The sequence below is a fragment of the uncultured Altererythrobacter sp. genome (assembly GCF_913057185.1).
GTDB classification, from domain to species: Bacteria; Pseudomonadota; Alphaproteobacteria; order Sphingomonadales; family Sphingomonadaceae; genus Erythrobacter; species Erythrobacter rubellus.
The window spans coordinates 567283-679957 of sequence record NZ_CAJXNK010000001.1 but is presented as its reverse complement, the minus strand read 5'-3'; the positions used below and the strand labels follow the sequence as shown (position 1 = coordinate 679957).

The following is a 112675-nucleotide window of genomic DNA, read 5'->3' as shown; positions in this document are numbered from 1 at the left end:
AATCCAACGCCCCACAGCCGGGTGGAGCCGATCTCGAAATAGGTGGGCAAGGAACTGGGGCCGCTCGCGGCAAAGCGTGGGCGTTCGACAGATGTCTCGCCTAGTTGCGCCAAGGGCCGAGAACCTGCCATGAAGCGGATGCCAGCCCACTCGGGCTGCAAGTGATCACAGATTGTGCCACCGACTTCGACTGTCAGGTCCAGATGGTAGAAGCTGGTGAAGCACCCGTCGAATTCAGGCGGCGGCGCGAAGAATCGACTTCGCACTTTATATTCGGGCATCTCATGCTAGGGCGAGCGCCCTAGATTCTTTTGCGACCCCACCATGCGTCGCTGTTTGGCGCAAGTGTCGCAAACTTACAAATGGAAAGGCGCCGGAAGTTACCTTCCAGCGCCCTCAAATTAGCTAGCTTATCCGCTGTTTAAGCAGGAAGCGCTGATTTCGCCTGAGCGATCACAGTTTTGAACGCCGCTGCTTCGTTCATAGCGAGATCCGCCATAGCCTTGCGGTCCAGCTCGATGCCAGCCAGCTTAACGCCGTGCATGAACTGCGAATATGTGAGGCCTTCAGCGCGGACAGCCGCGTTGATGCGCTGGATCCACAAAGCGCGGAAGTTACGCTTTTTGATCTTGCGGTCGCGATATGCATATTGGCCAGCCTTTTCGACGGCCTGGCGTGCAATGCGGATGGTGTTCTTGCGACGACCGCGATAGCCCTTGGCTTGATCGAGTAGGCGCTTGTGTTTCTGGCGTGTGGTTACGCCGCGTTTAATGCGAGGCATTTCAAATTCTCCTTAAAACCAGCGCGCTCAATCGAGCCCGTAAGGGGCCCATTTCTTGACTGTCTTCGTGTCGGCTTCCGACAGGACAGACGTGCCGCGGTTCTGGCGGATATACTTCGCATTGTGGCTGATCAGACGGTGGCGCTTACCCGCGACGCCGTGTTTGATCTTGCCAGTGGCGGTGATTTTGAAGCGTTTCTTCACACCGCTTTTGGTCTTCAGCTTGGGCATTTTTATCTCCTAATCAGATATCGTTCGATATCGTTTCCGGGACACGTCCAACCAGCCCTGGCAGCCCTAACGGCCAGACCGGCAGATGATTCACGTGTCAGTGAAGGCGAGCGCAATAGCGATTCTCGCAGGTAATGCAAGGAGAGTCTGGCAGGCAAAGCGCCCACATGAGCGCACGTGATTCTATAGTGGCCAGCGTGCAACCGATTAGGCTACCCGCCGCCCAACGCTTCCAGCACTTCCTCCAGCCGTGCGGGTTCGCCCAGCGCCAGCACTGAACCGTCACTATCGGCATCAAGCGGATTGCCTTGCCAATCGCTCATCTGTCCGCTTGCGCCCTCAACGATGGGAACCAGCGCGGCATAATCATGAAGCTTCAGCCCGCTTTCGATCACGATATCCAAATGCCCCGAGGCGAGCAGGCCGTAATTGTAGCAATCACCGCCATAAACCGGGAACGGGTGTTTAGGATATGCCTTGGCAACGACGCGCAGATAAGCATCGACCTCTTCTTCCGCGAAGGCATGCGGGCTGGTGGTGGCGACACGTGCCCCTTCCAATGACCGGCAGCGGCGCGTTGTTGCAGGCTTGCCATTTAGAGTAGTGCCCTGACCGACCACACCGACCCAGCGTTCGCCAAGGATCGGCTGATCAATAACCCCCAAAACCGGCCAGCCGTCCTGCATCAACGCGATCAGCGTACCGAAGATCGGGCGACCAGCGACAAAGCTTTGCGTGCCGTCAATCGGGTCAAGCACCCATTGCCTGCCTGCACCTTCATTGCGCGTGCCGTATTCTTCGCCAATGATCCCATCATCGGGCAGTTCCGCTTCGATGATCGCGCGCATGGCCGCTTCGGCTGCCCGATCCGCCTCTGTCACGGCAGTGTGATCATCCTTCGTTTCTTCATTCCAATCGCCGCGAAAAAGCGGACGGATCGCTGCGCCAGCCGCATCAGCCAAACGGGCAGCAAGCGCAATATCAGACGACTTCATGACAAACCCTTTAAAACTCGATAGAAGACCGTGCAACCGGGTCGCACATTGGAGTAAAGTCCAAACCGGGGATACCGTTAAAGCAATGACAGCTGATAACAATCGCCGCAGCGATGATACAGCAATGCGTTCACGATTTGGGATGACGGAAGTGGGGGAACCGCTGTCACTAAATCGCGCGCCATGCGACGAGCTGACACCATGGGTGGCGCGGATCTTCGCTGTCGACGTGGATGCGCCCGATGATCATTTGATCGACTGCGGGCTATGCGCGGATACACCGATACTGCGCATGTTATTCCGCGGAAGATGGACCGCAAAAACACGCCATGGTGTGTGAGCCTATGAACGCGCGGCGGCATTCTTTGGCCCACAATCAAGACTGATGCCCTTACGGATTCGCGGTGGCTTTGCGACTTTAGGCGTTGCTCTGAAGCCTGGCGCGGTCAGCATGCTCAAAGGACCTGACGTGGCCGACACGCTGGACCGGATCATCTATTACGATGATATCTTCGGAGATCACACGTGGGGCACCAGCGAACAGTTGATGAAATGAATGTTTCGATCCTGATGGAGCGCCGGAACGGCGGTTGCGCGTGGCGGAAAAGCTGCTGGTACAACTGATCGAAAGGGCCGGTGCCAAAATGCCTGATCCGATCATCGAAGCTTTCGACAAGGCAGCGTTCGCTGATCCCAATCTTAATCTTGCAGATTTCGCCAGCGATCATGCGGTAGAGCGCCGACGGCTCGAGCGGCTAGTGAAGAAGGCCTATGGCCAAACCCCCAAACAAGTTCTGCGGCGCGCGCGCTCTGGACATTGCCGCAAATCTTATCGGCGTGGCAGATTCTTCGGAAGCGGAAGAGATTGCGCTGCGTTACTTTGACCAATCGCACTTCATCCGTGACTTCACGTCATTCTTTGGCGTGACGCCGCATAAATTCCGTGCGCAACCACGCCCGCTCCTGACCATAACTCTGGAGCAACGCCAAGCCCGCCGGCTAGAAGAGCTCAAGCGGTTGAGACCCGGTGAACACCGGCCCTGGCTGGCCGATCTGGAGCAAAATCCGGCTTAGTCGAACAACGAGCTGACGGAGCTTTCGTCAGCGATCCGGCGCACAGCCTCACCAATCAGCGGCGCGATTGTCAGCACGCGAATGCGATCGGATGCCTCTGCCGCTTCGGTTGGGCGGATTGTGTCCGTGATGACCAGTTCTTTGAGCGCAGAGCCGTTGACGCGCGCAACAGCTCCGCCCGACAGCACGCCATGCGTGATATAGGCAGCCACGCTGTTTGCGCCCTGATCGAGCAAGGCCTGTGCCGCATTGCACAGCGTGCCGCCCGAATCCACGATGTCATCGATCAAAACGCAGTGGCGCCCCTTCACATCACCGATGATGTTCATGACCTCACTTTCGCCGGGACGGTCGCGGCGTTTGTCAACGATCGCGAGCGGGGCGTTGTCGAGCCGCTTGGCCAGCGCGCGCGCGCGCACCACACCGCCAACATCGGGGCTGACCACCATTAGATCCTGGTCGCCATAGCGTGCCTGGATATCGGCCGCCATGGTCGGCGCGGCATAAAGATTGTCTGTTGGAATATCGAAAAAGCCCTGGATCTGCCCGGCGTGAAGGTCCACCGCCAGCACGCGGTCTGCGCCGGCTTCGGTGATCAGATTGGCAACAAGCTTGGCAGAGATTGGCGTTCGCGGGCCGGGCTTCCGGTCCTGACGGGCATAGCCGAAATAGGGGATTACAGCGGTGATCCGGCGTGCCGATGCACGACGCAGGGCATCGATCCCGATCAGCAATTCCATCAGATTGTCATTGGCTGGAAAGCTGGTCGACTGAACGATAAACACATCTTCGCCGCGCACATTCTCGTTGATTTCGATGAAGACCTCTTCATCGGCAAAGCGGCGAACACTCGCGTCTGTAAGCGGCAATTCCAGATAGGCGGCGATCGCCCGGGCAAGCGGCAAGTTCGAATTGCCGGACATAATCTTCATGAGTAGCGAATCCCCGAAAGCAGCTGATTTCTCCGGCCTAGCGGAGAGTCATAGAAACGCAACAGAGTGAAGTGATGGGTTTTACCCAGCGCTGGTGTTTACTTAATCCGATGTTCGCCTTTGATCCAGCGTACAGTGCCAGAGCTGGCGCGCATCACTACGCTATGCGTTGTCATCAATCCGCCGCGCTTGCGTTTCACGCCTTCGAGAAGCGAGCCTGAGGTCACACCGGTCGCGGCGAAAATACAGTCGCCTTTAGCCAGATCTTCCAGCTTGTAGATCCGGTCCAAATCTTCAATGCCCCATTTGCGGGCGCGGGCCTTTTCATCTTCATTGCGGAACACCAGTCGGCCATTGAATTGCCCACCGACACAGCGCAGTGCAGCGGCTGCGAGAACACCTTCAGGCGCGCCGCCTTGCCCCATATACATATCGATTGTGGTGTCTTCGTCCGTTACTGCAATCACGCCAGCAACATCGCCATCACCGATCAACACTACCCCGCAACCGATGCCGCGCAATTCCGCAATCAGGTCTGCATGGCGCGGCCGATCCAGCACGCACACGATAATCTCACGAGGTTCGACCCCTTTGGCAGCCGCTACAGACTGCACATTTTCGGTCGCTGATTTGGCGAGATCGATCACATCTGGCGGATAGCCAGGGCCAACCGCGATTTTATCCATATAGGTGTCAGGTGCGTTCAGCAGATTGCCTTCTTCAGCCGCGGCGAGCACGGCCAGCGCATTGGGGCCTGCCTTGGCTGTGATGGTTGTGCCTTCCAGCGGATCAAGCGCGATATCGATCTTCGGCCCCTTGCCCGGCGCGCCGCCCACTTTCTCTCCAATATAGAGCATGGGTGCTTCGTCACGCTCCCCTTCACCAATCACCACCGTGCCATCCATATAAAGCGTATCGAACGCCCGCCGCATCGCTTCGACCGCCGCAGCGTCGGCCGCTTTCTCGTCCCCGCGCCCAATCAATTGCGATGCCGCGACGGCCGCAGCCTCGGTTACGCGCACCATCTCCAGAACCAGAACGCGGTCGAGCGCGTTTCCGTCAGAGGATTTTTGAGCAAGGAGGTCGGTGTTCATGTGAAATTCAGTCCCTCGAGTGTGTTGGTGAATTGCCCTAAACAGAAGGAGCGGCGCTTGTCGAGCAGACCCGTATGGTGGACCGGGAAAAGCGCCCCATTGCTGCTAGTTTGGGCCTATGTAACTCCGGCAGTCGCACAAGAAGTTGCGCCTGAATACACGCCTCCGCCTCCCCCCCTTCGCCAGCCAATGGATATCGAACCGATCGAGCGGACAGACACGGTCGACCTGCTGGTCGAAATGCCTGACGGCCCGGCAGATCAGCGCCGTATAGAGCAATGCGAGGAGGAACAGGATGCCTCGACAATCTCGCGCACTATCGTGGTTTGCCGCGAGATCGTGGAAGACAATTCCAACTACTACAGCGGTAGCCGTGAGGATGCGCGTGATCGCTATGCTCGGCAAACGCAATACGCTGACCCCCATTCCTACGCCCGATGTTGCGGGCGAAGGCATCACTGGGCCTAAAGCGCTAATGGGGGCAGGTGTGACAATTACTGGCTGCATCATCCCTCCATGCCCTCCACCGCCGGCTCTGATCATTGATATAGAGGCCTTGCCAGAGGCGCCGGCAGGATCAGACGCGGACAGAATTGCGCGTGGGCTACCGCCGATTGGCAATGACACCGGCGACCGGATCCCGACCGAGCTTGAGTCGAAACGCGACGAAACTAGTCCGGCAGAATCGGAAGAACCAGCGGGGGGGCAGTAAGGCTGTCCGACCCTTCCAACAGGTCAATCGCGCCGCGCACGCAGCGTTCCGGCCCTTCATGGGTGACCATGGCGACCAGCACATCACCGCCGCCATCATCCGCCCTACCTTTCTGGATCAGGCTTTCAATCGAAACACCCGCGTCGCGCATCGCTGCAGTAATTCCTGCCAGCACGCCGGGGCGGTCTGTTACGGTAAACCGCAAATATGTACGCTCGGTCCGTTCGCCAGATTCGGCGGGCAGCATTGGCGACAGGTTGGCGACGGGAATGGAGAACGGCGCGCCCACTTCATCACGCGCGATATCGATTACATCCGCGACCACGGCGCTGGCTGTCGGGCCTTCGCCTGCGCCGGCACCTTGAAACAACAGGCGGCCGGAAAAATTGCCTTCCGCGACAACCGCGTTTGTCGGCCCGTCAACACCGCTAAGAGGGTGCGCTTTCGAGACCAGACAAGGCCGCACGCGCTGCAACAGGCGATCCCCACCTGGCGTGTGTTCGACATCGGCCTGCGCAATCAAGCGAATCACAAAGCCAAGAGTGTCAGCCTGCGCAATATCTGCCGCGCCAACGCGGGTGATGCCTGTCACGCGCACAGCATCAAAATCCAGCTCTGCGCCAAAACCGATCGCCGCCAGAATCGCCAGCTTGTGCGCGGCATCTACCCCTTCGATGTCGAAGGTCGGGTCTGCCTCTGCATAGCCCTTGTCTTGTGCCTCAGCCAGAACATCGGCGAAGTCCGCGCCGGTGTCTTCCATCGTCGACAGGATGTAATTGCAGGTGCCGTTGAGAATTCCGTAAATGCTGGTGAGCTGGTTGGCCGATGTGCCTTCCCGCAACCCCTTGATCACCGGAATTCCGCCTGCGACCGCCGCCTCGAATTTCAGCGCGACGTCTTTTGCCTCTGCACTGGTTGCCAGCGACAGCCCGTGGTGCGCGATCATCGCTTTGTTGGCGGTAATCACTGCCTTGCCATTGGCGAGCGCGGCTTTGGCCAGTTCCAAGGCAGGTCCATCGGACCCGCCAATCAGCTCCACCACAACATCCACGTCGTCGCGCGTTGCAAGAGCCACGGGATCATCTACCCACGCAAAGGGTGACAGATCCACGCCGCGATCCTTGGTCCGGCTTTGCGCGCTGACAGCGGTTACTTTCAACTGCGTGCCCGCGCGGGCGGTCAAAAGGTCCCGATTGGTTTCCAGAAGGCGAATTACGCCAACACCAACCGTGCCCAGCCCGGCCAGGCCGATGCGTAATGTATCAGCCATCCACGCTCTCCTGAACCGGGTGGCCAAAGGAGCGGCGAACTGTATCTGGAATACGCAGCGGTTTGCCGCTGGCCAGATCAACCATCACCGCAACCAGCCGGATTTCCGCGCGCAGTGAACCGTCCTTTGCACCGTGCAGAGTGATTAACTGTTCCATGCTGGAATTGCCGATCTTCGGCACAGTCATGCGCCCTTCGATCAATTCATCCACTCGCATTGGTGCAAGATAATCCACTTCGGCGCGGCGTACATGGAATTCCAGCTCATCTGGCATGCCGCGAGTGCGCGCATCACGAAAGTACTCTGTCACCAGAATGTCTGCATATTCTAGGTAACGCGAATTGAAGACCACCGATTGCGGATCAACCTCGGCATAGCGCACGCGAAAAATGTGTTTGAAAGTTTGGCTCATCACTTTCAGCCCCTAGCGCGAGGTGCCGCCCATAGGGAAGAGGGTTCGCGATCACTTTGTCTTGGCAGTGGATTAGGCCAGCTTTGCCATGCTCGCCCTAACTGCGGGTGCAAGGCCCCAGAGCGCCCATCATCAGCTGATAGTCGCGTTCTGCCTGCGTTCGGGCGGCGCTGTCATTCGATAGATTGGCTTCAGCGGGTAGCCGCGCGGGCAAGGCGCAGGCAAGACGGTACCATTCGAGCGATTCGGGCTCGGGCGGCCGCGCGGACTGGTCGATGATTTCTCCCCAGGACACACCCCAGGTTGGCGGCCGGCCCGGGCGACGCAGGATCGCAACAGAGACCGGCGCGCCATTCTCCGTTTCCAGGAATATTTGCGTCTCCGATTCGCCCGTCAGATTTCCGGGCACGGACAAGGCATCGCGCACCCCGACTATCACCGGAGGCGAATCGGGTGCGGCCAGATCAGTCAAAACCGGGCGCAGGCGCGCTTCAAATTCTGGAGAATAGAATTGCTGCGCCGAATCGCCGGACAATTGCAGCTCGGACGGGCGGCCCGGCACACTGCGCGCGAAAAGAAGCACCTCTTGCTTCTTTAGATTGGGCACCTTGCCACGCGAATCGAGCGGTACATCGACCAGATAGCGCAAACTCTCTCCCAACGGTGCCGAACCGGACAAGAGCGCCATAGTCTCGGCCTCTACATAAAGTCGCGCGAATCCGAGCGCGACATCAGGCGCGCGCTCTGGCTCGAGCGCGATTGCGCGGCGAATCTTGGCCCGCACTACCAGCTCGGCGTTGTCCGCCAGATCGACAAATTCCGCATAGGTCGGAAGAGCAGAAGCACCCTGTTCTTGAGCGGAAATGGGCACCGCCACCAGAGCGGAAGCGCTAGCGACCAAGAGAGTCAAGTTTTTGATTTGTAGCATAATTTCAGTCTCAAGTCAGATTGCTTCGAGCAATGTGGGAATATTCGAATGCTCACAACAGCACCCTTGCAAACATTCTATAGATAGCAGACAATTACGTGTGAATCGGCAATTAACCGATAAAGCGTTTGCGCGGCACAAGCTTGGCCGTTAAAGCGAAAAGCTAAGGACTTGGCTAAGTTGGGGAGTTGTTAAGCTTTGTTCCTTTGCAGGCTCCCTTGCGGGACTACCTGCAAACTTCCGGGTCGCCGGCGCGCAGCCCGGTCAGGGAGAAAATTGGAGTTTTCGCTTCGCAAACAAATTTGGTTTGCGGGGCAAAAATTGTCGAGCCCAACCTCGGCAAAGTGAATGGAGAGAAGCGACTGGATGGCCTACGCTGACCAACAAACGAGCGGTAACCGAATCACGGCAATAGTAATTGTTGCCCTGATCCATGTTTTCGTCGGTTACCTTTTCATTAGTGGTTTGGCAGTTTCAGCGGTGAAGAATGTGGTCGAACGAGTGACCACCATCGACATCGAGGAACCGCCACCGCCTGAGCCGGAGGATGAACCGCCTCCGCCTGAACCTCAAGAAACGGCACCACCTCCGCCTGTGGCTCCGCCACCGCCGATCAATATCGCACCGGCGCCGCCGCCAATCCGGACCCAGCCGACGATTCCGCCGCCTGCTCCGCCGGCATTGGTCATACCGCCACCGGCACCGCCCGCGCCGCCTTCACAGGCTCGCGGAGCAACCACCCGCGGTGAAGGGCGTTGGGCTGCCCGCATCCAGGAAAACTATCCCTCGCGCGCTTTGCGAGAGGAAGTGGAAGGTACGGTTGGCGTAAGCGTGGTCGTCAGTCCGGAGGGGCGAGTCGCATCCTGTCGTGTGTCGCGGTCTAGCGGCTCTAGCGTACTCGACGATGCGGCGTGTCGCGGAATGGAGCGTTATGCGCGCTTTAACCCCGCACTTGACGCAGCCGGCAATCCGACGACCGGATCGTACAACACCAGCATTGTTTATCGACTGAACTAAGGGTCGGGCAGAACAGAGAGAGCCCGCGCCCTCCGGGGACAATTATTAAAAGGACTATTCGCTATGATTATCAACCTTCTAGCAGCGGCAGACGCAGCTGACGTCAAAAACAGCTTCGGTTTCATGGAAGCAATGGAACAGGGTGGCCCTGTTGCCTGGTTCATCCTTGCCATCATGATCATCATGAGCGTTGGCTCATTCTACATCCTCATCACAAAGTTGCTTGAGCAGAGCAAAGTGATGAAGCAGTACAAGCGCGACGTGCAGGGCAAGTTCTGGCAAGCCGGCTCGATCAAGGATGGCGCAACCAAGCTTGAGAAGAACAGCGCATGGCGCCAGGTCGCCGACGATGCTCTTCGTGCAGAAGACGAGCACGGCAAGATGACCGACAAGCTTGAAGCACATGACTGGATGCACGGTTCGCTGCAGCGTTCAGAAGACGCCATCAACGCAAAGCTGGCTGGCGGCCTTCCGTTCCTCGCAACGGTTGGCGCGACTGCACCGTTCGTCGGCCTGCTCGGTACGGTTATCGGTATCTACCGCGCGCTGATCAACATCGGTATCGCGGGTTCGGCATCGATCGACAAAGTTGCTGGACCGGTTGGTGAAGCGCTGATCATGACCGCCATCGGTCTGTTCGTGGCTGTGCCTGCGGTGTTCGCATACAACTGGCTCCAGAGCCGTAACCGCCGCATCGCTGAAGCGCTCTCAAGCTTCTCGACCGACATACTGGCTAACATCAGCTCGAATGGTGCGGTTCGCCCTGCGGTCAAGGCTCCGGCACGTGCTGCTGCGAAACCAGCAACAACTGCTGGTGGCGCACAGACTGCACCGAAGGCCTAATCGCCTGATGTTAGGCGGGGGCCGCTGGCTCCCGCCGACAACAACCCTTGGCGAAAATTACGAATAGGAATTAGCAATGGCTATTTCGATGAGCGGTGGGGCAGAGACCCCGATGTCAGACATCAACACCACGCCATTGGTGGACGTGATGCTGGTGCTTCTGATCATCTTCCTCATCGCGGTTCCGGTGGCTATCCAGACTATCGAGAAGCTCGAGATTCCGGTTCTGGAATCGATCGAATCGAAGGATAAGGTCGAGAACCTGCTGCTGACTGTGAGCACAACCGATGCAGGCGGCCGAAGCGCAGGCGAACCGGGCTTTGAAGGCGCATCGCGCAACGGAAAATGTCGGGTGTATTTCAACAACATCACACCGGTGAGTTCGGAAGAACTTTACGACATGGCATTTGCTCGCCTTGACGCGATTGTGACAGCTGCTGGCGGCCCCGAAGCGATCATGAAAGATCCAGAGCGTATCCCGCAGGTTCACATCCGTGGTGACGTGAACGCACCATGGCGTTGTGTCGCAGGCGCGATCTACAACGTGCAGGCCTCGGGCTATCCAACGGTTGGCTTCATCTCGAACCCGATTCCTCCGGGCATCTGATCCGCCGAAACAAGAATTTAGGAGTACGCACCTATGGCAATGTCAGGCGGTAAAGACGATGGATCGCCAATGATGGAAATGAACATGACGCCGTTGATCGACGTCTTGCTCGTTCTTCTCATCATGTTCATCATCACCATTCCGGTGGCTACACACTCGGTCGATATCGACCTTCCGCAGCCGAGCCCGAATGACAATCCACCACCGATTGATCCGATCAAGAACAAGCTGGTTCTCACACAGACCAACGAGATCTTGTGGAATGCACAGCCGATCACCATGAGCGAGCTGGCAACCAATCTTCAGCAATCGCTGACGATCGATCCGGAACCCGAACTGCAGTTCGAGCCCGAAGCGCTTGCAAGCTATGAGCTTTCAGCGCGCGTTTTGAACGTCATCAAAGCCTCGGGCGTGACGAAGTTCGGCTTCGTCGGCAATGAGAAGTATCGCAGTTTCGCTGGCGGCCAACAGTAAACGTCAGCTACAACCAAACACTATCAAGGGGCGGAGCAATCCGCCCCTTTTTTGTTGGCTCAAGACGATGTTGACACCTGATGCCAGTCTGCGTCTAAACTAGGGCAGCATGCGTTCCACCAAATTTGTTCTCGGTCAAAGATAACGCGTTCTCATTCACTCATAGTTGATCCACTTAACGAGACGGATCGTGAAATCGATCTCACTGCACCTTGACGCAGAGCAAGCACGGGTGGAGCCTAGAATGTCGATCTTCATTGAAGACGGCAATATCGTTCTGGTACGCGAAAAGGCCGCATAGACCGGGCCCGATCAAGCCTATCAGCTATTCACCTCGATCGGCATCCAATCGCATAGCTTCTCCCGCCAGCGTTTCCACCTCCAGCAAAAGTTCCTCGTCGATCGCGCCTTGAGGCACGGCTTCGCGGCCGATCATCGTCATTACCGGGACTGCGAGCGGGCTCACTCGCTCCAATTCGACATGGCGCAATTCGCGCTCTGACCGTTCGAGCAGATCGCCCAGACGCCCGACATCGGTCATCCGCTCGCGCGCATCGGCCCACGCGGCTTCCAGCAGCAGATGGTCAGGCTCATACTTGCGCAGCACGTCATAGATCAGGTCGGTCGAGAAGGTGACTTGTTTACCGGTCTTGCGTTTTCCGGGATGCTGGCGCTCAACCAGCCCACTGATCACCGCGACCTCGCGAAAGGCGCGGCGCAGCAGATGCGATTCCTGAATCCATTCAACAAATTCATGCTCGAGGATGTCGGGCGACAATAGCGGTGCTGGATCGGCAACTGGCTTAAGGCCCCACACCGCCAGCGAATAATCGTTCGCGACGAAGCCGCCCGGTTGCAACCCGCGATCCTCCATCCTCCGCGTGATGAGCATGCCGAGGCTCTGGTTCGCGTTCCAGCCCTCGAAGGTGTAATAGACGCTGTAGTGCTTCTTGTGATGCGGGAAGCTTTCAACCAAAAGCATGCCCGGCCCGGGCATCTCGCTGCGCCAGTCCTGCACTTCCAGCCATTCGCGCACGTCATCTGGGAACCGCGCCCAGCCCGCGCGGTCGACCAGCATTTCCCGCACGCGCGCCGACAAATGCGTGGTTAGCGGCATACGCGCCCCGCCATAGCTCGGGATCGTCGCGCTTCTTTTCGCCGCGCGCACGATCACGTCCATATCCTTGAGCTGTTCGACCTCCAGGCTGAGGCCAGCGAAGAAAAAAGTGTCACCGGGAGATAGCTTGGCGGCAAAGCGTTCCTCCACGCGGCCTAGATTGCGCCCGTTCTTGAACCGCACGGTCAGCATCTCGCTGTCGATAATGATGCCCGCATTCATGCGATGGCGCTGCGCATGCTCGGGATGGGTCAGCCGCCAGACGCCTGTTTCGTCGCGCACGATCCGCTTGAACTTGTCATAAGCGCGCAAGGCGTAGCCGCCATTCTCGACAAAGCCGAGTACGCGCTGCCAATCTTCCGGTGTGACCCAGCTGTATGCGAGCGTAGAGCGCACTTCGCCAAGCAGCGCATCCTCTTGGAAAGCCCCCGCACAGGCACATGCCATCACATGCTGCGCCAACACGTCGAGCCCGCCGGGCCGGAACTCCTCACCATCGCGTTGACCCGCATCAACCGCATCTTTCGCTGCGGTTGCTTCGAGGAATTCGAAGCGGTTGCCCGGCACCAGGATCGCACGGCTGGGCATGTCCAAGCGGTGATTGGCGCGGCCGATCCGCTGCAACAGTCGCGAGGAACCCTTGGGCGCGCCCATCTGAACTACGCAGTCGATATCCCCCCAGTCGATACCCAAATCGAGACTGGCAGTGCACACCAGCGCGCGCAGCTCGCCGCGCGCCATCGCGCCTTCGACCTTGCGCCGCGCTTCGACCGAAAGACTGCCATGATGGATGCCGATCGGCAGATTGTCTTCGTTCACATCCCACAACAACTGGAAGATGAATTCGGCCAGAAAGCGCGTATTGGTGAAGACGAGAGTTGTCTTGTTGCGCCCAATCTCCTCCATGAGCTGAGGAATCGCCCAGCGCCCGGCATGCCCGCCCCACGGCACGCGCTCTTCGAACGGCAAGAGGATATCGACCTCGGGTTCGGCGCCCTGTTCGCCTTCGACCAGCTGGATGGAGTCAACATCGCCCCACGGAGCGAGCCACCCGCAAATCCCAGCAGGGTCAGCGACTGTCGCGGACAACGCAACCCGTTGCATATCGGGTGCAATAGCCTGCAACCGGCTTAGCGAGAGCACGAGCAGATCGCCGCGCTTGCCGGTCGCAAATGCGTGGACCTCGTCCACCACTACACGCTTCAATCCTTCGAACATCTCGAAACTATCGGGATAGGACAGCAAGAGCGAGAGGCTTTCGGGCGTGGTCAGCAGTACGTGCGGCGGCTTCACTCGCTGGCGTTTCTTTCGATCAGACGGTGTATCGCCGCTGCGCGTCTCGACCCGGATCGGCAGCCCGATTTCTTCAATTGGTGTCAGCAAATTGCGCTGGACATCATGCGCCAGCGCCTTGAGCGGAGAGACATAGAGTGTGTGCAGGCCTTGATGCGGCGCGCTGTCCGCAAACCGGGAGGGCGCAAAATCCGCCAGTGTTGGCAGAAACCCTGCCAGCGTCTTGCCTGCACCGGTATCCGCCACCAGCAGCGCGTGCTTGCCCGCATCCGAAGCTGCGAGCATTTCCGCCTGATGCCGCCGCACGCACCAACCGCGCCCGGTGAACCAGACTGTGATCTCAGGCGGAACCTGAATGGGCGGATCGCTTGCGGACATTATCTGCCCACTATGGCGCGGATAGCGGCTATTCGGAAACCTCACTTGCCGCCATCATTCCCGTCTTGATGTCTTCAAGGCCAAGCCCCGTCAGCTCGGAAATGCGCGACAGCTCGCCCGGCGAAAGCTCTTCATAGGCTCGCAAAGGTGGCAGGTCAGCTGTGGCTGCTTCCATTTCGCTTTCCATATTGGCCATCGCTTCCATCATCGCGGGCATGGCTTCCATCGTCGCTCCGATAACACGCGGGTCGCTTGCCAAAGTGAAGCTCTTACGTGCGTAGCTCAAGCCGCTCTCGGTAGAGAAGAAGGCATTGATATCTTGGAGTTCGGCATCGGTAAAAGTGATTGCATAGGCCTCCGTCATGGCCTTGCGCATACTTGGTTCCATGGCATCCATCATGCGGCCCATGATTGCCGGCATTACCGCGCCAATAGCCGCGTTGCGCTCTTCCCGCACCGGATCAAGGATCGTCGCAACTTCTGCCAGCTGTTTTTCATTCAGGTCCAATTCGTAAGCACTGACGCCAAGCGATTTCGCCACATCGCCAGAGCTGGCTTTCGAGGCCATCTCCATAATCGGCCCCATCATGCCGTCGAACATTGAGCCCATCATTTCGCCCAAAGTGCCTGGCGGGATCATCTTGTCGATGATTTCCTGGCTAATCGGCAGTCGCGCTTCCTCCTCTGGTGTCAGCGGCTCAACCGGAAACATCTGAGCCATCATAGCCATGACGTCTTCTTCGGATTCGGCATCTTGCGCTGCGGCGGGCGTGCCAAACGTCAGTGCCAGGGGCGCGGAGGCCAAGATTGCTTTCTTCCAAAATTTCATAGCTGCGATACCTCTCACAATAGTCTTAGTGCCCCACGCTTGTCCCGCGTTCAAGGCCAGATAGCGCCAGTTGCTCATCAATCTGTCCGAGTAGACGCTCAAGCCCTTCCTGAGTATCGCTTTCCGCGCGCGCGACCAGCACATCCTGCGTGTTCGATGCACGTAGCAGCCACCAACCGTCTTGCGTCGTGACCCGTACACCATCAGTGGCGTTCACTTCCGCTGGGCTGTCCGCCAAACGGGCGCTGACTTCCTCAATCGCAGCAAATTTGCGGCTTTCATCAACCTGGAAACGCATTTCCGGCGTGTTGAGCATTTCAGGCATTGCACTGCGCAACTCGGTCACCGATTTGCCCAGCCGCGCAGATGCCGCAATCAAGCGAAGCCCGGCGTAAAGCGCGTCATCAAACCCGTAATAGGTGTCCGCGAAAAATACGTGTCCGCTCATTTCGCCAGCCAGCGGAGAGCCTGTTTCTTTCATTTTGGACTTAATCAGCGAGTGGCCGGTTTTCCACATCAGTGGTTTGCCGCCGCATTTTTCAACATGGTCAAACAGTGCCCGGCTGGCCTTCACATCAGCGATCACAGTCGCGCCTTGATGCGATTTGAGCACATCTTCAGCATAAATCATCAGCAGCTGATCACCCCAGATGACTCGGCCTTGGCCGTCAATCGCGCCGATCCGGTCGCCGTCGCCATCAAAAGCTATGCCAAACTCGAGCTTCTTCTCAGCGACGAGCGCCTTCAAGTCAGCCAGATTGGCTTCAACCGTGGGGTCAGGATGATGATTAGGAAAATTCCCGTCGACATCGGTGTAGAGCAGATGATGCTCTCCCGGCAGACGCGCAGCGAGCAGCTCAAGCGCAGGGCCGGCTGCGCCGTTCCCTGCATCCCATCCGACCTTCAGGCCGGAAAGGGTGGCGGCATCAACGCCGTCCAGCCCCTCAAGCATGTGATTGACATACTCATCAAGGATATCATGCGCCTCAACGCTGCCGGTACCATCGATCCAGGCGCCTTCGGCAGAGATGTCACCCAGTTTCTGAATGTCTGCGCCAAAAAATGGACGACCTTGAAACACCATCTTGAAGCCATTGTAATTGGCGGGGTTATGGCTGCCGGTTATCTGAATGCCGCCGTCCACATCTTCGCGTGAAGCCTCCGCGTAATAGAGCATGGGGGTTGCGCTCATGCCGATACGGACCACGTCACAGCCGCTAGCTGTCAATCCTTCGATCAAAGCATGTTCGAGCATGGGCGAGCTGACTCGTCCGTCATACCCCACTGCGACTTTGCGCCCACCTGCTTCACGCAGCATGCTGCCAAAGCTGCGCCCGATCGCGCGCGCATCATCAGCGCCCAGTGTTTCCCCAATGATACCGCGAATGTCATATTCGCGCAGGACAGTGGAATCGAAAGTATGGCTCATGGGAAAAGGTCCGTATTCGTAATGTTATCGCTCGCACCGTAGTCGATGCGATGTGCGGATGTCACTCTTGCGACAATCCGTCTTGAGACAGCTCGTCGAGCAACAAATCGCGCGCCGCATTGGCTTCGTGCACTTGTTCATTCGTGCCGCCGCGGTCCGGATGCACCATAGCGATCAATCGCTTATGCGCCTCCATAATGTCTTTGTGGCTGGCGTTCGATTGCACCGCCAGCAGTTTGCGCGCTTTAAAAACAGCTTGCTGGCGGGTTGTTCGACCACGCAGATATTCCCACGGCCAGCGCCCGAAAACGAGCTTTACGCCCAGCGACAGGATCAGCGCGATGATCAGCAAGCGGATCATCGGTCAGACAAGCACCAGCTTGGGCTGAGGCGGCATGAATTCGGGCAAGGCAAGCGAGCGCACGAGTTCGCGCAATTCTTGACGGGCAACCAGATGGCTGGTGCCCAACTCGCCTAAATGCCCCTTGTCGAGCAGTGTCAGACCCGACGGGAAAAGCTCGCGATAGATCACGCGCTCTGAAAGGCCCTGCGCCACGCGAAAACCAACGCGCTTCGACAGCTCTGTCAGCGCCTGTTCGATCCGCACCATATTGCGGGCTTCGACATGGCCTGTGCGGTTGCGCACGACTACCCAGTCCATTTCACGGCGGTGCTGGTCAATCGTCGCCCGGCTGCGCTTGATACGCGCCTCCCAGATCAGCTCGGCATAGAATGACAGTTTCTTGACCTTGAATGTCTCGCCTTCGACCTGGCCGATCAGATCGAAATCGACAAAACTGTCATTCATGGGTGTAACCAGCGTGTCTGCCTCGGTTGCCGCATGCCGCGCAAGCTCGTCATCGCGGCCTGGTGTATCATAGACGATGTAGTCCGCATTCGCGCCAAGCTCTCGGCTGAGCGCCTCCAGCCCCTCGATATCACCTTCGAATACGCGGCACTCCGCAGTCGGCAGTTTGATACCGCGTCGTTCGGCGGTGGTAGTCCGATTCTCCAGATAGCGCGCCATCGTCCGTTGTCGCTGATCCAGATCTATCGCCACCACTCGCGCCCCGCGATAGGCCAGCGCAATCGCTATATGCACCGCGGTGGTGGACTTTCCCGTCCCGCCTTTTTCATTGGCGAAGACAATCCGGTGCGGAGCGGGTGCAGACATAGGGGTAAGTGGCCTTCTCGAATTTCTTGTCTCGCGCATATCGAGCGCGCTAGGGAAGCGGTTTAAATCATACTTGAGGGGGCACCACCGTGCAAACCGTCAGATCACTCGACATGTTGAGAAAATCGCTCGCAGAGCTTCGTGCTGACGGCGGCAGCATAGGGCTGGTCCCGACAATGGGCGCGCTGCATGAAGGGCATTTGACCCTGATGCGCCAAGCCAAGGCCAAATGTGATCACGTGGTCGCTTCGATCTTCGTCAACCCGACCCAGTTCGGCCCCAACGAAGATCTTGATGCGTATCCGCGCCAGCTGGCTGAAGATTCAGCGATGCTGGAAGCCGAAGGCGTCGCTTTGTTATGGGCGCCGACAGTGGATGCGATGTACCCGCCAGGCTTCGTCACCAACATTTCTGTCAGCACAGTGAGTGAGGGGTTTTGCGATGCCTCACGCCCCGGCCATTTCGATGGCGTGGCAACGGTTGTGTGCAAGCTGCTCAATCAGGTGATGCCGGATATGGCATTTTTTGGCGAAAAGGATTTCCAGCAGCTGGCTGTGATTCGTGCGCTGGCGCGCGATCTCGATCTGACCCGTCCGCATGTCGATAACATCGTCGGCGTGCCAACGGTGCGCGAAGCCGATGGCTTGGCGATGAGCAGTCGCAATCGCTATTTGTCGCCTGAACATCGCGCAGCGGCAACCGCACTCCCTAACGGCATGAAACTCGCGATTGCGGAAATCGAAGCCGGCCAAGCCCCGGATGCCGCCCTCGATACTTTGAAGAGAGTGCTGATAGAAAGCGGCTTCGATTCGGTCGACTACGCAGCCTTGGCAGACGCAAGCTCTCTGGAATTGCTCCATTCCACACCCCATGCCCCGGCGCGTCTTCTGGTAGCGGCGCGGATCGGGAAAACACGGCTGATCGACAATATGGCGGTGCGACCGGCTGTTTGAACCGCGTCCTTCTAAGTACTTGCGTTAGCCAGCGTTTGCCAATTCGTAAGAATAGCAGCCACCCAGTTGTTGCTATTCTCCAACACGCCGCAGTTGCGCAAAGGCTCAACCTGCAAAACACCCCTATCATTGGGGGTATCGACCAGACTGCCATTGCATACCTCCTAAACATACCCCCCACTAGAGTGCGGATGGCATTGAACTCGGGTGAATGCGTGCGGACAGTTAGCACCAGAATACCGGGGATTTACAGCCGACGTCTAGACAGGAATGAACAGCGATGAACGGGAAGTTGGAGCGGGTAGCGGGAATCGAACCCGCATAACTAGCTTGGAAGGCTAGGGCTTTACCACTAAGCTATACCCGCCCGTTGTGACGCTCTTACGAAGCGCGGCGCGCAATTGCCACGATATGGTCTGGTTCGTCAATGAAAGACTGACGAGTTTGCGAACTGCTTGTTAGCGGCAAACCAATTCTATTCTTGCGCAGCCAATTTTGGGGCTTAACCACCGGCACACGAACAACTAACTGACCCGTTATGCAAAGCCTGACCCATCTTCAGCGGCTCGAAGCCGAAGCGATCCACATCATGCGGGAGGTTGTGGCCGAAGCCACAAACCCGGTCATGCTGTACTCGGTCGGCAAGGACTCTTCGGTTATGCTGCACTTGGCGCGAAAGGCCTTTTATCCAGCGCCGCCGCCCTTCCCGATGCTGCATGTCGCCAGCGGCTGGGATTTTAAGGACCTGATTGCCCATCGCGACAAGACCGTGAAGGAATACGGACTTGAACTGATCATTGCCCAGAACGAGGATGCCGATACGCAAGGCATCAACCCGTTCGACACGGGTAGCGCGCTCTATTCGCAGGCTCAGCTAACCGATCCGCTCAAACGCGCGCTGACCGAACACGGATTTGACGCAGCGTTCGGCGGTGGTCGACGCGACGAGGAAAAGGCCCGCGCGAAGGAACGGGTATTCAGCTTCCGCAATGCATCGCATCGCTGGGACCCGAAGAACCAGAGGCCGGAGCTTTGGAATCTGTACAATGCCCGCAAGAAGGACGGCGAGAGCATTCGTGTCTTCCCTATCTCCAACTGGACCGAGCTCGACATCTGGCAATATATTCTGGCCGAGAAGATCGACATCGTACCGCTCTATTATTCGGCGAAACGCCCCACTGTTGAGCGGGACGGGTTGACGCTGGTGGTCGATGACGAACGCTTCCGCTTCGAGGATGGTGAAGTACCTGTCGAGCGTTCTGTCCGGTTCCGTACCCTGGGTTGCTATCCGCTGACCGGCGCGACCGAAAGCGATGCGATCGAGCTAACCGATATCATACAGGAAATGCTGCTCGCGACCGGCTCCGAGCGACAGGGACGCGCGATCGACAAAGGTGAAAGCGCCTCGATGGAAGCCAAGAAGCAGGAGGGGTATTTCTGATGCCCTATTCTGGAGAGAACCAGGCATACGCCCCTGAAGCTTTGATTGCGGACGATATCGCCGCCTATCTCGATGCGCAGCAGCACAAGGAGATGCTGCGGTTCATCACATGCGGATCGGTCGATGACGGCAAAAGCACGCTGATCGGGCGGCTGCTGTACGATTCGAAGATGATCTTCGAAGATCAACTCACCGCATTGGAGGGCGACAGCGCAAAGCACGGCACGCAAGGCGATGCGATCGACTTTGCCTTGCTGGTTGACGGGCTGGCGGCGGAACGCGAGCAAGGCATCACCATTGATGTCGCGTACCGCTTCTTCGCGACCGAGAAACGCAAGTTCATCGTCGCGGATACACCGGGCCACGAACAATATACACGCAATATGGTGACCGGCGCCTCGACAGCTGATCTGGCCGTGATCCTGGTCGATGCACGCAAGGGCGTGCTCGAACAGACCAAGCGGCACAGTTTCCTCGTCCATCTACTTGGCATCAGGCATCTGGTGTTGGCGGTGAACAAGATGGACCTGGTCGGCTACGATCAGGCAATCTTCGATCGCATCGTTGCCGATTATCAGATCTTCGCCAAGGAGATTGGCGCTGAGGCATTCACCCCCATTCCCATCTCGGGGTTCAAGGGCGACAACATTACAACCGCGCCATCGGCCAACACGCCTTGGTATGCAGGTTCAAGCCTGATCGATCATCTGGAAACGGTCGAGCTTGCAAACACTCGCGCGCAAGAGCGCGCTTTTCGTATGCCGGTGCAATGGGTCAACCGGCCCAATCTCGACTTTCGCGGCTTTGCCGGCCTGATATCCGGCGGAAGCGTAAAGCCCGGCGATCCGGTGCGAATCGTCCCGTCAGGCAAGACCAGCAAGGTAAAGCGCATTGTCAGTTTCGATGGCGATCAGGACGAAGCCGTCGCCGGACAATCAGTCACGCTGACGCTGAAGGACGAAGTTGATTGCAGCCGTGGCGATGTGATCGCGGCCGCAGATGATCCGCCCGAGGCATCTGACCAATTCGAAGCCACCATTGTGTGGATGGATGAGCAAGCGATGAAGCCCGGGCGCGGTTATTGGCTGAAGCTTGGCAGCCAGACAGTTACCGCTAATGTGCAAGCACCCAAATACGAGATTTGCGTCAACACATTCGAACATCTGGCGGCCAAGACGCTGAAGTTGAACGGGATTGGCGTGGCCGAGCTGCGCACCGATCGCCCGATCACGTTCGAACCCTATGCCAACAGCCGCCAGCTTGGCGGGTTCATCCTGATCGACAAATACACCAATGCGACGGTTGCCGCCGGGATGATTCATTTCAGCCTGCGCCGCGCACAGAATGTGCACTGGCAAGCGACGGAGATTGGCCGCGATCATCACGCCGCGCTGAAGAATCAGAAGCCGCGCGTGCTCTGGTTCACCGGGCTTTCCGGTTCAGGCAAATCGACCATTGCCAATGAGGTCGAGAAGCGGCTCAATTTGATGAACCGCCACACCTTCCTGCTTGATGGCGACAATGTGCGGCACGGCCTGAACAAGGATCTGGGCTTTACCGAAACCGACCGGATCGAGAATATCCGCCGTATTGGCGAAGTCGCGAAGTTGATGACCGATGCCGGTCTGATCGTGCTGACGGCCTTTATCAGCCCCTTCAGGGCCGAGCGGCGGATGGTGCGCGAAATGCTGCCCGAAGGTGAATTTATCGAGATCTTCGTCGACACCCCGTTGGAAGTGGCAGAGCAGCGCGATGTGAAGGGTCTCTACAAAAAGGCACGCGAAGGTCAGCTCAAGAACTTTACCGGTATCGACAGCCCCTATGAAGCGCCCGAGAATGCCGAAATCCGCGTCAACACAGTCGACATCACGCCTGCTGAAGCCGCTGATTACATCATTGAACAGATCATGCCGTTGAAATGAGTGAGATTGCGCGAATGACCGACGCAGAGCTCGCTGCGGAACTGGCGATTGAGGCCGGGAAGATTCTGCTGGAAGTTCGTGACACGCGAATGCTGGAAGGCAAGGCTCTTGGCGATGCCGGAGACGCCACAGCCAATCAGTTTTTGTGTCACACACTGCGCGCGGCCCGACCAGACGACGGCCTGCTCTCCGAAGAGGAAAAGGACGACACGGCGCGGTGCAGCAAGCGCCGCGTGTGGATCATCGATCCGGTTGATGGAACGCGCGAGTATGGTGAGCAGAGGAGCGACTGGGCGGTCCACGTCGGCCTGTCGATCGATGGTGAAGCCCACACTGGCGCGGTTGCGTTGCCGGGGCTCGATGGCGGCATCGTGCTGCGAACCGATCATCCCGTGCCTTTGCCGGAAGCAGCGCCTGTGCCCCGCCTGGTGGTCAGCCGCACGCGCCCCGCAAAAGAAGCGGTCGAGGTCTGCAAGGCAATCGGCGGGCAACTCGTCCCCATGGGCAGCGCCGGGGCAAAGGCGATGGCTGTGGTGCGCGGAGAAGCCGAAATTTACCTGCATTCCGGCGGACAGTTTGAATGGGACAGCTGCGCGCCCGTGGCCGTGGCGAAAGCGCATGGGCTGCATTGCAGCCGGATCGATGGAACACCGCTGATCTACAACTGCGAGGACACTTACCTGCCGGATTTGCTGATTTGCCGCCCCGAATGGGCGGAACGGGTACTTAATGAAGTCGCGAGGCTCAGCTAAAGCTGTTCAGTCGCCTTCAAATTCCATCAAGGTGCTGACTTCCACGCTGGCATCGCGCAGCCTCTGTGCCCCGCCAAGATCCGGCAGATCTATGACAAACAGCGCATCATCGATTGTCGCCCCTGCCTGACGCAGCAATTGCGCCGCTGCCAGAGCGGTGCCGCCCGTGGCGATCAGATCATCTACGATAACAACAGTCTGGCCATGCTGAATGGCGCCAGGGTCAATCTCCAACCGGTCAGTACCGTATTCAAGCGCGTAATCGATCCCGATAATTTCAATCGGCAGCTTTCCCGGCTTGCGAACCGGAATGAAACCCAGCTCAAGCTCGACAGCTACCGCCGCGCCAAAGATAAACCCGCGTGCCTCCATTCCTGCAATCGCTTCTGCACCGCACGCCTTAGCCCGTTCAGCCAAGTGGCGGACAGTTGCCGCCAAACCCAAGGGATGACCGATCAGCGTGGTGATATCACGGAACTGGATCCCGGCTTCGGGGAAATCCGGCACAGTGCGGATCAGAGATTTGAGCTCGTTAGGTGTCATTCGGGGTCCTCAAATGAAAACGCCCCGCCATCACGAGGATGGCAGGGCGCCTTGAAATGCGGTGTCTCGCAAAATTCAGTCTTTGCGCGGCTTCACGGAAGCCCAGATCTGCTTCTTGGAAAGATATGCCAGAATGGTTGCGATCAGCAGGAAGATCAGAACCGGCAAACCGGTTTGCTTGCGATCAATCAGGCGCGGCTCAGCGGTCCAAGTCAGAAACGCTGTGACGTCCCTTGCCATCTGGCTAACTGTCGCTTCGGTCCCGTCACTATATGTTACTTGCCCATCAGCCATCAGCGGCGGTGCCATCGACAGATTAACATTGGCAAAATAGGGGTTGAAATAGAGGCCCGCAGGCACCTCGAAATCAGGATTTGCCGCAAGCAATTCCGGATCTGGTTCGCCATAGCCGGTCAGCAGCGAATAGACATAGTCCACACCATTGGCGCGTGCCTTGGTCATCAGCGAAAGATCAGGCGGTTCGCCAGCACCGAAGTAAGGTACAGCCGGGAAGTGATCGGTTGGCAGACCCGGGCGGGTTTCCACTTCAGCCAAAGAAGCATCATAGACCGGGATGTTATAGGTCGATGCTTCCTGCTTCACCTCGGCTTCGTTGTAACCCAGCTCTGCCAGATTGCGGAACGCGACATACTGGATCGAGTGGCAAGCTGCGCACACTTCCTTGTAAACCTGGTAGCCGCGCTGCAGCTGCGCATAGTCCCAGGCGCCAAGCGGGCCTTCGAAGCTGAAACCGCCGTCCGGGCCATGCGGCTTCTCTTTGAACGCATAGTAGGCTGGCTTTTCGCCAGGTTCGGTGATTTGGTTGTAGGCCCCTTTGCCGAATGACCAGAGTGCGATCCCTGCGAAAAACAGGCCGATCAGGATTGCGCCGATGCGGATCATGGTTCGTGTCTCTCTCTATCCAGTCGTCGCGGCTTATTCGGCCGGCTCAGCTGCAGTGGCTGCAGCAGGTTTGTTGTCACTCAGCACCGCTTCCGTGATCGAATAAGGCAGCGGCTCGGTCTTCTCGATCGAACTGAGCAGCGGCAGGATCACCAGGAAGTGCAGGAAGTAATATGCCGTCGCGAGCTGGCTTAGCATCACGTAGGGTTCTTCAGCCGGGCGACCACCGAGATAGAACAACAGTGCCATCGCAGGGATCAGGCCGAACCAGAAGAACTTGCGGAATGTCGGGCGATAGTGGCCTGAACGTACCGGTCCTTTGTCCAGCCAAGGCAGGAAGAACCAGATCAGGATCGAGCCGAACATCGCCATCACACCCAGCAGCTTTGCCGGGATCAGAACCACTCCGGTAAACGGAATGGTCAGGTCAAAGGTAAAGGCGCGCAAGATCGCGTAGAACGGATAGAAATACCATTCCGGAACGATCAGCGCCGGGGTCGAAAGCGGGTTCGCTTCGATGTAGTTTTCCGCGTGACCAAGCGTGGTCGGGAAGTAGAACACCACGATGGCGAACAGGATCAGAATAGCGCCCAATCCGAAACCGTCCTTCGCCGTATAGTACGGGTGGAATGGCACGGTGTCGCTTTCGCTTTTCACTTCAACCCCGGTCGGGTTCGAAGAACCCGGAATGTGCAGCGCCCAGATGTGCAGGATCACAACGCCTGCAATCACGAACGGCAGCAGGAAGTGGAGCGAAAAGAAGCGGTTAAGCGCGGAGTTATCCGGCGCGTAACCACCCAAGATCCACACCTGGATTGATTCGCCCACAAGCGGGATTGCTCCGAACAGGCCGGTAATTACCTGTGCGCCCCAGAAGCTCATTTGGCCCCAAGGCAGGACATAGCCCATGAACGCGGTCGCCATCATCAGCAGGAAGATGACCACGCCAAGCAACCAGATCATCTCTCGCGGAGCCTTATACGAGCTGTAGAAGAAGCCGCGGAAGATGTGCAGATAGATCACCAGAAAGAAGAAGCTGGCGCCGTTGGCATGCGCGTATCGCATCAGCCAGCCCCAGTTGACGTTGCGCATAATGTGCTCAACCGTCTCGAACGCGACCAGCTGGTTCGCGGCGTAGTGCATCGCGAGCACAACACCGGTGACAATCTGGAACACGAGGAAAAAACCGGCCAGAACGCCGAAATTCCACATGTAGTTGAGGTTGCGCGGAACCGGATATCCGGCGCCGACTGCATTGTAGACCAGGCGTGGCAGCGGTAGCCGCTCATCCAGCCATTTAGTCAGTCCCGTCTTGGGTTCGTACTGGCGTGCCCAGGCAAAGCTCATCGCAAATCTCTCAACAATTAACCGACGCGGATGACAGTGTCGGACGTGAATTCATAATCGGGAACGGCAAGGTTCGTCGGCGCCGGACCTTTGCGGATACGGCCGGCCGTATCGTAGTGCGAACCGTGGCACGGGCAGAAATAGCCGCCATACTCACCCTTGTTTTCGCCTTCGGCAGCACCCAAGGGAACGCAGCCCAAGTGCGTGCAAAGGCCCAAGGTGACCAGCATGTCTTCACGGCCTGCCTTGGTGCGATCCGCAAGCGTTTCGGCATCGCGCAGAGAAGCCACATCTACAGCGTTCGCTTCGTCAATCTCGGCTTGCGTCAAGCGGCGCACGAACAGCGGCTGCTTGCGAAACTCGCCCTTGATCGCCTGGCCAGGCTCAATCGCCGAAACATCAATCTCGGTGCTGCTGGCAGCAAGAACATCGGCAGAAGGAGCCATTTGGCTAACCAGCGGATACAGCACAGACGCGCCGCCAACCCCGGCGAAGCTTACCGCTGCGATGTTAATAAAGTCGCGCCGACGAACCCCGTCTTCGCCCGCCATGGTGGCGGCATCAGGTGTCGCGGTGCCAGTCGTATCAGCCATTAGCCTTAACCCTGCTCTTGTTATCTCGAGCGCACATGATGTGCGCGTAAAACCCCTGGCGAATTCCCGCTGTTGACGGGATACACCTATTTGGCGGCGCTGATAGACGCAAAGGCGGGCTATGCCAACCGTGTTTTGGGCATCAAATGTTCGGTTTCGTGCAAGCAAGCGTGATGCCAGCTAGGAAAGAGCAATCATGCTTATCTGGCGGCCATAGTTGGGCTCGCCCCTATGTGTCGCTCGGCGATAGGAATAATACGACTTTTCAGATGCATAAGTGTCGAACACCAGATCTTCGACATGCCTGACCCCATGCCGCATCAGACGCTTGGAAATATAGGCGGGTAGATCGAATTGCCATTTTCCCACTTCACCGTATGCAAAGAAGGGCGCATCGTCAGCACCGAATTGCTGCCGAAAAGGATCGTCCACTTCGTAGCTGGCTTGCGCGATAGTCGGCCCGATAGCCGCTGCAATCCGATCGAGCGAAGCGCCCAGCGAAACCATGGCTTCAAGAGTATTCTCCAAAACACCGCCCTGCTCATTTCCACGCGCCCCGCGCCATCCGGCATGTGCTGCACCGATGACTCCCGCCTCTACGTCGGCAAACAGCACTGGCGCGCAGTCCGCTGTGACGATGCCCAACACCAAGCCTGAGGCCGCTGTGACCAGCGCATCGCCTTCCGGTCGTCCGGTTGCGGAATCGTTCCACGCTTCAGTCACCATAATCACGTCAGGCGAATGGACCTGATGTGGCGATACCAGCACTCCGCCTGGCAGCACCGAATCAGCGGCCGAGGCGCGCGCATCGCGGATGACTTGCTCATCACCCTCGCCGCCATAGCCAAACTGGTGCAAGCAGCCGCTATGGCCAAAGAAGCCGTGCGCAACGCCTTCCAGCGCTTCCGAACGGACTATGTCGAAGTTGGCTGCGTTAGCCATCCAGACTGCGCGTGACCTGTTCGAAAGTATCGCGAGAGAGGTTTGCCGCCGCTTTTATCCGCTCCAGCTCGGCCCGCATCAACGCCGCACGGCCATCTTCCAGCCGCCTCCATCGCCCAAGCGCTGGCACAAATCGTGCCGCAGTTTGCGGATTGATCGGATCAAGCGCGAGGATAAGATCCGCAATCATCCGATAGCCCTTTCCACTTGCCGCGTGAAACGCAGGAGGATTGCCCGCAAGAGCCATATAGAGCGAACGCACACGATTCGGATTGTGCAGCGTGAAGTCCGGATGCTCTGCCAATGCTTCCACGTGCTCAAGCACTTGCGGGTGCAACGACCATGCCTGCAGCGTGAACCATTTGTCGATCACCAGCGCGTTGCCTTTGTAGCGCTCGTAGAAGTCAGCCAGCTTCGCTTCGCGCAAGGGGTTCTCCAGCCCTGCGAGCACTCCGAGAGCCCCCTGTCGATCAGTCATATTGTCCGCAGCATCATATTGCGCGGCGGCGAGTTCGGCTGCCCTGGAAGGATTGCTGGCCGCTATAAAGCCAAGCGCAAGCGACTTGACCTTCCGCGCGCCGCGGGCGTCGTCCCCATCGAACGGTACTTTCTCGGCGCGATCGTAAAGCGCCGCAAGTTCGCCCGCCAATGTGCGCGCCAGCATCGCCTTCAAGCCTTCGCGCTCGCGATGGATTGCATCCGGATCAGCCTTGTCGAATTGCTCGAACAGATAGGTTGTCGTTGGCAAAACCATCAATTCGCCGCGCATTGAGTCATCAAGCTGATCATCGGTCACGATTGCCCGCATCGCGGTTGCAATGGCGTTCGCGCCCGCTGCCCGCGCATCTTCGGACAAATTGCCATTTGCGGCTGCGACCAGATGGCCAACCATCAATTCCTGCATCGCCTCATAGCGTGCGAAGCTGTCATCATCATGCGCCGCCAGCAGCATCAATTCCTGCAGTGAAGCTTCGCGTTCGATCTTCACCGGCGCTGTGTAGCCACGGTTGATCGACAGCGCAGGTCGCACTACGAAGCCTTGGAAAGTGAAGCTCTTTTCCGCTGCGTCCAGGATGATCAGCTGTTCGCCTTTGTGCAGGCCCGTCTCTGCATCAAGCATGGCAATGCGCAGGGGTATCACCATCGGCTGCTTATCCGGCTGGCCAGGCGTTGCGGGCACAGTTTGCGCCAGCGAAAGCGTCACAATGTCTCCCTCGTGATTGACGGCAACCTTCACCCGCGGCGTGCCAGCCTGACGATACCACAGGCGGAACTGGTCGAGGTCCAGCTCAGCGCCCTCTTCGATCGCACGAATGAAATCTTCGCACGTCGCGGCTTCGCCATCGTGACGATCAAAGTAGAGATCTGTACCTTTGCGGAACCGCTCGGGGCCGGCTATTGTGCGCATCATGCGGATGACTTCAGCGCCTTTGTTGTAGACAGTCGCGGTGTAGAAATTGCTGATTTCGCGATAGCTGTCAGGCCGGATCGGATGCGCCAGGGGGCCTGAATCTTCCGGGAACTGCGCAGCGCGTAAGATGCGCACATCTTCGATCCGTTTGACCGCTTCGCCCTGCATATCCTGGCTGAACAGCTGATCGCGCAGGACAGTAAAGCCTTCCTTCAACGACAGCTGGAACCAGTCACGGCAAGTGATCCGATTGCCAGACCAATTGTGGAAATATTCATGCGCGATCACCCCCTCCACGCCGTCAAAATCCGCATCAGTCGCTGTGTCAGTGTCTGCCAGCACATACTTGGTGTTGAAAACGTTGAGCCCCTTGTTCTCCATCGCTCCCATGTTGAAATCGCTGACCGCCACAATGTTGTAGAGGTCGAGATCATATTCGCGCCCGAAAGTCTCCTCGTCCCATTTCATCGATTTCTTGAGCGATTCCACCGCATGGTCTGTGCGCGGTAAATCCTCTTCGCGCACCCACACATTCAGTTCGACTTCGCGGCCGTTGATGGTGGTGAAGGTACTGGAATTGGCGACCAGATCGCCTGCTACCAGCGCAAATAGGTAACTCGGCTTGGGCCACGGATCAAACCACTCGGCCCAATGTGTACCGTCTTCTCCTTCGCCCGCTGCTTCCACATTGCCGTTGCACAGCAGGATCGGGAATTGTTCCTTCGAGCCGCTCATTTTGACGCGGTATGTGCTCAGCACATCCGGGCGATCCGGGAAGAAGGTGATGCTGCGGAACCCCTCGGCTTCGCATTGCGTGCACAGCATGCCGTTGGAGGCATAGAGCCCTTCAAGCCGTGTGTTAGCCGCCGGTGCAATCGATGTCGTAATCTCTATCTCATGCGCATCACTGCTCAATGGGATGATCAGATCGCCGCCATCGCACGAAAAGTCATTACGCACTTCGCCATCAACTTTGACGCTGAGCAGTTCAAGGTGATCACCATCCAGCCGGATCGAACCCGCAGGATCAGCCTTTGCATTGCGCGCGACGGTCAGTTTCGATGTGACGCGCGTTGCCTCCAGCCCCAAATCGAAATGCATCTCGATTTCGGGAACAAGCCAGGGAAACGGCTTGTAATCCTCTCGCCGGATAACGGGGGGATCGTGTGGTGTCGGGGCGGCGTCCGCCATCTCTGGGTTACTTTGGATATCCATCGCAGCCCGATTTAGGTTGCTTTGCGCCGGTGTCCAACGCTTAGATATGACAATGACCAAACATATTCTGATCTTTGGCCTGGGATACACGGCAAGCCGACTGGCTGATGCGTTGAAAGTGCAAGGCTGGGCCGTCGATGCGACCGGCAGCGCAGGCAATATCGACTTCAAAAACGAGAATGCAGTACGGGCCGCCTTGCACGATGCCAGTCATGTTCTGTCATCTGTCCCGCCGGATCGACAATCTGGTGAAGACCCCGTTCTGGCCCGCTACGGCCAAGCATTGTCGAACCATTGGATCGGCTATCTCTCCTCAACGGGTGTCTACGGCGACCAGCAAGGTGCATGGGTCGATGAAAGCACGCCAACAGTGGCTGAGACCGGCGCGGGAAGGCGCAATGCCCGCGCCGAAGCAGATGCGGCGTGGATGCAGCTGAGCGCGCGCGTGTTTCGCTTGCCCGGTATTTATGGGCCGGACCGCAGCGCGCTTGATCGCGTAAGAGAGGGCAAGGCACGCCGGATCGACATTCCAGGGCAAGTGTTCAGCCGCGTGCATGTCGTTGATATCGTGTCCGGCGTGGTCGCAGCCATTGAAACCGGCGCCGCAGCAGGCGCGTACAATCTGGGTGACGATCTGCCGGCCAGCGGCAACGCCGTGACCGAGGAAGCCTGCCGATTGCTGGGTATCACTCCGCCTCCGCTGCAGACGCTGGAGGAAGCGAACCTCAGTGAAATGGCGCGCGGTTTTTACGCAGAGAACCGCCGCGTCGCGAACGGCAAAGCCAAGCGTGTTCTCGGTTGGGAGCCCCAGTATCCGACTTACAAGGAAGGGCTGCTTGGCCTGCTCTAATCGACATCATGCCGGAAGGCTGTAGCCTGCCCCACCTTGATGGTATTCTGCTTGCGCGCCTTCAGCGCGAGCACCATGCCCAGTATTGCCAGCGCCATCCCGCCTGCTGTCAGCGGTGTCCAGCGATAGCCCTCAAGCAGCGTCGAAATCAGCATCGCAACGCAGATTGTAACGATCGAATTATAGGCAGTGCGCCCTGCGCCAATCTCTCGCACCAGATTATAATGTAGCGGAAATGTTATGACGGAGCCGATCAGCGCAAGATAGATGATGCCTGACCAGTATTCCATACTGGTCGGCAACGGCGGCGCACCAGCAGTCAGCAGAGCAAAGATTCCGTCGAACACTGTGCCATAGAACATGGCCCATGCCAGCAGGCTGACCATTGGAACTGCACGGCCAGTCGGGTTCGCCTGAATGACATTGGCGACGGAGGCTGATAGAATGCCAAGCATCGCTAGCACAATCCCGAGCCCCACATTGCCGCCAACAACCCCCGCATCGGGATTCGCGAGCCATTCGTGTGCCAGCAAGAACGACACGCCAATAATCGCGACCGCGCTGCCCAGCATGAACCCGCCTTGCACGCGCTCCCCCAGAAAGATCCGCGCAAACATCGCATTCGGCACCATCAGCAGCGCGAACATCATCGCCACAATTCCGGACGTCACGTAAAGCTCTGAATGGTAGACGAACAGAAAATTACCGCTGAACTGGAATATACCGACAGCCGCGGCAAGCAGATGTTCAGGCCGCGTCAGCTTGAGGCGGCGCTTCATCAGGAACGCGACCAGGAACAGGGCCGGTGTCGCCAGCGCAAAGCGATAGAAAACCGACCACGCCGCTGGCACGCCGTCGATCTGCCCCGTGATCACAAACCAGGTTGAGCCCCAGATAGTGCCGGTGATCAGGAATGGCAGTATGACACCAGGGCGCAGCATGCTCTGCGCTTCAGTCCCGCTCATAAAGATGCGATCGCTTTTGCCAGAGCCATCGCGTCTTCTTGCGGTGTGTTCCAAGCGGTCACGAAACGGGCCAAATTTTGACCCCAGTCATAGAAGTCGAATCCCTGTTTGCGCAGCGCCTCGCGCTCGACCGCAGAAAGGCGCACGAACAGCTCATTGGCTTCAACCGGATGCAGCAAGCGATCGCTGCAAGCGCCGGCAATTTCGGCTGCCGCCGCATTCGCTGCTCTTGCATTTTCAAGCCACAGATCGCCATCGAGCATCGCGAGGATCTGCGCCGCCTGATAACGGCCCTTGCATTGCAAATGTCCGGCGCGCTTGCGGCGAAATTTCACCAAGTCAGCTTGTGCCGGGTCAAACATTACCAGCGCTTCTGCGCTCATCCCGCCATTCTTGATGCAGCCGAAGGCCAAGGTGTCGCACGGGCCGACCGCATCGGCCGGCGATCTCCCCAGATACGCCACGGCATTGGCAAAGCGCGCACCGTCCATATGCAGGCCCAGTTTGCGCGCCTGCGCAAACTCGCCCAGCGCCACCAACTCATCGGGCTGATAGGAACAGCCATATTCGCTAGCCTGCGTGATCGAAATCGCATGCGCTTGGACCTGATGCACATCATCGCGGATCGGATCGAGCACCGCAGCGATATCCGCCGGCGTCAGTTTGGCACTTGCGCCCTGCGCCAGCATCAGCTTTGCACCATGCAGGTAGAACCCCGGTGCGCCGCCTTCATCGACTTCGATATGCGCTTCCTCGTGGCAAATAACTCCGCCATGTGGTCGCACCAGCGTGGCTAGCGCAAGGCAATTCGCTGCCGTCCCGGTCGCAATCCAGCTCGCCGCGCACTCGCGCCCGAACACTTCCGAGAAGCGATCATCAAGCGCCTGACTTAGTGCATCGTTGTCATAGGGATTGTCGGGTGCATCTGCTGCGCGCATCGCTTCCCACAGCTTGGGATGCACTGTTGCTGCATTATCAGACAGGAAGGGTTTGCGTGTGCTCATCGCCATCGCCTGTAAAGCGGCTGGCGGCGAGATCAAGCCAATGCGGAGAAATCGCGCGACGCGATGCTGTGCAATATTGCAGACTTCAGCTCGCGAGATCGCTTGATCGGCAAGCCCGGAATCGAAAACGTTCCGCCGGCCAGGCCCAGATGCAAAGTCGCATAGCCCCGCCGCTGCGCAATTGGGCCTTGCACGATCTCCACTGAATGCAGCTTCACCCGCGATGCAATCCGCGTAGCAGGCGAAAGCAGCCCCTTGCGCCCAAAGATTTGCGATGCACTCAAGGCGTGACGATGGAACTGCCAAGCATAGAGGTTCGCAGCGACGAAAAAGATGGACAACGCCAACGGCACAAGCGGCACAAAAGGAGCGTAAACAAACCCTGTTCCAATCGCTCCCGTGCCGATCAGAACCGCCAAAATCACTGCGATGAGCGCGAATACCCCTCCTTCGATCGCGGCACTGTCAACGCGGTACTTGCGGCTCGCATGATACCAATCGAGATCCTCGGATGGCGGCTCAAACTTGGCTGCGCGAATGATCGGTTCAAGCTCTTCCATCTGCGCGAAGGGTGCAACCACATGGCTGGATGAACCTGCATCTTGCGCCAGGCTGACAAACTTAAGATCATGCCAGCCGAAGCGATAGCGTAGCCAGCCAGTGCCCAAAACCAGCGCTTGCACGCGGTGAACCGGCATGACCACATCGGTCTTGGTGAACAGCCCGCGGCGGCGGCGGAACCCGCGTGCTGTTTTCTCAAGCACAAAGCCCCAATCACGCAGAAAAGTGCGAACCAGGCCCGTTGCTGAACCAATCACGATCAAGGCGATCAACCCTGCAATAAAACCCGCAATCTGCGCCATGAAGCCAAAGCTAGACAGTAGCCCACTCTGGCTTTCGATCCAGCCTTGCCACAGATACACATCCCAGAGCTCGATCCCGATAAAGGTATCGGCATATTGCATGAGGCCGCCAAGCACAGCGAAGACCGCCAGCGAAAATTCGAAGAGGCCGAATGTGGTCAGGCGTTTGGTGTCCATCGCAAAGATGGTCTGCGCATCATCGTCCACGGCTTCGTGTGCTGCTGCTTCCCCATCTGCCTGGGCTATGCTCGCCGCTACTTCCTCGCGGCGTTCACGGATCAACCGGCGCAATGCCTCGCCCTGATCTTCAGTCAGATAGGCAAGCTTGAGATCGTCACCCCCGCCGGCGCCGGTTTCAAACTTGGCTTCGACCAGCCCGAACAGCCTTGGTAGCAGTTTCTGTTCCAGGCTTACGTCCTGAATGCGTTCGTAGGGAACAGAGCGCGCCGCACGGCTGATAATCCCGCTTTCAACGCGGATGTCTTCAGCCCCCGTGGTGTAGGTCAAGCGAAGCCAGCGCAGATATGCCGCACCGACATTGGCCACTAATATCGCCAGTATAGCTAAGGCCAGGCCGCCTACGCCGAACGGATTGTCGCGCAAGGCAACGCCGGCAACGACAAGCGGCACGACAAGTTGGCGGATGGTTGTGATTGCGCTGACCAGCAGGCCGATGGGGGCCGTGCGTTGCGGCTGCGCCTCCTCAGCGGAATGGTTAGCAACTTCGTCAGACATCTGCGTCAAAGCGCCTCACGCTTGATATGGCTACGGATTTCCTCGCGCATATCGCGTGCCAAAGGCTCGCCCAGACCTGGCAAAAGCACCGAGGCATTGTGCGAGCCCGCAGTGTGAAGCGTTAGCGTCGCAATCCCGAAAAAGCGGTCGATTGGTCCTTGATTGACATCGATATGCTGAACCCGGCCGAATGGCACCACGGTGTCATGGCGGAACAGAATCCCGCGCACGACCCGCAGGCGGTCTGTGCTCATCGCATAGCCGCGCGCGTAAAACCGCCGCGACGGAAGGCGGATAATGAATGCTAATGCGATCAGCACAACGGGGATCATGATTGATGCGGTCGGCAAGATGGCTTGGCCCTCCAGAACGAAGGCAGCAACTATGAACGGGATTGAAGTCAAGGTGGCTTGAACCCGCAAAGCCGATTTATAATTCGGGTGAAGCTCGGTTAGCGCCTGATCGTCGCCATGGCCTTCGACCACGGGTGTCTGATCAGTTTCAGGAGCGACCACAGGAGGCGCCGCGTCAGTGTTTTGATCCATAGTGCTTTAGATGGGCAATACGGCGTTCAGCGTCAATCTTTTAGCGCCGCTGGTTGAACCTGCGCCCGATCAGTGCTGCGGCGATATTGGTCTTCTGAACATCAGTTGTGCCGCCCGCGATCCCCCAGGCAAAGCCGTCGCGAACGCGCTGCTCCATACCGTAGTCCTTGTGATAGCCATATCCGCCCATCACTTGCAGCCCCATCGCGGTGACTTCGCGCACGATTTCGTTGGCATAGCATTTAGCGACCGAGCTTTCGTAGACCGTCGGCAGGCCATCCGCCTGATGTGCGGCGTTGGCGGCCGCGCGATGGATCAATAAGCGCGACGCCTCTACCTTCATTGCCATCTCGGCAAGCTTCAGCTGCACCGCCTGAAATTCGACGATGGGTTTGCCGAAGGCTTCCCGCTCCTGCACATATGCGGTTGCCTGCTCCAGCGCAGCGGCGGCAAGACCCAGCGATTGCGTGGCGTTTCCGCAGCGCTCCAATCCGAACGCGCTCATCAGTTTTCCGAAACCGCCTGCGCCCACGATCACATTCTCTTTCGGCACGCGTACATCTTCAATCGCATAGTCTGCCGTGTCGATCCCGCGAAAACCCATCAGCTGTTCACGCTTTCCGAATTGCATTCCGGGCGCATCTTTCTCAAGCAGGATGGCGCCGATGCCCTTGGCGCCCGGCTCATCATTGTATCGGCAATAGGTGACATAATAGTCCGAGTGCCCGCCGCCCGATGTCCAGCGCTTGTAACCATTGACCACATAATCATCACCCTCAGCCACTGCGCGGGTTTTGAGGTCCGTCAAAGCCGTACCTGCATCGGGCTCTGACATCGAAACCGCGACAACTTTTTCACCCTGTATCACTTCCGGCAGGATGCGCGCTTTCATCTCGTCCGATCCGAAACGCTCGATCGTGCGCACCGGGCCGACCAGAGCTTCGAACACGGGAAAAGCAACTGCGTTGGAAATTTGCGCAAATTCTTCGAGCACCAGAAGCGCTTCGACATGACCCAGCCCAAGACCGCCATATTCGGTTGGCAGATTGACGCCGAGAAAACCCAACTCGCCATATTTGCGCATCATGTCGCGCGGGACGGAATAGTCTTTCTCTTCCATATCGCGCGCCAGGTCTGGCAATTCGGCGCGAGCGAATTTTCGCGCCGCATCCTGCAATTCGCGCTGTTCGTCGGTTAGGCGGAAATCCATTGGTGCTGATCCTGTCGTTTGATTGTCGCGCTACCCCTAGCGCATCTTGAGGGCTGTTTGCCTAGCGCATTTGTGAGGGTGGCAGAATTCGCCCGCTCGCATAGGATTAGTTCAATCAGACATTCGCGAAGGAGAACTCCCATGACCAAGCTTCATTCCAGTCTCGGCCCTAACCCCCGCCTGGTGCGCATGTTTCTGGTCGAGAAGGGCCTGAAAGAGGGGGAGGACTTCGAGCGAATTCACTATGACATAATCGCTGGCGAAAACCGCCAAAGCGGCAGCCTGACTGACAAAAACGAATTGCAAACGTTGCCTGTGCTCGAACTGGACGATGGCACATGCTTGACCGAAAGCTGGCCTATCTGCGAATTCATCGAGGAGGAGCATCCAACCCCTAATCTGTTCGGCGAGACTTCGCTTGAGCGCGCCGAGGTGCGCAAATGGGCGCGACTGTTCGATCAGGAAGTTGTTGTCCCGATGACAATGGGTTTCCGCGCGACTGGCGGCAGACCAATGTTCGAACCGCGTATGCCGGTTGTCTCGCCTGAAGCCGGGGCCGAGCTCGCCGCAATGTCCGATGCCAAATGGCGCTGGTTCGATGCGAAGTTGGGCAACAGCAACAATCTGGCGTTGGGCCGCTTCACCTTCGCTGACCTACTGATGTTTTCCTTTGCCAATTTCGGCTTCACCATCGGTTGGAAGCTGCCCGAGGGAACAGACAACCTCGCGCGCTTCGTTGAGACCCACAACCAACGTGAGTGCGCCGCCATCTGGCAACAGGCGGAATAGTGCCCGACCTTTCCGGCAAAATCGCAATCGTCACGGGTTGCGCGAGCGGCATCGGTGCAGCAACTGTCCGGCGCTTTTTATCTGATGGCGCGCAAGTGCTGGGCACTGATATCAATGCGGATGCCGGACAGGCATTATGCGACGAACTTGGCGCGACATTCCTGCCGCAGGATGTATCTGACCGCGCGCGCTGGAGCGAAGTGATTGTTGCTGCTGTCACAAAATTCGGGCGGCTAGATATCCTTGTGAACAATGCCGGCAATGTGTCCGGCGCAAGCATTGGCGATGGGTCAGATGAAGAGCTGTTCGCCGCATGGGATCAAGTGATCGCGGTCAATCTGACAGGCACCATGATGGGTTGCCGAGCGGCAGTTGCGGCGATGAAGAACAATCCCGGCGCAACCGGCTCGATCATCAATATTGCGTCCACGACGGCGATCACTCCGCTGCCAACAGACGTCGGCTATTCTGCCAGCAAAGCCGGTGTCCGCGCGCTGACAAAATCGGTGGCAACGTGGTGTGCAAAGCAAGGGCTTGCGATCAGGTGTAACGCAGTGATCCCCGGCGCGACCGAGACTGGCATTCTCAATGCAGCTGAAGAAGTAACGCCGGGCCTGAAGGCAGCTGTCGCCGCCACATCGCCCATGAACCGCCTGGCCTATCCGGCGGAAACCGCGGCTGCGATTGCCTTTCTCGCCAGTGACGAATGCCCCTTTATGACCGGTGCAGACATGCTGGTTGATGGCGGCGCGCTGAGCATACACCCCGGATTCTAAGTGTTAGCTACGTGCTCAAGATAACCGGTCACGCGCATCTGGCGCGCGGTCCAGGCAAAGATCGCCAGCGCCACTAACCCCGCCGCAAAACTCACAAAGAGCACCGCATCGCTCAAGGCCGCGTTGCCGCGCGTGGGCTCCAGCGTATCGCTCAACCAGCCGATCACGCCTAACCCGAATGCCTGCCCGATCAGATTGTTGAAGAAGAGTGCGATGGCAACGGCGAAGCCGCGCTGCGATGGCTCCACCGCCGATTGAATGCCGGACATGATGGGCGCCTGGCTCGCAACGTAGATTCCGTATGCCAGTGCAAAGATGCCCAAAAACAGAGCAAAACTGCCGCTTTCAAACGCAATCCAGAGGGGAAGAACTGCTCCAAGGCTGACAATCCCGGGCAGCCAGGCGCGCCAGCGCTCGTCATGCTTCGCCAACCAGTCAGTGAGAAAACCCCCCACTATCGGGCCGGGAACGCCGCCGATCAGAAAGGCAAGGCCAAGATATATAGCGACATCGCCCACTGACACTTCGAACAGGCGGATCATTGCCGGAGCAAGCCAGAAGGCCATGCCGTATCCGATCATGATCTGGACCGCCCAGCCTAAAGCGAGGCCCAGAAAAACCTTGTTAGCAAGCAAACTGCGAATGGTTTCGCCCAGTGGCCGCTGCTCAATCCGCGCACCCTTGGGCGCATAGCGCCCGCGTTGCGGCTCGCGCACGGTAAAGTACAAGAATCCGCCGATGACAAAGCCCGGGATTGCCATCAGGATGAAGGCGTTGCGCCAACCGAACGCTTCCGCCAGCAACCCGCCCGCCATCAGCCCGGTTACAGTTCCCAGCGTCGAGCCGAGCGTCAGGAAACCCATGGCTCGGGCCAGCTCTTTTCGCGGGAAATAGTCTGCCAGCATCGATTGCGAGGCTGGGCCAGAACATCCTTCGCCAACGCCAACTCCGGTGCGTGCGAAAAACAGTGACCAGAACCCGATCGCTATGCCGCACAGCGCGGTCATGAGGCTCCAGAAGCTGATCGCGCCAGCCACGATGTTCTTGCGCACAGAACGATCGGCCAGCCGCGCTGCCGGAAACCCGATGATGACATAGGTCGCGGTGAAAGCGAAGCCGCCCAGAAGGCCGAGCTGCGTATCGCTGAAGTCGAACTCCGCTTTAATGTCTTCCAGCAGGATCGAGAACACCAGCCGGTCCGCCACGCTGAACAACAGCGTGAGGATCAGCAAGAACAATACGTACCAGCGATATTTGCCAGGTGCGTCTTGCTCAGCTTGCGGGTTTGAATCCTCAGTGATGGGGTCGGGCGTCGAGGCCATTGTCCACCGGAAGTACGATCCCGTTTACGAAGCGCGAATCGTCACTGGCAAGGTAAAGCACAGCATTCGCGACATCCTTTGGCGCACCCAAGCCATCAACTGGCAGCGGCCCGTCCGGGATCTGCATCAATTCCTCGCCTGCGCGGCCGGAAATATCGCGCACCATCGGGGTTTCGATCCCACCAGGCGCGATCGCATTGCAGCGGATGCCATACCCCTTGTCCTGACAATCCATCGCGATAGACCGCGTCATCGCGCGGATTGCCCCCTTCGCAGCGGTGTAAGCCGGAATATTGCCGTAGCCCATCAAGGCAGCAGTCGACGCCATATTGATGATCGAAGCGCCGGCTCCGCCGTTCTTTTCATGCCGGTTCTTCATCAATGGTAGTGCGGTCTTGCAGCCCAGAAATGTACCCTCAACATGGATCGCCATATGCAGCCGGAAATGTTCGAGCGAGCATTCCTCGATGCTCTCAAAGATCACGTTACCGGCATTGTTGACCAGGATATCGAGCCCGCCGTGACGTTGTTCCACTGCATCCATCATATGCTGCCACTGATCAGGATCGGTAACGTCTAACTCATAGGCATCGCCATGGATTTCATGCGCCACTTCGTGCGCGAGATCGATCTCCCGATCAGTCACAATTACATGCGCGCCTTCCTCGGCCAGCCGCATGCAATCAGCCTTGCCCAGCCCCATCGCGCCTCCGGTTACCAGCGCCACCTTCCCTGCGACTCTGCCTGCCATCCTGCTCTCCCAACACTGTTTTCTGCACGCCAAACTATCGGCAGCGATTGCGCACACCACTGTCAGAAGCGCTTAGTTTTCGATCAAAGTGCCAGTCGCCCGGCCGACGCTACACGCTAAGTTGCCTCTCAGGGAGAGCGTGAATGATCAGCGACGCGGAAGTACGGCGCCTGAAAGCGTTGATGGAGTGGGAAGGCCAGCGCAGCGCGCCGCCAGACGGTTTTCCCAGGCTGCCTGATATGCCGGCGGCTCGCTACACTTCGCCAGAGTATTTCGCGCTCGAGCAAGAGCATATCTTCCGCAAGAGCTGGCTGTTCGCCGGGCATATTGACGAGATTCCGGAGCCCGGTTGTTACATGCGTTGGCACAATGCGGGCGATCCGATTGTGATCGTGCACGGCATGGATGGCGTGGTCCGCGCGTTCTACAACACGTGCCGGCACAGGGGCGCACCGGTCGTAACCGAAGAACGCGGCAAATCATCGCGCCTCATGTGCGGCTATCACAATTGGACCTACAAGACTGATGGCACGCTGGTGGGCGTGCCTGAGAGACAGGATTTTCCGGCCGATTTCGATATGAGCTGCCGCGGATTGATCCCGGTTCGCTGCGAAATGCTGGGCAATGCGATCTTCGTGAATTTCGATCAAAACGCCATGCCGCTGACCGAATGGCTTGGCCCACTGATGAACGAATGGGACGAGTTCGCTTTCGACCGCATCAGATTGGCGGCGCGGCACAGCTTCGAGCTTAATTGCAATTGGAAGGTGGCGATGGAAGCCAACATGGAAGTTTACCATGTACCCTTTATCCACCCCACAACCGTAGCTCCGCTGGTCGACAGCAAGCGCAATTACAACACGATTTACCCCAACGGTCACGCACGCATGCTGGCCCCTGCCCCTGAGCAAACCGACCGCGAGCATGTGCGCGCAATCGACAGCCCACCGGGGTGGAAACAGATCGAAAGCGTGGGCGAATTGGGGCGGACATGTACGCAGAGCTACACTCTGTTCCCCAACTGGGTTTCGCCGCTGTCGAACTATTTCGTGCCGCCGCTCGTATTCTGGCCCACCGGGCTGAACACCACCCGGCTGGAGCTGGTCACAATGGCGCTCGATTGGGGTGATGAGCCCGCCCCCGATCTTTGGACAGTCCCGGACGATACCAAACCCAATGGCCGCGATATGTCGCCGATTATCCTCGAAGACACGCAGTTCGGCGAAGCGATCCAAAAGTCGATGCAGAGCGCCGCATTCCGAAGTATCCCGCTGTCTTATCAAGAGGCGCGAATTTACAGCTTCCACCAATCCTGTGACCGGATGATAGGGATCGACAATGTGCCGCAGGATTTGCGGGTCGAACAGGTCATAGGTGAAGAATGGATTTGGCCCAATGATCCACGTCGAGCGCAGTTGGATGCCGACGCAGCGGAGGGCACCCCAACATCCGTGTGACGTTACGGAATTGTAATGTGACGCAAAGGACGCACTAGCAATTTCCGCCTATTCCTTTTGCCAAGTGTTTCGCTGGGGGGTGCGCCATAGACTTCTTGATCGGATACGAAGGTGAAAAGCCTCGAATTCAGGGACAATTGGTAACGGCAGATCGAGCCGGGCCATTATGGGAGAGAGCGATTATGACCAAGCTTATGAATCGGAATCCGTCAGCAATGCGTGCGGCGTTGCTGGGCGGAGTGGCGGTGTTTGCAGTTGCCGGACTACCTGCGGCTGCGCATGCTCAAGAGGCGGATACTTCGGCCGAAGAAGCTGATTTGGAAGACAATGTTATCATCGTGCGAGCACGTCGCCAGGCGGAAACATTGCAAGAAGTGCCGGTTACCGTTTCGGTTATTAGCGGAGAAGTATTGGAAAAGTACGGGGTCGATCAAATCGCGGACGTTGTAGGGCGAGTGCCAACGCTGAACGTTCAGGTCGGCGGCTCGGGTTCAGGCGGTCAAATCAGTTTGCGCGGCGTTGGATCATCCAACATTTCAGCCGCATTCGATTCGGCCGTGGCGTTTGACTTCGATGGTGTACAGGTCTCGACGATGCGTCTTGTACAGGCGGGTTTCTTCGACACAGCTCAGATTGACGTCCTTAAGGGTCCGCAATCACTTTTCTTCGGGAAATCAGCGTCAGCCGGCGTATTTTCAATTAGGTCAGCTCAACCGACTTCAACTTGGGAAATAGGCGCCAAAGCGTCGTATGAATTCGAAGAAAAAGGCTACGTGATCGGCGGCTACATATCAGGGCCTGTAAGTGATACTCTTGGTATTCGTTTGGCTGCACAATACAACGATATCGACGAGTATGTAGAGTTGCAGCCCGGGACCCCCGCGGTCAATCAATTTCGCGGGCAAACAAACTTTGTTGGGCGTGCTACTCTTGCATGGGAACCAGACGATACCTTTGACGCCAATCTGAAGGTTCAATATGTCAAGAATGAAGGGGATGGCGCAGTACAGCATTCGGACATAAACTGCGGTCCAAATGGCGTAGCCGACGGCGTCTACCTGCTTGCAGGTGGTTTAATCATTCCGGCAGGCAATGATTGCAACGATAGCGATAGCAAATATTATCTACCGGACGCGGCCCCGCCTCTAGCAGGAGGTGTTCCAACACCATCGAAAGCTGCTGGTCGAAATGGCGTCCCTTTTAGTGAAACTGATATCTGGTTTACGCGGTTAATATCCAATTTGCGATTGTCCGATACTCTAACCCTGACCTCCACAACCGGCTATGTGGATATGTCCTCTGTCGACTTTGACAGCTATTCGTACGTCGGTCTTCTCGGACCAGGGGTCCCCGGCGGTGCAGGTGCTTCAGATCCGATCAATGAGCTGGAGCAGTTCACACAAGAGCTTCGGGTCACAACCGATTTTGATGGTGGAGCGAATTTCATGTTCGGCGCCTTCTATGAAGACCGAACTTTCGTATTCGACACTGCTCAACAAGCCGTCAACATCTCATTCGTTGCACCAGATCCAGTTACCGGGTTTACTTACGACTGGGACAAAAGGCACGTAACGAAGACAGAAGCCTGGTCATTCTTTGGTAGCGCCATCTTTGATCTTACCGATGACTTAGAGCTTGCTGGCGGTATCCGTTACACGGACGAAAGCAAAACTCAGACAATTACCGTTCCCTACCTGCACACATTTTTGCAAGGGCCGGGTTTTGTAAGTCCTGGCTTTAATTCGGGACCCATCGAATTTTCGGACAGCAACTGGTCTCCCGAGGCAACGATTAAATATAGAGCGTCTGAGGATGTAAATGTTTTTGCCTCGTTCAAGACTGGCTTCAAGTCTGGCGGAATCGACAACTCAGCTCTGCCTTCGGCTAGTTTGAGCCAAGCAGTGCTGAGCGGAGATTTCAGCGCCTTAATCTATGACTCAGAAACAGCAATCGGCGGCGAAATTGGCGTAAAATCGCAATTCAACGATCGTAGCGTCACACTTAACGCCACCGCATTTTATTATGTCTTCGATGACCTTCAGGTCCAAAACTTCGACGCCGTTAACATCCAGTTCCAAACTCTGAATGCGGGCGAAGTGACATCTAAAGGTCTCGATCTCGAATTTCGCTGGAATACACCAGTAGAGGGCCTTTCGATATCTTCTAACCTTGCGTATCTCGACGCTGCATTCTCAGACACATTCGTGGCTGGCTTAGGCCAAGATCTGGATGGCCGTGAAGTTGCTCGAGCGCCCGAAGTGTCAGGGAATTTTGCCGTAGATTGGTCAACGCCGGTTAGCAATTCGCTTGAGCTTAACGTGTCGGGTAATGCCATATATTCAGGTAGCTATTTTACCAATGAAGACACGCTGACCGATTTGCGTCAGGATAGCTATGTCACTTTCGACGCGCAAATTTCGATCGGCGATGCGGATGGCAAATGGAAACTGTCGCTAATCGGCACAAACCTAGCCGACGAGATCTGGGTCAATACATCCGGCGGGCGCCCATTCCTGGAGCCGGGTGTTGGTGACGATCTTGTTGTCACGCAAAACCGCGGTCGCCAGATCTTTGTCGAAGGCAGCATTCGCTTCTAAATAAGTACCATAGTCTTAAATTGAGGGGCGGGCCGATTGGTCCGCCCTTTCCATTTGCAAGTACCGCAAGGTGCCACCCCTATCCAAAAACGCGAATTGCCTGAATGCGCTACGCCCGACACAATGCCAATCAAATGCATATATAGCTGGAGGGATTACGCAGTGTCGCGCGAGCAATTGATAGAAATGACCCGCAATCTCATCGCGCATGGCGCGGCAGACACTATGGAATACGCCGACGATGTCGTGCGTGTGCCCGCATCGGCCTATACCGATGAAGCGTTGTTCGAGCGCGAGAAGCGGCACATCTTCCGCCGTCTTCCACTAATGGTCGCGCCTAGCTGTGAGATCCCGAATGCGGGTGATTACAAAGCAATGGACATTTGCGGTGTACCTCTGTTGCTGACGCGCAAGAAGGACGGCACCGTTGGTGCATTCCTCAACATGTGCAAACACCGCGGCAATCCCCTGGCGGAAGGTACCGGGAACGCGACGCGCTTGGTGTGCGGCTATCATGGCTGGACATACAAGAACGACGGTGATTTGGTGGGCGTGGCCAGTCCGCAGGATTTCGGCGCCATCGACAAGTCGGAATTCTGCCTCACACGCTTCCCGGTCTACGAAAACGCCGGTTTGATCTGGGCAACGCTAGACCCCGCTTCGAAGCTCGATATTGCAGATTATCTGAACGGCTATGATGATCTGCTGAAGGCGTTTGAATTCGATGGCTGGACCTTGTTCGCGCAGCGCACCTTGCCGGGGCCTAACTGGAAGACGGCCTATGACGGCTATCTCGATTTCTACCACTTGCCTGTACTGCACAAAGACACGTTCGGCGCAGATTTCTACAACCGCGCGAACTACTTCGCCTTCGGCCCACACCAGCGGCTGTCGACCCCCTCGAAATTCGCGATCAAAGTGTCAGGTGACGACGATCAGAAACTGGATCTGGAACATCTCTCAGATGACGAAATCCCGCAGGAAGTGCTGGTCCAAGGCGTGTGGACGATCTTCCCACATATCTCGATCGCCAGCTTTTATGGAGGCGGGCAGCGCGGCGCGATGATCAGCCAGCTATTCCCCGGTAATGGCGTAGGTGAAAGCTACACAACGCAGTTCTACGTGATGGAGAACAAGCCGGAGACGGATGCCGACGTGAAGTCAGCGCATGAGCAGTTCGATTTCCTTGAGGTCGTGGTGCGCGATGAAGACTACAAGACTGGCAAGCGCCAGCACGAAGCACTGCAATCAGGGCTCTTGAAAGAAGTGCTATTCGGCAAGAACGAGCGCGGCGGACAAGTCTTCCACCAATGGGTGGAGAAGCTCACTAATGCGAGCGATGCGGAGCTGCTGCAGATATTTGCCGCTGAGCAACGCGAAGCAGCAGAGTAGGCTAAAACTCGAAAGGCCGCGCGATGTCAGTCGGGCCCTTGCGGGTCGGATTGTCATTGAGAGCTAATTCCACAAGGGCAGTGTCGAAGAATTCGTGCAGTTCGCTGATCTTGCCATCGCGAATGGTCATTATCTGGCAGTAGGTTTGAAGATACTGCTCGCCGTTCTTCGTATCCCCTCCGCCGTACATTAGCCCAACAACACGGTCGTCATCGGCACACATAATACGCCACTTGCGTGAGAACTGAACTGTTTCCGGAACCAGCTGTCCTACCACCCCCTCTTCAACAAGGGGGCCGAAGCACTCTGCTTTGCCGATCCACCGCCCCGATACCGGAGTCGAACCGACCAGATTGAATATCACATCGTCCGCGTGAAGATCAGCCAGCGCCTCGAAATCTCCAGCTTCGAGCGCACGATAATATGTTTCGGCCAGCGCAATGTTTGCAACGCGTCTTTCAGACATATCAGCCAAACGCAGGCCGGAAATTGGAATCGCCCCAATCCTGTTTCGGCGCCCACTCTGCCATATCTTCCAGCTTTCCGTCCAGCTCCGGGAAGCGCTCGTAAACATGGTCCATATCGACAGCAAACGGCGTTGTAGGCGCGGTGTTGTTGTATTCATAGAATGCCGCGATACCGGCGGCGAATTCGGTGCGCATTTCCTCCGGCATGCTGTCACCGGCGGCACGTACGAGATAATCGCCAAATTCCTGCGGGGTACATGGATCATATGTTATCGGCTTGCCTAGAGTGTCGGTAAGCACTTCAGCGACTTCGGGTCCGCGCATTCTCTTGGGCCCGCCGATATTGAGCCAAGCGCCTTCCATGTCAGGCCGCTCAAGGCTAGCGAGCATGAACTTCGCCACATCGTCCAAGCTGATCCAATTCGCCTCCAGATGCGGCGCGTGCGGATACACATAGCGTCCTTCATTGACGATAAATGGCCGCGCCCAATTGGTCAGCAGATTGTCCATGAACAATACCGAGCCGAATACAGTGCCCGGTGCGCCAGAGCGCCACAACGCATTGATACCCTTTGTGTTCTCACCATAAGTAAATGGATCGCCCGGCTTGTCCGGTATCCAGCTGGAGGTGTTCCAGACCACCCGCTTTACATCAAGCTCAGCCGCCACCTTGCCCAGATCCCCGATCAAAACAGCACGGTCTGCGCGCGCTTGAAGCGGGTGGGTGTAAAAGATGTAGTCCGAGCCTTCGAGCGCAGGCTTGAAAGTTGCAGTATCATACAAGTCCATCGGGCGGACCTCGATATGTTCGATCCCTTCGATCTTTGCGCCTGCAAAGGGTTCTGGCTGGCGCGAAATTGCGCGGACGTCATAGCCAGCGGCCAATGCCTGTTTGACCTGTGCCATTCCCTGCCGGCCTGACGCGCCGATAACCGTGATCAATGCCATTTCCACTCTCCCAATCTGATGTAGGCAGACTAGGATTTGCGCCGCACCGGCGCACCGCGCCAATTTGATAGCCCTCCTAAATTGACTAGCAAAAGCATCCGTTGCCGTAGCTTTGGACTGCGCGGACAAGGCAGGTATGACAAACCGTTTTTGGCGCATCGACGTACGGCCTCAGGGCACGGATTTTAGCGAATCCTTGCGGCTGATGGAGGCGCCCGAGCCTGAACCCAGCGAAGGCGAGATCGTTATCCGTAATGCCATGCTGTCGATGGATGCGGGCACGCGGATGTGGCTGACCGATCGCACGGATGGATATCAACCGCCGCTGGAAACTGGCACGCCGATGACGGGTCTGGTGATCGGTGAAATCACCGCTTCGCGCCAGCCGGAGTTCCCTGAAGGGACACTAGTGCGCGCGTTCGGTCAATGGGCAGATTACAGCGTAGTCGATCCCATCATGGCTGGCGCGGTGAAGCTTGATCCAGCGGTCAAAGACAAGCGCGCATGGTTCGGCCCGCTGGGCATGAACGGGTGGACTGCACTGTGGGGGATTGAGCAGACTGGCGCCGCGAAGGCTGGCGAGAAGGTGCTGGTATCAGCAGCAGCAGGTGCGACGGGCATTCTGGCTGTCCAGATGGCCAAGCTGCTGGGCTGCACAGCCTGGGGTATCGCCGGGGGAGCTGACAAATGTCGCTTCCTGACTGACGCGATCGGGATCGACGGTGCGGTAGACTATAAGGCTGATGGCCTGGGCACGCAGCTTGACGCGATTGGCGGAGTAGATGTCTATTTTGACAATGTCGGCGGGCCTATACTGGATCATGTTCTGACGCGTATGAACCATTATGGCCGGATCGCAGTGTGCGGGCTGGTGTCCGATTATTCTTCCGGCACCCGCACAAGCCCGCAGGAATTCGATCAAGTCCTGATGCGGCGATTGCGAATCGAAGGCTTCTTTTCACCTGACTTCATGGGCCAGGGCGAACGTCTGACGGCGCGGCTCAAACAATGGGTCGATACGGGCGAACTGACAATGCCCTATGATGTCACAAAGGGACTTGAGAATACCCTAACCGCCTACCAGAAGCTCTTTACAGGCGGCAACATCGGCAAGGTCATTGTGGAGTTGGATGCATGAGTATCAGGCTGGAAGACCGCGAAGCCATTCGCGATGTGATCGGGGCCTATGCCCATGCGATTGACCGACGGCGCTGGGACATGATGCCGCAACTGTTCCATGCAGATGCGACATTCGGTTTCGGCCCGGTGCAAGGCAATTGGGAAGAATTTGTCGGGCAAGCCCAAGCCATCATCGATCCCTGCCTCGCCACTCAGCACCAGTTAGGCCAGATACAATTCGGCTTTGAAGACGACACCTGCCACACCGAAACCTACTTCACCGCGATGCACACTATCCCAGCGGGCTATCCGGTGCCGGATGTATTTCCGGATAAGGGCAAAGTGTATTCAGCGGTGATTGCAGGGCGCTATGTCGATCGTTTCGAGCAGCGTTCGGGGCAATGGCGCATTGCACAGCGCACCGGCCTTTATGACTGGCGCGAATTTCGCGAAGTCGAAGGCGTGGGCCTTTCCGAGCTGCCAGAAGGCATGGCTGGCTTTCACGATGACCGTGACCCGTCGACACCGGCGGTTGCGCGCTGGCGCGGTTAGCGCGCACGCTTTACCGAGAACACGCCGCTCATCGATACAATCGGCTGTCCATCGCGCATGATATAACCGCTGGTATAGGCTGTGCGGCCGCCCATCCGATCTATGTTGACAGCGCACTCCAGCCAATCTCCCAGCTTTGCACCGCTAAGAAAGTTTGTCGTCAACGAGACCGTCGCAACGCCTGGATGCGGTCGCTCGCTGTCGTAGACCGCGTGGCTCAGCGCCACATCGGCTAGGGTCGTCAGCACACCGCCATGCGCAGCGTCCTGATAATTGATGTGATGCGGCATGATCCGCAGGCCGACTATGCGGGGGCCGTCCGCATTGGCGCGCAGGAAGTAAGGCCCGCCATGATCAAGAAATCCGGGCGAGAAATTGGCAGGTTCAAAGCCGTCGGGCGGGTTGGCATCATTCATTCTGTCGACCCTAGCCTATGCGTGCGCCAGCGCCGCTATGAATTGTGCCAATGGCCCGCGCGCGCGCTCCGACTAGACCGGACCACGGAGAGCGAAAGGGAAAATCATGTCGAGCATCGACAACCCGCAAGTGATTGGTGACATCATCCGGCATCACGGCCGCGAGCACGAACAGGATGTCGCTTTTGAATTCGCAGGCGATCAGATGACATTCGGCCGGCTCGACCGGCGCAGTAATCGCTGTGCCAATGCGCTGGCCTCGCTGGGTGTCGGTAAGGGTGACCGCATCGCTTACCTTGGCAAGAATTCGCATATCTATTTCGAGATATTGGCAGGCGCGGCCAAGCTGGGCGCGGTGATGACTCCGGTCAATTGGCGGTTGGCCCGCCCTGAAGTCACCTATGTGGTCAATGATTGTCAGGCCAAGGTCCTGTTTGTCGGGCCCGGATTTGCAGACTTCGTCCGCGACATCGAAGGCCAGCTCGAACACGTCACGCGCATCTACGGCTCCGAAGGCACAGAAGGCCCTTACCCCGGATATCCCGAATGGCGCGGGACATTCCCCCAAATCGACCCGATGACCGAATGCACCGTAGAAGATGACGCGATCCAGCTGTACACTTCGGGCACAACCGGTCATCCCAAGGGTGCGATTTTGACGCACGGCTCGATCTTTTCCTCGCGCATGAACGATGTCGACGAGAGCGAAAAAATGGACTGGCAGAAAACCGTCCCGGGCGAGATCACGCTGCTCGCCATGCCATGCTTCCACATCAGCGGAACCGGCACCGGGCTTGGCACAATGTTCAACGGTTCCAAAGCGATCGTGCTGCCTGAATATGACCCGACGCAGGCGCTCGACCTGATCGAGAATTACAACATCTCCAAGATGTTCATGGTGCCCGCCGCGATCCAGATCCTGCTGAACCATCCGCGTATCAGCGAGGTGGACTTCTCCAATCTCAAGTACATCACCTATGGCGCTTCGCCCATTCCGCTCGAATTGATGAAACAGGCGATGGATGTGATGGGGTGCGGCTTTGTGCAGATGTACGGCATGACGGAAACGTCAGGCACTATAGTGACGCTCAACCCCGAAGATCATGTGCCCGAAGGCAGCCCGCGCATGCGCAGCGTCGGAACACCGCTACAAGATGTCGAAATCAAGATTATCGACAATGACGGAGCAGAGGTGCCAGCCGATACAATCGGCGAGATCGCAACGCGCAGCCCGAAGAACATGAAAGGTTACTGGAACCGGCCCGAAGCCACCGCAGAGACGATTGATGCCGATGGCTGGCTGCGCACAGGTGACGCCGGATACCTCGATGAGGATGGCTATCTCTATATTCAGGACCGGGTGAAAGACATGATTATTTCCGGCGGCGAGAATGTCTATCCGGCGGAAGTTGAAAATGCGATCTACGCACACTCCAAAGTTGCGGACGTGGCAGTGATCGGCGTGCCTGACACTAAGTGGGGCGAAGCGGTGAAAGCCTGTGTCGTGGTGAAGGATGGCGAGGAATTGTCCGAAGCCGAAGTCATCGCGCATGCCCGCGAACATATCGCTGGCTACAAATGCCCCAAGTCGGTCGACTTCATCGACGCCTTGCCACGCAATCCCTCTGGCAAGATCCTGCGCAAGGATCTGCGCGCGCCCTATTGGGAAGGCAAGGATCGTGCCGTCAACTAGGCGCTTTGGCGACCTTCCCGTTCGGCAGATCGCCTGGTTCGTGCCTGACATTGAAAGCTCGGCGCGCGCGCATAGTGCAAGTTTTGGGTCTGGCCCTTTCTTCACCTTTCATCACGTGCCGCTCAATTGGAGCGAGCACCGCGGCCAGCGCGTGACCCACGATCATTCCAGCGTTTATGGCCAATGGGGCGATGTGATGGTGGAATTCGTCACCCAGCACGGTGATAACCCCAGTGCGTTTCATGACATGTTTCCTGCGGGCAGCAGCGCGCAAGGGCTGCACCATATGGCAATCTGGGTTGACGATCTGGACACAGCGATTGCTGATTTCGGCGCGCAAGACATGCCGCTCGCGCAGCTGTCCGAGGTAACCAGCGGCACGCGCTATGCCTTCGTCGATGCGACCGCTTCGCTCGGCCATATGCTTGAGCTCTACGAGCCCAGCGAACAGCTGACCGGATTCTACGACATGGTGCGCAATGCCGCCAAAGATTGGGACGGCAGCGATCCGATCCGCAAATTGAACTGAGGAGAAATGGCAATGCCCGGCGAAGCCCAACGCGTGATCGAGGAGTTCTGGCGCATCCAGGATGAAGGTGACTACACCAAGCTTGCACCGCTGTTTTCGGAAGATGCTCTGCTGGAAGATCCGGTTTGGGGCACGCACAAGGGACGCGACGCGATCCTTGGTTTCATGACCACTATGGTGAAGGAAATGGGGACACGCCAAATCAACTTCACAGTGGATGAAATCTGCGGCGATGATCACGCGGTCTGGGCACGTTGGACCATGCATTCACCAGAGGGATCCCGCGGCGGCGTGGGCATATACAAAGTCGCCAATGGGCAGTTGACCTATTACCGCGACTATATGGACCCGCCGGCCGAGGGGTGATTACAGTTCCCGATAAAGCGGGTGATTGCTCTTATCGATCCGAGCCGTAGGAAGCGGAAAGTCAGGGTTGGGCGTAAACCTTGGCTGGTTCACGAGGTCGCTCTGCCAATCGACAATGTAGAGACGTTGGGAGATGCGCCATTCCTGCCCTGATCCTGCCTCTCGTTTCTCCCACTCATCAAGATAGCGTCCGCCATAGAGATTGCCTGCCAGCGTTCCGTCATCCTGGCGGCTTGCACCGGCGAAAACGCCGTAGCACTCGCTGCTGGCATTGGAAGATGAGTGGAAATCAATCAGCGGCTGTGACAGCATGTGCCAGCGCCGGTCAGAGCCACGCTCGATATCCATAACGATCGGTAGGAACTCTTCGGCGCAGCCCTTGAAGAAGCCATAGTCGATCTCGGCATCGGGCCAGTAACAGCTCGCTTGCCCCGCATCATCAAGCCAGTCGAGGGTGCGAGAATATCGCTGGATCACATCGCAAATCGCCTGCCTGTCGATCAGTTCCTGTAGCGCGCGATCCATTGCCACTCTCCCCATTTCCGCGAGTTGCCGCGCCCGCACTATCCGCTCACTGTGGCGAAAATTCCATCCGCATTTTCGGGAGGCCGCATTGGGAAGCGAACCACAAGTCAATCTGTTCGATCTGGAGACACAGAAGTGTCCCTATCCGGCCTATAAGCAGCTTCGTGACGAAGCGCCCGTCTACAATATTGCAGGCACCGATATGTGGGTCGTGACACGGTACGACACTGTTCGCGAAGTGCTGATGGACCCGCAACGTTTTCCCAGCTCTGCACCGCAAGGCCGCTTTCGCGCATCGGCGGCCGATATGGAACGTGGCGCAATGGTCGCCAAACGGTTTGAGGAAAAGGGCTGGGTTCCGGCCGCAACACTTAACGGGCGCGATGATCCCAATCACAAGCAGATGCGCGCGATGTTCAACGAAGCGTTCAAGCCCAGCCGTATCAAGGAAATCGATGGCAAGGTCGAAACGCTGGCCTACGAGCTGATCGACGGCTTTCTGGAAGAGGGCAAATGCGAGTGGGTCAGTCAGTTCTGTGTGCCGTTGCCACTCTACATCATCGGCGAGCAGATGGGCGCGAAGAAGAAAGACATCTGGCGCATCAAGAGCTGGACCGAGGCATTCTTCCATCGCATTTCCTTCATGCTGCCTGAAGATCGCCACATGGAGATGGTCGACAAGGAAATCGAAGCGCAGCACTATTTCCAGCCGATTTTCGAACGGCTGCGCGAAAACCCTGATGACAGCTTGATCAGCGTGCTCGTCAACACTGTGATCGAAGACTGGGGTCGGACCCTGACCGACAATGAGCTGCATGCCGAGATGATGGCGGATACATTTGTGGGCGGCAGCGAAACCACCACCAATGCGCTGGCAGCCGGTATGAAGCTGCTGATCGAAAACAAGGATGTATGGCATCAGCTGAAGTCTGATCCCGACAAATACATGCGCACCTTTGTCGAGGAAGTGGTGCGGCTGGAAAGCCCGGTGCAAAGCCTGATGCGCTTTGTCGCCGATGATACCGAGCTGGAAGGCGTTACCATTCCCGGCGGCGCAATGATCAACGTGCGCTTCGCCGCGGCCAATCGCGACGAGCGGGCGTTCGAATGCCCTGAAAAGCTTGACTTGGAGCGGCCCAAGGCGGGCAGCCACATGGGCTTTGGCTCAGGGACGCATCATTGCCTTGGCGCGCCATTGGCCCGGCGTGAGCTGACGTGGGGTTTCACAGCAGTGGTCGACCGGTTTGAAGACATGTGGTTTGCAGAAGGCAAGAACGACTTCGCCTATCACCCGCACTTCCTGCTGCGCAGCTTGAAAGAGCTACACATCGAGTTCGAACCGAAGAAAGCCTAGGCGTCCGGCCTTAAGTGTTGGCTTGGGCCGCACTCCGCCCTGCAATATAGCCAAAGGTCAGCGCCGGACCGAGCGTTCCGCCCGCACCAGCATATATCCCGCCGGTGGGGCAAGCGATGGCATTGCCAGCACCATACAGCCCGGCGATTGGCGTACCATCATGGCCCAACATCCGCGCCGCACCATCGGTTCGCGGCCCGCCATTGGTTCCGAGCAGGCCCATGCGAATCTCGACCGCATAAAAGGGTGCACGGGCAATCGGGCCCAGCGTCACCGCGGTTCCTTCGCGGCTGCGGTCGCCATAGAAGTGGTCATAGGCAGAGGTGCCGCGCTGAAAATCGGGATCGTGTCCGGCGCGTGCAAAGCCGTTGAACCGAGCAACCGTGGCGTCGAGCACAGACCCTTCGATCCCGATCTTGCAGGCCAGTTCTTCCAGTGATTCTGCACGGATCACCCACTCGGGCACCGGCTGCCCCGGCAAGCGCGGGCCAATCGGGTAACGCTCGACATAATCCTCATCAAAGATCAGCCAGGCCGGTAGGTTGAGATAGTCATAGCTCTGCGGGTCGAAGGCGTGGAACGCGCCCGCCAGCGCGGAATAATTCGCCGCTTCATTGCAGAAACGTTCACCCTTGCGATTGACCATGATCGAATGCGGAACAGTCCGTTCGATCAGCACAGGCTGCGCGCGCTGCTCACCGCCCGGCCACGGTATATCGGGCGTGACCAACGTTGGCGCCCACCACGCCTGCGTCATATTGCCGAGCTTTGCACCATTTGCCATCGCCAGACTTAGGCCATCGCCGCGTGCCGTTGGAGGGCTGGCGGGCGCATCCATTGGACCGCGCAGAAAGGCCTGACGCTTGTCTTCATCCCACTCAAATCCGCCGGTGGCGATGATTACGCCTTGGTTCGTGTGCAATTCGAAATCAGCTCCGTCCCGCGTCGCCTTGATTCCGGTGATGCGATCGCCGTCGCGGATAAGCTCGCGCGTCTCCACGCCCAGCATTGGCTCGATCCCGCGCTCCAAACACGCCTTGAGCAACCGCCCGACCATGGCCTGTCCAAAGCCGCGCTCATTATTGCCGACGCGGCGCTGCATTTCTTCAGGCTCGACCACTCCTGTGCCGCCGCCCAAGGGCGTTTCGCGCAGCATCATCGGCTTCATCTCTTCAATCGCAGTGATACGGCTTGCCCATTCGCCCAGTTCACCCAGTGCAAACAAATCATGATCCAGTGCACGGCCGCCTTCAGGCTTCGCTCCCGGACGATCAAGATAATAGTCCGGATAGCCATCAAGCAGCGACACGCTGAGCGCGCCAATGTTTTCCAAGAACTCCAGCGCTTCCGGCCCGCGATCCACAAACGCTTCAAGCGTGTCATCCACCAGGTCGCCGTGGTCGAGCGCCTTGAAATAGGCGAGCGCTTCTTCGCGGCTGTCGCTCATACCTGCGGCGCGCTGGCGCGGATTGTCCGCCACCCAGATGACGCCGCCCGAAATCGCCGCTGTCCCGCCGATCCGGTCAAACCGCTCAATCAGGGCAACTTTCGCGCCCGCTTCGTAGGCAGCCAGCGCCGCAGCCATTCCGGCCGCGCCGCACCCCAGGATGATCACATCTGTTTTTTCCATGGCTCGACAAGACGCGTTCGGGCCACGCGCGGCAATTCCTCATTTTAGCAAGGTGTGGGTTTAGGCATCTGTGAGCCAAGCCAGCCCGCACCCTCCACCCTACCACCCGGAGCCTACCGGAAACTATCCGGGTGGTAGGGTGGAGGGTGCGGGCGGCGCGGAAACCCCAGCGAAAATGCCAATGTTGGAACCCTCACAAATGTCGCATGGCTTGGGACAAGGAGAAACGCATGAAACTGGAAGGCAAAGTCGCAGCAATCACAGGCGGAACCGCGGGTTTGGGGCGCGGGATTGCCGAAGCGTTTCTGGCCGAGGGCGCGAAGGTCGCGCTGTTCGCGCGCAATCCGGAAAAGGGCGCGAAGGTGCTGGAAGAACTCAACGTCGGTGACAGGGCGATCTTTGTCGCTGGCGATGTAATGAAGCAGTCCGACGTTGAAGGCTTCATCGACCACACAGCCGCCAACTTCGGCACGATCGACATTCTGGTCAACAATGCCGGCGGCGCGGGCGATCTGCAGCCGATGGTTGATCTGTCAGATGAAGCCTTTGACGAGGCGATGAAATGGAACGTCTATTCCACCTTTTGGGCCAGCCGCCGCGCGCTGAAGACCATGATCCCGAACAAGACCGGGCGCATCATCAATATGTCCTCAATGGAGGGCAAGCACGGCAAGCCGGTGTTTACCGCCTACACTGCGGCCAAGCACGCGGTAACCGGCATGACCAAGAGCCTTGCGCGCGAAGTGGGCGAGCTGGGCATTACCGCGAATTGCATCTGCCCCGGCCTGGTTGTGACCGACATCATCAAGAACAATGGCCCCGCGACTGCGAAAGCGATGGGCATGGAATTTGACGAGATGATCAACATGTTCGCCAGCGAAGCCGCGATCAAACGCCCCAACACAGTCGAGGAAATTGCAGCGGTCGCCCTGCTGCTCGCCAGCAAGGAAGGCGGCGGGATTACAGGCGCAGCGATCAGCGTCGATGGCGGGACCGCGCAATACTAGCGCGGTGCCAGGCTAACCGTCCTGCTGCATCTTCGCCATCGCCGCGCCAACAGCCGCTTCGATATCGACCGCCTGCGGATTGCCGCGCAAGGTCAGCCCGCCGTTGGGCTGGATATTCTGGCCGGTCACAAAGGCACGATCACTGCACAGCCAAGCGCACGCCTCGGCCACATCCTCGCTCGTGTTCAAGCGGCCCAGCGGATATTTGGGCATGAATGCATCCACCAGTCCCGGCACTTGAAAACTGTCTGAAGTCATCGGGCTTTCCGTGAACGCGGGTGAGACCGTGTTGGCCTTGATCCCGTATTGCCCGAAGTCATTGGCGACGCAGCGGATCATCGCTTCACCTGCAGTCTTCGTACCGATGTAGGCCGCGTGATTGTTGATCAGGGCCTTCGTGGTCGCAGAAGATAGAGAAATCAGCGATCCGCCTTGCGGGTCCTGATCCTTCATCTGCTGAACAAAGGCCTGCAGGAAATGATGCACACCCTTGAATTGCAGCGCGCAAATCTGGTCGAGCTGTTCCTCGGTCGTCTCTAGGATATTTGCGAGCAGCCCCCAGCCTGTGCAATTAATTGCCGCGTCGACCCGGCCCATCTTTTCAGCCGCGGTCGCGGCCAAGCCGTGCACTTGCGCGTGGTCTGTAATGTCGCACAAGGCATAGTGCCCGCCGATTTCGCTTGCGAGCTCCGACAACGGGCCTTCCTTGCGGCCAGCCACCAGAACCTCTGCCCCTTCGGCAGCGCACAGCCGGGCAGTCACCTGGCCCATATTGTCCTTGCTCGCCGCACCCAGAATGACGGCTTTCTTTCCTTCCAAAAGGCCCATGTCTCGCTCCCAACCAAATGTGTTCTCACCCGCGTCTCTAAGCGGTCCAGCGGCTGAGCGCCCTTCCCAAAAGTGCTCATTGAAGGATCGGCTGCGCACGCCGATAGCCACACCGAGAGATAAGGAGAGCGCCGTGTTCCGAGGACCCGCAGAAGATCGCCAGATGATTGCCGAACTCAATGGCACCTATGCCGATGGAGTCGTGCGCAAAGATCCCGCGACTTGGGGTAGCGTTTGGGCCGAGAATGCCACGTGGGATTTCTTCGGCAATCTGTTCGAAGGCAAAGAGGCCATCGTCGGATTCTGGAGCCAGGCGATTAGCGGGATCGAAGCGGTCAGCTTCCACTGTGTCCCCTGCATGGTCGATGTCACCAGAGATACGGCCACCAGCCGGGTCCAGACGCAAGAAATCCTGCATATGAAAGATGGCAAGACCCGCGTTGTTGGTGGGCTCTACGAAGACGAATTGGCGAAGATCGACGGCGCATGGGTCTTTACCCATCGCAAGTTCGGCATCGTTGCAGAATACAATCCGCAAGAAGGATAAGACATGGCGAAAATCGTTATCTCGGCACAGATCGACCTGCCGGCAGACAAACGCGAAGAAGCATTGAAAACCGCACAGCCGTTTATCGATGGCGCACTCTCTCAAGAGGGGTGCCTGCATTATGACTGGAGCGCGGACCTGAATAATCCGACCCGCATCAATGTCTTCGAAGAATGGACCAGCGAAGAAGCCCTCGCGAGCCATTTCGCGAACAAACACTATGCCGGAATGCTGGGCCATCTGGGTTCATTCGGGATCGAGAACGCCGTGAGCCGGAAGTACCGCGTCGACGCCGAAGGCCCGGTTTACAACGAGGAAGGCGTACCGACAGAGAAGTTCGGCTGAAGCTGCTCGGCGCCATTGTCGCGGGTGGAAAAGCCACGCGATTTGGCAGCGACAAGGCCTATGCGCGTCACAAGGGAAGGCGCCTTATCGATCATGTCGGGGCGGCGCTGGCCGCGCAATGCAGCGGGTTGGTTGTATGCGGGCGGGCGGAGGAAGGCTTCGATTGCATTGCGGACCTGCCGGAAGACGGGCTTGGTCCGCTCGGGGGGCTGAACGCGGCTCTGCATTTTGCTCGAATCAATGGCTTTGACCGGGTTCTCAGTTCCGGCTGTGACACTCCCAACCTGCCCGACAATCTTGCTCAGGCGCTTGCCGGCGAAGGCCCCGCGATCGTGCAAGACCAGCCAATAGTGGGGCTGTGGCCTGCATCGCTAGCGCCGCGACTTGATATCTTCATACGCGACGGGGGGCGCGCACTTTATGGCTTTACCGAGAGCGTCAACGCGCGGCAGATTGCTATCGATCCGCCGCTGATGAATGTGAACCGGCCAAGCGATCTTGAAAGCTAGAGCTTGAGCATCTGCTTGCCGCGGTTCTTGCCCACAAACAGCCGCTTCAGCGTTTCAGGCGCGTTTTCAAACCCTTCCTGGATGTCTTCCTGATAGCGCAATCTGCCATCATTGACGAAGCCTTCCAAACGCTTGCGGATGCCGGGGAATTCCGCCGCCCAATCCAGCACGATGAAGCCCGCCATACTGGCGCGGCGGAAAATCAGATTGAAATAATTGCCCGGGCCAGTGGGTGTTCCGCCAGACTCATACCGGCTGATACCTCCACAAACCACCACACGCGCTCCGGTGGCGATATTGGCAAGCATGTCATCAAGGATTGCGCCGCCGACATTGTCAAAGATCACATCGACACCGCCAGGGCAAAGTTCCCTGATCTGGCGCTTTACATCGCCCGCCTTGTAATCAATCGCCGCATCGTAGCCGGCTTCTTCGACCAGCCATTTGCATTTCTCCGGACCGCCAGCAATTCCAACTGCGCGGCATCCGGCAATCTTCGCTAATTGCCCAACGACAGATCCGGTTGCGCCTGCTGCACCCGACACCAGCACCGTGTCGCCAGCCACAGGCTTGCCCACTTTGAACAGCCCGCAATAGGCAGTAACCCCGGTCGTGCCGAGCACTGACAGAACAGCGGTTGGTGAAAGCCCTGTCTCTACTTTGGTCAGATCCTTGCCGTCGGTGACAAGGTGATCGGTCCAGCCGATTGTGCCGAACACCCAGTCGCCCTTCTGGAAGCGCCCGCCATTGCTTTCGATCACTTCGCAAATGCCGCTGCCGCGCATGACATCGCCGATCGCCATGGGCGCGACATAGTCCGCAATATTCTCCATCCAGCCTTTTTGCGCCGGATCGAAGCCAAGATAGCGCGTTGCGAGCAGCATCTCACCTTCGGCTGGATCAGGCAGCTGTGTTTCGGACAGCTTGAAATCACCATCCTCGATCCCCCGTCCACGCGGATGTCCGTTCAAAAGCCATTGGCGAGCGGTGGTGGGCATGATGTTTCTCCTGCTGTTTCTGTCGATTCAGCCTAATGGTGGCCCACGCCGCAACTCACCACGCGCAAAAGTGTCAGTCGCTGCCCCTACGGCATCTGTTATGTTGCGTGTCAAAGGAGAGAGTGATGGGCGTTCAAACGCACAAGACATTCTGCCGCTTTTGCCACGCAAATTGCGCGATGTTGGTCGATGTGGAAGATGGAAAAGTTAAGGCCGTCCGCGGCGATCCGGATGATCCCGAATATGGCGGCTATACCTGCAAGAAAGGCCGCGAACTGCCGGATTCGCACAATTCGGAAGATCGTCTGCACCATTCGCTGGTGCGCGATGAAAATGGCGAGTTTCAGGAAACCCCGATGCAGGATGCGCTGGCCCATGTCAGCGATGAATTCCGCCGGATAATCGACAAATACGGCCCCGACTCGATCGCACTCTTCATGGGTTCGGGCGGCTACCAGAACAGCTCTGCGATGATGGCTACGATGAGCCTGGCGCAGGCCATCGGCACTAAACACTTCTTTACGTCGGTCACTCTGGACCAGCCAGCCAAGGTCTTCACGACCGAACGCTATGGCAAATGGATGGGCGGCGCGAACAACTTCTCTCAAGCTGACGTTGCGTTCTTCATCGGAAATAATCCGATTGTGTCGCATTACTCGCCTGTTGGCGGGGTGCCGCCGTTCAGCCCTTCCAAACGCATTCGTGATCGCCAGAAAGAAGGTATGAAGCTGATCGTGGCGGACCCGCGTCTGGCCGAGGTCGGCCAGCTGGCAGATATCTATCTGCCGGTAAAGCCGGGCGAAGACCCGGCACTGCTGGCAGGCATGCTGAATGTGATTTTCACTGAAGAGCTTTACGATCGCAACTTCGTCTCCGCGCATGTCGACGGACTGGATGAACTAAAAGACGCAGTTGCCGCCTTCACGCCGGAAGTGGCGGCAGAGCGGGCCGGGGTTGAGACCGATCAATTGGTCGCCGCAGCTCGCATGTTTGCAAACGGCTCCAAAGGCTGCGCTGTCACTGGCACCGGCCCTGAGATGGCGGGCAATGGCACGCTGACAGAGTATCTGGTGACATGCCTCAACACCGTTTGCGCGCGCTTCAAGCAAGAAGGCGAAAAGTGCAGCGTTCCCGGCGTCTTTACCATCCAGATGGGTGAGAAGCGCGCTCAAGTCGCGCCGCCAGCCCCGATGTTCGGCGTCGAAGGGATGGCCAAATCGCGCTTCCGCGGGCTTGGCCAATTGCTGTTCGAAATGCCGTGCAATGTGATGGCGGATGAAATCCTGACACCGGGCGAAGGCCAGATCCGGGCGCTTGTATCGGTTGGTGGCAACCCCGAAGTCGGTTTCCCCAACCAGCTCAAGATGCGCCGCGCACTGGATGATCTGGAACTGTTCGTTCAGATTGACCCATGGATGAGCGCCAGCGCCAAGCGTGCGGATGTCGTGCTTGCACCCAAGCAATGTCTTGAGCGCGAGGACATAACCAATCTGTCTGAATGGTGGCACGAGAATGCCTATGCGCGCTACACCGAAGCGCTGGCTGACGCGCCGGGAGACACGATTGACGAGTATGAAATGCTCTGGACCATCGGAAAGAACCTTGGCGTGCAAATGAAGCTTCCAGGCGGCGATGTGCCGATGGATGAATGCCCGACCAAACAGGAATTTCTGGATTTGATGGCGGCGGGATGCCTGGTTCCGCCGAGCAAGGTGCGCGAAGATGCGCGCAAGGCTGGCGGTGCGGCGGTGATATATGATGATCTCCATCCGGTTATCGAACCAGCTGATCCTGACCAGCATCACCGCTTCCAATTAGCGGCGGGCGATATGCCCAAACAACTGGAGAAATATGGCGCAGAGGATGCGCGCGCCGCGGGCTTCGATTTCCGCTTGATTTCACGCCGTTCGAAAGCGCGATTCAATTCGATTGGGCAGCCGCTTAAGAATCTTGGCCGCAAGATCACCACGAACCCGGCCTATATACACCCGGATGATCTGGCAGAGCGCGGATTGAAAGATGGCGATGTCATCGAAATCAGTTCACCGCACGCTTCGATCCATGGCATTGTTAAAAGCAGTGATCGGGTGCGGCGCGGGCTAATTTCGATGGCGCATGCTTTTGGCGACAGCGAAGCGGGCAAGCACAATGTGCGCGAAATGGGCGGATCAACCAACCGCTTGACCAGTGATGAAGTCGACTATGATCCGATCACCGGACAAGCGCTGCAAAGCGCGATCCCCGTGCGGATCGCAGCCGCCTGACCGAGCAAACGAAAAAGGAAACCTATGCCTGAAAACCGGCGCTTTCTCCTCCAGCGGCGGCCAGATGGCGAGCCGGTGCGCGAAGACTTCGAGCTTGTCACCGAGCCCACGCCGGAATTGGCAGAAGGCCAGTTCCTGATCCGCAATCACTATGCCTCGCTCGATCCGGCCATGCGCGGCTGGATGGACGCTGGCGGCAATTACATGCCGCCGGTTCCGCTGGGCACGGCCATGCGCGCCAGCACAATCGGTGTGGTCGAGGAAAGCCGCGCGGAAGGGTTTGCACCCGGCCAATGGGTGATGGGATTGAATGCGCTGGAAGATTATTCAGTCGGCGAAGTCGGTGGTTTTACCCAGCCGATTGACCCGACACTCGTACCTAGCGTCACGAACTATCTCTCGATCTTCGGCGCAGTGGGCATGACCGCCTATTTCGGTTTTCTGGAGGTTTGCGAGCCGAAGGAAGGCGAAACGGTTCTGATAACAGGCGCAGCTGGCGCCGTCGGCTCGCTTGTCGGACAACTTGCCAAGATCAAAGGCTGCCGAGCGATTGGTATCGCGGGCGGGCCTGAGAAATGCGCCAAGCTGACAGAAAAATACGGCTTCGATGCTGCAATCGATTACAAGGGCAAAGACGAAGCTGCGCTGACGAAAGCGATCGCCGAAGCCGCGCCCGATGGCGTCGATGTGATCTTCGAGAATGTCGGCAGGATTATCCTTGATGCCGGGCTCATGAACCTCAACCTCTATGCTCGCGTGGGTCTGTGCGGCCTCATCAGCGAATACAACACCGAGCCCCGTGGCATTCGCAATCTGTGGCAGCTCATCGTCAAGCGTGCACAAATCCGCGGCCTGCTGGTGGCGGACTATGTCGAACGCTTTGGCGAGGGTGCAGCGCAAATGGGTCAATGGGCGGCCGAGGGAAAGCTGGCCATTGAAGAGCACATCGACGAAGGGCTGGAAAACACATTCGACAGTTTCATGCGCCTGTTCGCGGGGACGAACCAGGGCAAGATGATCCTGAAGATCGCCTGATGGGAAAGTTGCTCGTCCTGTCTGGCGGGCACCCTTACGAGGAAGCGCCGTTTGACGCGCTGATCCAGCTACTGGGCCGCGAACTGGGCGAATGGGATGTATCCCACCTCGTTCATCCGGACGCGGAGCAAGCTGTCGCTGAAGGCGCGGCGGACGAGGCCGATGCGCTGCTTTTCTACGACATGGGCGGATACACATTTGGCGACGGAGTTGTAACGAGCCGCCCACCGTCCGAAGGCTTCAGGCAAGCAATCGCCCGCCGATTTGCATCCGGCAAAGGCGCAGTCGCGATGCACCATGCACTGGCAGGCTGGGCTGACTGGCCGGAATGGGCGGAAATGCTGGGTGGGCGTTTCCTGTACCAGCCGGGGCAATGGCAGGGGCAGTCAGTGCCCGACTCTGGCTATCGCCACGATGTCGCTTACGATGCCCAGGTAGTGGCCCAGCATGCGGTGACCGCCGCACTGCCTGACACATTCCCTTTCACCGACGAACTATATCTTTGCCAAATCGACGAAAGCGCGGTGCATCCCTTGATCCGCGCGCGTCATGATTTCACCCGCGAGAACTTCTATTCCGCGGCGCTGGCGGTCAAAGGCGAGATGTTCAGCAATGAAGGTTGGGAACATCCCAATGGCAGTGATCTTGTCGCGTGGTGGCGGCAAATCGGCAATGCCCCGCTGGTTTATTGCCAATTCGGTGACGGGCCTGAGACTTACGCCGATCCGCATGTTCAGCGTATCTTGGTGAATGCGCTGCGTTTTACTGGAGGAGATACACTATGACCCCAAGCGAGACCGTTCAAACCTTTGTCGACCATTGGAACAGCGGTGACATGGAAGCAATGTATGACATGTGCGCAGATGACATCACCTGGCACAACATGCCGATGGAACCGGTAACCGGTGTTTCCGCAGTGCGCGATGCCGTGAGCGGCTTTATGGGGCCGGTTGATCGCTGCGAGTGGGAAATCCATACGATCGCCACAAACGGCAACTCGGTCCTTACCGAGCGTACCGACGCATTTATCCTGAGCGATGGACGCCGTGCCGCGCTGCCTGTGATGGGCACGTTCGAGATCAATGGCGATGGCAAGATAGCCGAGTGGCGCGACTATTTCGACATGGCAACATTTCAGCGCGAGTTTGGCGGCGGTTAAACACCCGAAAAGCTGCTCATTTGGATAGGGTCCCGACCCTGGAAGCGCGCCGTTCCTAACACTTTCACGCAGTGCGCCCATACGGCCTGCAGGGCTAGTTTGCTTAGCTGAGTTTGGGACCAATGGAGCAGCAACAATGAACAAGCCTGCCGGCAATCTGTTCGCACCGGAAACACTGGTCGATCCGTTCGACTATTATCGTGAGGCACACGAAGCCGGGGTCAAGCTCGAGTTTGTGGCTGAAGCCAATGCCTGGGTGGTCTATTCCTATGAACTGGTGTCGGAAGTAACCGCCAAACCGGAAATCTACTCCAATGATTTTGCGTCGTTGATGGGCGCCGCCGATGATGAGATTGATGCAATTCTTGCGGAAGGGTGGGACAACCCGCCTACGCTGCTGACCGCCGATCACCCGATCCATACCCGCAACCGCAAGCTGGTGAACCTCGCATTCTCTGCCCCGCGCGTGAACGCGATCGAAGCCGACATGCGCAAGAAGTCGATCGAACTGATCGCCAAGATGGCGGAAAAGGGCAGCGGTGACTTTGTGGAGGACTTCGCGATTCCCTTGCCCGTCGCCATGATCGCACAGCAAATCGGGCTGGATAACGACCCCAAGCAAGTGAAGGACTGGTCCGATGCAGCGGTCGACCGCTTCAGCCAACTGATCAGCCGCGAGCGCGAGTTGGAATGCGCGCGCAGCTTCGTCGATTACCAGCGTTACATGAAAGGGCTGATCGATGATCGCCGTGCCAATGGCGGTGATGACCTTTTGACCGACCTCGTTGAAGCACGGGTCGAAGGCGAGACCCCGCTGACCGACGAGGAAATCATGTCGATCATGCAGCAATTCATGGTCGCCGGAAACGAGACCACCACATCTACCATCGCGGGCGGATTGCTTCAGCTGATCCGCAATCCAGACCAGATGGCCAAAGCAAAAGCTGCGGCCGGGGGGCGCGATCCCAAACTGATCCAGAATATGGTCGAAGAAATGCTGCGATATGAATCGCCCAGCGCGGGCATCTGGCGCGTGGTCAAGAAAGACGTTGAACTGGGCGGCGAGAAGATCGCAGCCGGGTCGATGCTGCAAGTGCGCTACGCCGCTGCAAACCGCGATCCTGCCAAGTTCGAAGACCCGGACGCATTCCTGATTGATCGCAAGAACGCGCGCGCGCATCTGGCATTTGGGAAAGGCCCACATATGTGTGTGGGCAATATGCTGAGCCGCAAGGAAATGTTCGTCGCCTTTGACGAGCTTCTGGAGCGGCTCGACAATTTCCAGCTAGCAGATGAAGGCGGGATCACAGTCCTGCCCAACATCATGCTGCGCGGGGTAACCAAGCTGCCGATCACATATGAGGTGGCCAAATGAACTTCGATCTGTCCGAAGAGCAGGAGCTGTTTCGCGCGACTGTAGAGCGCTTCACCGCCCCCATCGATGTCGAGGCGCGGCGCAAGCTGCGCATGAATGATGGCGGGTATGATCCTGCGCGTTGGCAGGAGTTGGCAGAGTTGGGACTGATAGCGCTGGCTGCAAGCGAAGAGGCGGGCGGTATGGGAGGTTCGATCCTTGACCTGGCTCTGGTCGGTGAAGCGATCGGGAGGGCCAATTCCCCTGACCCATGGCTGGAGAACGGGGTTCTTCCGGCAAAACTGCTCGCAGCGGCAAGTGCGGAGACAGCCCTGGATGGCGTGCTGTCCGGCGAAAGCTTCACCGCTCTTGCATGGGCTGAACGCAATCAGCGTTACAGTCTGGAAGCGAAACAGACCAAGAGTGATAGCGGCACAATTACCGGTGAGAAAACCTTTGTTTTAGGCGCTGCATTGGCAGACCAGTTTATCGTGTCTGCGCAAGACGGTGGCGCGACTGAGTTCTTTATCGTGGCTGCCAATGCGCCGGGACTCGAAACCCGCGCATATCGCATGGCTGATGGCAGCATGGCTGGCGAATTACGCTTTACACGTGTGACGGGAGAGAAGCTTGATCTGGCCCCGGGCTTGCTTGATCAGGCGATCGCCGAAGTACGGTTGCTGGCCGCCGCCGAAATGGTCGGTCTGGGCCAGAGATTGCTTGAGGATACGCTCGTTTACGTCAAGGAGCGCGAGCAATTCGGCGTACCAATCGGCAGTTTCCAGGCGCTGCAGCACCGCCTGGTGGATTGCTATGCGCGGATCGAGCAAGCTCGATCAATGCTATACCGCGCGGCGCTGACGGACACGTCCGACAGTGCAGCCTGGCAACATCAGGCTGCGGGCGCAAAAGCTTACATCACAGAGAACGTCGATCACATCGCGCGCGAAGCGGTGCAGATGCACGGCGGCATGGGCATTACCGATGAACTGGCGATCGGCCACGCGATGAAACGCGTGCTGCTGTTGTCCAAACTGTTTGGCGATGTGGACACCAATCTTGTTCACTACGCGGAGGCCGCGTGATGGGCGCGCTCGCACCGGTTGATCCCGATCTGTGGAGCAATGATGGCGAACCCCACCTGATGGGTGGCCGCTTGCCATCTGGCGAGATTGTGTTTCCCATGCCGCAAGGCGACGCTGCGAAAGATGTCGAACCGGTCAAGCTATCGCGCCATGGCAAGCTGTGGAGCTGGACCAGTCAGGGCTTCCTGCCCAAGGAACCATACGAAGGCTGGGGTAGCGGTGAGAATGAGGGGCCGCCGGACTTCAAGCCGTTCCTCCTGGGTTATATCGAACTGCCGGGCGAAGTGATCGTCGAAAGCCGCATTGTCGATGCCACGCTTGAAAAGCTGGAGCTGGGCATGCCGATGGAATTCTGCCTCGCGCCGTTCAGCGACACGCATTGCACCTTTGCCTATCGGCCGGAGAAAAGCTCGTGAGTGAAGACGTATATATCATCGGCGCAGGCATCCATCCCTTCGGGCGCACAGACGGTCGATCAGGCCGCGAACAGGGTGTCTTTGCAGTACGTGAAGCAATGGCAGATGCCGGCCTTGAGTGGACCGATATCGAATGCGCCTATGGCGGATCAGCCGCCGCAGGCAGCGCCGATATCATGGTCAACGAGCTGGGGCTGACCAGCCTGCCCTTCACCAATGTCGCGAATGGTTGCGCGACCGGCGGCAGCGCGCTGGTTTCAGCGCAAATGGCAATCGCCAGCGGGTTTTACGATCTCGCGCTGGCGGTCGGTTTCGATAAGCACCCGCGCGGTGCGTTCAATGCTAAGCCATCCGATTATGGCCTGCCCGAATGGTACGGCCAAACGGGCATGATGCTGACCACGCAATTCTTCGCATTGAAGATCCAGCGTTATATGCAGTTGCACGGGATCAGCCGCACGACACTGGGCCGGGTGGCGGAAAAGGCGTTCAAGAACGGCACCATCACGCCGCATGCGTGGCGGCGCAGCCCGATCGATCTCGACACGATCATGAACGCGCCGATGATCAATGATCCGCTGACCAAATACATGTTCTGCGCCCCGGCAGAAGGCGGTGTCGCGCTGATCCTGGCATCTGAAAAGAAGATGAAGGAACTGGGCGCACACGGGGTGAAAATAGCCAAGGTCGCGGTGAAGACCCGCCCGCCGGACAGTTTCGAAGTGTTCCAGGCCGGCGTCAGCATCAAGGAAGGCGGCAAGCCCACAGTGCTTGCCAGTCAGGCTGCGTTTGAAGGCGCAGGGATCGGCCCGGAAGACATCGACGTTGCTCAATTGCAAGACACCGAAAGCGGCGCGGAAATCATGCACATGGCCGAAAACGGATTTTGCAAGGATGGCGAGCAGGAAGAATGGCTTGCCAATGGCTGGTCCGAGATTGGCGGCAAGCTGCCGGTGAACACCGATGGTGGATGCCTGGCCTGCGGCGAGCCGATCGGCGCGTCTGGCCTTCGTCAAGTCTATGAAAACGTCCAGCAATTGCGTGGGCGCGCAGGCGAGCGACAGGTTGAAGGCGCGAAGACCGGATACAGCCATGTTTATGGCGCGCCGGGGCTTAGCGCCGTGGCAATTCTGCAAAGCTGAGGGGAGACACGCATTTGGGACGCATGAGCGGAAAGGTTGCGCTGGTCACCGGCGGCGCGGAAGGGATCGGCGCCACGGTTGGCCGGATGATCGTGGAAGAAGGCGGCAGCGTGATGCTGTGCGATGTCCAGATCGACAAGGCGCGCGAGCTGGCCGAGGAACTGGGCGAGAATACCGAGGCCTTCGAACTCGATGTACGAAATCTCGATCAGTGGCATGAAGCAGTAAAGGCGACGCAAGAACGCTTCGGCAAGCTGACGGTGCTGTGCAATATCGCCGGAATCTCCGAACCCGGGAACGTGGTCGACGGCACGCTCGACACGTGGGAACGCACAATCGACATCAATCTCAACGGACCATATTACGGCATGCGCGCGGCACTGCCCGCGATGGAAGCAAGCGGCGAGCCGGGCGCTATCGTGAATATCGGATCGATGATCGCAATTCGTGCCGCCGCCTTTGTCGCCGCCTACAGCGCATCCAAAGCAGGCCTGCTTGGCCTGACCCGTTCGGTCGCGCTTGATTGCGCTGAACGCGGGGTGCCGATCCGTGCAAACATGGTACACCCCGGTGCAATCCGCACGCCGATGTACAATCGCTACAAATATTCAGGCGCAGATGAGCCGGAAAACATCGAACGCGATTTCGCCGCGACCCATCCCATGAACCGTATCGGCGAGCCCGAGGAAGTCGCACGCGCGGTTGTCTGGCTCGCCAGCGACGAAGCCAGCTTCACCACCGGCTGCGACATTACGGTCGATGGCGGAGGCAGCATCAGGAGCTAGTATGGCAGAAAAACCAGCAACCCGGATCGACGCGCATTTCATTGCCGCGGGCAAGTATCACGATATCGATTATGCGCGGCTGGAGGTGCTCAAACTGCTAATGGAGCACCCGCATATCCGCACCACCGTGGCGGCGGACTATTCCGGACTCGAGCGGCTCGACCAATGCCGTTTCCTCGTCACCTATACTTGCGACCTGCTCCCGACCAAGGAACAGGCGCAGCAATTGCGTAGCTGGTTGGAGGCGGGCGGCAAATGGCTGGCGCTGCATGGGACCAATTCGATTCTGGTCTTTACCGAGAGCGGGCTGGTCGATGCGCCCGACGATACAACCGGCTTGATGGAAATGCTCGGCACGCAGTTCAAGGCGCACCCGCCGATTGGCCCATTCCCCGTGGAGGTGGTCAACAAGGACCATGAATTGACCCGCGGGATCGACGATTTCGAGATTGTCGACGAACTTTACCTGTCAGAAACCACCGCGCCGATCGACACGCTGATGCAGACCACGTTCGAAGGCGAAGCGACCGGCTTCACCAAGGAACATTGGGACAAGACGACCGTTCCGATCCTGTACACGCGCGACATCGGCAAGGGACGCATCGTCTACAATGCGCTGGGCCATTGCCGCGGGCATTATGACCTGCCCGGAATGGCGGATTTTTACCCGCACAAGGAAATGTGCGCCTGGAACTACGACGTTTATTATGACCTGCTGCGACGGGGAATCGCATGGGCCATGAGAGAAGGGGAATAAGCCATGGACATGGATTTCTCACCCGAAGACCTGGCATTTCGCGACGAAGTGCGCGCGTTCCTGAAGGAAAGCCTGCCCGAACATCTCAAAGATGGTGCGCGCCGCACACCAGGCGTGTTTGTGGAGCCGGACATCGGGATGGAATGGCACCGCATCCTGAATGAGAAAGGGTGGCTTGCCTATCACTGGCCTGAGGCAGATGGCGGCACCGGTTGGACCCCGACGCAGCGCTTCATCTTTGAAAAGGAATGCGCGCTGGCCGGCGCACCTGCGATCTCGATTCTGGGTCTGCGCCTGGTAGGTCCGGTGATTTGCGAATTCGGCACACAGGAACAGAAGGACCGGTTCCTGCCGCCTCTGCTTAAAGGCGAGCATTACTGGTGCCAGGGGTACTCGGAACCGGGCTCCGGCTCGGATCTGGCTTCGCTCAAAACCGCAGCACGGCTGGAGGGTGACCAATATGTCGTCAACGGATCAAAAATCTGGACGACGCATGCCCATCACGCGGACTGGATTTTCGCGCTGGTTAGGACAGACAACAGCGGCAAGAAGCAGCAAGGTATCACTTTCTTGCTAATCCCGATGGATCAGCCGGGCGTTGAAGTGACGCCGATCCATTCGATGTCGGGTGATCATGAAGTCAATCAGGTCTTTTTCACCGATGCCGTGACTTCAGTCGAGAACCGCATCGGCGAAGAAGGCGCAGGCTGGACAATTGCCAAATTCCTGCTGGAGAACGAGCGCGGCGGATCGTGCTACGCCCCGCGCTTACTGCAAAGCATTGATCGCTTGCAAGAATTGGCGAAGACGCAGCCGTCGGGTGTCAATGGCGCAGTTGCGCATGATCCGCGCTTCCGTGACAAGCTCGCGCGGACAAGGCTGGATGCCGAAGCGCTTGAAGTCACCGAGCTGCGTATTCTGGCAGACCTTGCCAAGGGCCGCGCGCCAGGGCCGCAAACCTCGCTCGTCAAATTACTTGGCTCCAACATCGGCCAGGCCGTGGACACAATGCGTCTGGAACTGCTCGGTTATGATGCGCTGCAACTGCCGGTTGATCGGCCGCTCTATGGCAATGAAGTGCCGGAGCCGGTTGGCAGCCAAGTCGCGCAGATTGCGATGGGCAAGTATCTGAACAATCGTGCATCTACGATTTTTGGCGGATCGGACGAAGTGCAGAAGAACATCATCGCAAAGACCGTTCTCGGTCTCTGAGCCCCCTTCTCAATAGAAAGACCCATTCATGGATGTATCGCAGTTGATGTTTCGCCCCGGCCTGATGGAGAGCGAGCGAATTCTCGTGACCGGAGGCGGTACTGGATTGGGCCGCGAGATGACCGAGGCGTTCCTGAAGTTGGGCGCGACCGTCTATATTTGCGGGCGGCGGCAGAACAAGCTTGATGAGACTGCGCAGGAATTGATGGCCGAACACGGCGGCAAAGTCGTGGGCATTGCTTGCGATATCCGCGATGCCGATGCGATCAACGCGATGATCGACCAGATCTGGGCGGACGGGCCGCTGACCGGCCTCGTCAACAATGCAGCAGGCAATTTCATCAGCCGCACCGAAGACCTGTCAGTCAATGGCTTCAACGCTATTGCCGACATCGTTTTCCGCGGCACGTTCTATGTCACGCACAATGTCGGCAAGCGGATCATTGCCGAGAAGGGGCGCTGCAATGTCCTTTCGATCCTGACCACTTGGGTATGGAACGGATCGGCCTTTGTCGTGCCGTCTGCCATGTCGAAAAGCGCGATCAACACCATGACGCAAAGTCTGGCAGTCGAATGGGGCCGTCACAACATGCGCTTCAACGCCATCGCGCCGGGCCTCTTCCCGACCAAGGGGATGAGCGCGCGGCTCTCCCCCGGCGGGCGCGGCGGCAATTCAAATAATGAGATCAACCCGATGGGCCGCCACGGCGAAATGCACGAGCTGGCCAATCTCGCGGTGTTCCTGATGGGACCGGGCGCGGAATATGTGAACGGGCAGACCATCGCGATCGATGGGGCTGGTTATCAGGCGACCGGCGGCACGTTCTGGTCCACGCTGCAAGGGCTTGGTGATGCCGAGTGGGAACAGCTGCGCGCGATGATCAAAGGCACCAACGCGGCGGACAAAGCGGATCGGGCGACGGGGTAAGTTTTACCCCTCATTCGCGATGGCTTGTGCGGCCTTGTAATCAGGCTTGCCATTGTTCAATCGCAGCGATGTGTCCGTGAAGAAATAGGTGCGCGGTATTTTGTAGCCGGCGAGCCCTTCACGCGCGGCAGTGTCCAGTGCCTCTTGCAGCCCATCCGCATCGCCGTCTGGCTGCACCACCGCCACAACTTTCCGGCCAAAGCGCGGGTCTGGCAGGCTCACGATGCGCACATCCTTCACACCGGCGTGCTCTTGCAGCACTGCCTCGACTTCCTCCGGAAAGACCTTCTCCCCGCCGGTGTTGATGCACATATTGTCCCGCCCGATGAATTCCATCGTGCCGTCCGCGCCCCAGCGCGCCTGATCGCCCGTCATCAAATAGCGCTGGCCATCGATTTCCGGGAAAGTCTTCGCGTTTTTCTCGTCTTCGCCGAGATAGCCGAGCGGCAAGGGGCCAGAGCGCGCGACAATGCCAATGCCATCTTCGCCCGGTTTGATTTCATTGAGATCCGCATCGAAAAGCTTGGTTGAGCGGCCAGGCAGCGCCTGAAACTTGCCGCCCCCGCTCGAACCAGCGGCAGTGGTAATGACAATCGCCGTTCCCGAACTTTCGGAAGAGCCCAAGGCATCAAACACCATCAGCTGCGGATTGTGTTTGATCAGCCGCATCTTATTGCTCTCGGAGAACACCGCGCCAGACGAGGTTACCATACGCAGGCTCTTCATCGCATCGACAGCATCGTCGCGCGCGTCAAGCGCATCGGCCAGCGGCAGAGCGAAGGCATCGCCAACCATGAACAGGTTTCGCGCGCCCAAACGTTTAACCTCGTCAATCGTCAGATCGGCATCGAATTTCTCCGATGGCAGCATCGCCAGCGTTCCACCTTTCAGCAAATGGATCACAGCCGAGAACTGCCCCGCCCCGTGCATTAGCGGGCTAAGCAGCAAGAGCGGCGAGGTGGATGCGGGATGATCGGGGCCGATCTTTGCTGCTTCGGCGGCTTGTTCTTCCAGTGATGTCGCCACGAGAGGCGGCTCCCCCATTCCGCGCTGCCACACTGAAATGCCGAAGGCCTGCCACGCCGCTTCGAATGGCCACATCACGGCTTTGGGCATGCCGGTTGTGCCGCCAGTTGCGGTGAAGAACAGCGCTTGCTTGTGATCGTGTGGCGCGAAATCGGGGGGAGCGACGCTGGACTGCAAGTCCGCCCAACCCGTGCTTCCGACATCAATAGTCAAAGCACCATCAGGCATGGCCGCGCCCGCGCTGTTCGCAAAATCGCTCTCTACAAACAGGGCTTTCAATCCAAAACGACTGAAAATATCCGCCAGTTCGCGGTCCTTGTAATGGTAATTCACATTGACCGGAGTGACACCGGCTTTGATGCATCCGAAATAGGCCAGGATGTAATCGGGCGTATTGCGCAGCATTTGCCCGGCCACATCGCCCGGCTTCAAGCCGCGCGCAGTTAGCCCAGCCGCGATCCGGTCAGTCAGCGAATCGAGCTGCGACCAGCCAACGATCCGCCCCCCCTGCACCAAAGCTGGCCGATCCGGTTCAATGGCCCGGGCTAACGCTTTCAAAGCAATGCCAAAATTATCACCCTGCCAAACCATGACTCGCCATTACTCCGACTCTTTGATAGCGTCCCCTACCTAACAAGTGGCACCGCAAAGAGTGCCTGCCCAAAAAGAGGATAAAGCCAACCTGCACCACCAAGGTGCGTTGGCTGACGTGGAGATGAAAGGACTCAAGTCTCATGGCTGCAGAAATCGTCGAATTGCGCACGCCCCAAGGGCGTGAAAGCCTCAATCAATTGCTCGAACTGGTTACGATCCGTTGTGATGAAGACATTCATGACGCTGCGCTGGCCATTGCGAGGATTGCCGAAGAATACGGCATGCAGGTTTCCATGTGCGATGACATTTCATCGAAAGAGACGATGCTTGATACCGATGGCACCATCCTGAATGCGGACGTGTTCGGATGGGTCGATAATGGGGAACGATGGTGGGAAGATCACCGTCTGGCTTTGAGCTCGCCGCTACCCCGCGCCTGCCGCTACGAAAGCGAGCCTTTCTGGGTCAACGAGCAAGGATTCCACACACGCTGGAAGAATTCCTACCTCGAAGAGATCGACCTTTCGGACTTTGAGAAGCGCTCCATGTGCAAGGCTGCGATCGTTATTCCGGTCCACCTCCCCTTTGGGCAAATCTCCGCGAACAGCTTCATCAGTCTTGATCGCGAGAAAACCGATTTGTCGGAAGAGTTTGCGCTGCACGGCTCTTTATTTTCACAGATCACGCGCCGCTTTATCGCCGGCTATGTTCAAGCTCATCGAACTAAACGCCGGATCCCGTCGGACTGCGTTCTGTCGAAACGCGAGGTGGAATGCCTGCGCTGGGCAGCGATTGGCAAGACTGACAAGGAAATCAGCATGATCCTTGAGCGGTCTCACGCAACGATCCGCTATCACATCCACCGCGCCGGCGAGAAACTGGACAGCGTCAATCGCGCGCAGACCATATTCAAGGCGGGCCAACTGGGGTATCTCGGCGCTTCATCTTGAATTCCGCACGCCATCCGGCGTGCGGCATCCTCGCTCACACGGCCTAGAGGCCCCGTCGCTGCGGGCGGGCTTGCAGGTGACTTTCGGTCAGCTGCGTCTTCGACTTCGCTTCCGCTCTTGCGGCGCTACGCGCCGGTTGGTTGCAAGCCGGAATAGCCTACGTTACCCGAACCGTCGCACCGGCTCGCCGCCATCCCAGTCGACGCTGGCGGCCTTGATGATGCCAAAGAGATCGGGCCCGTCGGTCGCCTGCTGCAATATCTCGACCAGATGGCCGGTGCCTTTGCCGGGATCGACATAGATCACTTCGCTTGTGCCAAACTTGCCTTCGATCACGACTTCGGCGCCTTGCCGGGCGCAAACGCGGCGCGCTTCGGCAATGTCATCAACCAGCATGCAAACGTGGTGCAGCCCTTCGGTTGCGGCATATTCACCCGAATAGATTGAAGGCGCGTCATTCTCCGGCTTGATCAACTCGATCTGGATGTCGCCCCAATAAGCAAGCGCCAAAGTGAATACCGCATCGGTTGGCTCGCCCTTGTACTTCATCCCGTCAAGATGGATGTTTTCTATAAGGTAGAACGGCCCCACCCCCATGGTTTCGGTCCAATGCTTTATCGCTGCGTCGAAATCATCCGGCACAAAGGCCAGCTGCATCACATCGCCCAAGGCTGAAATCGTTTCGCTGCGCGCCATGGCTTGGTACTCCTCTTCAATCCGATAGGATGCGTTGAGCACAGGTTGTGCGATAAAAATGCCAACTAACACTGCGTAAATTGCGAGGGAGATGGCCTGCAGGAGGGTCAAAACGCCATGAACGAGATCAAGAACATCGCTAACGAACCGCGCTGCCCGGGCATGAGCTATACCAATATGCTCGAAGCGGATACCCGCACTCCGCCAGACTATCTGTTCGAGGAAACCGTGGCAGATATGGGGGACGATCCGATTTCGGTCGATCCCTATATCAGCGAGGAGTTCGCCAGGCTTGAGCGTGAGAAACTATGGCCCAACGTCTGGCTGTTTGCGGCGCGGGAAGACGAATTGCCCGAACCCGGCGATACAGTTGTTTTCGAGATCAATCAGAAGAGCTTCCTGATCACGCGTCAACGCGATGGCAGCGTCAAAGCGCTGTATAACGTTTGCCTGCACCGCGGCCGCAAGCTGCGCACCGAAAGCGGAACAACAACACAATTCCGCTGCCCGTTCCACGGCTTTACATGGAAGACCGACGGCAGCTTGAAGGAAATCCCGTGTGAATGGGATTTCGAGCACCTCAAGAACAAGGACATGAGCCTGCCTGAAGCCCGGGTTGAACTGTGGCAAGGCTTTGTGATGATCACAGAGAATTACGATCTGCCAGACTTCAAGACCTGGCTCGGCCCGGCGGCAGCGCATTATGATCGCTATGACATGGAAAACCGCTACACCGGAATGTGGGTGGCGAAGAAGATCCCCGCCAATTGGAAAGCGACTGCCGAGGCTTTCATGGAAGCCTGGCATTCGGTCACCACGCACCCGCAGCTGCTGCCGTTCCTCGGCGATGCGAACAGCCGCTATGACCACATCGGCGATCACTTCAACCGCGCGATCACGCCATCGGGGGTTCTGTCACCGCACCTCGCGGGCAAGGATCAGCGCTATGTGCTCGACAAGATGAACCAGTTCTCCGGCGGATCGGATGCCGATACCAATCGCCGTTTCGCAGCTAGTGAGGAAGGCGGTGATTTTGACGAGAACGATCCGTTGATGGCGCGCAAAGTGCTCGCCGATGCGGGGCGTAAGGGCTTTGCCGAGCAGTATGGTTATGACTATTCCGATGCTTCTGACGCGGAGATTCTGGACAATTTCACGTATAATATCTTCCCCAATTTCAGCCCCTGGATCGGTTATTTGCCGACGCTGTGCTATCGCTGGCTGCCAGGCGACACACCCGATTGGTGCATCATGGAGATCCGGCTGTTGTTCCCGACACCCAAAGGCGAGAAACGGCCTAAATCGGTCGAGCGTCTTTACATCCCTGATGACGAACCCTTTGCCTGGGCGAAAGACACGATGGGTGAAGCATTAGCCGGCGTGTTCGATCAGGACATGGCGAACCTGCCACATGTCCAGACCGGGATGAAGGCGATGAAGGACGGCATGATGGAGTTGGGCCATTATCAGGACAGCCGCGTGCGCCATTTCCAGACCACGCTGATGAAGTATATCAACGGCGAACTGCCTGCTTAAGTGGGCGGTTTCTCGTTCGATCTGAGCGGGCGCAACGCGCTGATCACCGGCGCATCATCCGGCCTTGGTGCGCGCTTCGGGCGCTTGCTCGCTGAGGCCGGTGCGCAGGTCGCTTTGGGAGCAAGGCGCGCAGATCGTTTGCAATCACTGGCCGACGAAATCGGGGATCGCGCGCGCGCGGTGCAGATGGATATCATGCGCGAGGCCGACATTATAGCTGGTTTCGATGCCGCAGAAGAAGCCTTCGGCGGCGTGGTCGATACCGTGGTCGCCAACGCCGGGATTGACGGTGCGGGCATGGCAACATCAATGCCTGAGGAAGAGATCGAGCGCACTCTCAGCGTGAACCTGAAGGGTGCGATCCTGACTGCGCGCGAAGGCGCGAAGCGGATGATCGCAAACAAGGTGCCGAACGGACGGATTGTGATGATCGCCTCGATCACAGCTTTTGAGCCCTCGCCCGGCCTGGTCGCTTACTCCGCCAGCAAGGCCGGGGTGATACAGGCGGCGCGCAGCATGGCGCGCGAATGGGCGCGCACAGGCATTTCTGTAAACACGATTTCGCCGGGCTATATCCGGACTGATATCAATGCTGATTGGTTTGATACTGAGCCGGGCAAACGCCAGATGGCACGTTTCCCGCGCAAGCGTTTGATGGGCGAAGAGGGGCTCGACGCGGCTCTGTTGATGCTGTGCTCTGACGCCGCCGAATACATCACCGGCACAGATTTTGTGCTTGACGACGGACAAACGCTCTAAAGGGCTTCAGGCCTTGGGAATCCCGCGATCGTCATAAAGCCCAAGGTAGGAGACGCTTGTGTTTGGTTGCAACACTGCGATAACCTGCGGGTAAGGGGGCCATATGCTGCTCATCGCGTCGTGCGTGACCGATCGCGATGCGAACGCTCTTTCGGAAAGTGCGGCTGATGGCCGGGCTTTTGCTCAGGCGAATTGCGCCAGCTGCCATGCGCTGGAAGACGGAGTTTCGCCAAACCCGAATGCGCCCAGCCTTCGCCGAGCGGCCAAAAGATTGCCGGATTGGGCAATAGAGGCATCGTTCGAGCGTGGAGTTCAAATCGGGCATTCGATGGAAATGCCAGCCTTCGTATTCGAAGACGGCGATATCGCCAATTTGCTCGCCTATCTCGAAACGCTCAAAGAAAAAGACTGAGTGGTGGTGATAGACGGGTTCTAACCCAGCCCGGCCGTCCAGTCCTTCGACTTCGCCCAGTCCAGATGCGAGGTGTGCTCCATTCCCAGCAAGTCGCGCGCACCTTGCGGATCGACCAGCAGAGGCGACGTGGGCTGCGTGTTATAGAATGAATAGAACTTCGCCATCCCGTCATAGATCGATAGCGGCTGCACTTCGCGCGAGCCGGTGACAAGCTCGCTCATACGGGCGGCGAATTCTTCCGGCGCGAGGCTCTGAAACCGCACCGGTCGCCCGATCGCCTCGGTCAAATTGGCCGCAACCTGGTCGCCCGTCAGCGCCTCCGGCCCGCCCAGCGGCACATGCAGGCCGTCCGCCGCATCGGTTTGCAGCGCGCGGCGCATCGCCTGCGCCACGTCCTCCAGGCACACCCAGTTGATCAGCAAGTCAGGCTTGGCAGGATAGGCAAAGATCCCGTCGCGCATGATCAAGGGCCGCGTCCAGATGCGGTACTGATTGTCCATGAACACGGTCGGCTCAATGAACACACACGTGATGCCGGTTTCTTCCAGCGCGCGCTCTATATCGCGCCTGCCATCATGCGCCGACAGGTCAAGATCGTGATCCGCAACATAGCAGGCGGTGTTGAAGACGATCTTCTTCAGCCCTGCGCGCTTTGCCCCTTCGGCAATGCATTTCCCGAAATGCGCAGCTTTGGCCCGGTCAAACTCGAAAGGTAGGTGGAACGCGGCGGCATCCTGGCCTTCAAATGCCTTAGCCATCGCATCCGCATCAGTGATGTCGGCGTGTACCGTCGGCAAGTCAGGCCATGGCGTGTCTTTCATCGCATCCGCACGCCGAACGCCCGCCGTCACTTCGAACCCAGCGCCCAGCAGTTCCGCGACAAGTGGCTGCCCCTGATCGGCCGGCGCGCCGAGCACGCACACTCTTGTAATTGTCATCAGCTTGCAGCTTTCCGCGCGACTTCGTCTGCGTCGAAATAATGGATGCGTAGCGACTTCATCAGCCCGTCTTCAAACTCACCCATTTCGCACACGGTCTGGCTAAACGTTTCGCCGCCGCCCTTGGGCGTCATGGTCAGGGTCAGCACCGTTACCGCATGAGTATCGCCGCCGGTGATGTCGTGAATGTCGACCTTGGCCTCTGCCCATGTGCCATACATGGCCGCCGCGCAGCGTTGCAGCGCGTCTTTCCCCCGCCATTCGCCGGCAAAGGGCAGGCAATCAGCCTCGTAAAGCACGAAGTCGGGATGCAGCAGCGACTCCACCTTGTCCCAGTCACGCGCGCCAGCAGCGGCGTAAACAGCGGCCTGTATCTCGCGAGGACTAGCCATCAGCGCTACTCAATGGTGCCAATAACTTCGCCGACCTTGTATTTGACACCCTCTTCGCCGGTTGGCCTGATAATGCCAGTAGCTTGCGCTTCAATCTCGACCGTCGTCTTGTCGGTTTCAGCAGTGTAGATGATGTCCCCCTTGGTCACAGCTTCGCCATCACCGAACATCCATTCGGCCAGAATTACTTCTGTCGCGCTCATGCCTAGCTTGGGAATGCGAATTTCTTCAGCCATTTACGCCTTCCCTACGCTCACTTTGATCTGGTTCACGATATCGCTCTTTTGCGGGATCCAGGCCTGCTCCAGATGCGATGCGAATGGCACGGCAGAGAACGTCCCGCCGATCCGGCGCACCGGACCTTTTAGCTTGTCCCAGCATTTTTCCTGGATGTTCGCAGCGATTTCCGCGCCGGTTCCGAAGGGGCGAACCGCTTCGTGCAGGATCAGCGCGCGGCCGGTTTTGTTAACCGATGCAAGCACCGTGGCCTCATCATAGGGCGCGATAGTGCGCAGATCGATGACCTCTACGCTGATGCCTTCTTTGTCGAGCTCGCCAGCCACTTCCAGCGCATCCAACACGGTACGGCCATAGGTGATGAGGCTGATATCGCTGCCTTCCTTAGCCACAGCCGCCTTGCCCAAAGGCACACGGTAGCCGGGGCCAGGGTCTTCCGAAGTCAGGCCATAGCAAAGGATATTCTCGATAAAGACCACAGGGTCATTGGCGTCGATGGCCGAACGCATCAGACCGCGTGCATCGGCTGCGTTCGACGGGGTGACCACATGAATACCGGCGACATGGGCGAACCATGCCTCAAGCATGTCCGAGTGCTGTCCGCCAAAGCCCACACCCACGCCAGTGGTAGTGCGAATCACAATCGGACATGGCGTCTGGCCGCCTGACATGAAGCGCAATTTCGCGGCGTGATTGACGATCTGGTCCATGCACACGCCGACAAAGTTCATCAGCATGATCTCTGCGATCGGGCGTTGCCCGGCGAGAGCGGCACCCACCGCGGCGCCAATAATCGCGGTTTCGGAAATCGGCGTCGCACGGATGCGGTGCTCGCCGTATTTTTCGGTCAGGCCAGAGGTGATCTTGAACACACCGCCTCCTTGCTTGGCGGCCACATCTTCACCCAGGCAGAACACGCCGTCATCTTCGGCCATCGCCTCGTCAATCGCGAGGTTCAGAGCCTGCGTCATGGTAATCTCAGCCATTACGCCGTCTCCTCAAGCACGTCTTTGTAGATTTCATCAGTGTCCGGCAGCGGCGCATCAAGCGCGTGCTGGACCGCTGCGTCAATTTCCGCATCGATATCAGCCACGATCTTGTCGAGCTCTTCCTCGGTGAACTGCCGCTCAAGCATGACTGCACGCAGTTTGGGCAACGGATCTTCGCGCTTCATTTCCTCGATATGCTCTGGCGGCATGTAAGAAAAATCCGAGCCGAAGAAGTGACCCATCATGCGGTAACACATGGCCTCCACCAGCACTGGCCCCTTGCCCGAGCGGGCATGCGCAACCGCCTCTTCCATCGCAGGGTAGATCTGGTTCACATCATTGCCGTCAACCTTGATCCCTTTCATGCCATAGCCGGCGGCGCGGCTGGAAATGTCGGGGCTGTCGGTGTGATCGGCATAGGCAGTATGCTCGCCATACCGGTTGTTCTGGCACAGGAAGATGACAGGCAGCTTGTAGAGCTGCGCCATGTTCATAGCCTCGTGAAAGCCGCCGATATTGGCGGCGCCATCACCGAAGCTGACCAGAGTTACACGCCCGTCACCATTATTCTGGCTCGCCATTGCAAGGCCATTGGCAATCGGCAGGCCGGAGCCGACAACACCGGTCGTCACCATGATCCCGGTGTCGGGATCGGTGATATGCATGGTGCCGCCCTTGCCTTTGCAAGTGCCCGTTGCCTTGCCAAGGCATTCTCCCCACCATTTCTCGATCGGGATGCCTTTGGCGGTCTGCTCGCCCTGTCCGCGATAGGTGCAGACGACGTAATCGTCTTTCTCCAGCGCAGCCATGGCGGCGGCGGACACAAGTTCCTGCCCGCGCACACAGTAATACATCACGGCAACCTTGCCTTGCATCAGCAGCTGGCGGAATTTTTCATCCGTGCGGTTCACCTTCATGGTGCGGGTGTAAACATCGAGCAGCTTGTCGCGGTCTATCTCAGCCATAATTTGGCCCTTCCTGTGCGGTGATTGGATTAAAACTGGACGCGCTGCGTAAAGCCGCCATCGACGACGATGTTTGCCCCGGTCATGTACGGCACCGCCGGGCTGGCAACGAAGACGACCGCTTTGGCCACTTCTTCGTCATTGCCGAACCGACCCATTGGCATTTTGGCGAGTGTCGCATTGAACAGCTCTGGCATCACGCCTTCGATCACTTCCCAATTGCCGCCGGGGTAATATATCGCACCCGGGCTGACGCAGTTTACTCTGATGCCCTGCGGCGCGAGAGCTTGTGACAGTTGAGATCCATGTGTGATCAGCGCGGCCTTCAGCGCGTTGAACGCTTGTGGCGCGACAAAAGTCTCTAGCGCGGCGGTCGATGACATCAGAACAATCGAGCCGCTGTCTGATTCAGCCAGATGTGGGGTCAGCACTTCGATGGCGTGGACCGCGCCCAGAATGTCCATATCAAGGCCGTTCTGCCAATCTCCGGTGCCGCCTGTTCCGGAAGAACTGGCCATGTGCACGAAGATATCGCAGCCGCCCAGCGCCTCTGCCGCGTCGGCAACCCATTTCTTATAATTGTCCGCGCCGTCAGCCATATCGACAACTGAACCATGCACTTTGCCGGAGCCAGCCGCATCAATCTCTTTCGTCGCAGCTTCAATCTTGTCTTCCTTGCGGCTCATGAAAGCAACGTCCGCGCCTTCAGCAGCAAACAATTTGAGCGATGCGAGGCCCAGCCCATGTGCACCGCCATTCATGATGACTTTCTTGCCCTTTAGTCCGAGATCCATCGCTTAATTCTCCCAACTGATTGATTGTTGAGAATGCGATAGCGAAGGCCGCCAAGCGCAGTAATCGTCAAAAGTGTTGGGGGCGGGGCCGCAATGTCGCAACAATTGCCGCTAGGGCATCCTAGATCGCGCGTGCTCAGGATCAAATAACTGCCATTTGGCCTTTAAGCATGCACATTCACGTGCCACAATTGAGGTGCAACAACGACTCGTTTTGAGAGAGGGTTCTGATGAATCTGGAATTCACAGCAGAAGAAATCGCATTCCGCGAAGAAGTGCGTAGCTTTATCGCGGAGAACTATCCCAAGCATCTGGGTGATACCGGATTGCGCGAAGATCTCGCGCCGGAAGACTTCGTCGCCTGGCACAAGGTTCTGGGTGAAAAGGGCTGGTCCGTCCCAGCGTGGCCGGTGGAATATGGCGGCACCGGCTGGACCCCGACGCAGCGCTACATCTGGTCAGAAGAGAACGCGCGCGTCAACGCCTTGATGCCGCTGCCATTCGGTGTCTCAATGGTCGGTCCGGTGATCTACACCTTTGGCAATGAAGAGCAGAAGGCGCGTCATCTGCCCGGCATTCGCAGCGGCGATGTATGGTGGTGCCAGGGCTATTCAGAGCCAGGTGCTGGTTCGGACTTGGCTTCACTCAAGACAACCGCGGTGCGCGATGGCGATCACTATGTGATCAACGGGCAGAAGACGTGGACCACGCTGGCGCAATATGCCGATTGGGGCTTTTTCCTTTGCCGCACTGATCCGGATGCCACCAAGCCGCAGGAAGGCATCAGCTTCATCCTGATCGACATGAAAACACCGGGCGTTGAAGTCAAGCCGATCAAACTGATCGATGGCGGCTATGAGGTCAATGAAACCTGGCTGACCGATGTGCGTGTGCCGGTCGAGAATCTGGTCGGTGTAGAGAACAAGGGCTGGACCTATGCCAAATTCCTGCTTGCGCACGAACGCAGCGGTATCGCCGGTGTTGCGCGTTCGAAGCGCGGGGTTGAGAAGCTGCGCGAAATCGCAGCGAATGAAACAATCGATGGCGAACCGCTGATCAGCGATTTCAATTTTGCACGCAAGGTAAGCCAGTTGGAGATCGATCTGGCCGCACTGGAAATCACAGAGCTGCGCACGCTGGCCGGCGAACAAGCGGGCAAGGGCCCTGGCCCGGAAAGCTCGATCCTCAAGATCAAGGGGACAGAAATCCAGCAGCGCCTGACCGAGCTGACATTGGAAGCCGTCGGCAGCTATGGCACGCCGATGTATGGCAGCATTGCCGATACCGGATCGAATGAATATCCGATCGGGCCCGACTATGCGCAGCATTCAGCCGCGACCTATTTCAACATGCGCAAGACATCGATCTACGGCGGATCAAACGAGATTCAGCGCAACATCATCACGAAAATGATCCTCGGCCTTTAATACCATAGCGATACGCGGAGAGAAACACGTGGATTTCAATTTCACCGAAGAACAGGAAATGGTGCGCGACGGATTGTCGCGACTGATGCGCGAACAATATGGCGCAGAGACGCGCCGCGAAGTGATCGCAAGCGAAACCGGCTGGCGCCCCGAAATCTGGGCGCAGCTTGCTGAGTTGGGTATCCTAGGCATGCCGTTTTCAGAGGAAGATGGCGGCTTCGGCGGCGGCGCGATCGATTCGATGATCGTGATGGAAGAGTTCGGCAAAGGCCTGGTGGTCGAGCCATTCGTGCCCACTGTTGTGTGTGCTGGCGGATTCTTCAAACATGCGGGTACAGCGGCGCAGAAGGAAGAACATATCGGTGCCATCGTCTCTGGCGAACGGATTTACGCCTTCGCCTATGCTGAACCGCGCGGGCGCTATGATCTGGCGGATCTGCAGACGACTGCGAAGAAAGACAGCGACGGCTATGTCCTCAATGGGCACAAAGCAGTCGTGATAGCGGCACCTTGGGCGAGCCATCTGATTGTCACTGCGCGCACCAGCGGGGAACGCCGCGACAAGGACGGCATCTCTGTATTCGTGCTCGACAAGTCAACCGATGGCGTGGTCACTCGCGATTACGAAACTGTCGACGGTCGCCGCGCGTCGGAAGTATATTTCGAAAATGCAAGCGTGCCCGCTGACGCGCTGATTGGCGAAGAGGGCGGCGCTTTGCCACTGATTGAACGGATCACGGATGAAGCCATCGCCGCGCAATGCGCGGAGGCATGCGGCGCAATGAAAGTCGCAAATGCCATGACGCTGGAATATTCGAAGCAGCGCAAGCAATTCGGCGTGCCCATCGGCAAGTTCCAGGTGCTTCAGCACCGCATGGCGGACATGTTTACGGAGTATGAGCAGTCAGTTTCGATGAGCTATCTGGCAACACTCAAACTCGACGCGCCCGAAAAAGAACGCAAACGGACTGTATCCGCCGCCAAGGTGCGCGTCGGACAGGCCGCGCATCATATCGGGCAGGAAGCGATCCAGATTCACGGTGGTAATGGTATGACCGATGAATACGCCATAGGTCACTATTTCAAGCGCCTTACGATTTTCGATTCCGAATTCGGGAATATCGACCATCACATGAAGCGGCATATAGCACTCGCTTCCTAGGTCGATGTCTGTGATTGGGGGGTGAATGGTGCCACGAGAGAGAATTGAACTCTCGACCTCACCCTTACCAAGGGTGCGCTCTACCACTGAGCTACCGCGGCGCCTGTTCAAGACGCGCGCCTATTGTCTCGTGCGCGCCCATTGTCAAGCCATGCTTGATGTGGGCATCACTTAGATGCAATGCGTTTCGTATGAGTGAAGATGCAGACAAGAATATGTCGCGTGAGGAGCGATTGGCGGAAAAATTGCGCGAGAACCTGCGCCGCAGGAAATCTCAGGCCCGCAAAATGACCGAATCACGCGGGGAAACGCTTCCCAAAGGCGAACAGGGAAGCTAACGAGGCGTGCTCCTGAGACCTTGCGGAGCAATCATGCTAAAATTGATCCTTGTTCGCCATGGCCAAAGCCAGTGGAACCTCGAAAATCGTTTCACCGGTTGGTGGGACGTCGACCTGACCGACAAAGGCGTTGAAGAGGCGATGGCGGCAGGTGCGTTGATGCAGGACAAGGGCGTATTGCCCACACGCGCCTTCACCTCGTTACAGACCCGCGCGATCAAGACGCTGCATCTGGCGCTGGGCGTGTGCAACCGGTTATGGATCCCTGAGACCAAGGACTGGCGCCTGAACGAGCGCCACTATGGCGGGCTGACAGGTCTCAACAAGCAGGAAACGCGCGAGAAGCATGGCGATGAGCAAGTGCATATCTGGCGCCGCAGCTTTGATGTGCCGCCACCGCCAATGGAGCCGGGCAGCAAGTATGATCCCGGTGCCGATCCGCGCTACGAAGGCATCGATGTACCTTACACCGAAAGCCTGAAGCACACCATCGAACGTGTATTGCCTTATTGGGAAAGCGATATTCTGCCGGTGCTGGCGAGTGGTGAAACTATGATCATTTCCGCACATGGCAACAGCTTGCGCGCATTGGTAAAGCATCTCTCGCAAATCTCGGATGAGGACATCACCGGGCTGGAGATTCCCACCGGCCAGCCGATCATCTATGACTTTGACGACAACATGGTGCCGAGCGAGCGGTACTATCTGAAAGACAGCTGAGAAAAGCGAGACATATGATGGGGGGCAAGGTCGCAATCATTATGGGCAGCCAGTCAGACTGGCCGACGATGAAGCGTGCTGCAGAGGTACTGGAAGAGCTTGAAGTCGAGCACGAGGCGCGCATTGTTTCCGCACACCGCACGCCCGACCGGATGAGCGCCTTTGCCAAGGGCGCAGAGGGCGAAGGGTTCGATGTCATCATCGCGGGCGCAGGCGGCGCTGCACATCTGCCTGGCATGGTAGCGGCGATGACGCATCTGCCGGTGTTGGGTGTGCCGGTGCAATCCAAAGCTTTGAGCGGGCAAGACAGCTTGCTTTCGATCGTACAAATGCCGGCCGGCATCCCCGTCGGCACGCTCGCGATTGGCGAAGCGGGCGCAACCAATGCCGGGCTGATGGCGGCGGCGATCCTCGCACTACAGGATGAAGATTTGTCCGAACGCCTGCAGGATTGGCGCGCGGCGCGCAGCGCGGCGGTGGCGGAACGTCCGACGAACTGATGCCAAGTGCGACAATGATCAGGCCCGGCGGCACTATCGGTATCTTGGGCGGCGGACAGCTGGGCCGCATGATGGCCATGTCAGCCGCACAATTGGGCTGCCGTGTAATCGGCTATTCCCCACCAGGGGACAATGTCGCCGCTGAGGTGTGCCATGACTTCTTCGAGAACGGGTGGGGCGACAAGGCAGCACTCGCGGCATTTGCGTCCAAATGCGATGTCGTGACCTGGGAGTTCGAGAATGTGCCGTTGAGCGCGGTGGCCGCGATCCCGGATAACCTGCTTGTCCCGCATCCGCGCGCGCTAGAGACCGCGCAAGACCGCTTGAAGGAAAAACGCTTTGTCGAAGGGCTGGGCGGCAAGCCTGCACCATATGCGCCGGTCGATTCCGAAAGCGATCTGGCGGCGGCAGTGGAGCGGATTGGTGCGCCCGGGATCCTTAAGACAGCACGTGACGGCTATGATGGCAAAGGGCAGTGGCGCATCGCCTCCGCGCGCGATGCGGAAAGTTTCCGCTTTCCCGGCAAGCCATACGTTTACGAAGGCATGGTCGAGTTCGACGCGGAATTTTCCGTGATTCTCGTGCGTGATGCTGACGGCGAAGTGCGCTTTTGGGATTCGACCGCGAATGTGCATTCTGGCGGCATGCTGGAAACTTCGACACTGCCAGCAGGGGAAGCTGTCGAAGCACAGGTCCAGCAAGCCCGCGAGATCGCCCGGCAGACCGCCGAAGCGTTGAACTATGTCGGCGTATTGACGCTGGAATTCTTCGCCACGAAATCAGGCCCTGTGTTCAACGAGATGGCCCCGCGTGTGCACAATTCCGGCCATTGGACGATCGAAGGTGCGGCCACCAGCCAGTTTGAAAACCATATCCGCGCGGTTTGCGGTTTGCCCTTGGGATCAACCGAAACACGCTTCGCGAATATCGAGATGCGCAATATCGTAGGCGAGGATGCGCTCACCGCCTACGACATCCTTGGCGAGGATACCGAGGCGCATCTGCATCTCTATGGCAAGGCCGAAGCACGCGAAGGGCGCAAGATGGGCCATGTGACTCGCGTGAGCGGTTCGCGAGGCTGATCCGTGGAAGAAGGGCTGTTCCTGATCTATGCGCGCGCCGCAAACGGCACGATTGGCAAGGACAATACACTGCCATGGCACCTGCCAGCTGACCTCAAACGGTTCAAAGCGCGCACGATGAACAAGCCGATGATCATGGGGCGCAAGACCTTCGAAAGCTTGCCGGGCTTGCTTCCCGGTCGCCGGCATATTGTGCTGACTCGTCGCGAACGGTGGGGCAGCGAAAGTGCTGAGGTGGCGCGCAATGTCGAGCAGGCGTTGGCGATGGCGCGCGAGAACAACGAAACCGGGGAGATTGCTGTCGTCGGTGGCGCAGCGATCTACGACGTGTTCCGTCCGATCGCCGAACGGATCGAACTGACGCAGATTCACGCCGAATTCCAAGGCGATACCTTCATGAAACCAATCGGCTCAGAATGGGAAGTCGTCGCACGCGAAGACTTTCCAGCTGACGGCGATTTGCCAGCCTATTCATTCGTGACCTACCACCGCCGCGAGGAGGAGGGTTGATGCGCTGGCTCGATCACCGCGAGACTGTGCCGGATGCGCTGCGCGGCGCTATCATCGCGCTGGGCAATTTCGATGGTTTTCACAAGGGGCACCAAGCTGTTGCCGGAGAGGCGATCAGCTGGGCGCATGCAGAGGGCCGTCCTTCGATCATCGCGACCTTTGACCCGCACCCGGTGCGTTTCTTCAAGCCCGATGTTCCGCCCTTCCGGCTAACCACGCTGGAACAAAGGCAGGAACTGTATCTGGCCGCAGGCGCAACCGCGATGCTGGTGTTCCATTTCGATAGCGAGCTGGCTGGCACCAGCGCGGAAGACTTCATAACAGAGATCCTGATAGATCGGTTCGGCGCGCATGGCGTAGTGACCGGGGGCGATTTCACTTTCGGTCAGGGTGCGAAGGGCAATGTAGAGCTATTGCGCAGCTTTGGCGGCGCCAACGGCCTGCAAAGCCGCGTCGTCGATGTGGTTGAGGACGACAGCGAAACTGTTTCTTCCAGCCGCATCCGCGAAGCTTTGCGCGATGGTGACCCGCAACTGGCGGCCAAATTGCTCACCCGCCCGTTCGCAATCAGGGGCATCGTGGAACACGGGGACAAGCGCGGGCGCGAACTGGGCTATCCGACCGCCAATCTGGTGATCGACAATTACCTGCGCCCAAAATACGGCATCTATGCGGTGACCGGTCGTATTTTGAGCACCGGGGAGATGCTCGAAGGCGCGGCAAGCGTGGGCATTCGCCCGCAGTTTGAGCCGCCCAAGGAGCTGCTCGAGCCCTATTTCTTTGACTTCTCGGGAGACCTCTACGGGCAAAAGATCGAAGTGGCATTTCACCACTTCCTGCGCGGTGAGGCCAAGTTCGACAGCCTTGATGAATTGACCGCGCAGATGGAGAAGGATTGCGCCGAGGCGAAGAGGCTTCTAAGCGCGCGCAACGATGACTGAAAAGCGCGACTATAAAGACACTGTCTTCCTGCCGAAGACTGATTTCCCGATGAAAGCCGGCTTACCTCAAAAGGAGCCGGGCATTCAGGCGCGCTGGCATTCAGAGGATCTGTACAATCAGATGCGCGAGAGCCGCGCGGGTCGTGAGAAGTTCATCCTGCACGATGGCCCGCCTTACGCGAACGGCGATATGCATATCGGCCACGCGCTCAATCATATCCTCAAAGACATGGTCTGCCGCACGCAGAACTTGGCGGGCAAGGATGCGCCCTATGTGCCGGGCTGGGATTGCCACGGCTTGCCGATCGAATGGAAGATCGAAGAGCAATACCGCAAGAAGAAGCTCGACAAGAACGCGGTCGATCCCAAGGAATTCCGCGCGGAATGCCGCGCCTATGCGCAGCATTGGGTCGATACGCAGCGTGAGCAGCTGAAGCGGCTGGGTATCATGGGCGATTGGGACAATCCCTACCTCACCATGGATTTCGCGGCCGAAGGCACGATTGTGTCCGAGCTGCTGAAATTTGCGGAGAGCGGCAATCTCTATCGCGGGTCAAAGCCGGTGATGTGGAGCCCGGTGGAAGAGACCGCGTTGGCCGAAGCCGAAGTTGAATATGAAGATCTGACCGACAGCCCGCAGATCGATGTGGCGTTCGAGATTATCGAGAGCCCGATCAAGGAACTGATCGGCGCGCATGCGGTGATCTGGACGACCACGCCCTGGACGATCCCGGTCAACCAGGCTTTGGCCTATGGGCCGGATGTTGAGTATGTTCTCTTGAATGCCTGCTTTATGCCAGAAGAGCAGGCTCGAGATGATGAAGATTCCGGCTATCGCTTCTACCTTGTTGCTCGTGCGCTAAAGCAGCAGTTCTTGGACCGAAAGCTCGAAGAAATTCGTCGTCTCCAGAATGATACAGGCGCGACATCCTGCTACGATATTGATCAGGAAATCGGGATCAAAGGCTCAGAACTAGCCGGAACCAAAGCCCGCCACCCGATGCACAAACTCGGCGGATTTTACGCGACGCCGCGCCCGTTCCTGCCCGGAGATTTCGTCACCACCGATAGCGGCACAGGCCTTGTCCATATGTCGCCCGACCATGGCGAGGACGATTTCGCGCTGTGCAAAGCGCACGGCATCGAGCCCGTGTTCGCGGTGATGAATGACGGGCGTTATCGCGATGACTGGCTGTGGCTGGGCGGCAATGATGATCGCCGCCGCAGCGTGATCAACAAGCCGTTCAATTCGCCCGAAGGCCCGATCTGCAGCGATTTGCGCGAAGTGGGCGCGCTGCTTTCCGCCTCCGCCGATTACGCGCACAGCTATCCGCATTCCTGGCGCTCCAAGGCCAAGGTCATCTATCGCTGCACGCCTCAGTGGTTCGTGCCGATGGACAAGGACTTGCCTTGGCTCGAGCCCAAGAGCGCCGAAGACAAGAGCTGGGAAGGCGAAGGCGGCGCCATCGATCCGTCTGAAGAGACAATCTGTGCTGCCCCCACATTGCGCGAACGCGCGATGGAGGAAATCGCCCGCGTCCGCTTCGTTCCAGAGAAAGGCCGCAACCGCATCGGCAGCATGGTGGAGGGCCGCCCTGACTGGGTGCTGTCTCGCCAGCGTGCCTGGGGTGTCCCGATCACGCTGTTCGTCAATCGCGAGAGCGGCGATTACCTGCGCGATGAAGCCGTGAATGCACGCATCGTCGCCGCCGTGCACAAGGAAGGCGTCGACGCGTGGGAAGAGGCGCGCGCGCAGGAATTCCTCGGAGCCGATTACAACGCCGACGACTTCGAGATGGTCACCGACATCTTGGACGTGTGGTTTGACTCGGGCTGCACGCACAGCTTTGTGCTGGAAAGTGGCAAATGGCCCGACCTGCAGTGGCCCGCCAATCTCTATCTCGAAGGCAGTGACCAACACCGCGGCTGGTTCCAGTCTTCGCTACTCGAAAGCTGCGCGACCCGCGGCCGTGCACCTTACGACCAAATCCTTACCCACGGCTTCACCATGGATGCCAAGGGCAAGAAGATGTCGAAGTCGCTCGGCAACACCATCGACCCGCTAAAGGTGATGGAGCAATATGGCGCGGATATCATTCGCCTGTGGGCGCTGTCGGTCGATTTCACCGAGGATCACCGCATCGGCGATGAAATCCTGAAAGGTGTGGGCGACCAGTACCGCAAGCTGCGCAATACGTTCCGCTATCTGCTCGGCGCGCTTGACGGCTTTGTTGGCGATATGGGCGATGCCGGAGAAGTGCCGGAGCTGGAGCTCTATGTGCTGGCGCTGCTGGCGGATCTCGACGGCAAGCTGCGCAAGGCGGTCGATGATTACGACTTCAACGCCTACACGCGGCTGCTGGTCGATTTCTGCAATGAAGACTTGAGCGCGTTCTTCTTCGATATCCGCAAAGACACGCTCTATTGCGACGGGCCTGACTCGACGACGCGCAATGCCTATCGCACCGTGCTGGACCTGCTGTTCCATGCGCTGGTGCGCTATGCAGCGCCGGTGCTGGTTTACACCACAGAGGAAGTCTGGAGCACGCGCTATCCCGATGGCGGCAGCGTGCATTTGCTCGAATGGCCAGCGGTGCCGGGCGTGACCGCTGATGGTGAGCGTTGGGAGAAGCTTCGCGATCTGCGTGAGCGCGTGAACGAAGCGATCGAGCCACTGCGCCGCGAGAAAGTGATCCGTTCCAGTCTGGAGGCCGAAGTGAGGGTGCCTGCCAATGCGGTGCCAGAAGGCTTCAGCGATGCAGATTTGGCCGAATTGTTCATCACAGCGTCAGTCACGTGCAGCGATAGCGACAGTGTGACTGTCACCAAGACCAATCATCACAAATGCGGCCGTTGCTGGCGCTTGCTTCCCGAAGTTTCGGAAGATGGCGAGCTATGCGGGCGGTGCGACGATGCTGTCAGCCAAATGGACGCAGCGGAATGAACGAATTCCTCACCCGCAACCGCATGATCGGGCTTGGCATTGCCGCGCTGATCTTTGTCAGCGACCAGTTCATCAAATGGCTGGTAGATGGCCCGCTTGGCCTATCGCGCGAACTCGACAAGATGGATTTGCTGCCGTTCTTTGACCTCACACGGGTTCATAACCGCGGCGTTTCGCTGGGCCTGTTCGAAGCAACCAGCGAAGAAATGCGCTGGATCCTTGTGGGCGTGACTGCGCTGATCGCCATCGTCGTTGCTGTATGGATGTTCCGCGAACGATTGCTGGGTGACATTATCGGCCTAGGCATGATCCTGGGCGGCGCGCTGGGCAATATCGTGGACCGCACGCGGTTCGGCTATGTGCTCGACTATGCCGATTTTCATATCGGGGATTTCCGCCCATTCCTCATTTTCAATGTCGCTGATGCCGCTATCACCATCGGCGTAGTGATAATCCTTGTGCGAAGCTTCTTCGTAAGCGACAAGGAACGTCAAGCTGAACAAATTGCTGAAGAAGGGCCGCGTGCGCGGCCCGTGGAGTGAACACAATGCCTAGCCTAAAGACACCAATTCTCCTGATCGCGACCAGCGCCATGCTGGCCGGATGCGGCGGTGGCGGCTTTTTGAACCGCGAACGACCAGACGAGTTTGCTGTGCAACGTCAGGCACCTTTGGTGGTTCCGCCAGACTTCAATCTTGTTCCGCCAGCTCCGGGTGCACCGCGCCCTGGCGATGGCTCGACGCAAGAACAGGCGTTGGAAGCCCTGTTTGGTGGCCCTGCCCCGCGCAGTCAGGTAGAAACCAGCGCGCTGGACCGCGCGGGCACAGCGGCGCCCGGCATCCGCTCTTCAGTGGGTGACCCGCAGACCAATACGGTCGCCAAGGGCTCTGTTACGCGCGACATCATCGCTGCACCTTCAGGTGCAGGCGCATCAGCGACTGCCGTTATTCCTGGCTAATCAAGAGTTTGTCGATCCGGCGACCGTCCATATCGACAACCTCAAAGCGCCAGCCCTGATCGTGGAAATGATCTCCTGCGACAGGTAGCTGTTTCAGGACTGACAATACGTAACCGGCCGCAGTGCCGAACTCCCGGTTCACGTCATATTCGATGCCCAAACGGTCCGCGAGCGCATCGGCCGATAGCGATCCCGACACCAATAGCGATCCATCCTCGCGCTCGACCAGCAGCGGCGTATCACCTTCATCCTGATCGCTGGCAAATTCGCCGGCCATTGCGGTGAGCAGATCGACCGGTGTGATGATACCATCCAGATGGCCATATTCATCATGAACCATCGCCATTGCGACTTCAGATTGTTGGAGCACGCGCAGCGCGTCCATGGCATCAAGCTGATCGGGGACGACTTCCGCTTTGCGCATCAGCCGCTTCAAGGACACCTTCTCTCCCGCCACCAGCGCGCCAAGAACTTCGCGCACTTTCACAACGCCCAGAACATTGTCGGGCGATCCGTCCGCGATTGGCAGCAAAGAATGCGGGCTGTCTTCGATTGCCTGGCGGATCGCTGCTTCGTCCGCGCTGACATCGATCCAGTCGAGCTCAGTACGCGGCGTCATCAATTCGCGTACTGGCCGTTCTGCCAAACGCACAACACCGGTCAGGATCTGATGCTGATCTTCCTCGATCGTGCCTGAACGCGTTGCATCAGCGAAGATCATATGCAGTTCTTCAGCGGTCACAGACGACTGCCCACCCGGACGCACGCCCAGCAAACGAATCAGCAAACCAGACGATGTATCCAACACCCAGACGAGCGGCGCGGCAATTCTGGCCACAAGCGCCATAGGGCGCGACATTGCTACCGCGATCGGTACGGCATGCCGCAAGGCCAGCTGCTTGGGCACAAGCTCGCCTACCACGAGGCTGAAATATGTCGTCAGCGCGATCACAAGCGCAAACCCGGCATCACCGGCCCATTCAGGCGGGACGCCCAAGGCCAACATCCGCTCGCCCACTGGCCCGCCCAGACTCGCCCCAGAATAGGCACCGGCGATAATGCCCACCAGTGTGATCCCGATCTGCACGGTCGAGAGAAACTTGCCGGGATCAGCCGCCAACTGCAGCGCAACCTTCGCACCGGCCGAGCCTTTGTCTCGCTTGCCCTTCAGGCGCGCAGGCTTAGCCGATACAATCGCCAGCTCGGACATGGCAAACACGCCATTGAGCACGATCAGGCAAGCAATAATGAGGGCTTCAGGCCAAGGAAACGGTGTCACGCATAAACCGCTAGCACAAATCAGCGCGCTTGCCAGCTTCATTGCGCAGCAAGCCTTAAGCGCCTAGAAACTGTGGCATTAGCGATCTCTGCTTTGGGGGAAGTTCGGTCGCTGGGGGCCGATTCGGCAATCCGCCGATTTGATGCAGAGGAGAATCTTGATGAAAACATCACGAATTATGCTTTCGAGCCTGGCGGCGGCATCGCTGTTGGGCACCAGTGCCTGTGTCACGGACCCCAACACCGGCGAGCGCAAAGTCTCACGCACAGCCATTGGCGGTGTCGGGGGTGCAGTTCTGGGCGGGCTGCTTGGCGGCGCAATTGGCGGCAAGACCGGACGTATTGTCGGCGCGGTGGCTGGCGGCGCAGCGGGCGGTTACGCCGGCTACACAATGGATCAGCAGATCAAGGAGCTGAAAGAAGAGACCGAAGGCTCTGGCGTTGAAGTCACTGAAGTCGACAATGGCGAGGCGATCTTGCTCAACCTGCCTGACAATGTGACATTCGATGTTGGCAGCGCGACGCTGAACCCCGGCTTCCGTAGCACGCTAGACGGCGTAGCGGAAAATCTGGTGCAGTATCCCAACAGTCTGATCGATGTGTATGGCCACACCGACTCGACCGGTTCGGATGCATTCAACCAGACATTGTCAGAGCGCCGCGCGCAAACCGTTGCCAACTACCTTCAGTCGCGCGGCGTCTCGCAAGCGCGAATCCGCTGGCAGGGCTTTGGCGAGACTTTGCCGGTCGCATCGAATGACACTGCAGAAGGCCGCGCGCGCAATCGCCGGGTCGAGATCAAGATCATTCCGTTCGACGAACAGGATGTGCGGGAGGCGCAACCCCAGCAGAGTTACTAAGCCTACAGCTTTTGAAACAAGCGAAGGGCCGGCCTTAGCGCTGGCCCTTTGTTGTTGGGGCCAGTTCCGCTGCGCGATCCGCTAGTCGCGCGACTGCATCGCCATGAATCTCAGGGGCACAAACCAGAACGCCAAAGGCGCGCGGATCGCGTTTGTTGTAGGCGAGCGGCCCGCCGAAAGCGTCTGTGACTTCTGCACCGGCCTCACGCGCGATCAAGGTTGCCGCGGCAATGTCCCACTCATAGCCCCAGCGCAGCGTTGCGACCAGATCCGCCTCGTCCGCCGCAACCATCGCAATCCGCAAGGCAATCGAGTTTGGCTTGTCGACCATAACAAGATCGCTGTCTGCTTGCGGCAATTGGTCAATTGGAACGCGCGCACCCGAAAAAATGGCGCGCCGCGATGCGCGCAGTGCCGCTCCGTTGCACCACGCGCCTTTGCCTGCGACGCTTAGCCACTCTTCTTTGCGGGCAGGTGCGCACAACATGCCGATAAGCGGTTTGCCTGAGCTGACCAACGCTACCGACACACACCAGCCGGTGCGCCCGCGCACAAAATCACGCGTGCCGTCGATCGGATCAACCAACCAGATCAAGCCACGATTCAGGCGCTCGGGCGCATCTCCGGTCTCCTCCGACAGCCAACCGGCGGAAGGCAGCAACGCGCCCAGTTCGCGCTTCAGGAATGCATCAACCGCCAGATCCGCCTCGCAAACGGGCGATCCGGGTTCCTTCTCCCAACTGTCCAGCGCATGTCCATTACCCGGCCACAGATCACAAGCGATCCGGCCAGCTTCACGGACAATGGTTTCGAGGCGGTCGCTATCGATCAAGACTATGAATTACCCCTTAAATTGTCAGTCTTGGCACTGCACGTCCAAAGTCTGCTTTTCAAGGCGGCGAAACCATGCTTAGGCGCTTTGCGAAACATTCCAGCGGAAAGCCTCAAGCAAAGGAAACGGCCTCCCTATGAATATCCACGAATACCAGGCAAAAGAACTTCTCGCGAAATATGGCATTGGCATCCCTGCCGGCCACGCTGCGCTCACAGTTGAAGAAGCTGTTGAAGGCGCAAAGAAACTGCCCGGACCGCTTTATGTCGTGAAGGCGCAAATCCACGCGGGTGGCCGCGGCAAGGGCAAGTTTTCGGAGTTGGGCCCGGACGCAGGCGGCGGTGTTCGTCTGGCAAAAAGCATTGAAGAAGTCGAATCGCATGCCAAGGAAATGCTCGGCAACACGCTGGTGACCATCCAGACGGGCGACGCCGGCAAGCAGGTCAACCGCCTGTACGTTACCGATGGTGTTGATATTGCTAAGGAATACTACCTGTCGATGCTGGTCGACCGAGCATCGGGTCACGTTGCGATGATTGTCTCGACCGAAGGCGGGATGGACATTGAAGATGTAGCGCACAATACGCCGGAAAAGATCACCACGATCACTATCGACCCGGCCCAAGGCTTCATGCCGCATCATGGCCGCGCGGCTGCCTTCGCACTCAAACTGACCGGCGATCTCAACAAGCAGTGCCAGAAGCTGACCAAGCAGCTCTACACAGCCTTTATGGATCTCGACATGGAAATGCTGGAGATCAACCCGCTGGTCGAGACCGAGGATGGCCAGCTGCTGGTGCTCGACACCAAGATGAGCTTCGATGGCAATGCGCTGTTCCGTCACAAGGATGTCGAAGAACTGCGCGACGTAACCGAGGAAGATCCCGCTGAAGTCGAAGCGAGCGAGTATGACCTCGCTTACATCAAGCTGGACGGCAACATCGGCTGCATGGTCAATGGCGCAGGACTTGCCATGGCGACGATGGACATCATCAAGTTGAACGGCGCCTTCCCGGCGAACTTCCTTGACGTGGGCGGCGGTGCGACAACCGAAAAGGTCACTGCGGCGTTCAAGATCATCCTGAAAGACCCGGCAGTCGAAGGCATCCTGGTCAATATCTTCGGCGGGATCATGCGCTGCGACACGATTGCGGAAGGTATCGTGATTGCGGCCAAGGAAGTCGACCTAAGTGTACCTCTGGTTGTTCGCCTCGAGGGCACCAATGTCGAGCAAGGCAAGGAGATCCTCGCCAATTCCGGCCTGCCGATCGTTCCGGCCGATGATCTGGGCGATGCCGCGAAGAAGATCGTGGCTGAGGTGAAGCAAGCGGCTTAAGCGTCAAATTCGCGAAGTATTTGAAAGGCCCTGCCGGCATTCGCTGGCGGGGCCTTTCTTTTGGGCGGCGCTACCGCGTCGGCCCGGGTTCAGGCAAAATTGGTGGAGCTCCGTCCATGTATGTCAGCCAGTTTTGCCAGATTGTGTACGTGCGCCGGTCGGTCATAGCGATCTTACAATCAAGAGCCATCGCGCCCCTTATTGTTCCACCTTTCCAATTCTCATAAACTGCATCGCATTCACTTTCACGATACGCGACAAAGGTGTCGTCGCTTGCCTTGATCTTAGCCACGAGAACCGATTCGTCTTTTGCCCGCTCAATCGCCGCGGCGAGGTAACGAGCGAGATGGCCGTCTGCACGCGTTAGAGTCGCCGCAAGGCATTCGTTTATTTCTACGGTGGAAACAGCATCGAGACAGCGCTCAATGGACGACGCACCCGGCCCCGCCATTCGGTCAAACCGAAAACTCAGCTCCCCACCGGATTGCATCCGTACAGCAGCCACCAGCCCTTCGCCCGGATTATCCGGATCGGCACAGCGCAGTGTCAGCGCGTTGAAATAGGCTGCACAAGGCTCGATAGCGACGAGGCGAAAGGTGAGCATATCATCCTTCTCTTCCCAGCCCGTCAAGTCGGCATTGAAGTGCTTTAGCTTGAGCGCAAGGCTGCCGTCCTGAGGCAGAATGTACATGTGCTCAGAGAACATGATCGCGCCTTCGGTTGTCTCCTGCACAAAGGTGCCCACCATCGTGCCGCCAATCGGCGGTAGCCAGCTTTCCATAGCGGGCGCGCCTTGAATGCCTTCGCCTGCCCATTGACCCACGAGCCAGTCCAGCTGGCCGATTGTGGCAGGCGGTGAAACGAAATCCTTCTCGCCTATTCGCGTTTCCATCTGCGGTTCTTCGCTCGCTACAGGTGCGGCCGAAAGCGCCGCAGCCATAACCAGCATCATACGCTTGCTCAGTTTCATCGCCTTCTCCCGATCATTCCGCAGGCTATCCCTGACCAAATGGCTAGTCCAGCTCGGCGGAACGAATCCTTGACCTGAAGCGCTGAGACGGCGAGTGACAGTCGCGCATTTTTAGAGATTCTCGAGGCCTTGCCTGACTTGACGTTTACGTAAACGCAAGCTAGGTGAGCACCGCGCTATTCAAGAGGAAGGAAATCCCATGAAAATCCTCGTCCCCGTCAAGCGGGTGATCGACTACAACGTGAAGCCGCGCGTCAAGGCGGATGGTTCAGGCGTAGACCTGGCCAACGTCAAGATGAGCATGAACCCCTTCGATGAAATCGCCGTTGAAGAGGCGATTCGTATCAAGGAAGCTGGCAAGGCAGAAGAGATCATTGCAGTCTCTGTCGGCCCGGCCAAGGCGCAGGAAACGCTGCGTACCGCGCTCGCCATGGGTGCAGACCGCGCGATTCTGGTCGAGGTGGAAGACGGCGTTGATGTAGAGCCGCTCGCGGTTGCGAAAATCCTCAAAGCCATTGCTGAGGAAGTAGGCCCAGGCATCGTGATGCTCGGCAAGCAGTCAATCTCTGACGACAGCAACCAGACCGGTCAGATGCTCGCCGCCCTGATGGGCCGCCCGCAAGGCACCTTCGCCAATACCGTTGAGGTGGATGGCAACAGCGTGATTGTGAAGCGCGAGATCGACGGCGGTCTGGAAACCGTAAAGCTCTCGCTGCCAGCGATTGTTACCACTGACTTGCGCCTCAACGAGCCGCGCTATGCTTCGCTGCCGAACATCATGAAGGCGAAGAAGAAGCCGCTCGATACGAAGAGCCCGGCTGACTACGGCGTGGACATCACCCCGCGCCTCACCACCACCAATGTCTCCGAGCCGCCGGTTCGCCAGGCCGGTGAAAAGGTCGAAGATGTTGATGCTCTGGTCGCCAAAATCAAAGCGCTCGGCATCGCGTAAGAAACCCGGACAGGAAAGGTAGAAAGAACCATGAAAACTCTCGTTTGGGTCGAACACGACAATTCAAGCGTTAAGGACGCAACGCTGGCGGTGGTCACCGCTGCGGCAAAGCTGGGCGACGTGCATCTGCTGGTCGCGGGTTCAGGCTGCGCAAGCGTGGCAGACGAAGCCGCCAAGATCGCAGGCGTTGGCACGGTGCATCTGGCAGACGACGCAGCTTACGAGCACGCGCTGGCAGAGAATGTTGCGCCATTGGTCGCTGGCCTGATGGATAGCCATGACGCGTTCCTCGCGCCCGCAACTACGACGGGTAAGAACATCGCGCCGCGGGTCGCCGCATTGCTCGACGTGATGCAAATCTCGGACATTCTGTCGGTCGAGGGCGAGAAGACATTCACCCGTCCGATCTACGCAGGTAATGCGATTGCCACTGTGGAATCGAGCGATCCAAAGCTCGTCATCACGGTTCGCGGCACAGCGTTTGACAAGGCCGCGCCTGAAGGCGGCTCAGCCAATGTCGAAGCGGTTGGAAGCACAGGCGATGCAGGCACATCCAGCTTCGTCAGCTCCGAGATCGCCAAGAGCGAGCGTCCTGAACTGACCAGCGCAAAGGTGATCGTATCGGGCGGCCGCGCACTCAAGGACTCGGAAACCTTCGAAGCAACGATCACGCCGCTTGCTGACAAGCTGGGCGCTGGCATCGGCGCGTCGCGCGCTGCGGTGGACGCAGGTTATGTCCCGAATGATTACCAGGTCGGCCAGACCGGCAAGATCGTGGCACCGGAGGTCTACGTCGCGATCGGTATCTCCGGCGCGATTCAGCACCTCGCTGGCATGAAGGATTCAAAGACCATCATCGCCATCAACAAGGATGAAGACGCCCCGATCTTTCAGGTGGCGGACATCGGCCTTGTCGCTGACCTGTTCATGGCTGTGCCGGAACTGACTGAAAAACTTTAGAACTACAGAAAACCTTAGGGTTGAATGGAACCTTCGGCGGGCTAGGAAGCACGTCGGAGGTTTTGTTTTATGCGCGCTTTGGGACTTGTCTTGGTAGCAGGATCAATCGGCATCGCTGCGCCTGCGACGGCTGATGACGACACGGTGATCCTTGAACCAAGCAGCTATTGGAGTGTGGATTTCGGCGAAGAGAAGTGTCGCCTGGCAAGGGCATTTGGCGAAGGTGAAGACAGACATCTGCTTTTCATTGAACAGGGTGGCCCAAAATCGAGCTTTGGATTCATGGCGATTGGACCGGCATTCGAACGATTCAGGCGGCCGGATCGCATAGAAATCCAGTTTGGTGGATTCGAACCAATGACTGATCAAATGCCGATGCTTGGGAACACTGAGGGTGTGGGTGCATCTCTGATCTTTTCCAACATGAACTTTAGGGTCAGGCCCGAAACCGAAGGCGACGCGGAAGAAGAACGGCGCAAGGCACCCTTGCCCCGACTTGATGTCGAAGCAGCCAATCAGATCGACTCGATTTCGGTGAGCTATGGCAAGCGAAATGTCGTATTCAATACCGGCGACCTCGGTGAAGCAGTCACGGTTATGAACGAATGTGCACTCAATTTCGTCGAAGCTTGGGGTCTTGACCGTGCGGCGCATGAAACCATGAGTCGATTGCCCAGATGGACGAATGAGCAGGCCGTTGTGCGGCGCATTAAAGCAACCTACCCGTCGCAAGCGCTACGGCGCGGTGAGGGCGGCATCATCCGTCTCCGGGTGACAGTGGAAGAAGACGGCTCCATCTCGGATTGTATCTTGAACAAGGCAACTATCGCGGAATCGCTTGACCCCCCTGCTTGTAGAGAAATGCGACGCGCCGAGTTTGAACCAGCTTTGGACAAGGGAGGCAATCCGATGCGATCTTTCTATCAGACCAATATCATCTATCGCGTTAGCTAAAGCGCAGCTCCGCTCACATCCACCCAATAATAAAGTGCAGCGTCATCCCCACGAGGCCACCTACGATCGTGCCGTTTATGCGGATGAACTGCAGATCGCGACCGACCGCGCTTTCGATACGGCCGGTAATGGTAACAGCGTCCCAACGCTTGACCGTTTCTGACACCAGCTGCACGATTTGCCCGCCATATCGGGTAGCAACGCCGACCATTGTACGGCGCGCAAGCCTGTTGATCTGAAGCTGCAAACGAAGGTCCTGCTGCATCGCGCTGCCCATCTCGCCGAGCAGCTTGCGCATCTCCTCGCCCAAAACATTTTTTGGATCACGCGCGCCGCGGATCAGCGATTGCCGGATACGCTCCCAAACACCCATCCACCAATCGGCCAGCGCGGGATTCTCGATCAGGTCACGCTTCATCGATTCCACCCGCTCGCGCGTTTTGGGATCATGCTGAAGATCGTTTGCGAGTTTTTCCAAGCCCTCTTCAATCTTGCTGCGAATTGGATGCTCGGGATCGACCAGAACTTCGGCCAGCAGTTTGTAAAGCCCATCGAGAACAGAGATGGAAATCCGCTCATCCAGCCCAGTCCAGCGCATCACGGCATTCGCGCGCGATTCGATGATATCACGGACCGTGCCTTCATTGTCTTCAAGCGTCAGCCCTGCCCAGCGGATAAAACCATCCATCAGCGGCATATGGCGCCCATCGGCAATCGCACCCTCGAGCATGCGCCCGACGAGCGGTGATACATCGATCTTAGCAAATTGATTGCCAAGCCCCGCGCGAACCTGATTGCCCAAGCGATCCGGATCGAGCGATTCAAGTACTTCGGCGAGAAGTTCAGACACGCCGCCCGTCAGTCGTGAGGGGCCATCGCCCTCTTCAAGACTTGACGGGGGATTGGTGAGGTATTCGCCAACCGCCTTGGCCATATTCATGCCCGCCATGCGCCGCGCAACAACGGCGGGCGTGAGGAAGTTCTCGCGCAGGAATTGTGCCATGGTGTCCGCGATCCGGTCTTTGTTTTCCGGAATAATCGCAGTGTGCGGAATAGAAATGCCCAGCGGATGGCGGAACAGTGCGGTCACCGCGAACCAGTCTGCCAGTCCGCCGACCATGGCCGCTTCCGCAAAGGCATTGACATAGCCCCAGGCCCAGTGATCGCCCACCAGACCATGCGTGGTGAAGAACAGCACCGCCATAACGCCGAGCAGGCCTGTGGCCGTCCAGCGCATGCGCCGTGCGCGATCCGCCGTCAGCGGTTCGCCGCCGAACTTGTATGCGTGAGGTAGAGCGCTGGTCGCCATGATCAGCCGCCTAGCACAACTATTCGCAAATTACTCTGCAGGTTGCACCCCTGGAACAGCGTCGCCGCCGGTACCCTCGCCATGCTCGTCCGGACGATAGGTCAGGAACCGCTGGCGCATCCACGGGCCGATCCGTTTTTCCAAACCATCCGCCAGACTGAAACCCGCAGGCACAATCAGCAGGGTCAGCAGCGTCGACAGGATCAGGCCGCCGATCACCACGGTGCCCATCGGTGCGCGCCACGCGCCGTCACCTGTAAGCGAGATGGCAGTCGGCACCATACCAGCGGTCATGGCGACGGTCGTCATCACAATCGGCTGCGCACGCTTGTGCCCAGCCTCCATGATTGCATCGAGTTTACGCGTACCATTCGCCATCTCTTCGATCGCGAAATCGATCAGCAGGATCGAGTTCTTCGAGACGATGCCGAGCAACAGCAAGGTGCCGATCAACACCGGCATGGAGAGCGGTTGTCCCACCAGCCACACCAGGAAGATGCCGCCCAACGGCGCCAGCGCCAGCGAGGTCATGTTGACGAGCGGGCTCATCAAACGTTTATAAAGCAGCACCAAGACGCCGAAGACCAGCAATATCCCTGCGACAAGCGCAGCTGCGAAATTTTCGAGCAGCTCAGCTTGAAGCTCATCCTGGCCAACAGCATCGCGGATCACCCCTTGCGGCAAATCCTGCAATGTTGGCAGCGCGTTGACCAGTTGCATCGCATCGCCCCGGAGGACGCCGCTCGCCAAATCGGCGCCAACGAAAACACGGCGATTCTGGTTGTAACGTTGAATACGGGTTGGTCCTGCGCCGAAAGTGATGTCGGCCACTGTCCCAAGCGGTACAGACGTACCTGCATTGGTGGGCACTGGCATGTTCTGCAGCGTGGTAAGGTCACGGCGGTCCCCCTCGGGCAAACGCACGCGAATCGGAATCTGGCGATCAGATAGCGAAAATTTGGCAGAATTTTGCTCGATTTCTCCCATTGTCGCGATCCGGATCGTCTGGCTCAACGCAACTGTCGAAATGCCGAGCTCGGATAGCAATTCGGTTCGTGGCCGAATGATTATTTCAGGGCGCGGAATATCCGCGCTGATCCGGGGTGCAACAATCTCGTCAAGGCCCTTCATCTCCTCGACCAAGCGTGCAGCTGTTTCGTTCAGCAAGACCGGATCCGAACCGGCCAGCATGATGGTCAAGGCACGGCCGCTGTCGTTGCCGCGGCCGGGGCCATTCTGGTTCTGGAAGCGAACGCGCGCATCGGGAATGCGCGCTAAAATAGGTGACATTTCGCGCTCAAACTCGATCGAACTGCGCTCACGGTCATCCTTCAAAGTGATGTAGATCGTCGCCTGGCCTTGTTGCACACGCTCCAAAGCGCGAAGCACTTCCTGTTGTTCGTAAAGCAGATCAGCAACTTGCTCGGCTACTTGCTCGGTGGTCTCTAGAGTGGTGCCTGGCACCATTTCGATTTCGATCTGCGCATTCTCGTCATCAATTTCCGGTTCAAGTTGGAAAGGTGTCTGCCCAAACAGCAAAACGGTAAGCAAGAAAGAGAAGTAGCCGAGGCCCAACATCCAGACGCGGTGATCGAAGAAGCGGGCGTAAAGATATTGCCATGTCTTAGCTAAGCGAGTTCCGAACAGGCGCGTCGCAACACCAAGCAAACCAAATATAAGGAGCAACGCAACGAAGCCAACGGCGGTCGCGATAGCAAGTTGTAGGATGAGAATTGGTCGCTGGATCCAGCCGTAGAAAAATGAATGTTCGCCTCCGGTAAGTCCACCGGCAATTGTCGAGGCGACTTGCAAACCATCCATCGCACCAAACGAGGCAAAGACCGCTATGCCCGACGTCACCAAGAGAACTGGAATCAGCAAAAGAAACGCGATTACATAGAGCCAACGACGCTTTGGTCCTGGCAATCCCTCACGCCGCGCATGCATCGTACCACGGTTCAGCGACCAGCGCAGGACCTGCATATAGCGGTCCATCCACTTGCCTTCACCATGCGCGGCATGGCCCTTTGCCTCCAGGAAATAGGCCGCCAGCATCGGCGTGATCATACGCGCAACGGCCAGGCTCATCAGCACCGCGATCACAACCGTCAGGCCGAAGTTTTTGAAGAACTGTCCGGTCACGCCCGGCATAAGGCCAACCGGCAGGAACACCGCCACGATACAGAAACTGGTGGCCACAACCGGCAGCCCGATTTCATCCGCCGCATCAATCGAAGCCTGATAAGCAGACTTGCCCATCCGCATATGCCGCACGATATTCTCAATCTCCACAATCGCATCATCAACCAGCACGCCGGCGACCAGGCCGAGCGCCAACAGCGAGAGGAAATTGAGGTTGAACCCAATCAAATCCATGAACCAGAATGTCGGGATGGCCGAAAGCGGGATAGCAACCGCGGAAATCATCGTCGCGCGCCAATCGCGCAGGAAGAAGAACACTACGATTACGGCCAGGATCGCGCCTTCGACCATCGCTGCAATCGAGCTCTCGTATTGGCTTTCAGTGTATTTGACCGTGTTGAAAAGCGGAATGAACTTCACATTCGGATTTTCGGCCTGAACCTCCTCGATCACAACTTTGGCCTGATCGAAAACGGTGACGTCTGAAGCACCCTTTGCGCGGGACATGAAAAAATTCACCACTTCCTTACCGCGTACCTTGCTGATCGAAGTGCGCTCGGAGAAGCCGTCGCGCACACGCGCTACCTCAGATAGCTTGACTGTGACACCGCTTGTTAGGCGGATCTGGCGTTGCGAAAGTTCGAATGCGGTTGCGTCATTGCCTAAGACGCGAACCGATTGCCGCGTTCCGCCAACCTCTGCCATGCCGCCCGCTGCGTCGATATTGTCAACGCGAAGTACCTGGTTGATCTGGCTTGCGGTGACGCCCAGGGATTGCATCTTTTGGAGGTCGAGCGTGACTTCAATTTCGCGGTTCACGCCGCCAAACCGGCCCACCTCTGCCATGCCCGGTATGGCGAGCAAACGCTTGGCGACAGTATCATCGATAAACCAGCTTAGCTGCTCGATCGTCATGTCATTGGCTTCAACGGCAAAAATGCCCAAGAAGCCGCCAGCGATATCAACACGGCTGACGCGCGGTTCAAGAATGCCGTCTGGCAAACTGCCGCGTATTGTGTCGAGCGCGTTCTTCACATCCGCCACAGCGACATTTGGGTCTACGCCGATTTCGAACTCGACAAATGTGCTCGAGTTTCCTTCGCTGGCGGTCGAACTGATATTGCGGACGCCGTTGAGCGAACGAACTGCTGATTCGACCTGCTGGGTAATCTGGTTTTCAATTTCGGTGGGCGCAGCACCAGGCTGCGAGATGTTTACACGGACGCCGGGAAATTCGACGTCAGGATTGTTCACAATATCCAGGCGGTAGAAGCTAAGCATTCCTGCCAGTAGCAATGATGCAAACAGGACGAGAGGAATGGTCGGGTTACGGATTGACCATGCTGAGATGTTGCGAAAATTCACGAGGAGCCTTTCGCTTTATTTTTGTTGCAATTGCGGTGAGACCGATTCACCATCGGATAAGAAACCGCCAGCCCGCAAAACGACCTGCTCGGTGCCGTCGAGCCCGGATGCTATCGCAATACCAATGTCTGTTACAAGACCGGTTTCGACACGGCGGCGACGCGCCTTGTTGTCTTTGTCCACTATATAGACAAAGCTGCCTTCCTGATCGGAGAGTATTGCGGATTCCGGCAGCATCGGCGCATTTACGACACCGCTGCTGATTTCAGCTGTCGCGAAACCACCCGGACGTAATTCTGGCGAATAGGGCAGCGCGATACGAACGGTCCCCTGACGCGTGCGCTCATCGATGAATGGCTCAATCTGCCAGATCTGGCCCTCGAATACATCGTCCGAACCGACGGGCTGAACCTTAGCCGGGCGCCCAACCGAGAGACGCACAAGTTCGCTGTCGCCAACCTGGGCATTGAGTTCCAGCTCGCCGCCCTTGGCGATACGGAACAGTGTGCCCGAACCGGCACTAACAGTCTGGCCAGGCTCGACATTACGCTCAAGCAAGAGGCCCGCGGCTGGCGCAATGATGTTCAGCCGCGCATTTCGGGCAAGCAATTCATTGTACTGCGCGCGCGTCACCGCAACGCGGGCCCGCGCTGCATCACGTGTCGCGGTCAGCTGGTCTACCTGAGCTTTCGAAACAAACCCGCGCTCGACCAGTTGTAGCGAACGATCGAGATTTGCCTGCGCCAGATCGGCATCAGCTGTGGCAACTTCGATTTGCGCCTCCGCGCTGCGCGCTTGTTGAGACTGAACCGAACGGTCAATCGAAGCAAGCACCTGACCGGCCTTCACCCACTGGCCCTGTTCGACAGGAACTGAGACAACGCGACCGCCTTCGCCAACCACACCAACCGGCATTTCCCGGCGTGCAGCCAGAGTTCCCGTTGCCACAAGCGAGCCGGTCATTTCTGTGCGGCCCGGCGCGATTACAGTCACACTAGGGGCCTGCGATCTGTCATCGCCCGCCCCTTCGCGAGCCGCATCTCCGCTTGTCAGGAAAACATACAGCGCGGCCAAGAGCGCAACGATCAATACGGTAGCCGCAATGATCCACTTCAAACGCGAGGGATGCTCGGTTTGACCAGAGAGATCATAGTCTGACTGGATAGAATCGATCGTCTCAGACTTGAAATTGGATTCATAATTCATGGCACTTCCCTTGCGCAAAGTGTGTTATACGTATAACTCACCCTGCGCAATTTCCAATAAACGTGTCTATCCTGTGTCGCAATGTGCCCCTCGACAAGCGACATAGTGTTACGACGAGGGGCTTCTAGATTCGTTCCCGCGCACACGAAAAATGCTAGGCTAATTGAACGGCCACGTTCATCAAAATCAACAATTTAGTGCTAGAATGCGGCTTAGCGCAAGCGTGCACACTGAATCAGGTTGATGATGCCCATTGGCACGACGGCGCCTGCCAGGGCCGCAACAAGGCCAGTAATCGAGAATTCCAGCACGCTCTCGGAGATGTCGAGCAATGGACCGGAGAGGCTCGTCCAAGCAAGGCGAGCTATGTGGGTTCGCTGATCAGCGACAGAATCACAAACAGCGCGAGAAGGCTGTTTAGGCCGTGTGCGTATTTCCAGTGATTTGCGTGGTCAGTATTTGAGCTGACGCTCGTACAGAGCGCGGTAGTGCTGGACACGAGTCACCCGGAGGCCCTGCATGCCAGAGCGGTCTACGGCACGTTGCCATGAAGCAAACTCTTCCAGCGTCAGATCATAGCGATCAAGAACTTCATCGATTGTCAGAAGGCCACCGTTGACGGCCGCGACCACTTCCGCCTTGCGGCGAGCGACCCATCGCTTGGTCTCTGGCGACGGCAGATCATCTGTGGTCAGCGGCTCCCCGAGGGGGCCAATCACCTGAACCGGGCGAATGTCTTGGTTCTCAATCATTTATCTCTCTTGCTTCGCTTGTTCTCGCATCACAACCGTCAACGATGTCTTTGCCATGACAAGCTTTTCCCGCCTCTAAAGCATTAGCGCTAACGTCCCGTTTGCCTTGCTTGCCGAAAGCAAAATAGCCGGCGGCGGCATCTGCAAAGCTGGAAGTCATCAAGGTTGCTTCGCCAGACAGTTCATGGCGCAGATCACGCGCGGCATTGATCCGAGCAGTCAGCTCGTGCCAGCCGAATGCGCGCAGGGCTGTGCTCTGCGATGCGCCTTTGGTGGCAATGGGTGTGATTCGAGAATCGAACATCATGATCAGCGCTTTAAACCCAAGCTTCTCAAGATTAGGTAAAGCCGCGGTTTACCCTGTGTTTAGGATTAGGCCGCGCCCGGCAGTGTAATGTCAGATCACTGGAATTGAGCCACCAACACGTGTAGGGGCGCTGCCAATCATGACCATCACTATGGATCTTTCAGCAGGGTTGACGCCCGAAGCTTTGTTCGACTTGCCAAAACCGGCGAGCGAAAGCCGCATAGTTGTTGCTATGTCGGGCGGTGTTGATTCGTCTGTTGTGGCCGCGCTTGGCGCTGCGAGCGGTGCAGAAGTCATCGGCATCACATTGCAGTTGTATGATTATGGCGCGGCAACCGGGCGCAAGGGCGCTTGCTGTGCTGGCGATGACATTTCCGACGCGCGCAATGTCGCTGATCGTCTGGGCATTGCGCATTATGTATTCGATCACGAAAGCGCATTTCGCGAAGACGTGGTCGAACAGTTTGCCGATGAATATCTTGCCGGGCGCACCCCTGTGCCGTGCATACGCTGTAATATGGGGCCCAAGTTCACCGATCTTTTCAAGATGGCACGTGAGCTGGGGGCCGATTGCCTCGCCACCGGCCACTACGTGCGGCGACATATCGGTGCAGCAGGGCCGGAATTGCATCGCGCACTCGATCCGGCGCGCGATCAGTCATACTTCTTGTTCGCAACGACCGAAGACCAGCTCGACTATCTGCGCTTCCCATTGGGCGGCTTGCCTAAATCGCAGGTCCGCGAACTGGCTGAACAGGCTGGGCTGCGCAATGCCAACAAGCCAGACAGCCAGGACATCTGTTTTGTGCCGGACGGTGACTATGCCAAGATCGTGAAGAAGATGCGGCCAGAGGGCGGCGCTTCCGGTCCGATCGTCCACGCGCAAACCGGCGAGACGCTGGGCGAACACAAGGGCATTGTTCATTACACAGTTGGCCAGCGCCGCGGTCTGGACATTGGCGGACAGCCCGAACCGCTTTATGTGGTAGGGCTTGATGCGGCCAATCGTGCCGTCAAAGTCGGCCCTAAGATCATGCTGGCGGTATCTTCGGCGACAGTGATCGAGACAAATCGCATCGGGCCGCTGCCAGATGCGCCGCTGACGGCTAAAGTGCGCAGTCTGGCCAAACCTGTGCCGATTACTCTGGACGGGCCACTGGGAGACGGCGCCACCACGACGATCCGCTTTGCCAATCCCGAATTTGGTGTTGCGCCTGGTCAAGCTGCGGTGATCTACGCCGGAGAGCGCGTGGTCGGCGGCGGCTGGATCGAAAGCACAACTAGCGCGGCGTAGGCGCGCTTAGCTCTCCCATTTCTCCAGCACACAGCCATATCCTTCGCGGAACGAGGCTGTGTCATGGGAAATCAGCGGGAAACGCGCGGTAACCGATTGCGCAGCGACATCTTCGGTCAGCGTAACAAGCTCCATACCGGCCAGCTTGTCTTTCTCGCAATCTTCCAGATCGCGCCCGGCCACAAATCTGCACGAGCATGCCACACGCGCGGAATAGGCGGTCGCTGTTTGCGCATAACCCTGCGCTGGTTCGCGGAAATACCATCCGGCGGCTGCTAATACCGCCGCAAGCAGAAGCAATACGATCCAACCACGGCCAGATGATCGTGAGGCAGTTCGTGCGGAAGATTTTGCCATTGCCAATCCTATTGCGGTGCGCGAATTAGGCGCGATGAATATCAAGCGGTCGCTTCTCCCTATCGCCACTCTCGCTTTGCTGCCAGCCCTCACTTCGTGCGCGGATGTGCCACAAAAACCCGCCCCGCTCGACGAAGCCGCGCTTGCAGCGGTTACGCAAAACGCTGGCGCGCCCACTCAAGAGCTTGCGCGCGAAGTCGACGATCTGTTCTCTCGAGATGGGCTTGGCGAAACCCGCGCTCTTATTGTCATGCAAAACGGTGAGATCGCGGCTGAGCGATATGGTGAGGGGTACGGCCCAGACACCCGCATGATCAGCTGGTCGATGGCCAAGACTGTCTCTGCAATCATGATCGGCATGCTGGTGGCAGACGGCCGTCTGAGCTTGGATGAAAGCGCGCGGGTGGCGATGTGGCAGCGACCCGGCGATCCGCGCGGAGAGATCACATTGCGTCAGCTGCTGCAAATGCGCAGCGGCTTGCGCCACACCGAGGCGGGCGATCCCCCGTACCAGTCGAGCGAGGTGCGCATGTTGTTTCTGGATGGCCGGGACGACATGGCGCGTTGGGCCAAGGAGCAACCGCTTGAAGAAGAGCCCGGAGCAAAGTTTGAATATTCGTCCAACACCAGCGTCATCCTGGCCGATATTGCTGCCCGTGCACTTACGACCAGTGAGCATCCCGATGCGCGGCGGCAGGCTGTTGCGGATTTCCTGGAAGCCCGGCTGTTTGGCCCGCTGGGCATGGATAGCATGGTGCCGGAATTTGACGCCTCAGGCACATTGATTGGTGGATCGCTGATCCATGGCAATGCGCGTGATTGGGCGAAGCTGGGCGAATTCCTGCGGCGCAAGGGCTCGTCACCCGGCGGAGAGCAATTGGTCCCAAGCCGCTGGGTGCATGCCATGATCACATCAAGCCCGCGCAGCCCGCATTATGGCTTTCAGACCTGGCTCAATCATCCTCTCGATGATCCGGAGGCGGAGCACCCGCTATTCCCAGATCGTGCTCCGCACTCCATGTTCTCACTGATTGGCCACATGGGCCAATATGTGATTGTCTCACCCGAGCAGCACCTGACAGTCGTGAGATTGGGCCACTCCAATCGCGAAGAACGCATCGCCATGCTGCAGGAAGTGGCTGACGTGATGAAGCTCTACCCCGTCAGATAGCGTCAGGCACCTCTATACATCGGCCGCTCAGCACCACATGGTCGGCATCCATCCGGCAAACAAACACACCGCCACGCGCGCTCGCCTGAAAGGCATGCAGTTGCGACTTGCCAAATCTTTCAGTCCAATATGGGGTCAACACCGCATGGGCAGACCCGGTTGCCGCGTCCTCGCGCCCGGCATTTGAAAAAACGCGACTGGTAATGTCGGATTTCCTGCCCGGAAGAGATCCCGCGGCGCTGGCCGTAATCTGCACTTTGCCGCGTGTTTCCAGGCCGCTCATGCCCGGCTTCAACCCCGCAACCTGTTCAGGCCGGTCGTAAATCGCCAATGCATAGCCAGCGGGATTCCAGCGCAGCTCGCGCGGCTCTGCCCCCAACGCCGCAACCAGTTGGTGCCATTCGTGCGGCATTGTCGGCAGAGCAGGCAATGACAGCTCATAAGACGCGTCAGGCCCATTGCTCGTAATGCCCAGCACTTTGCCGGTTGCCGTATGCAGGTTCACGCTGTGGGTCTGCGTTTGCGAAAGCGCCGCATGCCCTGCGGCCAATGCACCATGGCCGCACAGAACGATCTCCTGTTCCGGACTGAACCAGCGCACATCAAATGCGTCTTGCGAATCCCGCGGGCGCAGAAATACGGTTGCAGGGGCGCCGATCTCAGTCGCCTGGGCCTGTAACACCGCGTCGTCGGGATAACTGTCCAGCTCTATGACAGCGGCGAGATTTCCGCGCGCATCCTCGCCTGCGAAGGCATCGATGAAAACAATCGTTTGGTGCATGGTCAGTTGCGTTCGGGCAATAGCTCTTCTGCGGCGGGCCCCTGTTCGTTGACCAGCCCGTTCGGATCGGGGTGAATCAACACTTCAACACCGGGAAATTCCTTTTCGATCCGCGCTTCGACCTCATCCATCATGTCATGCACTTCAACGATCGAGAGATGCGGATCCACGGCCATGTGAAACTGGACAAAGTCATCTGCGCCGCTGGTCCGCGTGCGCAAGTCATGCACGCCGCGGATGTCAGGATGCCGCGCAAGCACCGCGAGAAACTCGTCGCGCCGTTCTTCAGGCCATTCATGGTCCATCAAATGGTCAATTGCTTCGCCACCTGCGCGAAAAGCCCCCCAAGCAAGCCATGCAGCTATAGCCAGCCCGAATAACGGATCCGCCAGACTTAGGCCGAGGTATTGGTCAAGCACCAGCGCCACGATAACCGCCATGTTGAGGAACAGATCACTCTGATAATGCAGATGGTCAGTCCGGATCGCGATCGATTCTGTCTTGCGGATTACATGCCGCTGCCAAGCCAGCAGGGCAAAGGTCGCAAGGATTGCGATAACAGATACCGCAATCCCTTCCTCCGCCGCAGCGGTCTCTCCGCCCTCGATCAAGCGTGTGATCGCACGCAAGGCGATCCCGCCAGCAGACAGAGTGATCAGCATCACTTGGAAGACAGCAGCCAGCGCCTCTGCCTTGCCATGCCCAAAACGGTGGTTCCGGTCAGCGGGCTGGGAAGCAATCCACACACCGACAAGCGTCGCAATGCTGGCAATAAGATCCAGCGCCGTATCAGCGAGGCTGCCCAGCATTGCCGTGGAATCGGTTTTCCATGCCGCCCAAAGCTTCAACCCGACCAGAAACAGAGCTGTCCCGATCGAAGCGAAAGCCGCACTGCGGGTCAGCGAGGAACGGCTCATGGATACAGCAACGTGTTGGTCCAGCCGCCATCGACTGTACGGTCAAATTGGCGGCGATCATGCAAGCGATTCGCCCGATCGCGCCAGAATTCGATCCGCTGCGGCGCGAGCGTAAAGCCGGTCCAATGCGGTGGGCGCGGAACTTCGTCGGCCTCCTTGCATGCCTCTTCGAGCTGTTCGATCCGGCGGATATATGTGGCTCGGCTTTCAAGCGGACGCGATTGATCACTGGCGGCAGAGCCAACCTGGCTCACGAAAGGGCGCGAGTGGAAATAGGCGTCCGCCATTTCGGGCGAGACCTCGGTCAACGGGCCTTCGATGCGAATTTGGCGACGCAGGCTTTTCCAGTGAAACAGCAGGGAGGCCTGCATGTTGGAGCGGATTTCGCCGCCCTTGCGGCTGTGTGCATTAGTGTAGAAGGTAAAACCATCCGGGCCATGTCCTTTCAACAGCACCATACGCACCGAAGGCGCACCGTCAGGCGTGGCGGTAGCCAGCGCCATCGCATTGGGATCGTTAGGTTCCGACCCCTTCGCGTCCTCGAACCAGGCCTGGAACAGACCCATCGGATCCTTGTCAGCGATCTCGCTCAAGGCAAGCCGCGCTATTTGTTCTTCAGTCGGTTGTGGCACGATGATTTCCTACAGCATGGAACACTTGGAACGCAGTCCTATAGCCGAAAAATCGGGCTGTTCACCCCTTGAGATCGCATCATATCAAGAAAGGCGCGCAATGGATTGTCGGAAGTCATGGCCTGGCCCGTTTGGGAAATTGCGATTGGGTAGGAAAGCTTCGCGCTTGCACGCAAGCACTGTTGCACCTAGCTAACACGCCATGGCTATGTCTGATCCTTACTCCACCCTCGGCGTGGCGCGCTCTGCCTCTGAAGCAGATATCAAGAGCGCGTACCGCAAGCTCGCCAAGGAACTGCACCCTGATCGCAACAAGGGCAAGCCCGATGCATCCGAGCGCTTCTCGGACGTTACAAAGGCTTACGATCTGTTGTCCGACAAGGAAAAGCGGGCGCGGTTCGATCGCGGTGAGATCGATGCAGAAGGCAATCCCACAAACCCTTTTGCAGGCGGATTCGGCGGACGGCCCGGTGGCGGTGGCGGTGGCGCACAGGGCTTCCGGCCTAAGGATTTCGAAGGGTTCGGCACCGAAGGAGTGGATCTGAGCGATCTGTTTGACGGACTGTTCGGTGGTGGGGGCCAGCGCCGC

117 protein-coding genes and 2 tRNA genes (2 of these 119 running past the window's edge) are annotated in these 112675 nt (G+C 58.0%); 63 read left to right on the top strand and 56 right to left on the bottom strand.

Features of this window, described 5'->3' with window-relative positions; translation table 11 throughout:
- The 4 genes from QZ487_RS03395 to hisN all read right to left on the bottom strand — a co-directional run.
- Nucleotides 1–281, bottom strand: the start of a protein-coding gene (locus QZ487_RS03395) for an AraC family transcriptional regulator (RefSeq protein WP_296023318.1). 586 nt of this gene lie to the left of the window's left edge; the window shows 281 of its 867 coding nt (coding positions 1–281); its start codon is at nt 279–281; its stop codon lies off the left edge, out of view.
- Nucleotides 282–421: 140 nt separating this feature from the next.
- Entirely contained in the window at nt 422–781 is a 360-nt protein-coding gene (gene rplT, locus QZ487_RS03390; protein ID WP_285976382.1) for a 50S ribosomal protein L20, read from the bottom strand.
- 27 nt (nt 782–808) lie between these two features.
- Nucleotides 809–1012, bottom strand: coding sequence for a 50S ribosomal protein L35 (rpmI, locus tag QZ487_RS03385; RefSeq protein ID WP_160727701.1), 204 nt, complete (start codon nt 1010–1012; stop codon nt 809–811).
- Nucleotides 1013–1224: 212 nt separating this feature from the next.
- On the bottom strand, nt 1225–2007 hold the full coding sequence (gene hisN, locus QZ487_RS03380; RefSeq protein ID WP_296023316.1) for a histidinol-phosphatase: 783 nt from the start codon (nt 2005–2007) through the stop codon (nt 1225–1227).
- 85 nt (nt 2008–2092) lie between these two features.
- Between hisN and QZ487_RS03375 the strand changes: the two genes are divergently transcribed.
- From QZ487_RS03375 to QZ487_RS03365, 3 genes are all read left to right on the top strand, one after another.
- Nucleotides 2093–2347, top strand: coding sequence for a hypothetical protein (locus QZ487_RS03375; RefSeq protein WP_296023314.1), 255 nt, complete (start codon nt 2093–2095; stop codon nt 2345–2347).
- A 45-nt stretch (nt 2348–2392) separates the two neighbouring features.
- On the top strand, nt 2393–2563 hold the full coding sequence (locus QZ487_RS03370; protein WP_296023313.1) for a hypothetical protein: 171 nt from the start codon (nt 2393–2395) through the stop codon (nt 2561–2563).
- Nucleotides 2564–2778: 215 nt separating this feature from the next.
- Nucleotides 2779–3081 (top strand): hypothetical protein, encoded by a 303-nt coding sequence (locus tag QZ487_RS03365; protein WP_285976378.1) that lies wholly within the window; start codon nt 2779–2781, stop codon nt 3079–3081.
- Here the strand turns inward: QZ487_RS03365 and QZ487_RS03360 are convergent.
- Nucleotides 3078–4013: a ribose-phosphate pyrophosphokinase gene (locus QZ487_RS03360; protein WP_285976377.1), complete on the bottom strand. Its 936-nt coding sequence runs from the start codon at nt 4011–4013 to the stop codon at nt 3078–3080. The two genes, QZ487_RS03365 and QZ487_RS03360, sit on opposite strands and share 4 nt — an antisense overlap.
- A gap of 98 nt (nt 4014–4111) precedes the next feature.
- Nucleotides 4112–5107 (bottom strand): class II fructose-bisphosphatase, encoded by a 996-nt coding sequence (gene glpX / locus QZ487_RS03355; protein ID WP_296023312.1) that lies wholly within the window; start codon nt 5105–5107, stop codon nt 4112–4114.
- A gap of 57 nt (nt 5108–5164) precedes the next feature.
- Between glpX and QZ487_RS03350 the strand changes: the two genes are divergently transcribed.
- Nucleotides 5165–5575 (top strand): hypothetical protein, encoded by a 411-nt coding sequence (locus QZ487_RS03350; protein WP_296023310.1) that lies wholly within the window; start codon nt 5165–5167, stop codon nt 5573–5575.
- A gap of 203 nt (nt 5576–5778) precedes the next feature.
- Here the strand turns inward: QZ487_RS03350 and QZ487_RS03345 are convergent, their stop codons facing one another.
- The 3 genes from QZ487_RS03345 to QZ487_RS03335 form a co-directional block, all read right to left on the bottom strand.
- Nucleotides 5779–7089: a homoserine dehydrogenase gene (locus QZ487_RS03345; protein ID WP_296023309.1), complete on the bottom strand. Its 1311-nt coding sequence runs from the start codon at nt 7087–7089 to the stop codon at nt 5779–5781.
- Entirely contained in the window at nt 7082–7501 is a 420-nt protein-coding gene (locus QZ487_RS03340) for a thioesterase family protein (RefSeq protein ID WP_296023308.1), read from the bottom strand. Before QZ487_RS03340 ends, QZ487_RS03345 begins: the two co-directional genes overlap by 8 nt.
- Before the next feature lie 97 nt (nt 7502–7598).
- Nucleotides 7599–8372, bottom strand: coding sequence for a hypothetical protein (locus QZ487_RS03335; protein ID WP_296023306.1), 774 nt, complete (start codon nt 8370–8372; stop codon nt 7599–7601).
- Nucleotides 8373–8795: 423 nt separating this feature from the next.
- On the opposite strand from QZ487_RS03335, the gene QZ487_RS03330 reads away from it, so the two are divergent.
- The 4 genes from QZ487_RS03330 (at nt 8796) to QZ487_RS03315 (ending at nt 11370) form a co-directional block, all read left to right on the top strand.
- A complete protein-coding gene (locus tag QZ487_RS03330) occupies nt 8796–9446 on the top strand; it encodes a TonB family protein (protein ID WP_285976371.1) in 651 nt (216 codons plus the stop codon).
- Nucleotides 9447–9509: 63 nt separating this feature from the next.
- Nucleotides 9510–10289: a MotA/TolQ/ExbB proton channel family protein gene (locus QZ487_RS03325; RefSeq protein ID WP_285976370.1), complete on the top strand. Its 780-nt coding sequence runs from the start codon at nt 9510–9512 to the stop codon at nt 10287–10289.
- A gap of 76 nt (nt 10290–10365) precedes the next feature.
- On the top strand, nt 10366–10896 hold the full coding sequence (locus tag QZ487_RS03320) for a biopolymer transporter ExbD (RefSeq protein ID WP_285976369.1): 531 nt from the start codon (nt 10366–10368) through the stop codon (nt 10894–10896).
- Between the two features lie 33 nt (nt 10897–10929).
- On the top strand, nt 10930–11370 hold the full coding sequence (locus QZ487_RS03315; RefSeq protein ID WP_285976368.1) for a biopolymer transporter ExbD: 441 nt from the start codon (nt 10930–10932) through the stop codon (nt 11368–11370).
- Nucleotides 11371–11695: 325 nt separating this feature from the next.
- Here the strand turns inward: QZ487_RS03315 and QZ487_RS03310 are convergent, their stop codons facing one another.
- The 5 genes from QZ487_RS03310 to QZ487_RS03290 form a co-directional block, all read right to left on the bottom strand.
- Nucleotides 11696–14158 (bottom strand): ligase-associated DNA damage response DEXH box helicase, encoded by a 2463-nt coding sequence (locus QZ487_RS03310; RefSeq protein ID WP_296023304.1) that lies wholly within the window; start codon nt 14156–14158, stop codon nt 11696–11698.
- Between the two features lie 28 nt (nt 14159–14186).
- Nucleotides 14187–14963, bottom strand: coding sequence for a DUF2059 domain-containing protein (locus QZ487_RS03305; protein ID WP_285976366.1), 777 nt, complete (start codon nt 14961–14963; stop codon nt 14187–14189).
- 49 nt (nt 14964–15012) lie between these two features.
- Nucleotides 15013–16416: a phosphoglucomutase/phosphomannomutase PgmG gene (gene pgmG / locus QZ487_RS03300; RefSeq protein ID WP_296023303.1), complete on the bottom strand. Its 1404-nt coding sequence runs from the start codon at nt 16414–16416 to the stop codon at nt 15013–15015.
- A gap of 61 nt (nt 16417–16477) precedes the next feature.
- Nucleotides 16478–16777: a molecular chaperone DnaJ gene (locus QZ487_RS03295; protein WP_285976364.1), complete on the bottom strand. Its 300-nt coding sequence runs from the start codon at nt 16775–16777 to the stop codon at nt 16478–16480.
- A 3-nt stretch (nt 16778–16780) separates the two neighbouring features.
- The gene (locus QZ487_RS03290) at nt 16781–17590 is read right to left on the bottom strand and encodes a division plane positioning ATPase MipZ (protein ID WP_285976363.1); all 810 of its coding nucleotides are present in this window, start codon (nt 17588–17590) and stop codon (nt 16781–16783) included.
- Between the two features lie 89 nt (nt 17591–17679).
- On the opposite strand from QZ487_RS03290, the gene panC reads away from it, so the two are divergent.
- Nucleotides 17680–18543 carry a pantoate--beta-alanine ligase gene (gene panC / locus QZ487_RS03285; RefSeq protein ID WP_285976362.1) on the top strand — a complete coding sequence of 288 codons (864 nt, stop codon included), beginning with the start codon at nt 17680–17682 and terminating at the stop codon, nt 18541–18543.
- A 293-nt stretch (nt 18544–18836) separates the two neighbouring features.
- On the opposite strand, the gene QZ487_RS03280 is transcribed toward panC, so the two are convergent.
- Nucleotides 18837–18910, bottom strand: a tRNA-Gly gene (locus QZ487_RS03280).
- Between the two features lie 171 nt (nt 18911–19081).
- On the opposite strand from QZ487_RS03280, the gene cysD reads away from it, so the two are divergent.
- From cysD to QZ487_RS03265, 3 genes are read left to right on the top strand one after another with little or no spacing between them, the layout of a single operon-like run.
- Nucleotides 19082–19984 (top strand): sulfate adenylyltransferase subunit CysD, encoded by a 903-nt coding sequence (cysD, locus tag QZ487_RS03275; RefSeq protein ID WP_296023301.1) that lies wholly within the window; start codon nt 19082–19084, stop codon nt 19982–19984.
- Nucleotides 19984–21906: a sulfate adenylyltransferase subunit CysN gene (cysN, locus tag QZ487_RS03270; RefSeq protein WP_285976360.1), complete on the top strand. Its 1923-nt coding sequence runs from the start codon at nt 19984–19986 to the stop codon at nt 21904–21906. The genes cysD and cysN overlap by 1 nt, the downstream gene beginning before the upstream one ends.
- A 14-nt stretch (nt 21907–21920) precedes the next feature.
- Nucleotides 21921–22658 (top strand): 3'(2'),5'-bisphosphate nucleotidase CysQ, encoded by a 738-nt coding sequence (locus QZ487_RS03265; RefSeq protein WP_285976359.1) that lies wholly within the window; start codon nt 21921–21923, stop codon nt 22656–22658.
- Between the two features lie 6 nt (nt 22659–22664).
- Here the strand turns inward: QZ487_RS03265 and QZ487_RS03260 are convergent, their stop codons facing one another.
- The 6 genes from QZ487_RS03260 to pepN form a co-directional block, all read right to left on the bottom strand.
- Entirely contained in the window at nt 22665–23201 is a 537-nt protein-coding gene (locus QZ487_RS03260) for an adenine phosphoribosyltransferase (protein ID WP_285976358.1), read from the bottom strand.
- Between the two features lie 75 nt (nt 23202–23276).
- A complete protein-coding gene (locus tag QZ487_RS03255) occupies nt 23277–24104 on the bottom strand; it encodes a cytochrome c1 (RefSeq protein WP_285976357.1) in 828 nt (275 codons plus the stop codon).
- Between the two features lie 33 nt (nt 24105–24137).
- On the bottom strand, nt 24138–25451 hold the full coding sequence (locus QZ487_RS03250; RefSeq protein WP_285976356.1) for a cytochrome b/b6: 1314 nt from the start codon (nt 25449–25451) through the stop codon (nt 24138–24140).
- 17 nt (nt 25452–25468) lie between these two features.
- On the bottom strand, nt 25469–26044 hold the full coding sequence (petA, locus tag QZ487_RS03245) for a ubiquinol-cytochrome c reductase iron-sulfur subunit (protein WP_296023299.1): 576 nt from the start codon (nt 26042–26044) through the stop codon (nt 25469–25471).
- A 180-nt stretch (nt 26045–26224) separates the two neighbouring features.
- Complete coding sequence (gene pgeF, locus QZ487_RS03240; RefSeq protein WP_285976354.1) at nt 26225–26986, bottom strand: peptidoglycan editing factor PgeF; 762 nt, start codon at nt 26984–26986, stop codon at nt 26225–26227.
- Nucleotides 26979–29612 (bottom strand): aminopeptidase N, encoded by a 2634-nt coding sequence (gene pepN, locus QZ487_RS03235; protein ID WP_296023297.1) that lies wholly within the window; start codon nt 29610–29612, stop codon nt 26979–26981. The genes pgeF and pepN overlap by 8 nt, the downstream gene beginning before the upstream one ends.
- A 52-nt stretch (nt 29613–29664) precedes the next feature.
- Here pepN and QZ487_RS03230 point away from each other — a divergent pair, with 52 nt between their 5' ends.
- Nucleotides 29665–30462, top strand: coding sequence for an SDR family oxidoreductase (locus QZ487_RS03230; RefSeq protein ID WP_285976352.1), 798 nt, complete (start codon nt 29665–29667; stop codon nt 30460–30462).
- On the opposite strand, the gene QZ487_RS03225 is transcribed toward QZ487_RS03230, so the two are convergent.
- The 5 genes from QZ487_RS03225 to QZ487_RS03205 are packed head-to-tail and all read right to left on the bottom strand — an operon-like array spanning nt 30459 to nt 35784.
- Nucleotides 30459–31427 (bottom strand): DMT family transporter, encoded by a 969-nt coding sequence (locus QZ487_RS03225; RefSeq protein ID WP_296023296.1) that lies wholly within the window; start codon nt 31425–31427, stop codon nt 30459–30461. The genes QZ487_RS03230 and QZ487_RS03225 overlap by 4 nt on opposite strands.
- Nucleotides 31424–32431 carry a low specificity L-threonine aldolase gene (locus QZ487_RS03220; RefSeq protein WP_296023295.1) on the bottom strand — a complete coding sequence of 336 codons (1008 nt, stop codon included), beginning with the start codon at nt 32429–32431 and terminating at the stop codon, nt 31424–31426. The genes QZ487_RS03225 and QZ487_RS03220 overlap by 4 nt, the downstream gene beginning before the upstream one ends.
- 32 nt (nt 32432–32463) lie before the next feature.
- Nucleotides 32464–34029 carry a PH domain-containing protein gene (locus QZ487_RS03215; protein WP_296023293.1) on the bottom strand — a complete coding sequence of 522 codons (1566 nt, stop codon included), beginning with the start codon at nt 34027–34029 and terminating at the stop codon, nt 32464–32466.
- A gap of 5 nt (nt 34030–34034) precedes the next feature.
- The gene (locus tag QZ487_RS03210) at nt 34035–34574 is read right to left on the bottom strand and encodes a PH domain-containing protein (protein WP_285976348.1); all 540 of its coding nucleotides are present in this window, start codon (nt 34572–34574) and stop codon (nt 34035–34037) included.
- A 40-nt stretch (nt 34575–34614) separates the two neighbouring features.
- Nucleotides 34615–35784, bottom strand: coding sequence for an acyl-CoA dehydrogenase family protein (locus QZ487_RS03205; protein WP_285976347.1), 1170 nt, complete (start codon nt 35782–35784; stop codon nt 34615–34617).
- Nucleotides 35785–35925: 141 nt separating this feature from the next.
- Here QZ487_RS03205 and QZ487_RS03200 point away from each other — a divergent pair, with 141 nt between their 5' ends.
- Together QZ487_RS03200 and QZ487_RS03195 are read left to right on the top strand one after the other, a co-directional pair.
- Nucleotides 35926–36573, top strand: a complete 648-nt coding sequence (locus QZ487_RS03200) for a glutathione S-transferase family protein (RefSeq protein ID WP_285976346.1) — start codon at nt 35926–35928, stop codon at nt 36571–36573.
- Nucleotides 36573–37349 (top strand): SDR family oxidoreductase, encoded by a 777-nt coding sequence (locus QZ487_RS03195; RefSeq protein WP_285976345.1) that lies wholly within the window; start codon nt 36573–36575, stop codon nt 37347–37349. The genes QZ487_RS03200 and QZ487_RS03195 overlap by 1 nt, the downstream gene beginning before the upstream one ends.
- Here QZ487_RS03195 and QZ487_RS03190 read toward each other — a convergent pair.
- Both QZ487_RS03190 and QZ487_RS03185 read right to left on the bottom strand, forming a co-directional pair.
- Nucleotides 37346–38671 (bottom strand): MFS transporter, encoded by a 1326-nt coding sequence (locus QZ487_RS03190; protein WP_285976344.1) that lies wholly within the window; start codon nt 38669–38671, stop codon nt 37346–37348. The genes QZ487_RS03195 and QZ487_RS03190 overlap by 4 nt on opposite strands.
- Nucleotides 38643–39422: an SDR family oxidoreductase gene (locus QZ487_RS03185; protein ID WP_285976343.1), complete on the bottom strand. Its 780-nt coding sequence runs from the start codon at nt 39420–39422 to the stop codon at nt 38643–38645. Before QZ487_RS03185 ends, QZ487_RS03190 begins: the two co-directional genes overlap by 29 nt.
- Before the next feature lie 143 nt (nt 39423–39565).
- Between QZ487_RS03185 and QZ487_RS03180 the strand changes: the two genes are divergently transcribed.
- The 3 genes from QZ487_RS03180 to QZ487_RS03170 all read left to right on the top strand — a co-directional run bounded on the left by QZ487_RS03180 (nt 39566) and on the right by QZ487_RS03170 (nt 44868).
- Nucleotides 39566–40879: an SRPBCC family protein gene (locus QZ487_RS03180; RefSeq protein WP_285976342.1), complete on the top strand. Its 1314-nt coding sequence runs from the start codon at nt 39566–39568 to the stop codon at nt 40877–40879.
- Nucleotides 40880–41061: 182 nt separating this feature from the next.
- Entirely contained in the window at nt 41062–43476 is a 2415-nt protein-coding gene (locus tag QZ487_RS03175; RefSeq protein WP_296023292.1) for a TonB-dependent receptor, read from the top strand.
- 162 nt (nt 43477–43638) lie between these two features.
- Nucleotides 43639–44868, top strand: coding sequence for an SRPBCC family protein (locus QZ487_RS03170; protein ID WP_296023291.1), 1230 nt, complete (start codon nt 43639–43641; stop codon nt 44866–44868).
- 1 nt (nt 44869) lies between these two features.
- Here QZ487_RS03170 and QZ487_RS03165 read toward each other — a convergent pair whose 3' ends face one another.
- Entirely contained in the window at nt 44870–45334 is a 465-nt protein-coding gene (locus QZ487_RS03165) for a nuclear transport factor 2 family protein (protein ID WP_285976339.1), read from the bottom strand.
- A 1-nt stretch (nt 45335) separates the two neighbouring features.
- Nucleotides 45336–46283 (bottom strand): SDR family oxidoreductase, encoded by a 948-nt coding sequence (locus QZ487_RS03160; protein WP_285976338.1) that lies wholly within the window; start codon nt 46281–46283, stop codon nt 45336–45338.
- 136 nt (nt 46284–46419) lie between these two features.
- Between QZ487_RS03160 and QZ487_RS03155 the strand changes: the two genes are divergently transcribed.
- Together QZ487_RS03155 and QZ487_RS03150 are read left to right on the top strand one after the other, a co-directional pair.
- Nucleotides 46420–47421, top strand: a complete 1002-nt coding sequence (locus QZ487_RS03155) for an NADP-dependent oxidoreductase (protein WP_296023289.1) — start codon at nt 46420–46422, stop codon at nt 47419–47421.
- Complete coding sequence (locus QZ487_RS03150) at nt 47418–47954, top strand: nuclear transport factor 2 family protein (protein WP_285976336.1); 537 nt, start codon at nt 47418–47420, stop codon at nt 47952–47954. The genes QZ487_RS03155 and QZ487_RS03150 overlap by 4 nt, the downstream gene beginning before the upstream one ends.
- Here QZ487_RS03150 and QZ487_RS03145 read toward each other — a convergent pair.
- Complete coding sequence (locus QZ487_RS03145; protein ID WP_285976335.1) at nt 47951–48370, bottom strand: PaaI family thioesterase; 420 nt, start codon at nt 48368–48370, stop codon at nt 47951–47953. The two genes, QZ487_RS03150 and QZ487_RS03145, sit on opposite strands and share 4 nt — an antisense overlap.
- A gap of 106 nt (nt 48371–48476) precedes the next feature.
- On the opposite strand from QZ487_RS03145, the gene QZ487_RS03140 reads away from it, so the two are divergent.
- The 3 genes from QZ487_RS03140 to QZ487_RS03130 are packed head-to-tail and all read left to right on the top strand — an operon-like array spanning nt 48477 to nt 50958.
- Nucleotides 48477–50063 (top strand): fatty acid--CoA ligase, encoded by a 1587-nt coding sequence (locus QZ487_RS03140; RefSeq protein ID WP_285976334.1) that lies wholly within the window; start codon nt 48477–48479, stop codon nt 50061–50063.
- Nucleotides 50050–50592: a VOC family protein gene (locus QZ487_RS03135; RefSeq protein ID WP_296023288.1), complete on the top strand. Its 543-nt coding sequence runs from the start codon at nt 50050–50052 to the stop codon at nt 50590–50592. The genes QZ487_RS03140 and QZ487_RS03135 overlap by 14 nt, the downstream gene beginning before the upstream one ends.
- Nucleotides 50593–50604: 12 nt before the next feature.
- Nucleotides 50605–50958: a nuclear transport factor 2 family protein gene (locus tag QZ487_RS03130; protein WP_296023286.1), complete on the top strand. Its 354-nt coding sequence runs from the start codon at nt 50605–50607 to the stop codon at nt 50956–50958.
- On the opposite strand, the gene QZ487_RS03125 is transcribed toward QZ487_RS03130, so the two are convergent.
- The gene (locus QZ487_RS03125; protein WP_285976331.1) at nt 50959–51483 is read right to left on the bottom strand and encodes a nuclear transport factor 2 family protein; all 525 of its coding nucleotides are present in this window, start codon (nt 51481–51483) and stop codon (nt 50959–50961) included. It abuts the gene before it with no gap.
- Nucleotides 51484–51571: 88 nt separating this feature from the next.
- Between QZ487_RS03125 and QZ487_RS03120 the strand changes: the two genes are divergently transcribed.
- Nucleotides 51572–52837, top strand: a complete 1266-nt coding sequence (locus tag QZ487_RS03120; protein ID WP_285976330.1) for a cytochrome P450 — start codon at nt 51572–51574, stop codon at nt 52835–52837.
- 10 nt (nt 52838–52847) lie between these two features.
- On the opposite strand, the gene QZ487_RS03115 is transcribed toward QZ487_RS03120, so the two are convergent.
- The gene (locus tag QZ487_RS03115; RefSeq protein WP_285976329.1) at nt 52848–54467 is read right to left on the bottom strand and encodes an FAD-dependent oxidoreductase; all 1620 of its coding nucleotides are present in this window, start codon (nt 54465–54467) and stop codon (nt 52848–52850) included.
- Between the two features lie 230 nt (nt 54468–54697).
- Between QZ487_RS03115 and QZ487_RS03110 the strand changes: the two genes are divergently transcribed.
- Complete coding sequence (locus QZ487_RS03110) at nt 54698–55474, top strand: SDR family NAD(P)-dependent oxidoreductase (RefSeq protein WP_285976328.1); 777 nt, start codon at nt 54698–54700, stop codon at nt 55472–55474.
- Nucleotides 55475–55486: 12 nt separating this feature from the next.
- On the opposite strand, the gene QZ487_RS03105 is transcribed toward QZ487_RS03110, so the two are convergent.
- Complete coding sequence (locus QZ487_RS03105; protein ID WP_285976327.1) at nt 55487–56302, bottom strand: SDR family NAD(P)-dependent oxidoreductase; 816 nt, start codon at nt 56300–56302, stop codon at nt 55487–55489.
- Between the two features lie 133 nt (nt 56303–56435).
- Here QZ487_RS03105 and QZ487_RS03100 point away from each other — a divergent pair, with 133 nt between their 5' ends.
- From QZ487_RS03100 to QZ487_RS03090, 3 genes are read left to right on the top strand one after another with little or no spacing between them, the layout of a single operon-like run.
- Nucleotides 56436–56849, top strand: a complete 414-nt coding sequence (locus QZ487_RS03100; RefSeq protein ID WP_285976326.1) for a nuclear transport factor 2 family protein — start codon at nt 56436–56438, stop codon at nt 56847–56849.
- A gap of 3 nt (nt 56850–56852) precedes the next feature.
- Nucleotides 56853–57194, top strand: a complete 342-nt coding sequence (locus tag QZ487_RS03095; protein WP_067597086.1) for a putative quinol monooxygenase — start codon at nt 56853–56855, stop codon at nt 57192–57194.
- Nucleotides 57098–57703, top strand: a complete 606-nt coding sequence (locus QZ487_RS03090; protein ID WP_349665858.1) for a molybdenum cofactor guanylyltransferase — start codon at nt 57098–57100, stop codon at nt 57701–57703. Before QZ487_RS03095 ends, QZ487_RS03090 begins: the two co-directional genes overlap by 97 nt.
- On the opposite strand, the gene QZ487_RS03085 is transcribed toward QZ487_RS03090, so the two are convergent.
- On the bottom strand, nt 57700–58701 hold the full coding sequence (locus QZ487_RS03085; protein WP_285976325.1) for an NADP-dependent oxidoreductase: 1002 nt from the start codon (nt 58699–58701) through the stop codon (nt 57700–57702). The genes QZ487_RS03090 and QZ487_RS03085 overlap by 4 nt on opposite strands.
- Before the next feature lie 125 nt (nt 58702–58826).
- Here QZ487_RS03085 and QZ487_RS03080 point away from each other — a divergent pair, with 125 nt between their 5' ends.
- From QZ487_RS03080 to QZ487_RS03025, 12 genes are all read left to right on the top strand, one after another.
- On the top strand, nt 58827–60965 hold the full coding sequence (locus QZ487_RS03080; protein ID WP_296023284.1) for a molybdopterin-dependent oxidoreductase: 2139 nt from the start codon (nt 58827–58829) through the stop codon (nt 60963–60965).
- Between the two features lie 24 nt (nt 60966–60989).
- A complete protein-coding gene (locus QZ487_RS03075) occupies nt 60990–62000 on the top strand; it encodes an NADP-dependent oxidoreductase (RefSeq protein WP_296023282.1) in 1011 nt (336 codons plus the stop codon).
- Nucleotides 62000–62785, top strand: coding sequence for a ThuA domain-containing protein (locus QZ487_RS03070; RefSeq protein ID WP_285976322.1), 786 nt, complete (start codon nt 62000–62002; stop codon nt 62783–62785). The genes QZ487_RS03075 and QZ487_RS03070 overlap by 1 nt, the downstream gene beginning before the upstream one ends.
- Nucleotides 62782–63159 carry a limonene-1,2-epoxide hydrolase family protein gene (locus QZ487_RS03065; protein ID WP_285976321.1) on the top strand — a complete coding sequence of 126 codons (378 nt, stop codon included), beginning with the start codon at nt 62782–62784 and terminating at the stop codon, nt 63157–63159. The genes QZ487_RS03070 and QZ487_RS03065 overlap by 4 nt, the downstream gene beginning before the upstream one ends.
- 136 nt (nt 63160–63295) lie before the next feature.
- On the top strand, nt 63296–64534 hold the full coding sequence (locus tag QZ487_RS03060) for a cytochrome P450 (protein WP_285976320.1): 1239 nt from the start codon (nt 63296–63298) through the stop codon (nt 64532–64534).
- Entirely contained in the window at nt 64531–65598 is a 1068-nt protein-coding gene (locus QZ487_RS03055) for an acyl-CoA dehydrogenase family protein (protein WP_285976319.1), read from the top strand. The genes QZ487_RS03060 and QZ487_RS03055 overlap by 4 nt, the downstream gene beginning before the upstream one ends.
- Nucleotides 65598–66014: an OB-fold domain-containing protein gene (locus tag QZ487_RS03050; protein WP_285976318.1), complete on the top strand. Its 417-nt coding sequence runs from the start codon at nt 65598–65600 to the stop codon at nt 66012–66014. The genes QZ487_RS03055 and QZ487_RS03050 overlap by 1 nt, the downstream gene beginning before the upstream one ends.
- Nucleotides 66011–67156, top strand: a complete 1146-nt coding sequence (locus QZ487_RS03045; RefSeq protein WP_285976317.1) for a thiolase family protein — start codon at nt 66011–66013, stop codon at nt 67154–67156. The genes QZ487_RS03050 and QZ487_RS03045 overlap by 4 nt, the downstream gene beginning before the upstream one ends.
- Nucleotides 67157–67179: 23 nt before the next feature.
- Nucleotides 67180–67941 carry an SDR family oxidoreductase gene (locus QZ487_RS03040; RefSeq protein ID WP_285976316.1) on the top strand — a complete coding sequence of 254 codons (762 nt, stop codon included), beginning with the start codon at nt 67180–67182 and terminating at the stop codon, nt 67939–67941.
- A gap of 1 nt (nt 67942) precedes the next feature.
- Nucleotides 67943–68698, top strand: a complete 756-nt coding sequence (locus tag QZ487_RS03035; RefSeq protein ID WP_285976315.1) for a ThuA domain-containing protein — start codon at nt 67943–67945, stop codon at nt 68696–68698.
- Between the two features lie 3 nt (nt 68699–68701).
- Complete coding sequence (locus QZ487_RS03030) at nt 68702–69910, top strand: acyl-CoA dehydrogenase family protein (RefSeq protein WP_285976314.1); 1209 nt, start codon at nt 68702–68704, stop codon at nt 69908–69910.
- Nucleotides 69911–69938: 28 nt separating this feature from the next.
- Nucleotides 69939–70838, top strand: coding sequence for an SDR family oxidoreductase (locus QZ487_RS03025; protein WP_285976313.1), 900 nt, complete (start codon nt 69939–69941; stop codon nt 70836–70838).
- A gap of 3 nt (nt 70839–70841) precedes the next feature.
- Here the strand turns inward: QZ487_RS03025 and QZ487_RS03020 are convergent, their stop codons facing one another.
- On the bottom strand, nt 70842–72455 hold the full coding sequence (locus QZ487_RS03020) for an AMP-binding protein (protein ID WP_296023280.1): 1614 nt from the start codon (nt 72453–72455) through the stop codon (nt 70842–70844).
- A 143-nt stretch (nt 72456–72598) separates the two neighbouring features.
- Here QZ487_RS03020 and QZ487_RS03015 point away from each other — a divergent pair, with 143 nt between their 5' ends.
- On the top strand, nt 72599–73408 hold the full coding sequence (locus QZ487_RS03015) for a LuxR C-terminal-related transcriptional regulator (RefSeq protein WP_285976311.1): 810 nt from the start codon (nt 72599–72601) through the stop codon (nt 73406–73408).
- 162 nt (nt 73409–73570) lie between these two features.
- On the opposite strand, the gene QZ487_RS03010 is transcribed toward QZ487_RS03015, so the two are convergent.
- A complete protein-coding gene (locus QZ487_RS03010) occupies nt 73571–74104 on the bottom strand; it encodes a VOC family protein (RefSeq protein WP_285976310.1) in 534 nt (177 codons plus the stop codon).
- 117 nt (nt 74105–74221) lie between these two features.
- On the opposite strand from QZ487_RS03010, the gene QZ487_RS03005 reads away from it, so the two are divergent.
- The 3 genes from QZ487_RS03005 to QZ487_RS02995 all read left to right on the top strand — a co-directional run bounded on the left by QZ487_RS03005 (nt 74222) and on the right by QZ487_RS02995 (nt 76811).
- A complete protein-coding gene (locus QZ487_RS03005) occupies nt 74222–75640 on the top strand; it encodes an aromatic ring-hydroxylating dioxygenase subunit alpha (RefSeq protein ID WP_285976309.1) in 1419 nt (472 codons plus the stop codon).
- Complete coding sequence (locus QZ487_RS03000; RefSeq protein ID WP_296023278.1) at nt 75641–76399, top strand: SDR family NAD(P)-dependent oxidoreductase; 759 nt, start codon at nt 75641–75643, stop codon at nt 76397–76399.
- Nucleotides 76400–76502: 103 nt separating this feature from the next.
- A complete protein-coding gene (locus QZ487_RS02995; protein WP_285976307.1) occupies nt 76503–76811 on the top strand; it encodes a cytochrome c in 309 nt (102 codons plus the stop codon).
- Between the two features lie 20 nt (nt 76812–76831).
- Here QZ487_RS02995 and QZ487_RS02990 read toward each other — a convergent pair whose 3' ends face one another.
- Genes QZ487_RS02990 through QZ487_RS02965 form a run of 6 tightly spaced genes read right to left on the bottom strand, consistent with a single transcriptional unit; the run spans nt 76832 to nt 81129 of the window.
- Entirely contained in the window at nt 76832–77752 is a 921-nt protein-coding gene (locus tag QZ487_RS02990; protein WP_285976306.1) for an SDR family oxidoreductase, read from the bottom strand.
- Entirely contained in the window at nt 77752–78144 is a 393-nt protein-coding gene (locus QZ487_RS02985) for a nuclear transport factor 2 family protein (RefSeq protein WP_285976305.1), read from the bottom strand. Before QZ487_RS02985 ends, QZ487_RS02990 begins: the two co-directional genes overlap by 1 nt.
- A gap of 5 nt (nt 78145–78149) precedes the next feature.
- Nucleotides 78150–78380, bottom strand: coding sequence for a lipoyl domain-containing protein (locus tag QZ487_RS02980; RefSeq protein WP_285976304.1), 231 nt, complete (start codon nt 78378–78380; stop codon nt 78150–78152).
- Nucleotides 78381–79367 (bottom strand): pyruvate dehydrogenase complex E1 component subunit beta, encoded by a 987-nt coding sequence (locus QZ487_RS02975; RefSeq protein ID WP_296023276.1) that lies wholly within the window; start codon nt 79365–79367, stop codon nt 78381–78383.
- Nucleotides 79367–80335 carry a thiamine pyrophosphate-dependent dehydrogenase E1 component subunit alpha gene (locus QZ487_RS02970; protein ID WP_285976302.1) on the bottom strand — a complete coding sequence of 323 codons (969 nt, stop codon included), beginning with the start codon at nt 80333–80335 and terminating at the stop codon, nt 79367–79369. The genes QZ487_RS02975 and QZ487_RS02970 overlap by 1 nt, the downstream gene beginning before the upstream one ends.
- Nucleotides 80336–80364: 29 nt before the next feature.
- Nucleotides 80365–81129 carry an SDR family oxidoreductase gene (locus QZ487_RS02965; protein WP_285976301.1) on the bottom strand — a complete coding sequence of 255 codons (765 nt, stop codon included), beginning with the start codon at nt 81127–81129 and terminating at the stop codon, nt 80365–80367.
- A gap of 230 nt (nt 81130–81359) precedes the next feature.
- Between QZ487_RS02965 and QZ487_RS02960 the strand changes: the two genes are divergently transcribed.
- The gene (locus QZ487_RS02960) at nt 81360–82556 is read left to right on the top strand and encodes an acyl-CoA dehydrogenase family protein (RefSeq protein ID WP_296023274.1); all 1197 of its coding nucleotides are present in this window, start codon (nt 81360–81362) and stop codon (nt 82554–82556) included.
- 28 nt (nt 82557–82584) lie between these two features.
- A complete protein-coding gene (locus QZ487_RS02955) occupies nt 82585–83718 on the top strand; it encodes an acyl-CoA dehydrogenase family protein (RefSeq protein WP_285976299.1) in 1134 nt (377 codons plus the stop codon).
- Between the two features lie 26 nt (nt 83719–83744).
- Here QZ487_RS02955 and QZ487_RS02950 read toward each other — a convergent pair.
- A tRNA-Thr gene (locus tag QZ487_RS02950) sits at nt 83745–83819 on the bottom strand.
- Nucleotides 83820–83909: 90 nt separating this feature from the next.
- Here QZ487_RS02950 and QZ487_RS02945 point away from each other — a divergent pair.
- Genes QZ487_RS02945 through QZ487_RS02905 form a run of 9 tightly spaced genes read left to right on the top strand, consistent with a single transcriptional unit; the run spans nt 83910 to nt 91711 of the window.
- Nucleotides 83910–84056, top strand: a complete 147-nt coding sequence (locus QZ487_RS02945; RefSeq protein ID WP_285976298.1) for a hypothetical protein — start codon at nt 83910–83912, stop codon at nt 84054–84056.
- 33 nt (nt 84057–84089) lie between these two features.
- Nucleotides 84090–84776: a 2,3-diphosphoglycerate-dependent phosphoglycerate mutase gene (gene gpmA, locus QZ487_RS02940; protein ID WP_296023273.1), complete on the top strand. Its 687-nt coding sequence runs from the start codon at nt 84090–84092 to the stop codon at nt 84774–84776.
- A 17-nt stretch (nt 84777–84793) separates the two neighbouring features.
- Nucleotides 84794–85276 (top strand): 5-(carboxyamino)imidazole ribonucleotide mutase, encoded by a 483-nt coding sequence (gene purE, locus QZ487_RS02935; RefSeq protein ID WP_296024104.1) that lies wholly within the window; start codon nt 84794–84796, stop codon nt 85274–85276.
- A 14-nt stretch (nt 85277–85290) separates the two neighbouring features.
- Entirely contained in the window at nt 85291–86358 is a 1068-nt protein-coding gene (locus QZ487_RS02930) for a 5-(carboxyamino)imidazole ribonucleotide synthase (protein WP_285976296.1), read from the top strand.
- Nucleotides 86359–86361: 3 nt separating this feature from the next.
- Nucleotides 86362–86868, top strand: coding sequence for a dihydrofolate reductase (locus QZ487_RS02925; RefSeq protein ID WP_285976295.1), 507 nt, complete (start codon nt 86362–86364; stop codon nt 86866–86868).
- A complete protein-coding gene (locus QZ487_RS02920; protein ID WP_296023271.1) occupies nt 86868–87809 on the top strand; it encodes a bifunctional riboflavin kinase/FAD synthetase in 942 nt (313 codons plus the stop codon). Before QZ487_RS02925 ends, QZ487_RS02920 begins: the two co-directional genes overlap by 1 nt.
- A complete protein-coding gene (ileS, locus tag QZ487_RS02915) occupies nt 87802–90753 on the top strand; it encodes an isoleucine--tRNA ligase (RefSeq protein WP_296023270.1) in 2952 nt (983 codons plus the stop codon). The genes QZ487_RS02920 and ileS overlap by 8 nt, the downstream gene beginning before the upstream one ends.
- A complete protein-coding gene (gene lspA, locus QZ487_RS02910; protein ID WP_285976292.1) occupies nt 90750–91295 on the top strand; it encodes a signal peptidase II in 546 nt (181 codons plus the stop codon). Before ileS ends, lspA begins: the two co-directional genes overlap by 4 nt.
- A 5-nt stretch (nt 91296–91300) precedes the next feature.
- A complete protein-coding gene (locus QZ487_RS02905; protein ID WP_285976291.1) occupies nt 91301–91711 on the top strand; it encodes a DUF3035 domain-containing protein in 411 nt (136 codons plus the stop codon).
- Here QZ487_RS02905 and QZ487_RS02900 read toward each other — a convergent pair.
- On the bottom strand, nt 91698–92990 hold the full coding sequence (locus QZ487_RS02900; RefSeq protein WP_285976290.1) for a hemolysin family protein: 1293 nt from the start codon (nt 92988–92990) through the stop codon (nt 91698–91700). The genes QZ487_RS02905 and QZ487_RS02900 overlap by 14 nt on opposite strands.
- 160 nt (nt 92991–93150) lie before the next feature.
- On the opposite strand from QZ487_RS02900, the gene QZ487_RS02895 reads away from it, so the two are divergent.
- Nucleotides 93151–93849, top strand: coding sequence for an OmpA family protein (locus tag QZ487_RS02895; RefSeq protein ID WP_285976289.1), 699 nt, complete (start codon nt 93151–93153; stop codon nt 93847–93849).
- A 34-nt stretch (nt 93850–93883) separates the two neighbouring features.
- Here QZ487_RS02895 and QZ487_RS02890 read toward each other — a convergent pair whose 3' ends face one another.
- Nucleotides 93884–94681 (bottom strand): 3'(2'),5'-bisphosphate nucleotidase CysQ, encoded by a 798-nt coding sequence (locus tag QZ487_RS02890; RefSeq protein WP_285976288.1) that lies wholly within the window; start codon nt 94679–94681, stop codon nt 93884–93886.
- Nucleotides 94682–94817: 136 nt separating this feature from the next.
- On the opposite strand from QZ487_RS02890, the gene sucC reads away from it, so the two are divergent.
- The gene (sucC, locus tag QZ487_RS02885) at nt 94818–96017 is read left to right on the top strand and encodes an ADP-forming succinate--CoA ligase subunit beta (protein WP_296023268.1); all 1200 of its coding nucleotides are present in this window, start codon (nt 94818–94820) and stop codon (nt 96015–96017) included.
- A gap of 70 nt (nt 96018–96087) precedes the next feature.
- On the opposite strand, the gene QZ487_RS02880 is transcribed toward sucC, so the two are convergent.
- The gene (locus QZ487_RS02880) at nt 96088–96987 is read right to left on the bottom strand and encodes a DUF6265 family protein (RefSeq protein ID WP_296023266.1); all 900 of its coding nucleotides are present in this window, start codon (nt 96985–96987) and stop codon (nt 96088–96090) included.
- 199 nt (nt 96988–97186) lie between these two features.
- Between QZ487_RS02880 and QZ487_RS02875 the strand changes: the two genes are divergently transcribed.
- The 3 genes from QZ487_RS02875 (at nt 97187) to QZ487_RS02865 (ending at nt 99853) form a co-directional block, all read left to right on the top strand.
- A complete protein-coding gene (locus QZ487_RS02875) occupies nt 97187–97939 on the top strand; it encodes an electron transfer flavoprotein subunit beta/FixA family protein (protein ID WP_296023265.1) in 753 nt (250 codons plus the stop codon).
- A 30-nt stretch (nt 97940–97969) separates the two neighbouring features.
- The gene (locus QZ487_RS02870) at nt 97970–98899 is read left to right on the top strand and encodes an electron transfer flavoprotein subunit alpha/FixB family protein (protein ID WP_296023264.1); all 930 of its coding nucleotides are present in this window, start codon (nt 97970–97972) and stop codon (nt 98897–98899) included.
- Nucleotides 98900–98968: 69 nt separating this feature from the next.
- Complete coding sequence (locus QZ487_RS02865) at nt 98969–99853, top strand: energy transducer TonB (protein ID WP_296023261.1); 885 nt, start codon at nt 98969–98971, stop codon at nt 99851–99853.
- A gap of 13 nt (nt 99854–99866) precedes the next feature.
- Here the strand turns inward: QZ487_RS02865 and QZ487_RS02860 are convergent, their stop codons facing one another.
- From QZ487_RS02860 to QZ487_RS02840, 5 genes are all read right to left on the bottom strand, one after another.
- Complete coding sequence (locus QZ487_RS02860) at nt 99867–101162, bottom strand: DUF445 domain-containing protein (protein ID WP_296023260.1); 1296 nt, start codon at nt 101160–101162, stop codon at nt 99867–99869.
- A gap of 30 nt (nt 101163–101192) precedes the next feature.
- The gene (locus QZ487_RS02855; RefSeq protein WP_296023259.1) at nt 101193–104669 is read right to left on the bottom strand and encodes an efflux RND transporter permease subunit; all 3477 of its coding nucleotides are present in this window, start codon (nt 104667–104669) and stop codon (nt 101193–101195) included.
- Nucleotides 104670–104684: 15 nt separating this feature from the next.
- Nucleotides 104685–105875 carry an efflux RND transporter periplasmic adaptor subunit gene (locus tag QZ487_RS02850; RefSeq protein WP_285976280.1) on the bottom strand — a complete coding sequence of 397 codons (1191 nt, stop codon included), beginning with the start codon at nt 105873–105875 and terminating at the stop codon, nt 104685–104687.
- A 452-nt stretch (nt 105876–106327) separates the two neighbouring features.
- Nucleotides 106328–106627, bottom strand: coding sequence for a DUF1153 domain-containing protein (locus QZ487_RS02845; RefSeq protein WP_296023258.1), 300 nt, complete (start codon nt 106625–106627; stop codon nt 106328–106330).
- Entirely contained in the window at nt 106620–106934 is a 315-nt protein-coding gene (locus tag QZ487_RS02840; protein ID WP_285976278.1) for a hypothetical protein, read from the bottom strand. Before QZ487_RS02840 ends, QZ487_RS02845 begins: the two co-directional genes overlap by 8 nt.
- A 139-nt stretch (nt 106935–107073) precedes the next feature.
- On the opposite strand from QZ487_RS02840, the gene mnmA reads away from it, so the two are divergent.
- The gene (gene mnmA / locus QZ487_RS02835) at nt 107074–108228 is read left to right on the top strand and encodes a tRNA 2-thiouridine(34) synthase MnmA (protein ID WP_285976277.1); all 1155 of its coding nucleotides are present in this window, start codon (nt 107074–107076) and stop codon (nt 108226–108228) included.
- A gap of 6 nt (nt 108229–108234) precedes the next feature.
- Here mnmA and QZ487_RS02830 read toward each other — a convergent pair whose 3' ends face one another.
- A complete protein-coding gene (locus QZ487_RS02830) occupies nt 108235–108585 on the bottom strand; it encodes a hypothetical protein (RefSeq protein ID WP_285976276.1) in 351 nt (116 codons plus the stop codon).
- Nucleotides 108586–108619: 34 nt separating this feature from the next.
- On the opposite strand from QZ487_RS02830, the gene QZ487_RS02825 reads away from it, so the two are divergent.
- Nucleotides 108620–109756 carry a serine hydrolase gene (locus QZ487_RS02825; protein WP_285976275.1) on the top strand — a complete coding sequence of 379 codons (1137 nt, stop codon included), beginning with the start codon at nt 108620–108622 and terminating at the stop codon, nt 109754–109756.
- On the opposite strand, the gene QZ487_RS02820 is transcribed toward QZ487_RS02825, so the two are convergent.
- The 3 genes from QZ487_RS02820 to pdxH are packed head-to-tail and all read right to left on the bottom strand — an operon-like array spanning nt 109749 to nt 112020.
- The gene (locus tag QZ487_RS02820) at nt 109749–110537 is read right to left on the bottom strand and encodes a PhzF family phenazine biosynthesis protein (protein WP_285976274.1); all 789 of its coding nucleotides are present in this window, start codon (nt 110535–110537) and stop codon (nt 109749–109751) included. The two genes, QZ487_RS02825 and QZ487_RS02820, sit on opposite strands and share 8 nt — an antisense overlap.
- A 2-nt stretch (nt 110538–110539) precedes the next feature.
- Nucleotides 110540–111454: a cation diffusion facilitator family transporter gene (locus QZ487_RS02815; protein ID WP_285976273.1), complete on the bottom strand. Its 915-nt coding sequence runs from the start codon at nt 111452–111454 to the stop codon at nt 110540–110542.
- Nucleotides 111451–112020, bottom strand: coding sequence for a pyridoxamine 5'-phosphate oxidase (gene pdxH, locus QZ487_RS02810; RefSeq protein WP_285976939.1), 570 nt, complete (start codon nt 112018–112020; stop codon nt 111451–111453). Before pdxH ends, QZ487_RS02815 begins: the two co-directional genes overlap by 4 nt.
- Before the next feature lie 274 nt (nt 112021–112294).
- Between pdxH and QZ487_RS02805 the strand changes: the two genes are divergently transcribed.
- On the top strand, nt 112295–112675 hold the beginning of the coding sequence (locus QZ487_RS02805; RefSeq protein WP_296024103.1) for a DnaJ C-terminal domain-containing protein. 570 nt of this gene lie beyond the right edge of the window; 381 of the gene's 951 nt are visible here — the first part of the coding sequence; it begins with the start codon at nt 112295–112297; its stop codon lies off the right edge, out of view.

Excerpts from the sequence above, each read along its gene's own strand:
- rplT (WP_285976382.1), bottom strand. The coding sequence starts at position 781 with ATGCCTCGCATTAAACGCGGCGTAACCACACGCCAGAAACACAAGCGC.
- rpmI (WP_160727701.1), bottom strand. The coding sequence starts at position 1,012 with ATGCCCAAGCTGAAGACCAAAAGCGGTGTGAAGAAACGCTTCAAAATC.
- hisN (WP_296023316.1), bottom strand. The coding sequence starts at position 2,007 with ATGAAGTCGTCTGATATTGCGCTTGCTGCCCGTTTGGCTGATGCGGCT.
- QZ487_RS03375 (WP_296023314.1), top strand. The coding sequence starts at position 2,093 with ATGACAGCTGATAACAATCGCCGCAGCGATGATACAGCAATGCGTTCA.
- QZ487_RS03370 (WP_296023313.1), top strand. The coding sequence starts at position 2,393 with ATGCCCTTACGGATTCGCGGTGGCTTTGCGACTTTAGGCGTTGCTCTG.
- QZ487_RS03365 (WP_285976378.1), top strand. The coding sequence starts at position 2,779 with ATGGCCAAACCCCCAAACAAGTTCTGCGGCGCGCGCGCTCTGGACATT.
- QZ487_RS03360 (WP_285976377.1), bottom strand. The coding sequence starts at position 4,013 with ATGAAGATTATGTCCGGCAATTCGAACTTGCCGCTTGCCCGGGCGATC.
- glpX (WP_296023312.1), bottom strand. The coding sequence starts at position 5,107 with ATGAACACCGACCTCCTTGCTCAAAAATCCTCTGACGGAAACGCGCTC.
- QZ487_RS03345 (WP_296023309.1), bottom strand. The coding sequence starts at position 7,089 with ATGGCTGATACATTACGCATCGGCCTGGCCGGGCTGGGCACGGTTGGT.
- QZ487_RS03340 (WP_296023308.1), bottom strand. The coding sequence starts at position 7,501 with ATGAGCCAAACTTTCAAACACATTTTTCGCGTGCGCTATGCCGAGGTT.
- QZ487_RS03330 (WP_285976371.1), top strand. The coding sequence starts at position 8,796 with ATGGCCTACGCTGACCAACAAACGAGCGGTAACCGAATCACGGCAATA.
- QZ487_RS03325 (WP_285976370.1), top strand. The coding sequence starts at position 9,510 with ATGATTATCAACCTTCTAGCAGCGGCAGACGCAGCTGACGTCAAAAAC.
- QZ487_RS03320 (WP_285976369.1), top strand. The coding sequence starts at position 10,366 with ATGGCTATTTCGATGAGCGGTGGGGCAGAGACCCCGATGTCAGACATC.
- QZ487_RS03315 (WP_285976368.1), top strand. The coding sequence starts at position 10,930 with ATGGCAATGTCAGGCGGTAAAGACGATGGATCGCCAATGATGGAAATG.
- QZ487_RS03310 (WP_296023304.1), bottom strand. The coding sequence starts at position 14,158 with ATGTCCGCAAGCGATCCGCCCATTCAGGTTCCGCCTGAGATCACAGTC.
- pgmG (WP_296023303.1), bottom strand. The coding sequence starts at position 16,416 with ATGAGCCATACTTTCGATTCCACTGTCCTGCGCGAATATGACATTCGC.
- QZ487_RS03295 (WP_285976364.1), bottom strand. The coding sequence starts at position 16,777 with ATGATCCGCTTGCTGATCATCGCGCTGATCCTGTCGCTGGGCGTAAAG.
- QZ487_RS03290 (WP_285976363.1), bottom strand. The coding sequence starts at position 17,590 with ATGTCTGCACCCGCTCCGCACCGGATTGTCTTCGCCAATGAAAAAGGC.
- cysD (WP_296023301.1), top strand. The coding sequence starts at position 19,082 with ATGCAAAGCCTGACCCATCTTCAGCGGCTCGAAGCCGAAGCGATCCAC.
- cysN (WP_285976360.1), top strand. The coding sequence starts at position 19,984 with ATGCCCTATTCTGGAGAGAACCAGGCATACGCCCCTGAAGCTTTGATT.
- QZ487_RS03265 (WP_285976359.1), top strand. The coding sequence starts at position 21,921 with ATGACCGACGCAGAGCTCGCTGCGGAACTGGCGATTGAGGCCGGGAAG.
- QZ487_RS03260 (WP_285976358.1), bottom strand. The coding sequence starts at position 23,201 with ATGACACCTAACGAGCTCAAATCTCTGATCCGCACTGTGCCGGATTTC.
- QZ487_RS03255 (WP_285976357.1), bottom strand. The coding sequence starts at position 24,104 with ATGATCCGCATCGGCGCAATCCTGATCGGCCTGTTTTTCGCAGGGATC.
- QZ487_RS03250 (WP_285976356.1), bottom strand. The coding sequence starts at position 25,451 with ATGAGCTTTGCCTGGGCACGCCAGTACGAACCCAAGACGGGACTGACT.
- petA (WP_296023299.1), bottom strand. The coding sequence starts at position 26,044 with ATGGCTGATACGACTGGCACCGCGACACCTGATGCCGCCACCATGGCG.
- pgeF (WP_285976354.1), bottom strand. The coding sequence starts at position 26,986 with ATGGCTAACGCAGCCAACTTCGACATAGTCCGTTCGGAAGCGCTGGAA.
- pepN (WP_296023297.1), bottom strand. The coding sequence starts at position 29,612 with ATGGATATCCAAAGTAACCCAGAGATGGCGGACGCCGCCCCGACACCA.
- QZ487_RS03230 (WP_285976352.1), top strand. The coding sequence starts at position 29,665 with ATGACCAAACATATTCTGATCTTTGGCCTGGGATACACGGCAAGCCGA.
- QZ487_RS03225 (WP_296023296.1), bottom strand. The coding sequence starts at position 31,427 with ATGAGCGGGACTGAAGCGCAGAGCATGCTGCGCCCTGGTGTCATACTG.
- QZ487_RS03220 (WP_296023295.1), bottom strand. The coding sequence starts at position 32,431 with ATGAGCACACGCAAACCCTTCCTGTCTGATAATGCAGCAACAGTGCAT.
- QZ487_RS03215 (WP_296023293.1), bottom strand. The coding sequence starts at position 34,029 with ATGTCTGACGAAGTTGCTAACCATTCCGCTGAGGAGGCGCAGCCGCAA.
- QZ487_RS03210 (WP_285976348.1), bottom strand. The coding sequence starts at position 34,574 with ATGGATCAAAACACTGACGCGGCGCCTCCTGTGGTCGCTCCTGAAACT.
- QZ487_RS03205 (WP_285976347.1), bottom strand. The coding sequence starts at position 35,784 with ATGGATTTCCGCCTAACCGACGAACAGCGCGAATTGCAGGATGCGGCG.
- QZ487_RS03200 (WP_285976346.1), top strand. The coding sequence starts at position 35,926 with ATGACCAAGCTTCATTCCAGTCTCGGCCCTAACCCCCGCCTGGTGCGC.
- QZ487_RS03190 (WP_285976344.1), bottom strand. The coding sequence starts at position 38,671 with ATGGCCTCGACGCCCGACCCCATCACTGAGGATTCAAACCCGCAAGCT.
- QZ487_RS03185 (WP_285976343.1), bottom strand. The coding sequence starts at position 39,422 with ATGGCAGGCAGAGTCGCAGGGAAGGTGGCGCTGGTAACCGGAGGCGCG.
- QZ487_RS03180 (WP_285976342.1), top strand. The coding sequence starts at position 39,566 with ATGATCAGCGACGCGGAAGTACGGCGCCTGAAAGCGTTGATGGAGTGG.
- QZ487_RS03175 (WP_296023292.1), top strand. The coding sequence starts at position 41,062 with ATGACCAAGCTTATGAATCGGAATCCGTCAGCAATGCGTGCGGCGTTG.
- QZ487_RS03165 (WP_285976339.1), bottom strand. The coding sequence starts at position 45,334 with ATGTCTGAAAGACGCGTTGCAAACATTGCGCTGGCCGAAACATATTAT.
- QZ487_RS03160 (WP_285976338.1), bottom strand. The coding sequence starts at position 46,283 with ATGGCATTGATCACGGTTATCGGCGCGTCAGGCCGGCAGGGAATGGCA.
- QZ487_RS03155 (WP_296023289.1), top strand. The coding sequence starts at position 46,420 with ATGACAAACCGTTTTTGGCGCATCGACGTACGGCCTCAGGGCACGGAT.
- QZ487_RS03150 (WP_285976336.1), top strand. The coding sequence starts at position 47,418 with ATGAGTATCAGGCTGGAAGACCGCGAAGCCATTCGCGATGTGATCGGG.
- QZ487_RS03145 (WP_285976335.1), bottom strand. The coding sequence starts at position 48,370 with ATGAATGATGCCAACCCGCCCGACGGCTTTGAACCTGCCAATTTCTCG.
- QZ487_RS03140 (WP_285976334.1), top strand. The coding sequence starts at position 48,477 with ATGTCGAGCATCGACAACCCGCAAGTGATTGGTGACATCATCCGGCAT.
- QZ487_RS03130 (WP_296023286.1), top strand. The coding sequence starts at position 50,605 with ATGCCCGGCGAAGCCCAACGCGTGATCGAGGAGTTCTGGCGCATCCAG.
- QZ487_RS03125 (WP_285976331.1), bottom strand. The coding sequence starts at position 51,483 with ATGGATCGCGCGCTACAGGAACTGATCGACAGGCAGGCGATTTGCGAT.
- QZ487_RS03115 (WP_285976329.1), bottom strand. The coding sequence starts at position 54,467 with ATGGAAAAAACAGATGTGATCATCCTGGGGTGCGGCGCGGCCGGAATG.
- QZ487_RS03110 (WP_285976328.1), top strand. The coding sequence starts at position 54,698 with ATGAAACTGGAAGGCAAAGTCGCAGCAATCACAGGCGGAACCGCGGGT.
- QZ487_RS03105 (WP_285976327.1), bottom strand. The coding sequence starts at position 56,302 with ATGGGCCTTTTGGAAGGAAAGAAAGCCGTCATTCTGGGTGCGGCGAGC.
- QZ487_RS03095 (WP_067597086.1), top strand. The coding sequence starts at position 56,853 with ATGGCGAAAATCGTTATCTCGGCACAGATCGACCTGCCGGCAGACAAA.
- QZ487_RS03085 (WP_285976325.1), bottom strand. The coding sequence starts at position 58,701 with ATGCCCACCACCGCTCGCCAATGGCTTTTGAACGGACATCCGCGTGGA.
- QZ487_RS03080 (WP_296023284.1), top strand. The coding sequence starts at position 58,827 with ATGGGCGTTCAAACGCACAAGACATTCTGCCGCTTTTGCCACGCAAAT.
- QZ487_RS03075 (WP_296023282.1), top strand. The coding sequence starts at position 60,990 with ATGCCTGAAAACCGGCGCTTTCTCCTCCAGCGGCGGCCAGATGGCGAG.
- QZ487_RS03070 (WP_285976322.1), top strand. The coding sequence starts at position 62,000 with ATGGGAAAGTTGCTCGTCCTGTCTGGCGGGCACCCTTACGAGGAAGCG.
- QZ487_RS03065 (WP_285976321.1), top strand. The coding sequence starts at position 62,782 with ATGACCCCAAGCGAGACCGTTCAAACCTTTGTCGACCATTGGAACAGC.
- QZ487_RS03060 (WP_285976320.1), top strand. The coding sequence starts at position 63,296 with ATGAACAAGCCTGCCGGCAATCTGTTCGCACCGGAAACACTGGTCGAT.
- QZ487_RS03055 (WP_285976319.1), top strand. The coding sequence starts at position 64,531 with ATGAACTTCGATCTGTCCGAAGAGCAGGAGCTGTTTCGCGCGACTGTA.
- QZ487_RS03050 (WP_285976318.1), top strand. The coding sequence starts at position 65,598 with ATGGGCGCGCTCGCACCGGTTGATCCCGATCTGTGGAGCAATGATGGC.
- QZ487_RS03040 (WP_285976316.1), top strand. The coding sequence starts at position 67,180 with ATGAGCGGAAAGGTTGCGCTGGTCACCGGCGGCGCGGAAGGGATCGGC.
- QZ487_RS03035 (WP_285976315.1), top strand. The coding sequence starts at position 67,943 with ATGGCAGAAAAACCAGCAACCCGGATCGACGCGCATTTCATTGCCGCG.
- QZ487_RS03030 (WP_285976314.1), top strand. The coding sequence starts at position 68,702 with ATGGACATGGATTTCTCACCCGAAGACCTGGCATTTCGCGACGAAGTG.
- QZ487_RS03025 (WP_285976313.1), top strand. The coding sequence starts at position 69,939 with ATGGATGTATCGCAGTTGATGTTTCGCCCCGGCCTGATGGAGAGCGAG.
- QZ487_RS03020 (WP_296023280.1), bottom strand. The coding sequence starts at position 72,455 with ATGGTTTGGCAGGGTGATAATTTTGGCATTGCTTTGAAAGCGTTAGCC.
- QZ487_RS03015 (WP_285976311.1), top strand. The coding sequence starts at position 72,599 with ATGGCTGCAGAAATCGTCGAATTGCGCACGCCCCAAGGGCGTGAAAGC.
- QZ487_RS03010 (WP_285976310.1), bottom strand. The coding sequence starts at position 74,104 with ATGGCGCGCAGCGAAACGATTTCAGCCTTGGGCGATGTGATGCAGCTG.
- QZ487_RS03005 (WP_285976309.1), top strand. The coding sequence starts at position 74,222 with ATGAACGAGATCAAGAACATCGCTAACGAACCGCGCTGCCCGGGCATG.
- QZ487_RS02995 (WP_285976307.1), top strand. The coding sequence starts at position 76,503 with ATGCTGCTCATCGCGTCGTGCGTGACCGATCGCGATGCGAACGCTCTT.
- QZ487_RS02990 (WP_285976306.1), bottom strand. The coding sequence starts at position 77,752 with ATGACAATTACAAGAGTGTGCGTGCTCGGCGCGCCGGCCGATCAGGGG.
- QZ487_RS02985 (WP_285976305.1), bottom strand. The coding sequence starts at position 78,144 with ATGGCTAGTCCTCGCGAGATACAGGCCGCTGTTTACGCCGCTGCTGGC.
- QZ487_RS02980 (WP_285976304.1), bottom strand. The coding sequence starts at position 78,380 with ATGGCTGAAGAAATTCGCATTCCCAAGCTAGGCATGAGCGCGACAGAA.
- QZ487_RS02975 (WP_296023276.1), bottom strand. The coding sequence starts at position 79,367 with ATGGCTGAGATTACCATGACGCAGGCTCTGAACCTCGCGATTGACGAG.
- QZ487_RS02970 (WP_285976302.1), bottom strand. The coding sequence starts at position 80,335 with ATGGCTGAGATAGACCGCGACAAGCTGCTCGATGTTTACACCCGCACC.
- QZ487_RS02965 (WP_285976301.1), bottom strand. The coding sequence starts at position 81,129 with ATGGATCTCGGACTAAAGGGCAAGAAAGTCATCATGAATGGCGGTGCA.
- QZ487_RS02960 (WP_296023274.1), top strand. The coding sequence starts at position 81,360 with ATGAATCTGGAATTCACAGCAGAAGAAATCGCATTCCGCGAAGAAGTG.
- QZ487_RS02945 (WP_285976298.1), top strand. The coding sequence starts at position 83,910 with ATGAGTGAAGATGCAGACAAGAATATGTCGCGTGAGGAGCGATTGGCG.
- gpmA (WP_296023273.1), top strand. The coding sequence starts at position 84,090 with ATGCTAAAATTGATCCTTGTTCGCCATGGCCAAAGCCAGTGGAACCTC.
- purE (WP_296024104.1), top strand. The coding sequence starts at position 84,794 with ATGGGGGGCAAGGTCGCAATCATTATGGGCAGCCAGTCAGACTGGCCG.
- QZ487_RS02930 (WP_285976296.1), top strand. The coding sequence starts at position 85,291 with ATGATCAGGCCCGGCGGCACTATCGGTATCTTGGGCGGCGGACAGCTG.
- QZ487_RS02920 (WP_296023271.1), top strand. The coding sequence starts at position 86,868 with ATGCGCTGGCTCGATCACCGCGAGACTGTGCCGGATGCGCTGCGCGGC.
- ileS (WP_296023270.1), top strand. The coding sequence starts at position 87,802 with ATGACTGAAAAGCGCGACTATAAAGACACTGTCTTCCTGCCGAAGACT.
- lspA (WP_285976292.1), top strand. The coding sequence starts at position 90,750 with ATGAACGAATTCCTCACCCGCAACCGCATGATCGGGCTTGGCATTGCC.
- QZ487_RS02905 (WP_285976291.1), top strand. The coding sequence starts at position 91,301 with ATGCCTAGCCTAAAGACACCAATTCTCCTGATCGCGACCAGCGCCATG.
- QZ487_RS02895 (WP_285976289.1), top strand. The coding sequence starts at position 93,151 with ATGAAAACATCACGAATTATGCTTTCGAGCCTGGCGGCGGCATCGCTG.
- sucC (WP_296023268.1), top strand. The coding sequence starts at position 94,818 with ATGAATATCCACGAATACCAGGCAAAAGAACTTCTCGCGAAATATGGC.
- QZ487_RS02880 (WP_296023266.1), bottom strand. The coding sequence starts at position 96,987 with ATGAAACTGAGCAAGCGTATGATGCTGGTTATGGCTGCGGCGCTTTCG.
- QZ487_RS02875 (WP_296023265.1), top strand. The coding sequence starts at position 97,187 with ATGAAAATCCTCGTCCCCGTCAAGCGGGTGATCGACTACAACGTGAAG.
- QZ487_RS02870 (WP_296023264.1), top strand. The coding sequence starts at position 97,970 with ATGAAAACTCTCGTTTGGGTCGAACACGACAATTCAAGCGTTAAGGAC.
- QZ487_RS02865 (WP_296023261.1), top strand. The coding sequence starts at position 98,969 with ATGCGCGCTTTGGGACTTGTCTTGGTAGCAGGATCAATCGGCATCGCT.
- QZ487_RS02860 (WP_296023260.1), bottom strand. The coding sequence starts at position 101,162 with ATGGCGACCAGCGCTCTACCTCACGCATACAAGTTCGGCGGCGAACCG.
- QZ487_RS02850 (WP_285976280.1), bottom strand. The coding sequence starts at position 105,875 with ATGAATTATGAATCCAATTTCAAGTCTGAGACGATCGATTCTATCCAG.
- QZ487_RS02845 (WP_296023258.1), bottom strand. The coding sequence starts at position 106,627 with ATGATTGAGAACCAAGACATTCGCCCGGTTCAGGTGATTGGCCCCCTC.
- QZ487_RS02840 (WP_285976278.1), bottom strand. The coding sequence starts at position 106,934 with ATGATGTTCGATTCTCGAATCACACCCATTGCCACCAAAGGCGCATCG.
- mnmA (WP_285976277.1), top strand. The coding sequence starts at position 107,074 with ATGACCATCACTATGGATCTTTCAGCAGGGTTGACGCCCGAAGCTTTG.
- QZ487_RS02830 (WP_285976276.1), bottom strand. The coding sequence starts at position 108,585 with ATGGCAAAATCTTCCGCACGAACTGCCTCACGATCATCTGGCCGTGGT.
- QZ487_RS02825 (WP_285976275.1), top strand. The coding sequence starts at position 108,620 with ATGAATATCAAGCGGTCGCTTCTCCCTATCGCCACTCTCGCTTTGCTG.
- QZ487_RS02820 (WP_285976274.1), bottom strand. The coding sequence starts at position 110,537 with ATGCACCAAACGATTGTTTTCATCGATGCCTTCGCAGGCGAGGATGCG.
- QZ487_RS02815 (WP_285976273.1), bottom strand. The coding sequence starts at position 111,454 with ATGAGCCGTTCCTCGCTGACCCGCAGTGCGGCTTTCGCTTCGATCGGG.
- pdxH (WP_285976939.1), bottom strand. The coding sequence starts at position 112,020 with ATGGGTCTGTTCCAGGCCTGGTTCGAGGACGCGAAGGGGTCGGAACCT.